The sequence below is a fragment of the Kosakonia sp. 1610 genome, assembly GCF_050435845.1.
GTDB lineage: Bacteria > Pseudomonadota > Gammaproteobacteria > Enterobacterales > Enterobacteriaceae > Kosakonia > Kosakonia cowanii.
The window spans coordinates 1,153,433-1,268,775 of the sequence record NZ_JBNDKZ010000001.1 but is presented as its reverse complement, the minus strand read 5'-3'; the positions used below and the strand labels follow the sequence as shown (position 1 = coordinate 1,268,775).

The 115,343-nt window shown below is 57.0% G+C and carries 102 protein-coding genes (2 of these 102 running past the window's edge); 43 read left to right on the top strand and 59 right to left on the bottom strand.

Translation table 11 applies throughout. From position 1 onward, the window contains the following. Positions 1-492: the 5' portion of an alpha/beta fold hydrolase gene (locus tag ABIC80_RS06080; protein WP_076769836.1), read on the bottom strand. The gene continues 330 nt to the left of window position 1, outside the view; only the first 492 of its 822 coding nucleotides appear in the window; its start codon is at positions 490-492; its stop codon lies beyond the left edge, outside the window. Positions 493-660: 168 nt separating this feature from the next. Between ABIC80_RS06080 and ABIC80_RS06075 the strand changes: the two genes are divergently transcribed. Further along, entirely contained in the window at positions 661-1,149 is a 489-nt protein-coding gene (locus ABIC80_RS06075; RefSeq protein WP_429176034.1) for a GNAT family N-acetyltransferase, read from the top strand. After that, positions 1,142-1,750, top strand: coding sequence for a class I SAM-dependent methyltransferase (locus ABIC80_RS06070; RefSeq protein ID WP_429176490.1), 609 nt, complete (start codon positions 1,142-1,144; stop codon positions 1,748-1,750). Before ABIC80_RS06075 ends, ABIC80_RS06070 begins: the two co-directional genes overlap by 8 nt. A 35-nt stretch (positions 1,751-1,785) precedes the next feature. On the opposite strand, the gene ABIC80_RS06065 is transcribed toward ABIC80_RS06070, so the two are convergent. From ABIC80_RS06065 to ABIC80_RS06055, 3 genes are read right to left on the bottom strand one after another with little or no spacing between them, the layout of a single operon-like run. Beyond that, positions 1,786-3,117, bottom strand: a complete 1,332-nt coding sequence (locus tag ABIC80_RS06065; RefSeq protein WP_312423829.1) for an MFS transporter — start codon at positions 3,115-3,117, stop codon at positions 1,786-1,788. 23 nt (positions 3,118-3,140) lie between these two features. Further along, positions 3,141-4,058 (bottom strand): hydroxymethylglutaryl-CoA lyase, encoded by a 918-nt coding sequence (locus ABIC80_RS06060; RefSeq protein ID WP_429176032.1) that lies wholly within the window; start codon positions 4,056-4,058, stop codon positions 3,141-3,143. Between the two features lie 10 nt (positions 4,059-4,068). After that, positions 4,069-5,265 carry a CaiB/BaiF CoA transferase family protein gene (locus tag ABIC80_RS06055; protein WP_429176031.1) on the bottom strand — a complete coding sequence of 399 codons (1,197 nt, stop codon included), beginning with the start codon at positions 5,263-5,265 and terminating at the stop codon, positions 4,069-4,071. A gap of 234 nt (positions 5,266-5,499) precedes the next feature. Here ABIC80_RS06055 and ABIC80_RS06050 point away from each other — a divergent pair, with 234 nt between their 5' ends. The 3 genes from ABIC80_RS06050 to ABIC80_RS06040 all read left to right on the top strand — a co-directional run bounded on the left by ABIC80_RS06050 (position 5,500) and on the right by ABIC80_RS06040 (position 9,326). After that, on the top strand, positions 5,500-7,410 hold the full coding sequence (locus tag ABIC80_RS06050) for a sigma 54-interacting transcriptional regulator (RefSeq protein WP_429176029.1): 1,911 nt from the start codon (positions 5,500-5,502) through the stop codon (positions 7,408-7,410). Between the two features lie 372 nt (positions 7,411-7,782). Further along, the gene (locus ABIC80_RS06045; protein ID WP_429176028.1) at positions 7,783-8,817 is read left to right on the top strand and encodes a hypothetical protein; all 1,035 of its coding nucleotides are present in this window, start codon (positions 7,783-7,785) and stop codon (positions 8,815-8,817) included. A 131-nt stretch (positions 8,818-8,948) separates the two neighbouring features. Next, positions 8,949-9,326, top strand: coding sequence for a DUF4440 domain-containing protein (locus tag ABIC80_RS06040; RefSeq protein WP_429176025.1), 378 nt, complete (start codon positions 8,949-8,951; stop codon positions 9,324-9,326). Positions 9,327-9,404: 78 nt separating this feature from the next. Here ABIC80_RS06040 and ABIC80_RS06035 read toward each other — a convergent pair whose 3' ends face one another. From ABIC80_RS06035 to ABIC80_RS05995, 9 genes are all read right to left on the bottom strand, one after another. Next, positions 9,405-9,701 (bottom strand): hypothetical protein, encoded by a 297-nt coding sequence (locus tag ABIC80_RS06035; RefSeq protein WP_429176023.1) that lies wholly within the window; start codon positions 9,699-9,701, stop codon positions 9,405-9,407. A 19-nt stretch (positions 9,702-9,720) separates the two neighbouring features. Next, positions 9,721-10,305: a hypothetical protein gene (locus ABIC80_RS06030; RefSeq protein WP_429176020.1), complete on the bottom strand. Its 585-nt coding sequence runs from the start codon at positions 10,303-10,305 to the stop codon at positions 9,721-9,723. A 565-nt stretch (positions 10,306-10,870) separates the two neighbouring features. Next, positions 10,871-12,118 (bottom strand): vWA domain-containing protein, encoded by a 1,248-nt coding sequence (locus ABIC80_RS06025; RefSeq protein WP_429176017.1) that lies wholly within the window; start codon positions 12,116-12,118, stop codon positions 10,871-10,873. A 213-nt stretch (positions 12,119-12,331) separates the two neighbouring features. Continuing rightward, entirely contained in the window at positions 12,332-12,907 is a 576-nt protein-coding gene (locus ABIC80_RS06020; protein WP_023478842.1) for a TerD family protein, read from the bottom strand. 55 nt (positions 12,908-12,962) lie between these two features. Next, complete coding sequence (gene terD / locus ABIC80_RS06015; protein WP_000116676.1) at positions 12,963-13,541, bottom strand: tellurium resistance membrane protein TerD; 579 nt, start codon at positions 13,539-13,541, stop codon at positions 12,963-12,965. A 48-nt stretch (positions 13,542-13,589) separates the two neighbouring features. Beyond that, on the bottom strand, positions 13,590-14,630 hold the full coding sequence (terC, locus tag ABIC80_RS06010) for a tellurium resistance membrane protein TerC (protein ID WP_023478822.1): 1,041 nt from the start codon (positions 14,628-14,630) through the stop codon (positions 13,590-13,592). A gap of 22 nt (positions 14,631-14,652) precedes the next feature. Beyond that, positions 14,653-15,108 carry a tellurite resistance TerB family protein gene (locus ABIC80_RS06005; protein ID WP_042715814.1) on the bottom strand — a complete coding sequence of 152 codons (456 nt, stop codon included), beginning with the start codon at positions 15,106-15,108 and terminating at the stop codon, positions 14,653-14,655. Positions 15,109-15,130: 22 nt separating this feature from the next. Then, on the bottom strand, positions 15,131-16,303 hold the full coding sequence (locus ABIC80_RS06000) for a TerD family protein (RefSeq protein WP_429176016.1): 1,173 nt from the start codon (positions 16,301-16,303) through the stop codon (positions 15,131-15,133). Next, positions 16,303-16,884: a TerD family protein gene (locus ABIC80_RS05995; RefSeq protein WP_429176014.1), complete on the bottom strand. Its 582-nt coding sequence runs from the start codon at positions 16,882-16,884 to the stop codon at positions 16,303-16,305. Before ABIC80_RS05995 ends, ABIC80_RS06000 begins: the two co-directional genes overlap by 1 nt. Positions 16,885-17,204: 320 nt before the next feature. Between ABIC80_RS05995 and ABIC80_RS05990 the strand changes: the two genes are divergently transcribed. The 13 genes from ABIC80_RS05990 to ABIC80_RS05930 all read left to right on the top strand — a co-directional run bounded on the left by ABIC80_RS05990 (position 17,205) and on the right by ABIC80_RS05930 (position 29,809). Continuing rightward, positions 17,205-18,263 carry an ATP-grasp domain-containing protein gene (locus ABIC80_RS05990; RefSeq protein ID WP_429176012.1) on the top strand — a complete coding sequence of 353 codons (1,059 nt, stop codon included), beginning with the start codon at positions 17,205-17,207 and terminating at the stop codon, positions 18,261-18,263. 9 nt (positions 18,264-18,272) lie between these two features. Continuing rightward, complete coding sequence (locus ABIC80_RS05985; RefSeq protein ID WP_429176011.1) at positions 18,273-19,415, top strand: phosphoribosyltransferase domain-containing protein; 1,143 nt, start codon at positions 18,273-18,275, stop codon at positions 19,413-19,415. Further along, positions 19,408-20,181 (top strand): hypothetical protein, encoded by a 774-nt coding sequence (locus ABIC80_RS05980; protein ID WP_054804158.1) that lies wholly within the window; start codon positions 19,408-19,410, stop codon positions 20,179-20,181. The genes ABIC80_RS05985 and ABIC80_RS05980 overlap by 8 nt, the downstream gene beginning before the upstream one ends. Before the next feature lies 1 nt (position 20,182). Beyond that, positions 20,183-21,262, top strand: a complete 1,080-nt coding sequence (locus tag ABIC80_RS05975; protein ID WP_042716793.1) for a cysteine protease StiP family protein — start codon at positions 20,183-20,185, stop codon at positions 21,260-21,262. Further along, positions 21,262-22,218 carry an HpcH/HpaI aldolase/citrate lyase family protein gene (locus tag ABIC80_RS05970; protein WP_429176009.1) on the top strand — a complete coding sequence of 319 codons (957 nt, stop codon included), beginning with the start codon at positions 21,262-21,264 and terminating at the stop codon, positions 22,216-22,218. The genes ABIC80_RS05975 and ABIC80_RS05970 overlap by 1 nt, the downstream gene beginning before the upstream one ends. A gap of 155 nt (positions 22,219-22,373) precedes the next feature. Then, positions 22,374-22,847 (top strand): tellurium resistance protein TerW, encoded by a 474-nt coding sequence (locus ABIC80_RS05965; protein WP_429176007.1) that lies wholly within the window; start codon positions 22,374-22,376, stop codon positions 22,845-22,847. Between the two features lie 293 nt (positions 22,848-23,140). Beyond that, the gene (locus ABIC80_RS05960) at positions 23,141-23,779 is read left to right on the top strand and encodes a vWA domain-containing protein (protein WP_200580158.1); all 639 of its coding nucleotides are present in this window, start codon (positions 23,141-23,143) and stop codon (positions 23,777-23,779) included. Between the two features lie 21 nt (positions 23,780-23,800). Beyond that, on the top strand, positions 23,801-24,442 hold the full coding sequence (locus ABIC80_RS05955) for a TerD family protein (RefSeq protein WP_023478766.1): 642 nt from the start codon (positions 23,801-23,803) through the stop codon (positions 24,440-24,442). Next, on the top strand, positions 24,442-25,080 hold the full coding sequence (locus ABIC80_RS05950; RefSeq protein WP_429176005.1) for a vWA domain-containing protein: 639 nt from the start codon (positions 24,442-24,444) through the stop codon (positions 25,078-25,080). Before ABIC80_RS05955 ends, ABIC80_RS05950 begins: the two co-directional genes overlap by 1 nt. Positions 25,081-25,155: 75 nt before the next feature. Then, positions 25,156-26,196: a TerY-C metal binding domain-containing protein gene (locus ABIC80_RS05945; protein WP_042716803.1), complete on the top strand. Its 1,041-nt coding sequence runs from the start codon at positions 25,156-25,158 to the stop codon at positions 26,194-26,196. After that, positions 26,196-27,752, top strand: coding sequence for a PP2C family serine/threonine-protein phosphatase (locus ABIC80_RS05940; protein WP_429176003.1), 1,557 nt, complete (start codon positions 26,196-26,198; stop codon positions 27,750-27,752). Before ABIC80_RS05945 ends, ABIC80_RS05940 begins: the two co-directional genes overlap by 1 nt. Positions 27,753-27,778: 26 nt before the next feature. After that, positions 27,779-29,278 (top strand): helix-hairpin-helix domain-containing protein, encoded by a 1,500-nt coding sequence (locus ABIC80_RS05935; RefSeq protein ID WP_429176001.1) that lies wholly within the window; start codon positions 27,779-27,781, stop codon positions 29,276-29,278. A 51-nt stretch (positions 29,279-29,329) separates the two neighbouring features. Continuing rightward, positions 29,330-29,809, top strand: coding sequence for an RES family NAD+ phosphorylase (locus ABIC80_RS05930; RefSeq protein ID WP_429175998.1), 480 nt, complete (start codon positions 29,330-29,332; stop codon positions 29,807-29,809). A gap of 279 nt (positions 29,810-30,088) precedes the next feature. On the opposite strand, the gene ABIC80_RS05925 is transcribed toward ABIC80_RS05930, so the two are convergent. From ABIC80_RS05925 to ABIC80_RS05890, 8 genes are all read right to left on the bottom strand, one after another. After that, complete coding sequence (locus ABIC80_RS05925; RefSeq protein ID WP_429175996.1) at positions 30,089-30,601, bottom strand: GNAT family N-acetyltransferase; 513 nt, start codon at positions 30,599-30,601, stop codon at positions 30,089-30,091. Next, positions 30,598-31,293 carry a transporter substrate-binding domain-containing protein gene (locus tag ABIC80_RS05920; RefSeq protein WP_429175994.1) on the bottom strand — a complete coding sequence of 232 codons (696 nt, stop codon included), beginning with the start codon at positions 31,291-31,293 and terminating at the stop codon, positions 30,598-30,600. The genes ABIC80_RS05925 and ABIC80_RS05920 overlap by 4 nt, the downstream gene beginning before the upstream one ends. Positions 31,294-31,343: 50 nt before the next feature. Next, entirely contained in the window at positions 31,344-33,977 is a 2,634-nt protein-coding gene (locus tag ABIC80_RS05915; protein WP_429175991.1) for a molybdopterin-dependent oxidoreductase, read from the bottom strand. Further along, entirely contained in the window at positions 33,974-38,131 is a 4,158-nt protein-coding gene (nirB, locus tag ABIC80_RS05910) for a nitrite reductase large subunit NirB (protein WP_429175988.1), read from the bottom strand. Before nirB ends, ABIC80_RS05915 begins: the two co-directional genes overlap by 4 nt. Positions 38,132-38,142: 11 nt before the next feature. Further along, positions 38,143-38,940, bottom strand: coding sequence for an ABC transporter ATP-binding protein (locus ABIC80_RS05905; RefSeq protein ID WP_200580165.1), 798 nt, complete (start codon positions 38,938-38,940; stop codon positions 38,143-38,145). Continuing rightward, positions 38,941-39,861 carry a nitrate ABC transporter permease gene (gene ntrB / locus ABIC80_RS05900; protein WP_312278624.1) on the bottom strand — a complete coding sequence of 307 codons (921 nt, stop codon included), beginning with the start codon at positions 39,859-39,861 and terminating at the stop codon, positions 38,941-38,943. Positions 39,862-39,873: 12 nt separating this feature from the next. Beyond that, complete coding sequence (locus tag ABIC80_RS05895; protein WP_429175986.1) at positions 39,874-41,136, bottom strand: ABC transporter substrate-binding protein; 1,263 nt, start codon at positions 41,134-41,136, stop codon at positions 39,874-39,876. 255 nt (positions 41,137-41,391) lie between these two features. After that, complete coding sequence (locus ABIC80_RS05890) at positions 41,392-42,609, bottom strand: nitrate- and nitrite sensing domain-containing protein (RefSeq protein WP_429175983.1); 1,218 nt, start codon at positions 42,607-42,609, stop codon at positions 41,392-41,394. A gap of 118 nt (positions 42,610-42,727) precedes the next feature. On the opposite strand from ABIC80_RS05890, the gene ABIC80_RS05885 reads away from it, so the two are divergent. Together ABIC80_RS05885 and ABIC80_RS05880 are read left to right on the top strand one after the other, a co-directional pair. Beyond that, the gene (locus ABIC80_RS05885; RefSeq protein WP_429175981.1) at positions 42,728-43,186 is read left to right on the top strand and encodes a DUF943 family protein; all 459 of its coding nucleotides are present in this window, start codon (positions 42,728-42,730) and stop codon (positions 43,184-43,186) included. Between the two features lie 87 nt (positions 43,187-43,273). Beyond that, positions 43,274-44,602 (top strand): glycoside hydrolase family 10 protein, encoded by a 1,329-nt coding sequence (locus ABIC80_RS05880; protein WP_429175979.1) that lies wholly within the window; start codon positions 43,274-43,276, stop codon positions 44,600-44,602. Here the strand turns inward: ABIC80_RS05880 and ABIC80_RS05875 are convergent, their stop codons facing one another. The 10 genes from ABIC80_RS05875 to bla all read right to left on the bottom strand — a co-directional run bounded on the left by ABIC80_RS05875 (position 44,603) and on the right by bla (position 58,195). Then, a complete protein-coding gene (locus tag ABIC80_RS05875; protein ID WP_429175977.1) occupies positions 44,603-44,908 on the bottom strand; it encodes a hypothetical protein in 306 nt (101 codons plus the stop codon). A 27-nt stretch (positions 44,909-44,935) separates the two neighbouring features. Beyond that, positions 44,936-45,487, bottom strand: a complete 552-nt coding sequence (locus ABIC80_RS05870; protein WP_429175975.1) for an RNA polymerase sigma factor — start codon at positions 45,485-45,487, stop codon at positions 44,936-44,938. Then, positions 45,477-45,908, bottom strand: coding sequence for a hypothetical protein (locus ABIC80_RS05865; RefSeq protein ID WP_023478826.1), 432 nt, complete (start codon positions 45,906-45,908; stop codon positions 45,477-45,479). Before ABIC80_RS05865 ends, ABIC80_RS05870 begins: the two co-directional genes overlap by 11 nt. Positions 45,909-46,049: 141 nt before the next feature. Beyond that, on the bottom strand, positions 46,050-48,125 hold the full coding sequence (gene glgX / locus ABIC80_RS05860; RefSeq protein WP_200133540.1) for a glycogen debranching protein GlgX: 2,076 nt from the start codon (positions 48,123-48,125) through the stop codon (positions 46,050-46,052). Between the two features lie 63 nt (positions 48,126-48,188). Further along, positions 48,189-50,654 carry a malto-oligosyltrehalose synthase gene (gene treY / locus ABIC80_RS05855; RefSeq protein ID WP_429176488.1) on the bottom strand — a complete coding sequence of 822 codons (2,466 nt, stop codon included), beginning with the start codon at positions 50,652-50,654 and terminating at the stop codon, positions 48,189-48,191. A gap of 41 nt (positions 50,655-50,695) precedes the next feature. Then, positions 50,696-52,483, bottom strand: a complete 1,788-nt coding sequence (treZ, locus tag ABIC80_RS05850) for a malto-oligosyltrehalose trehalohydrolase (protein WP_429175972.1) — start codon at positions 52,481-52,483, stop codon at positions 50,696-50,698. 117 nt (positions 52,484-52,600) lie between these two features. Beyond that, complete coding sequence (gene fdnI / locus ABIC80_RS05845) at positions 52,601-53,242, bottom strand: formate dehydrogenase-N subunit gamma (protein ID WP_429175969.1); 642 nt, start codon at positions 53,240-53,242, stop codon at positions 52,601-52,603. Further along, on the bottom strand, positions 53,235-54,113 hold the full coding sequence (gene fdxH, locus ABIC80_RS05840) for a formate dehydrogenase subunit beta (RefSeq protein ID WP_094419908.1): 879 nt from the start codon (positions 54,111-54,113) through the stop codon (positions 53,235-53,237). Before fdxH ends, fdnI begins: the two co-directional genes overlap by 8 nt. Positions 54,114-54,125: 12 nt before the next feature. After that, the gene (gene fdnG / locus ABIC80_RS05835; protein ID WP_429175967.1) at positions 54,126-57,176 is read right to left on the bottom strand and encodes a formate dehydrogenase-N subunit alpha; all 3,051 of its coding nucleotides are present in this window, start codon (positions 57,174-57,176) and stop codon (positions 54,126-54,128) included. Between the two features lie 152 nt (positions 57,177-57,328). Beyond that, positions 57,329-58,195, bottom strand: coding sequence for a class A beta-lactamase (gene bla, locus ABIC80_RS05830; RefSeq protein WP_429175965.1), 867 nt, complete (start codon positions 58,193-58,195; stop codon positions 57,329-57,331). A 105-nt stretch (positions 58,196-58,300) separates the two neighbouring features. Between bla and ABIC80_RS05825 the strand changes: the two genes are divergently transcribed. Next, entirely contained in the window at positions 58,301-59,047 is a 747-nt protein-coding gene (locus ABIC80_RS05825; protein ID WP_429175963.1) for a metallophosphoesterase, read from the top strand. A gap of 40 nt (positions 59,048-59,087) precedes the next feature. Here the strand turns inward: ABIC80_RS05825 and ABIC80_RS05820 are convergent, their stop codons facing one another. Then, positions 59,088-60,149 (bottom strand): YncE family protein, encoded by a 1,062-nt coding sequence (locus tag ABIC80_RS05820; RefSeq protein WP_305205764.1) that lies wholly within the window; start codon positions 60,147-60,149, stop codon positions 59,088-59,090. 265 nt (positions 60,150-60,414) lie between these two features. Here ABIC80_RS05820 and pqqU point away from each other — a divergent pair, with 265 nt between their 5' ends. After that, on the top strand, positions 60,415-62,529 hold the full coding sequence (gene pqqU / locus ABIC80_RS05815) for a TonB-dependent receptor PqqU (RefSeq protein WP_429175962.1): 2,115 nt from the start codon (positions 60,415-60,417) through the stop codon (positions 62,527-62,529). Positions 62,530-62,593: 64 nt separating this feature from the next. Here pqqU and ABIC80_RS05810 read toward each other — a convergent pair whose 3' ends face one another. The 4 genes from ABIC80_RS05810 to ABIC80_RS05795 all read right to left on the bottom strand — a co-directional run bounded on the left by ABIC80_RS05810 (position 62,594) and on the right by ABIC80_RS05795 (position 67,302). Continuing rightward, positions 62,594-64,519, bottom strand: a complete 1,926-nt coding sequence (locus ABIC80_RS05810; protein ID WP_429175960.1) for a methyl-accepting chemotaxis protein — start codon at positions 64,517-64,519, stop codon at positions 62,594-62,596. Positions 64,520-64,710: 191 nt separating this feature from the next. Further along, positions 64,711-65,367 carry a GntR family transcriptional regulator gene (locus ABIC80_RS05805; protein WP_042716634.1) on the bottom strand — a complete coding sequence of 219 codons (657 nt, stop codon included), beginning with the start codon at positions 65,365-65,367 and terminating at the stop codon, positions 64,711-64,713. Positions 65,368-65,621: 254 nt separating this feature from the next. After that, positions 65,622-66,659, bottom strand: coding sequence for an NADP-dependent oxidoreductase (locus ABIC80_RS05800; RefSeq protein ID WP_139568955.1), 1,038 nt, complete (start codon positions 66,657-66,659; stop codon positions 65,622-65,624). 67 nt (positions 66,660-66,726) lie between these two features. Continuing rightward, positions 66,727-67,302, bottom strand: coding sequence for a helix-turn-helix domain-containing protein (locus ABIC80_RS05795; RefSeq protein WP_042716632.1), 576 nt, complete (start codon positions 67,300-67,302; stop codon positions 66,727-66,729). A 37-nt stretch (positions 67,303-67,339) separates the two neighbouring features. Here ABIC80_RS05795 and ABIC80_RS05790 point away from each other — a divergent pair, with 37 nt between their 5' ends. Continuing rightward, positions 67,340-67,858 carry an N-acetyltransferase family protein gene (locus tag ABIC80_RS05790; RefSeq protein ID WP_429175958.1) on the top strand — a complete coding sequence of 173 codons (519 nt, stop codon included), beginning with the start codon at positions 67,340-67,342 and terminating at the stop codon, positions 67,856-67,858. Next, positions 67,855-68,304 carry a DMT family transporter gene (locus ABIC80_RS05785; RefSeq protein ID WP_429175955.1) on the top strand — a complete coding sequence of 150 codons (450 nt, stop codon included), beginning with the start codon at positions 67,855-67,857 and terminating at the stop codon, positions 68,302-68,304. Before ABIC80_RS05790 ends, ABIC80_RS05785 begins: the two co-directional genes overlap by 4 nt. A gap of 45 nt (positions 68,305-68,349) precedes the next feature. Here ABIC80_RS05785 and ABIC80_RS05780 read toward each other — a convergent pair whose 3' ends face one another. After that, on the bottom strand, positions 68,350-68,583 hold the full coding sequence (locus ABIC80_RS05780) for a YdcY family protein (RefSeq protein ID WP_312278606.1): 234 nt from the start codon (positions 68,581-68,583) through the stop codon (positions 68,350-68,352). 9 nt (positions 68,584-68,592) lie between these two features. Further along, on the bottom strand, positions 68,593-70,191 hold the full coding sequence (locus tag ABIC80_RS05775; protein ID WP_429175952.1) for an ABC transporter substrate-binding protein: 1,599 nt from the start codon (positions 70,189-70,191) through the stop codon (positions 68,593-68,595). Positions 70,192-70,471: 280 nt separating this feature from the next. On the opposite strand from ABIC80_RS05775, the gene ABIC80_RS05770 reads away from it, so the two are divergent. From ABIC80_RS05770 to ABIC80_RS05760, 3 genes are read left to right on the top strand one after another with little or no spacing between them, the layout of a single operon-like run. Next, a complete protein-coding gene (locus ABIC80_RS05770; protein ID WP_429175949.1) occupies positions 70,472-71,887 on the top strand; it encodes an SrfA family protein in 1,416 nt (471 codons plus the stop codon). Between the two features lie 3 nt (positions 71,888-71,890). Further along, positions 71,891-74,872 carry a virulence factor SrfB gene (locus ABIC80_RS05765; protein WP_429175948.1) on the top strand — a complete coding sequence of 994 codons (2,982 nt, stop codon included), beginning with the start codon at positions 71,891-71,893 and terminating at the stop codon, positions 74,870-74,872. Beyond that, positions 74,869-77,043, top strand: a complete 2,175-nt coding sequence (locus ABIC80_RS05760) for a virulence factor SrfC family protein (RefSeq protein WP_429175945.1) — start codon at positions 74,869-74,871, stop codon at positions 77,041-77,043. The genes ABIC80_RS05765 and ABIC80_RS05760 overlap by 4 nt, the downstream gene beginning before the upstream one ends. Before the next feature lie 30 nt (positions 77,044-77,073). Here the strand turns inward: ABIC80_RS05760 and ABIC80_RS05755 are convergent, their stop codons facing one another. The 4 genes from ABIC80_RS05755 to ABIC80_RS05740 all read right to left on the bottom strand — a co-directional run bounded on the left by ABIC80_RS05755 (position 77,074) and on the right by ABIC80_RS05740 (position 78,797). After that, a complete protein-coding gene (locus tag ABIC80_RS05755) occupies positions 77,074-77,835 on the bottom strand; it encodes an alpha/beta fold hydrolase (protein WP_429175943.1) in 762 nt (253 codons plus the stop codon). A 65-nt stretch (positions 77,836-77,900) separates the two neighbouring features. Then, positions 77,901-78,074: a GhoT/OrtT family toxin gene (locus ABIC80_RS05750; protein WP_076769866.1), complete on the bottom strand. Its 174-nt coding sequence runs from the start codon at positions 78,072-78,074 to the stop codon at positions 77,901-77,903. A 105-nt stretch (positions 78,075-78,179) separates the two neighbouring features. Further along, positions 78,180-78,353 (bottom strand): GhoT/OrtT family toxin, encoded by a 174-nt coding sequence (locus tag ABIC80_RS05745; RefSeq protein WP_071789450.1) that lies wholly within the window; start codon positions 78,351-78,353, stop codon positions 78,180-78,182. A gap of 198 nt (positions 78,354-78,551) precedes the next feature. Next, entirely contained in the window at positions 78,552-78,797 is a 246-nt protein-coding gene (locus ABIC80_RS05740) for a hypothetical protein (protein ID WP_263754731.1), read from the bottom strand. A 256-nt stretch (positions 78,798-79,053) separates the two neighbouring features. Here ABIC80_RS05740 and ABIC80_RS05735 point away from each other — a divergent pair, with 256 nt between their 5' ends. After that, complete coding sequence (locus ABIC80_RS05735) at positions 79,054-79,509, top strand: ECs1072 family phage-associated protein (RefSeq protein ID WP_232044980.1); 456 nt, start codon at positions 79,054-79,056, stop codon at positions 79,507-79,509. Between the two features lie 41 nt (positions 79,510-79,550). On the opposite strand, the gene ABIC80_RS05730 is transcribed toward ABIC80_RS05735, so the two are convergent. Continuing rightward, positions 79,551-79,748, bottom strand: coding sequence for a hypothetical protein (locus ABIC80_RS05730; protein WP_054803609.1), 198 nt, complete (start codon positions 79,746-79,748; stop codon positions 79,551-79,553). Positions 79,749-80,135: 387 nt separating this feature from the next. Between ABIC80_RS05730 and ABIC80_RS05725 the strand changes: the two genes are divergently transcribed. Both ABIC80_RS05725 and ABIC80_RS05720 read left to right on the top strand, forming a co-directional pair. Further along, complete coding sequence (locus ABIC80_RS05725; protein ID WP_429175940.1) at positions 80,136-81,074, top strand: peptidoglycan-binding protein; 939 nt, start codon at positions 80,136-80,138, stop codon at positions 81,072-81,074. Beyond that, positions 81,071-81,514, top strand: coding sequence for a lysozyme inhibitor LprI family protein (locus ABIC80_RS05720; protein WP_305205752.1), 444 nt, complete (start codon positions 81,071-81,073; stop codon positions 81,512-81,514). The genes ABIC80_RS05725 and ABIC80_RS05720 overlap by 4 nt, the downstream gene beginning before the upstream one ends. A 567-nt stretch (positions 81,515-82,081) precedes the next feature. On the opposite strand, the gene ABIC80_RS05715 is transcribed toward ABIC80_RS05720, so the two are convergent. The 3 genes from ABIC80_RS05715 to ABIC80_RS05705 form a co-directional block, all read right to left on the bottom strand. Next, positions 82,082-83,353, bottom strand: a complete 1,272-nt coding sequence (locus ABIC80_RS05715) for an acid phosphatase (protein ID WP_429175938.1) — start codon at positions 83,351-83,353, stop codon at positions 82,082-82,084. A 284-nt stretch (positions 83,354-83,637) separates the two neighbouring features. Then, a complete protein-coding gene (gene patD / locus ABIC80_RS05710; protein WP_396462259.1) occupies positions 83,638-85,062 on the bottom strand; it encodes an aminobutyraldehyde dehydrogenase in 1,425 nt (474 codons plus the stop codon). A 163-nt stretch (positions 85,063-85,225) separates the two neighbouring features. Then, a complete protein-coding gene (locus ABIC80_RS05705; RefSeq protein WP_042718131.1) occupies positions 85,226-86,632 on the bottom strand; it encodes a PLP-dependent aminotransferase family protein in 1,407 nt (468 codons plus the stop codon). 271 nt (positions 86,633-86,903) lie between these two features. Here ABIC80_RS05705 and ABIC80_RS05700 point away from each other — a divergent pair, with 271 nt between their 5' ends. The 3 genes from ABIC80_RS05700 to ABIC80_RS05690 are packed head-to-tail and all read left to right on the top strand — an operon-like array spanning position 86,904 to position 89,442. Then, the gene (locus ABIC80_RS05700; RefSeq protein WP_200133559.1) at positions 86,904-88,304 is read left to right on the top strand and encodes a cytochrome ubiquinol oxidase subunit I; all 1,401 of its coding nucleotides are present in this window, start codon (positions 86,904-86,906) and stop codon (positions 88,302-88,304) included. After that, positions 88,304-89,314: a cytochrome d ubiquinol oxidase subunit II gene (gene cydB, locus ABIC80_RS05695; RefSeq protein WP_042718231.1), complete on the top strand. Its 1,011-nt coding sequence runs from the start codon at positions 88,304-88,306 to the stop codon at positions 89,312-89,314. The genes ABIC80_RS05700 and cydB overlap by 1 nt, the downstream gene beginning before the upstream one ends. After that, entirely contained in the window at positions 89,314-89,442 is a 129-nt protein-coding gene (locus ABIC80_RS05690; protein WP_023478887.1) for a DUF2474 domain-containing protein, read from the top strand. The genes cydB and ABIC80_RS05690 overlap by 1 nt, the downstream gene beginning before the upstream one ends. Before the next feature lie 139 nt (positions 89,443-89,581). Here ABIC80_RS05690 and ABIC80_RS05685 read toward each other — a convergent pair whose 3' ends face one another. After that, entirely contained in the window at positions 89,582-90,262 is a 681-nt protein-coding gene (locus ABIC80_RS05685; protein WP_312423769.1) for a nitroreductase, read from the bottom strand. Between the two features lie 96 nt (positions 90,263-90,358). On the opposite strand from ABIC80_RS05685, the gene ABIC80_RS05680 reads away from it, so the two are divergent. Then, positions 90,359-91,300: a LysR family transcriptional regulator gene (locus tag ABIC80_RS05680; protein ID WP_429175927.1), complete on the top strand. Its 942-nt coding sequence runs from the start codon at positions 90,359-90,361 to the stop codon at positions 91,298-91,300. Positions 91,301-91,333: 33 nt separating this feature from the next. On the opposite strand, the gene ABIC80_RS05675 is transcribed toward ABIC80_RS05680, so the two are convergent. The 5 genes from ABIC80_RS05675 to ABIC80_RS05655 all read right to left on the bottom strand — a co-directional run bounded on the left by ABIC80_RS05675 (position 91,334) and on the right by ABIC80_RS05655 (position 98,497). Beyond that, positions 91,334-93,292: a peptidase U32 family protein gene (locus ABIC80_RS05675; RefSeq protein ID WP_200133561.1), complete on the bottom strand. Its 1,959-nt coding sequence runs from the start codon at positions 93,290-93,292 to the stop codon at positions 91,334-91,336. 192 nt (positions 93,293-93,484) lie between these two features. Beyond that, on the bottom strand, positions 93,485-94,057 hold the full coding sequence (locus ABIC80_RS05670; protein WP_200580190.1) for a helix-turn-helix domain-containing protein: 573 nt from the start codon (positions 94,055-94,057) through the stop codon (positions 93,485-93,487). 63 nt (positions 94,058-94,120) lie between these two features. Further along, the gene (araC, locus tag ABIC80_RS05665; RefSeq protein WP_429175925.1) at positions 94,121-95,017 is read right to left on the bottom strand and encodes an arabinose operon transcriptional regulator AraC; all 897 of its coding nucleotides are present in this window, start codon (positions 95,015-95,017) and stop codon (positions 94,121-94,123) included. A 64-nt stretch (positions 95,018-95,081) separates the two neighbouring features. Continuing rightward, positions 95,082-96,461 carry an MFS transporter gene (locus ABIC80_RS05660; protein WP_023478881.1) on the bottom strand — a complete coding sequence of 460 codons (1,380 nt, stop codon included), beginning with the start codon at positions 96,459-96,461 and terminating at the stop codon, positions 95,082-95,084. Then, on the bottom strand, positions 96,458-98,497 hold the full coding sequence (locus ABIC80_RS05655) for a beta-galactosidase (RefSeq protein WP_429175923.1): 2,040 nt from the start codon (positions 98,495-98,497) through the stop codon (positions 96,458-96,460). Before ABIC80_RS05655 ends, ABIC80_RS05660 begins: the two co-directional genes overlap by 4 nt. A gap of 216 nt (positions 98,498-98,713) precedes the next feature. Between ABIC80_RS05655 and ABIC80_RS05650 the strand changes: the two genes are divergently transcribed. Together ABIC80_RS05650 and ABIC80_RS05645 are read left to right on the top strand one after the other, a co-directional pair. Next, the gene (locus ABIC80_RS05650) at positions 98,714-99,898 is read left to right on the top strand and encodes a benzoate/H(+) symporter BenE family transporter (protein ID WP_429175920.1); all 1,185 of its coding nucleotides are present in this window, start codon (positions 98,714-98,716) and stop codon (positions 99,896-99,898) included. A 123-nt stretch (positions 99,899-100,021) separates the two neighbouring features. Further along, positions 100,022-101,431: a PhoPQ-activated pathogenicity-related family protein gene (locus tag ABIC80_RS05645; RefSeq protein WP_429175917.1), complete on the top strand. Its 1,410-nt coding sequence runs from the start codon at positions 100,022-100,024 to the stop codon at positions 101,429-101,431. On the opposite strand, the gene ABIC80_RS05640 is transcribed toward ABIC80_RS05645, so the two are convergent. Beyond that, positions 101,428-102,303: a helix-turn-helix domain-containing protein gene (locus ABIC80_RS05640; RefSeq protein ID WP_042718207.1), complete on the bottom strand. Its 876-nt coding sequence runs from the start codon at positions 102,301-102,303 to the stop codon at positions 101,428-101,430. The two genes, ABIC80_RS05645 and ABIC80_RS05640, sit on opposite strands and share 4 nt — an antisense overlap. A gap of 173 nt (positions 102,304-102,476) precedes the next feature. Between ABIC80_RS05640 and ABIC80_RS05635 the strand changes: the two genes are divergently transcribed. Further along, on the top strand, positions 102,477-103,379 hold the full coding sequence (locus ABIC80_RS05635) for a DMT family transporter (RefSeq protein ID WP_429175916.1): 903 nt from the start codon (positions 102,477-102,479) through the stop codon (positions 103,377-103,379). A 34-nt stretch (positions 103,380-103,413) separates the two neighbouring features. Here the strand turns inward: ABIC80_RS05635 and ABIC80_RS05630 are convergent, their stop codons facing one another. Continuing rightward, complete coding sequence (locus ABIC80_RS05630) at positions 103,414-105,009, bottom strand: ABC transporter substrate-binding protein (protein WP_429175913.1); 1,596 nt, start codon at positions 105,007-105,009, stop codon at positions 103,414-103,416. Positions 105,010-105,115: 106 nt separating this feature from the next. Between ABIC80_RS05630 and pepT the strand changes: the two genes are divergently transcribed. Further along, entirely contained in the window at positions 105,116-106,345 is a 1,230-nt protein-coding gene (pepT, locus tag ABIC80_RS05625; protein ID WP_429175911.1) for a peptidase T, read from the top strand. Between the two features lie 34 nt (positions 106,346-106,379). Here the strand turns inward: pepT and tehB are convergent, their stop codons facing one another. Beyond that, entirely contained in the window at positions 106,380-106,976 is a 597-nt protein-coding gene (tehB, locus tag ABIC80_RS05620; RefSeq protein WP_429175909.1) for a tellurite resistance methyltransferase TehB, read from the bottom strand. A 111-nt stretch (positions 106,977-107,087) separates the two neighbouring features. Here tehB and ydcK point away from each other — a divergent pair, with 111 nt between their 5' ends. From ydcK to ABIC80_RS05595, 5 genes are all read left to right on the top strand, one after another. After that, complete coding sequence (gene ydcK / locus ABIC80_RS05615; protein WP_429175907.1) at positions 107,088-108,068, top strand: YdcK family protein; 981 nt, start codon at positions 107,088-107,090, stop codon at positions 108,066-108,068. An 89-nt stretch (positions 108,069-108,157) separates the two neighbouring features. Beyond that, complete coding sequence (locus tag ABIC80_RS05610) at positions 108,158-109,201, top strand: catalase family peroxidase (protein ID WP_429176486.1); 1,044 nt, start codon at positions 108,158-108,160, stop codon at positions 109,199-109,201. Continuing rightward, complete coding sequence (locus ABIC80_RS05605; protein ID WP_200580197.1) at positions 109,201-109,740, top strand: cytochrome b; 540 nt, start codon at positions 109,201-109,203, stop codon at positions 109,738-109,740. Before ABIC80_RS05610 ends, ABIC80_RS05605 begins: the two co-directional genes overlap by 1 nt. After that, a complete protein-coding gene (locus tag ABIC80_RS05600; RefSeq protein WP_429175904.1) occupies positions 109,737-110,231 on the top strand; it encodes an RNA polymerase sigma factor in 495 nt (164 codons plus the stop codon). The genes ABIC80_RS05605 and ABIC80_RS05600 overlap by 4 nt, the downstream gene beginning before the upstream one ends. Then, positions 110,228-110,974, top strand: coding sequence for an anti-sigma factor family protein (locus tag ABIC80_RS05595; protein ID WP_200133574.1), 747 nt, complete (start codon positions 110,228-110,230; stop codon positions 110,972-110,974). Before ABIC80_RS05600 ends, ABIC80_RS05595 begins: the two co-directional genes overlap by 4 nt. 3 nt (positions 110,975-110,977) lie before the next feature. On the opposite strand, the gene rimL is transcribed toward ABIC80_RS05595, so the two are convergent. From rimL to hglS, 4 genes are all read right to left on the bottom strand, one after another. Continuing rightward, positions 110,978-111,544, bottom strand: a complete 567-nt coding sequence (rimL, locus tag ABIC80_RS05590) for a 50S ribosomal protein L7/L12-serine acetyltransferase (RefSeq protein ID WP_429175902.1) — start codon at positions 111,542-111,544, stop codon at positions 110,978-110,980. Between the two features lie 47 nt (positions 111,545-111,591). Continuing rightward, positions 111,592-113,247: a glucan biosynthesis protein D gene (locus ABIC80_RS05585; protein WP_054803623.1), complete on the bottom strand. Its 1,656-nt coding sequence runs from the start codon at positions 113,245-113,247 to the stop codon at positions 111,592-111,594. A 216-nt stretch (positions 113,248-113,463) separates the two neighbouring features. Then, a complete protein-coding gene (locus ABIC80_RS05580; protein WP_429175899.1) occupies positions 113,464-114,972 on the bottom strand; it encodes a carboxylesterase/lipase family protein in 1,509 nt (502 codons plus the stop codon). Between the two features lie 42 nt (positions 114,973-115,014). Beyond that, positions 115,015-115,343 carry the end of a 2-oxoadipate dioxygenase/decarboxylase HglS gene (gene hglS / locus ABIC80_RS05575; RefSeq protein ID WP_429175898.1) on the bottom strand. 1,015 nt of this gene lie beyond the right edge of the window, so the window shows 329 of its 1,344 coding nt (coding positions 1,016-1,344); its start codon lies off the right edge, out of view; it ends in the stop codon at positions 115,015-115,017.

Sequence of the window (115,343 nt, the reverse complement as noted above, 5' to 3'; positions counted from 1 at the left end):
ATAAAACGGTGTGGCAAAGTCGCTAATAAACTGCGCGCGATCTTTACGCAGACCCTCTTTGATCTCATCAAAAACGCTCTTATCGACGCCTTCTGGGTGGTCGTCCGTTTTGCCAAAAATAGGCGTAACGGCGCCCAGCAGCGCCAGGCCAGCCACGCGCGAGGTGCCATAACGGCCAATGTAGCGCGCCACGTCGCCGCCGCCCATGGAGAAGCCGACAAGCGTGACATCATGCAGATCCAGCGCGGTGATCAGATCGTTGATGTCGGAGGCAAAGGTATCGTAGTCATAACCGTTCCACGGCTGCTCAGAACGGCCAAAGCCGCGACGGTCAAAGGCGATAACCCGGTAACCACGCTCGGCGAGGAAGTTGAGCTGGCTGTCCCACATATCACCATCCAGCGGCCAGCCGTGGCTGAACAGCACCGGTTTACCTGAACCCCAATCTTTGTAGTAGATCTGCGTTCCATCTTGCGTTTTGATAGTACTCATTGCCTTACCTCATCGTTGAGTGGTGACACATTCTTGCTGGTTATTCATCAATGTTCGTATCGCGGCTGATTCGCCTCGCGTTTCGAATCACTACCGTAAAACTGTAGCAGCCCATCGCGCGCGTGCAGAGCATGCGGATGGAATCGGAGAATACGTAAGGAGATAAGGATGAAGATCAGGCTGGCACAACCCGATGAGGCACCGGCTATCTGGCGCATTCGCAATGCGGCGATTCGCCACGGCTGCAAAGGGATCTATAGCGATGAGGTTATTGCCGCCTGGACGCCGGAGACGATGCCGCAGGGGCAGGTCATGATGATTAACGAGAACCCCTTTTATATCGCGCTATCAGAAGAGGGGCAGCCGGTAGCGACCGGCTTTCTCGATATTGCCACTGGCAGCATCGAGGCCATTTTTACCCTGCCGGAGTGGGAAGGCCACGGGCTGGCAACGCACATTATGGATGCTCTGAAACAGGAGGCACTCAGGCGTGGCTTTAGCCATCTGACGCTTGCGGCAACGCCCAATGCCTGCAACTTCTATCAAAAGCGCGGGTTCACGGTGGTGCGGGAGAGTGTGTATCACTCGAAGCTGGCGGGAGCGGATCTGAAGTGCATTGATATGATCTGTCACCTGAAGGAGCGTGATGATGAGTAACAAAACCGCGGAGGGGATTCTTGCTCTCTATCAGCGCCATGCCGCAGCCTTTGCAGAGCAGCGCTCACGGGCGCTGTTTGAGAAAACGTGGCTGGAGAAGTTCGCGGCACGGTTACCGCCGCAGGGGCGAATAGTGGATATCGGCTGCGGGAACGGTCAGCCCATCGCGGGGTGGCTGATTGCGCAGGGTTTTCAACTGACGGGTGTCGATGGCGCGCCCGCGATGATTGATCGCGCCCGTGAGAATTTCCCCCAGCAACGCTGGCTGTTACAGGATATGCGCCAGCTGTCGCTGGGTGAAACCTTTGACGGGCTTATCGCCTGGGACAGCTTTTTTCATCTGACGCAAGACGATCAAAAGCAGATGTTCACCCGCTTTGAACAGCACAGCCATGCAGGCAGCGTCCTGATGTTTACCAGTGGGCCGGAAGATGGCGAGGCATTCGGCCAGATGGAGGGCGAAACGCTCTATCACGCCAGCCTTGCGCCGCAGATGTATCGCGCACTGATGGCAGAGATTAACTTTGAAGTGGTGGATGTGGTGCTAAACGATCCGCACTGCACCGGGCATTCGGTCTGGCTGGCGCAGCGTAAAGCGTAAGTGGAGAAAAGGGGCGTTTCCGCCCCTGAACGTGCTTATCTGATAATTTTTATGCTCTTCGACAGGGGTTCAATTACCGTCGAAACCATAATAAAGCAGAGCGCGCAGAAGCCGGTCATTGCCATAAACACCGCATCCCAGTTCCAGGTGTCCAGAATCACGCCAACCAGCAGCGGCATACACATTCCGCCGAGCTGCCCGCCCATGTTGATAACGCTGTAGGCCACCGGATAGATCTCTTTACTGGCGCGGCCCATGGCGTAAACGGAGTAGGCCGAGTAGCCCAGCGACAGCATCAGCCCCAGCATAAAGAGCATCAGCGAGAGGACTATTTTGCTCTCCGGTGCATAGACCAGCGAATACATGGTGAAGATAGTGGCGCCGGCGCTTAGCAGCATCAGCGGTTTGCGGCGTTTATTTAACACCCGGTCTGACAGCACGCCGCCGAGAAAATTGCCTAATACCGTACCAAGGAAGGGGGCCGCCGCCAGCACGGCGGAGCTGGTTAAGTCGAAACCGCGTTCGGTGATCAGATATTTGGGTAGCCAGGACATCAGCACGCTGACGATGCCGACCATCGAAAAGTAGCCCAGCGCCACGCCATAGATATCCCAGCAGCGAAACACCTGTTTCGAGGTAGTGAGTTCGTCCACCTGCCTGGTGCGGATCAGCTTATCCAGCCAGCCATATTTCAGCGTGTTCTGTTGCACACTCTGGGTCACTGCCGTCGACTCTTCGCGAATGTACGCTACCTCCTGCGCATTCACGAAGCGGCTCTCTTCCGGCTTGTTACGTACCATGAGATACCAGAACAGCGAGAGCAGGATGCCGGGAATGGCGAAGAAGACAAAGATATAGCGCCAGCCCCAGGTCATGATTATCCAGGCGCAGAGTGCGGGCACAATCAGTGGGCCAAACTTGGATCCCGCGAGAAACAACCCGGTTGCGGTGCCTTTCTCTTTCGCCGGAAACCACTGATTGATGGTGGCCGTTGAGCCAATCACCACCGGCGCTTCGCTGATACCCACCAGGCAGCGCAGCAACTTCAGCAACCAAACACTATTTACCACGCCCATAAAGCCAGTAAATATCGAGGTGAGCAGCATGCCGAGAGCGAAAATATTGCGCATGCCATAGCGTTTAATTAAGTAGCCGGCAGGGATTTGAAAGAAGGCATAACCGGCAAAGAACAGGCTAATAAGCACGCCTGCCATGGTGTTGGAGAGATTAAACTCCTCCTGAATAAACGGGATGGCAAAGCCAATATTGGCGCGATCCGCATTGGCGACGGTGTAGATGACAAAAATAAAGCTCATCACCCACCATCTGTAGTGCGTCATTTTTGGTCTGACTGTTTTGTTATCCATAATAGGTAATTCCGTAGGGTTTATTATTTTTTATCGCCGCAAAAATCAAATTCGCTGTAAGGACGCGCGCGTGAAAGGGCGCTTAAAAGCTGCGGCTCAATGGTTTCCCGTATACCAGAGGCGACGGTTAACAGTGCTTCAAGAGAAATTCCGGTGTTGACGCCCATGCGGTTAAACATATTTACCGCGTCTTCCGTGGCGCAATTTCCCGCAGCGCCTGGAGCGAAAGGACAACCGCCCAGCCCGCCTGCCGCCGTTTCGAAACGCCTGATTCCGTTCTGATAACCGACCAACATATTGGCGAGCGCCATGCCGTGGGTGTTGTGCATATGCAGAGCGAAATCGATGTCCGGAAAGCGCAGCTGCACGCTTTGCAGCACCCGCGCAGTCTGGCGTGGATTAGCAACGCCAATGGTGTCGCACAGGGTGACGCGGCGGATGCCCAGTTGATGGGCGGAGTCGATGATCTCCAGCAGGGTGTTGCTATCCGTTGCGCCAATAAAGGGGCAACCGAACGCTGTCGCCAGCGACAGCGCGATCGTTAATTCCGGCCAGCGGTGGCGAATCGCACGGAGATCCTCCAGTGACTCCTGATGGCTGCGATTGATATTTGCCCGGTTATGCGCCGGGCTGACCGATATCACATAGTTGATGTGCTTAATCTGATGCTGGTGCGCTAACTGCGCGCCTTTACTGTTAGGCACTAATACCCAGGGCGTTATCTGCGGATGTTTAGCCAGCACATGGGCGATAACATCACCGGCATCTGCCATTTGCGGGATCGCTTTCGGGCTGACCAGCGAGGTTATTTCGATCTGGGTTAAGCCTGCGTCAACGAGTTTATCGATGATCAGCGTTTTTAAATCCGTGTCGATAAACGATTTAATATTTTGAAAACCATCGCGCGGGCCTACTTCGGTAATCTGAATAGCTGTTGGCATCGTTATCTCCTTATAAAACGCCTGTCTGAATAAGCTCTGCGATCTTTTCATCGGAGTAGCCCAGCAGCTCTTTTAATACTTCGTGGTTGTGCTGGCCGAGAGTCGGGGCAGGGAAGCGAATCGAGGCTTTCTTATTGGTGAATTTGACCTGGTTTCCGGTCATGGTGATTTTTCCGGCGACCGGATGGTCAATATCGACGAACATCTCGCGCGCTTTGGCAATATGCGGATCTTGCGTGACGCGATCGATGGTATTAATCGGTGCGGCGGGAATACCGGCTTCCAGCAGGCGCTCGACGATGCGGTCAATAGGCAGCGTGCGCGTCCAGGTCTCAATAATAGGTTTCAGTTCTGCATGATGAGTGACGCGATCGATGTTGGTGCGGAATCGTTCATCTTCCAGCGCCGGAATATTGAGCGTCTGTTTCAGCAAGCCAAAGAGTTTGTCGTTGCCGCAGGCGATGATGACGTAGCCATCTTGCGCTTCGAAGGAGTCGTAGGGGTAGATGGCTTCGTAACGGTTGCCGATACGTGTCGGAATACGCCCGGTATTCAGGTAGATGATATTGATGATTTCAAGGGAAGAGACCATCGAATCAACCAGCGCAATATCGACTTTATCGCCAACGCCGGTTTTCAGGCGGTTCGCATAGGCCGCCAGCACGCCGATGGCGCAGCTCATGCCGCCGACGACATCCGCAATCGCCGTGCCGGTACGGGTTGGCGGCGTGTCTTGCCAGCCGGTAGTGCTCATCAGGCCGCTCATTGCCTGGCCGATAATGTCGTAACCCGCGCGCCTGGAGTAGGGACCGGTATGACCAAACCCAGAGACGGCGCCATAAATGATCGCCGGGTTAACTTTGCGCAAATCTTCGTAACCGAGACCGAGTTTTTCCATTACGCCGGGGCGATAATTCTCAAGAACAATATCGCTATTGCGCACCATATCGAGAAAAATAGCACGGCCTTCTTCTGATTTTAAATTAAGTGTGATGCCGCGCTTGTTTCTATTTAAGTTCATAAAGTAGGCGCTTTCGCCATTTATTTGCGGTGCATTAGCGCGTGAATCATCGCCTCTGCCCGGTAATTCGACTTTAATCACATCGGCACCGAAATCGGCCAGCATCATACCGCAATAGGGGCCTGCTAATACGCGCGTTAAATCGAGAACCCGCACGCCAGATAATACACCTGCCTGATGACTCATAATTGATTCCTTTAACGTTAAGAATGAATGCGTGGGTTTTTATTGCACCCATCAAAGAGTAATCAAGATGTATGCCAGAAATGATGTGCATTAATATGATCTTTAACTTGTTGATAATTAATTCTTTTTAAGAATAGTAATGATCTGAATGGCGTAATAGGCTCATAGCAATTGTGTTAGCGATTTCAAATGTGTTATTCAGTTAATAAGATAACAACAAAACAGACTAAAAACATGAAACATAAATCATTGCCAAATTTAGCGTTAATTACGCCTTATCCTTATTTAGCGGATGTCGTAATTGCACAGTGCGCCGGTTTATTTAATTGTCATGTTTATCATGGCAGCCTGGAAAAAGCGGCGACCATTGCGCGCACGCTCGATAAAGAGTATTACGATGTGATCCTGAGCCGGGGCGGAACCGCAGAGTATATTGCCCGCGCGACAGATATTCCTGTCGTCACTATTCAGATGTCGGTTTCTGATTTACTGAAAGCATTAATTCCAGTCCGGGATTGTCAGCGACCGATTGCCTTTTTTAATTACCAGCGCTATTTACCCGATGTTGTATTGCTGGCCTCCTCCCTGAATATCGTTATCGATGAGTTTGTCTTTATTTCTCATGAGGATATGACATTACAACTAGAGCAGTGTTATGCCAGGCACTACACCATCGTGGCGGGGGGATGCCCGGTGACCGAAACGGCACGGCACTATCAGATGCAGGGGATTTTGATTGAAAACGGGGTGGAGTCAGTAAACAGCGCGCTGCGAGAGGCGCTGGCCATCGTTGAGACAACCAGACGCAAAATGCTGGATATGACGCGGCTGGAGATCATTTTGTCCTCCATCACCGAGGGGATTATCGTCACCAATGAAAACAATGATATTCAGCTCTTCAATAAAGCGGCTGAAAACATCATTGGGATAACCGCTCCGCAGGCGCTGGGAAAACAGATTGATGCCATTATTAAAAACACGCGCATTAACCAGGTGCTGCTATCGAAGTCGCCGGAGATCCGCGAACTGCAGGAGCTGGAGAACACCTCAATCATTACCAGCCGCGTACCGATGTTTATGGGAAAAAACTGCATCGGCGTGGTCTGCTCATTTACCGATACGCCGCAGATCCAGAAAGTTGAGCGCATTATTCGCGGCAAATTACAGAAGAAGGGCTTTAATGCCCGCTATACCTTCGATCATATCCTGACTGCCGACAGCGCAATGCAGGCGGTGAAAAAGCTGGCGCAGGTCTATGCGCGAACCGATTCGCCGGTGATGATCTATGGCGAGTCCGGTACCGGTAAGGAGCTGTTTGCCCAAAGTATTCATAACCACAGTAACCGCAAAAGCGGCCCGTTTGTGGCCATCAACTGCGCCGCCATTCCGGAGAGTTTACTGGAGAGCGAACTGTTTGGTTATGAAGGCGGATCCTTCACCGGCGCAAAGCGGGAAGGGAAGGAGGGCCTGATTGAGCTGGCGCATCGGGGCACGCTTTTTCTCGACGAAATCGGCGAGCTGCCATTGCCGATCCAGAGCCGGCTACTGCGCGTTCTTCAGGAGTATGAAATCATGCATATCGGCGGGAAAGATATTATTCCCGTTGATGTGAGAATCATTGGCGCGACCAATCGCGCGCTCTCCAGCATGGCCGGGGAAGGAAGCTTTCGCCGCGATCTCTTTTATCGGCTCAATGTTTTGCCTTTGACCGTACCGCCGCTGCGCGAACGTGCAGGTGATTTCCGTTACCTGGCGAGTAAGTTTTTGTGTGACGCGGCGGCAGAACATCTGCTCGGACAGTTTATCGATTTTTTCGCGGCTTACTCCTGGCCGGGCAACGTGCGCGAGATGCGGTTTATCATTGAACGGCTGGCGCTGCTCTCCGTCGGCTTTCCGCATTACTCATTGCCGGAGATGCTGTCGCTTACCGGATCAACATTTTCCGCTGCGCCAGCGCCGCAACCCAACGCGCCGCTGCAGGTCAATCTGACCAAAGGCTCACTGAAAGAGATCACCAAAGATGTGGAGCGCCAGGTGATACGGTTTTATCTTGACCGGTATCAGCAGAATCAGGAGCAAGCCGCGTCTACGCTGGGCATCAGTAAAATGAGTTTATGGCGAAAGCTGAAGGGGCAAAGCCATTAATCTTGTGGTGGGAAGTTCGTGGAGGAGCGGCGGCTTAAGCGCACAAGCGCCGCAGCAAAGCGGCGCTGGCGTGAGCGATTAACGCTTACGTTTCTTCATCGCCATAATGATAAAAATGACAATCAGTGCACCGCAAATCATTCCTAAAATATGCATCTCTTCCTCATATCTCTCTATAACACCTGTTTTAGGCAAGCAGCGAATTATAGTCAGTAACGCCTTAAGATAATATCTGGCCTCCTATAATTAGGGGGCTGGCCGTATTTATCTTTTATTGCTGATAGTGACGCTGCGTAATTAAACCCCTCTGGTCAGGTTGCTACCAGAAATATTCCGCTTTATGTTTAGTCTTTTCTGACAGAAGGGAAGGTCATGTTCGTTTTATTGCATAAACTGTCGCGGCAGATACCCGCGCTAATTCTATTCTGGTGTATTAACTGGGTCATTACGCTCATTCTTCTCGCCATCGCCAATAAAACCCATCACCCGTCCCTTGTCGGCGCGGCGGTCTGGTTCAATATGCTATGGCTCTGTGCATATATCACCGAATACAGGGGGAGCGCACTGTTTCATGCACAGGAGAGCCAACGTTTGAAGCGTTTTCTGCCGCGCCAGCAATACAGCAAAGTGAAAGTGCTTGTGTCGATGGCGCGAGCAACAACGCTGTTGCTTTCGGCATGTTTTCTGCTGGCGATCGCCCATGCCAGCGCCACTATTGTCTGGTTTTTGGTCGCACTTTGCTGCGCACTGGGCTTCGCTTGTCTGGTGCGTTTCTATTTGCTCTGCACATCGGTATTGTCAAAGCAGGCCGCCTCGCTGCTCGGTAAACTCTGGCCGTTGGTGCTCGCGCTGGTACTTTTTTTCGCAAAAATGTCTGCCAGCGCTATTTTGCTTGAGTCCTGGGATGTTTCCGCCGCGCAAATGCCTTACACCACCTGGTGCCTGACGCTATTTATGGCAGCCTTTATCGCTTTCAATATTGCCTATTTTTTAATTACGGTGATTTCAGGGGTGATGGAAACCAGCGTGCGGCGACGTAAAAAGCGCGTCACACTGCCGATGAGCAGCCAGATATTTTTGGTTGTTGCGTTTGCCTGCGTCATGCCGGGATTAATGATGGCCAATGTCCGTACTCTTGGCGGTGCGCTGATGAATACATTTTATCAATTCGATACGCGCAGCACGTTTCGCTGTGGCGACCGCTATCAGACCATTGATGAACTTGGCGAAAAAGCGCGTTATTTAGCGGTGGGTATTAATCAGTACCGTGGCTTTTTCCTGAAGGACGGGGATTTACACGGCGTGGTCGTGAGATGCACCACTGGTGATAAATTTACCCGTTATCGGGTTTTGAGCCGCGAGGAGCTGGGAGAAGCCAAAGAGAAGGGCGATAAGACCGCGCACTAAGGCTAAAAGGCGCTGCGGGATCGCCTCCCGCAGCCGCCTGGCTACTGCTGATTTTCAGCTTCGCGGAATCAGTGACGAATTTAATAACTGGTTTTTAAACCATGCCGCATTTTATGAAACTGGAGCAAATTATGGACGACAACCAAACGCTGTGCACGAAGCTTCGCGAACGTGAGCGGCAGTTGCATTGCCTGGAAACCCGTAACCAACTCAGCGTGGTCGACGTATTGTTGCATGAACACTTTTTTGAGATTGGTCGCTCAGGTAGGCGTTACGACAGAGCGCAGGTTGTTGACGCGCTGATCAACGACGCGCCGGGAGATGAAATCCACGCGGAGGATTTCGCAGTCACGAAGTTGAGCGAAGGATGCGCGTTACTGACGTATCGTAGTTTTACTCTTAATGCTCAAGGCGAGATCGCCAGACCAACGCTGCGCGCATCGATATGGATAAAAACAGGTGAAGCGTGGCAAATGCAGTTTCATCAGGGTACGCCAGAGGCGTTTTGAAACAACACGGTGATGTTGAAAAAGCCGCAATGGAATACTCTCGTAGCGGCTTTTTAGCATAAGTCATTACACTAACATTTAATTAATGAGTTCAACTGTCGAGACGGTTCCGTAATAAGTTATGTAAAGGAAACTTCCATTTTTAAATTGACCTACAGATGTTGAAACTTTTACTCCATAGATAACGTTTCCTTGTGTTCCGGCTGAATTTACAAATGCATCATATGCTTCCTGATGTTCATTTCTCTTGCGCTCCATAAACCCACGAATTAAGCCTTTATCAGAAATTTCAACAGGATATGTCTTTTCAATAAAGCCATGAATATCAATGACTTTCATGTTTGATGGTAGTGTGTCGGTGCTTAATACTAACATGCTTATATCCTTGTATTTATCAGTGATTTCCTTCTTTCATCTGTTTTCTCAGAACCCGGTTGTGTAAGCACAGGGCTACTGAGCGATAAAAGAGAGAAGAGTTGAGCCATTTGCAGTTAATCAAAAGGAAAATCATACCTAGCAGAGCGGTAATTTGCGGCGTGTAGTTCGTAATATTATCGGCGAGTAATGAGTAAAACGATGAGAAGAAGAAGATAGTGGCTACGATGCCTGTTAACGCAATTAAAAAAAGGTAAATTTTAAAAGCGATAAGGGAGCCTCGCGCGGTGGCAAACATCGTTGTGACGATCAGTATGGCGTAGACTATCGCCGCGCAGAATACTCCGGCTAAGACTTTATACTCCGGTATCATTAACCATTTGAAAATGATAACCGAAACAGCAACTTGCTGCATGGCGTAACAAAAAAGGGCAAATATGGCGCTAATACCTAACGGAATGCCGGTCATATGCATACCGGTCGGCTTACCAAACCGGCTTTTCAAACGAACCCTTAGCTTTTCAAGCTGGTGAGGATCGTGGGTAGCCATTTTTTTGGCAACCACGGTGCTTAAGGCAAGGCTTTTTTTAATGTAGTTCATCATTGAACGCGAACTCAAATCCTCTGGTAATGATTGATTGTATTAAGCCCAAAACGTCTTTTCCAGACATGTATTTTGGTAGGTTTTTTAGGGTATAGCTTCGATACGCCAATGCCCAGTAGTAATGCTAACGAACCGTGTGAGGCTAACACCAAGTTATAACGCATATACATTCTGCCTACAGTTCACCCAATTTAGGCAGGGCTCGGCGGTAAAATGGCTTATGGATGCAGAATGGCATTAGTGTCATGGTGATTCATAGCATCCATCGTAGTGGCAAAAAGCCAGAATCTACCTCCCTCTGCTTTGGTGCGTATAATGTATATTATGTTAAATGATGTATTTGGTTATCCATCCAGACTCTCAGTTGTCTCAAGCTTATCGCCCCGGCCATGTTGTCCCCTGCTCCACTCATCCTTACGGTCGGCAATGAGCAAACCTCATATCAGCCGACTGGTTACGCGCTCCATACTCCATTGCGATCAAAGCTGCTTCTCTTTGCAGAAACCGCTTCACCGTTATCACCATAAAAAAGCCGGGAAAATCCCCGGCTCTTTTTTGCGTATCTTCAGAGAATGCCCATCTTCCTGGTCTCATCGATCCAGGGCCTGAACTCTTCCAACAAGTTGTCATAGAGTTTTTCGTCACTCATAGTGCCGAAATCATCCATCGCAAAGAAATCGGTGTTATCTACCCGGCGATCGGTAAAGTCATCCAGATTTTCGAGAATGCCGTAGTTCGAACCGCCAAGGCCGACGAACTTCCAGAAGATCGGATAGTTTGCGGAGCGACGAATCGCCTCTTTAATCTCGCGCGTCTTGCTGATGCCGCCATCGGTAATGAAGACCACGTAAACCGGCAGTTTGGACTCTTTGAAGTAGTCGACGATCTCTTCCATCACCGGCGGCTCATTATTCACACCGCCCAGCCCCGGCAGGATCTCAAACATCGTACGCTTGCCGTTCTTGCGTATTGTCTCGACGTAATCGTCAAGATTATCCAGCGTGACGTTCGGGTATTTTTTATGTTTCTTGCCGAACGCCCACAGATCCATCTCGCCGTCATCATCAAACTGAACGGCAAGCACTGCGATGCGATCGAGTACAGCCTGGACGTTACCTTTGTTAAATTGCCCGCTCATTGAGCCGGAAGCATCCAGAACAAACGCAACGCTTGCCTGCAGCGTATCCAGTTTATTCTTCGTCAGGCTGACCGTGGCTTTCTTCGCCAGGCTAACCAGCCGCGGCGATGTATCTTGCAGCTTTTTCTCGAGGCTAATGCGCGTCGGCGCTGGCGCTGAAGGTTGCGCGGCTGGCTGGGCAACATCAACACCATAGCTGACGGCTAATGGTTCAAGCCCGCCGTTAAAGCCCTGCCCCATTGCACGTAATTTCCAGGCGCTATTGTGGCGATAGACTTCAGCCAGAATGATCGCTTTTTCGCTGCGTCCTGCGGTTTCAACGTGAAAATCCGCAATGCCCTGAGCCTCAATGCTTAACTGGCTCAGGGCATCAATGCTTTCGCTGCCGTCAATGACGACCGTGATGCTAATCTTGCTGACGCTTGCGGGAACACGATCGAGCGCGATCGTGACGCTGGACTGCTGCTGCCCGAGCGCCAGTTTGACCGCGCCCTCCGCAGAGGTGAGATTATTGAAGAAGATAAAGTCGGCATCGCCGCTCACTTTTCCCCCGGCATTGAGCATAAACAGACAGGTATCGACTTCGCTCTTAAACCCTGCCCGTCCCGTGTAGTTGAGGTTCAGAGTGATGAGGTTCTCCGCCAGCGGCGTGTTTTGTCCCGGTTGTAATCTCATACGTGTTGTCCTTATCAATAACCCTGCTCCCTGCCCTCAGACATGCGGGTGTGCCTGAAGCGCTGAAGCGGATTCATCTCTTTTGCGTCGTTAAGGAAGTGATAGCGCGGATGCCACAATAGCCATAAAAATTGTAAACGCGGCAACGCTTTAAATATAAGAAGCAAATAAAAACCCCGGCTTACTCTCCGGGGTTTTATATTTTTATAGCGTTTAGATATTAACGCCATGTTGGGAAGCAAGCGCAGCCAGACCGCCCGCGAAGCCCTGCCCAACGGCTTTGAATTTCCACTCTGCGCCGTGGCGATAGAGTTCGCCAAAGATCATCGCAGTTTCAGTGGACGCATCTTCAGAGAGATCGAAGCGAGCAATTTCAGTGCCGTTGTCGTTGTTGTAAACGCGCATGAAGCTGTTGCTCACCATACCGAAGTTCTGTTTACGCGCTTCGGCTTCATAGATGGTTACCGCGAACACCAGTTTTTTGATGTCAGCAGAAACTTTGGTCAGATCGATTTTGACCTGCTCATCATCACCGTCGCCTTCGCCGGTACGGTTGTCACCCTGGTGCTCGATTGCGCCGTCAGGACTGGTTTTGTTGTTGAAGAAGATGAAATGGGCGTCTGACAGCACTTTACCGTCATCACCAACTGCGAATACGGAGGCGTCCAGGTCGAAACCCTGACCGTCAGTTACACGTGCATCCCAACCCAGACCGACCATGGCGATATTCATGGTAGGTGCTTCTTTAGTCAGAGATACGTTACCGCCTTTAACGAGAGAAACTGCCATTTTTAGCTCCTGCTAACAGTTGTGTTTGGGCTGAATAATCAGCCCATGTATGAGATCAAGATGCGTTGATGCCGTACTGAGCACAAACGGATGCCAGGCCACCAGCATAACCCTGGCCGACCGCGCGGAATTTCCACTCGCCATTGTGGCGATAGAGTTCACCAAACAGCATCGCGGTTTCGGTTGAGGCATCTTCGGTCAGATCGTAGCGAGCCACTTCAGTCTGGTTATCATCATTAACCAGGCGAATGAACGCGCCGGAAACCTGGCCGAAGCTCTGGCGACGCGCCTGCGCGTCATGAATTGTCACCACGAAGATGATTTTGTCGACGTCAGACGGCACCGCATCCAGTTTGATTTTCAGCGATTCATCATCACCGTCGCCCTCACCGGTGCGGTTATCACCGGTATGGGTTACGGAGCCGTCAGAAGAGGTTAAGTTGTTATAAAAAATGAAATCGGCGTCACCGCGCACTTTGCCGTTAGCGGCCAGCAGAAAAGCTGACGCATCCAGGTCAAAGTCCTGACCATCAGTCGAGCGCGCATCCCAGCCAAGGCCCACCAGGACATTTTTCATTGACGGCGCGGCTTTACTCAGGGATACGTTCCCACCTTTGGAAAGAGAAACACTCATAAAATAACCTCTCAAATTGTTGTGGATTTAGCGTAATACGTGAGGGGATTAACTCCCCTTTTCCTCTGAATCGGGTTTCGCCGGGAACATCACGCTGGCGATAATGCCCAGCGCCAACACACCCAGTACAACATACAGGCTGGTCGTCGCCGAAATGCTGTAGCCATGGTGCCAGATGTGGTCGGTGGCATTGAGGCCAAGCTTCGCTGCGATAAAGAACAGCAGAACGATAACCGCCTTCTCCAGATGAACCAGGTACTGCTTCAGCGCTTCGAGCACGAAGTAGAGCGTACGCAGGCCGAGGATAGCAAACATCATGGCGCTATAAACAATCAGCGGTTCACGGCTAACAGCAATAATGGCCGGGACAGAGTCGAATGCAAACATAACATCCGAAAGTTCAACGACGGCCACACACAGGAACAGCGGTGTTGCATACAGGGCGGCTTTCTTACCGCGGCCGATGGTCACATCACTGTTTTCTGGTTTTGCCAGTTCCGCATCCACTTCCTTCTGATTAAGCAGGAAGGCATGACCCTTCAGCTTTGGCCAGATCGGGAAGAAGCGTTTCACCATGCGGTACGCCAGATGCTGGGAGTAGTCCTCGATTTCATCATCGTCGTCGCCGCTTTTCAGCATCATCACCGCAGTCCAGGCCACAATAATGGCGAAAACCACTTCAACGTATGGACCAAGGCTCAGCAGGCTGGTACCAATTGCAACGAAAATACCCCTGAACACGATGGCACCAATTACGCCCCAGTAAAGCACGCGGTGACGGTAACGATCCGGCACGGCGAACCAGGAGAAGATGGCCATCATCACGAACAGGTTATCGACGGAGAGCACTTTCTCCAGCGCGTAACCGGTCACAAACAGGCTGGCGACTTCCGCGCCGTGATGAATATAGAGGAAACCGGCAAATGCCATCGCAACCGCAACCCAGAAGAGCGACCAGAGCGCGGCACTCTTCAGGGATATTGGCTTGTCGTCACGGTGCATAAACAAGTCAATAAAGATGGCACCGACTGAGAGCGCGATAAAAACAATAACTGTTTCAGTCGGAAAACCGATGTGTGTTGAAACCATAATTTACCCTTAGGGATGCAGATCAGAGGCCAAATTCAGCCGGGTCGAAGCCCAGCGCGAGAGCAATTTCGCGCACGGCAGTTTTCTCATCCTGGTCAAAGTTGCCGTCACTTTTCGCAACAGCAATACCAACACGCAGAGCCAGCTGCGCGGCTTCCGGTTGATCTTTTAACGCCAGGATGTATTTCATGGTTTCGCCTTTACCGATTTCGATATCGAAATCAAAGCTCGAGACCAGTTTGTTAAAGAACTCGATCACCTCATTGGTATCGAACACTTTCAGTTCTTCGGAAGAGCGCAGAAAGCCCATCATCTTCTGCTTCTCTTCAGAGCTTACGCCGTCGCTGGAGACGGCAATCCGCGCGCAGACCGCCACGGTGCCCTGCATAAATTTTTTGTTTTTGAAACGGCCAACCTGTCGGGTCAGTTCATCACGACTGGAGTTGATGGCGCCTTTTACTTTGTCAAAAAAACTCATAGTGGTGTCCTTTATTGCTGTGTTATTTAGAGCCGGCACTCCAGCGAAACCCCCAGCCAAATGCCCGGTCCATCTCATCCTGGCCTTTGAAGTACTGGTTAATTCGCTCGACTTTGATTGCCCCGTTTTCGTTTACCAGCCTGGCGATAGCGCACAGCGTGCGGCGGTTTTCACCTTCGGTAAGACGTGTCTCGATGGGCGGTTGATCCGGCATATGGATCGTGACAACACCATCCGTCTTATCCCAGCTCGGCACGCCCTGGTAGATAAAAGCGTAGATCAGGACTTCACGGATCTGCTTCCATTCACGGCCATTAATGTGTAACCACTCGCCATCCGACACTTCACCGGTACGATCGTCGCCCTGTAACTGAACGTACGGCTCGCCCTGATAGTTGCCGAAGGCGTTACCGAGCGCCTGGATAACCGACTTATAGCCATCCTGCAGCTCAACAAACGCGCCAAGATCGAGATCGATGCCCTTCGCGCCGAAAATGCCGGCCAGACCCGATTTTCCGTTGCCACGGTGCCAGTTGAGGTTAATGCGGATCTCGCCAAAGTTATCCCGTTTGGTCAGGCTGATCGCCGGTTTCTCTTTGGTGAGCGACACTTTGCTCAGGCTGATTTTGCTCTCTTTCGGCGGAGCCGGAGGCGCCACAGGCGGTGCGGGTGGCGGCGAAACTGGCGCTGGCGCAGGATCGTCGGCGATGTTGACACCGAAATGCTCCGCCAGCGGTTTCAGGCCGCCGTTAAAACCCTGCGCGACAAAGCGGAATTTCCACTCGTCGTTACGGCGATAGAATTCGCCCAGGATCAGCGCGGCTTCCTGACGACCATTGACATCGACAACGCCGCTCACCACGCTGGTTGCGCCCTGCTCTACATCAATAGTCAGCGTGCGCAGCCCGGCAACCGTCTGCCCGCCGTCACAGGTGACGGTAAAAGCGACCTTCTGAACATCAGGCTTCAGGCGGTTAAGTGCCACAGTAAAGGTGGAGTACTGGCCTTCGCTGGCGAGGCTGATTGAGCCATCGTCGTTACGCGGCTGGCCGTAGAAGACCATATCCGCATCGCCCTGCACTTTACCGCTGGCATAGAGGCGAAACGCTGAGGCATCAACCGCGCCGCCAGAGGTGACGCGAACCCGAAGCTCTTGTGCTGGAATGGGGGCATTGCCCCCCGGCGTCAGGTTCATTAGCGTACGACCGTTGCGACGATATCAGTATGCATATCGTCAATGGTGCGACCGCGGCAGGCGTGACCGTGGGCCGTAAAGTCCCAGTTGCCGCCGTTACGGCGCAGCGAGGAGATAACAATACCGGTGTGGGAGCCCTGCTCGGTCAGTTTGTAGCGGGCAAGCTCTTTGCCAGACTGATCGACCACGCGGCAGAACGCATTTTCAACGTCATTAAAGGTCTGGCCACGGAAGCTGTTTACCGTGAACGCGAGGTATTCAACGTTGGAAGGTAACCGGGTGAGATTAACGGTGATGACCTCATCATCGCCATCGCCTTCCCCGGTGAGGTTGTCACCGCTGTGGACGACGGAGCCGCAGCTGGAGGTCAGTTTGCGAAACCAGATGGTGTCGATGGTATTGCCGGAGCTGTCCATCAATACGCAGCCCGCATCGAGATCGATAGAGTCGCTGCCGCTAAACAGCCCGCCGAACAGGCTCTTTTTCTTAATCGGATCCCAACCGAGACCAAACTGAAGCTGACTGAGTGCCGAAGATTGTTTGCTGAGTGATACCGTCTGGTTCTTCGTTAATGAAACCATGCTTTGTTCCTTAAATTGGTAATGGTCATGACAATCAAAGGTAGGCTAATCGCGAACGAAAAAAATCATATCATGATGAAGTTCTCTGACAAGGTAAATATTGGTAGGTTTTGGCGAAAAGGCAACGTGACTGCGCTGGAATGCTCTTGTAAAAACAAGTCAAACAATTGAATTTGTTATTTATTTTTGCGTGATAAATTTTTAGTGAAATGCAATCTGATGCCAGTTTTACTCATCATATTATGATTGACATGCTCTGATGACATTCTTAGACTCACCCATCACCTCCTGCTGCATGCTTTTTCGGGTAATAAAAAAATATGAATAACAAAATTTGGCTCATGGAAGGTTTGTCATCCCAAAAAGATATTATTCAGGGAATTAAAACCTTCGCCGCAGCGCAACATCTTCAGTTGACCGTGTATGCCTCACACCGCCATGAGCGTAATGAGATCTTATCCGTTGCAGACCACGCGCTGATCGAGCCACAAGAGGCCTCTGAGCGCCTGGCGTTTATCACCGATATTGTGGCAACACATGGGATTCACCATATTCACGCTGGCCGCAACACCCTGTGGTTTGAAGAGAACCGCGCCGCCATTGAGGCCACCGGTGTTACGCTCACTACCGGTTCCACCAGCGCAGAGTGGCTCGCATTAGCCGAAGATAAAGTCGCTTTTGCCGGGCTGATGCAGCAGCACGCGCTGCCGGTCGTCCCCTCATGGCGGGTTGATTCGGTGAGCGATCTGCAAAACTACCTCGCGTCGCCGCCCTTCTCTGACAGCCCAGTCTGCGTAAAACCGGTAACCGGCATTTATGGCATGGGTTTTTGGCGTTTTGATGACACCGCAGCGGCAATGGATCTCTTTAACCATCCCGAAAACCGCACTGTTAACCCGCAGCACTATCTTGCCGCGCTCGCCAGCGCCGAATCATTTAAGCCGCTGGTATTGATGCCCTACCTGCCAGGCCCGGAGTACTCCGTCGATATTTTTGCCGACAACGGCGAAATCCTCGCGGCCGTTGGTCGCAGAAAAGAGGGGGCGATTCAGTATCTGGTTAACGAAGGAGCCGCCTTCGAGCTGGCCTGCCATTGCGCCCGCGTGATGAAAGCAGACGGGCTGGTTAACGTGCAGACACGCAACGATCGTCAGGGAACGCCGCTGCTGCTGGAGATTAACATGCGCCCTTCCGGCGGCATCGGTTATACCCAACATAGTGGCGTCAACTTACCGGGCCTGTTTGCGGCGTTTAAGCTTGGCCTGCTGACAAAAGATGAGGTCATCGGGCGTGCAGCATCCGCCTTTTCCCCCGTCGCCGTAAGAGCGGTGACAGACGTGCTGCTCTATCCGCAGACCCTCTCTAACCGACTGAACTAAGGCTGGATTATGTCTTTAGTGCCTGAAGATGCACGCTATCGCCGTACGCTCTCCTGCGGCGTCATCCAGGTGACGCGCAACCAGGGAGAGATCGCGCTGCAAAACCTGTTCGAAATCGCCGAGCGACGCAACCCTAAACGGGCGTTTCTCTTTGTCAGTAAAGTGCTCGGCCGCCATATTCCCGTTTCGCCTGCCATCATGCGCCAGGCTTACAGGCAGCTTGCCAGTCAGTTCCCGGCGGATCTGCCGGGCCCGGTGCTGTTTATCGGCATGGCGGAAACCGCCGTCGGTCTCGGCGCTGGCGTATTTGACGAACTGCGCCATACCTATAGAGAGTCGGTATATCTCACTTCGACCCGCCACCCTGTCGAGGGTGAACTGCTCTGCGAGTTTAAAGAAGAGCACAGCCATGCCACCGACCATCTGATCTACTGGCCGGATGATGAAGAGAAGCGCCGCCGGGTGAGCGACGCGCGCACGCTGGTGATGATTGATGACGAAGCGACAACCGGCAACACCTTCATCAACCTGCTGGCGGCGCTCCGTGAAACCGGCCACCTGCCGCAGCTGGAGCAGGTGGTTGCCATTACGCTGACCGACTGGAGCAATAATGCGTTACCGGCGCGCTGCCCGCTGCCGGTAACGGCGGTCTCCCTTGTCAGCGGCGAATGGAGCTGGACACCGTTTCCCGATGCGCCTGTACCGGTCATGCCCGCCGTGAATGTCACCTCCCGCGGCACGTGGGAGATCACCGGCAAACAGAGCTGGGGCCGTCTCGGGATGATCGCGCCAGCCGCCGATCTGGGGCGCGAGATCCGCGTTGCGCCGGGTGAGCGCGTGCTGGTTCTCGGCAGCGGTGAGTTTGTCTGGGAGCCGTTCCTGCTGGCCGAGCGTCTTGAAAACGCCGGCGCGCAGGCCTTTTACAGCTCGACGACCCGCTCCCCGATTGCGCTCGGCTTTGCCATCGAGTCGGTTATCTCCTTTACCGACAATTATGGTCTCGGCATTGCCAATTTTGTCTATAACGTCGGCCACCAGCGGTTTGACCGCGTGCTGCTCTGCACCGAGACGGTGGCTGAGAGTATCGATCCCCAGTTGCTGACGGCGCTGGCGGAGGTTGCCCCTGTCGTTGAGGTTGTTACTTATGAATAAGCCCGTCGTATTGAGCGATCTTGATGACACCCTGTTCCAGACCCGCCGAAAAATGGTCGACGAGCTGGCGCTGGAGCCTTTTCGCACCGGTGCCGTGGACCGCTCGCTGTCGCCACGCAGTTTTATGACCGAAGAGCAGGCGATGTTAGTGGACTGGCTGCTGGAGCAGGCCGAGCTTATTCCGGTTACCGCCAGGGGAACGGAAGAGATTAGCCGCGTGCAGATCCCCTTCCGCTCCTGGGCCATTACCACCCATGGCGCGGTGATCCTGACGCCAGAAGGCAAGCCCGATGAGGCGTGGAAAGCCCATATGCTCGATAAATTGTCTGCCTATGGGGAGAGGCTGGTCACCATGCAGCGCCTTATCACCGAAATGATGGAGGCAAAGGGCATCAACGCCTGGGCGAGACTCAATTATGAGTATGATGGCACGCCGATCTATATGGTGATGAAACACCGGGACAGCACGCGCCTTGACGAGCTGAATGCCATTGCCGATGAGATCGAGCAGCAGTTCCCGACCGACGGTTTCTACATTCACCGCAACAGTAACAATGTTGCCTGGCTTCCGCAGCCCGTCGAAAAAGGGCTGGCTGTGAGCTGGCTGCTGGAGAAGCTGCGCGCCGAGCGCGGTATTTTCCCGGTGCTGGGTCTCGGCGACAGCCTGAGCGATCACCGTTTTATGCAGCTCTGCAGCTGGTTTGGGATGCCGCGTCAGAGCCAGTTTGCCGATGCCATTGCGCAGCGCATTTTTAATGAGGGTTAACATGCAGCCACAAGCGAGCTTTTCCGGTTCCTACTTACCCGGCGACGTGGAGTTCCTGCTTCAGCCTGTTGAGATGGAGATGACCCCGGTCGATCAAAAAGAGGCGTTGATCCAGTCAGGCAAAAAGCACTACTCCGACATGCTCAGCCAGGAGCCAGCGCCGACACCGTGGCACCTTGATCTGTTCAAGCGGGCGCTCGACAGCGGTGCCGAACGGCTTGCCAGAGAGGTTACGCAGCTTGCCCGCGAACTGGCGGCACGTTTTGGCGACGAACCGGTTATTCTGGTCAGCCTTGTTCGCGCGGGCGTCCCGCTCGGCGTGATGCTGCACCAGGCCCTGCGCGATATGGGCAAAGCCTCTTTTCACTACGGCATCAGTATCATTCGTGACCGTGGTATCGACAGTGAAGCGCTGAAGATTATCGAGCGTCAGCACGGCACGCGCGGCATTGTGTTTGTCGATGGCTGGACAGGTAAAGGTGCCATCACCGGGGAGCTGATCCGCACCCTCAAAGGACGCGAGGGTTATCCGCCACAGCCGCGTCTGGTGGTGCTGGCCGATCCCTGCGGCTGTTCATGGCTGGCGGCGAGCGACGACGACTGGCTGATCCCCTTTGGTATTATGGGTGCGCCGGTATCGGGCCTCATCTCCCGCTCGGTGTGGACTGAAACGGGGCTGCACGGCTGTGTGGTCTGCGATCATCTGCGTGAGTATGAGTGCAGCCGCATGCTGGTCGATACCGTTGCGCAGTTTCGTAAAACGCTGCACCCCGCGAGCCTCCCTGCCCTGCACTGGGATCTGGATGCCGCGCAGGCGCTATGGCAAAAGAGCCGCGAGGTGATCGCCGATCTCGCTGAGCGGTTTAACGTCGACAGCGTCAACCGTATCAAACCCGGGATTGCGGAAGCGACCCGCGCGGTGCTGCGCCGCGTACCCGATCACGTCTTTGTTCGTGCAACAGACGATCCGGACGTTGCCCTGCTCGTCGGGCTGGCGCGCGAAAAAGGCATTGCCGTTACTGAGATGGGCGCGCAGCTCGGGCAGTACCGGGCCGTCACGATAATCAAGAAGGTACTCTGATGACTACACGCCTCTCCCCCTGGCATCTGGGCGCGACGCTCTACATGCCCGCCACACGTAACGATATTGCCGGGGCGATCCTCGACGGGAAGATCCCCGGCCTGCGCTCGCTGGTGATCTGTCTGGAAGACGCGGTCAGCGAAACGGATATGCCGGATGCCCTTGCCAACCTTGCGCAGCTGTTACACACCCTCAACGCTGCTAAACAGGCCGGTGGAAATAGTGACTGGCCGCTGGTGTTCATTCGCCCGCGCCACCCTGAGATGGGGAAATGGCTGACGGAGCACCTCGATCTCTCTGCCGTTGACGGGTTTGTGCTGCCGAAATTCACCCTCAGCGCACTGCCGCAGTGGTGGGAGATTATGGGCAATACGCACCTCTGCATGATGCCTACCCTCGAAACCGAAGAGGTGTTTGACGTTGTTCAGATGCGTGAGCTGGCTATCGCCCTGCTCGCCCACCCCTGTCACAGCCGGATTATTGCGCTGCGCATCGGTGGCAACGATCTGATGAACGTGGTCTCCCTGCGTCGTCCGCGCGATCTGACGCTCTACGACAGCCCGATGGGGTACGTGATCAAAATGCTGGTGTCGGTTTTTGCACCGCGAGATTTCGCGCTGACCGCGCCCGTTTGCGAACACATTGACGATCATGATGTGATGGCGCGTGAGCTGGCGCTGGATATGGCGCATGGTCTGGTCGGTAAAACGGCGATCCACCCGCGGCAGATTGCAGTCATTGAACGCGCGTTGATGGTCACTCAGGGCGAGCACTCCGACGCCCTGCGCATTCTCAACTCGACCCAGGCGGTGTTTAAATCCCAGGGGGCGATGTGCGAACCGGCGACGCACCGTCGCTGGGCCGTCGGTATTCTCGAACGCGCGCAGGTGTATGGTCTGGTGAATGAGCAAAGCGCAGATGGCATCAGGCTGCTTCCCGCGACTCAGCATCAATAAGGGCGCGCGTGATTTAGCTCATATTGAGGATCGGCCTGCTAGCATTGATGGCCATTTTGTTCAGGGAAGCGAACTGAGAGAAGAATAGCGCAACGTTAATGTCAGACGTTCGAACGCACTTGATCCACTACCTTTGAGGCAGGCTAAACCTAACGATGCAATTAAACACCAGACAGGAACGGATTTTTAAGCTCGCCAATTTACTGGGTTCCGGTAAACCCGTCGCCGCGGCCGATATTATCACCAGCCTCGAGTGCTCGGAGCCGACGCTTACCCGGGCGCTGAAGGAGCTGCGTGAGTCCTACTCCGCGGAGATCAAGTACAGCAAGGCGGCGCACTCTTACCACCTTGTTAATCCGGGGCATCTGGATAAGAAGACCTTGCGTCGTATGAATGAAGCGCTCGCGGCGCACGCCGAGCTGAAAACCAGCGAATCGGGCGGCAGAGTTTATCTTGATAAGGATAAAAAAACCGCCGTTTCGCTCTCGCTGCGTATGCGCATCCTGCGCAAAATCGATCGTCTGGCGAACCTCAGTGGTACGACGCGCAGTGAAGCTGTCGAAAAACTGGCTGAACGTGCCGTCGACGAACTGATTAAAGAGTTCAACGCCAAAAAGCTCGCGCGTTAATACCCGTGCCCCGGCAGCAGGCCGGGCGCCTCTTTTTGCCCCTCTCCTCATCTTTCCCTGTTGATGCCTATGAAAGTTGGCGTCTTGACATGCATTGCGCATGGTCGCCACGCTGAATGCGGACTAAACTTCGCAGAGGCCGCGCGGCATAACGCTATGTAGTTGTTGAAAAAGCGCTAATTTCATTTAAGGCTCTCTTTTTTTTCCTGCGCTTCGCTGCAATTCACAGTCTCTCCCGGCTTTCTCTGCTATTGCTGGATACAAACCTTTCATACCTCTAACAGGATTAGATAATGCGAAGACTACCCGTTTATCTGTTGCTTGATACCTCTGGTTCGATGCATGGCGAACCGATCGAAGCCGTCAAAAATGGCGTGCAGACACTCCTCACTACCCTCAAGCAAGATCCCTATGCCCTGGAAACCGCCTATGTTTCGGTGATCACCTTTGACTCATCGGCACGCCAGGCCGTCCCGCTGACCGATCTGCTGAGCTTCCAGTTACCGTCCCTTGCCGCCAGCGGCACAACCTCCCTTGGTGAAGCGCTCTCGCTTGCCGCCAGCGCCATCAGCAGTGAAGTGCAGAAAACCACCGCAGATACCAAAGGTGACTGGCGACCGCTGGTGTTTCTGATGACCGACGGTTCCCCGACCGACGACTGGCGCAAAGGGTTGCAGGATTTTAAATCGGCGCGCACCGGCGTCGTGGTGGCCTGCGCAGCGGGTCACGATGCGGACACCAGCGTGCTGAAAGAGATCACCGAAGTGGTGCTGCAGCTTGATACCGCCGATAGCTCATCCATTAAAGCGTTCTTCAAATGGGTCAGTGCCAGCATCTCGGTAGGCAGCCAGAAGGTGGAATCCAGCAAAAAAGAGGTGATTGGCCTCGACGATCTGCCGCCACCGCCGCCGGAAGTGAATGTCGTTTTATAACTCATCGATTAAGGGGACGTTATGTCTGTCAGTCTGAGCAAAGGCCAGGGCGTGAGCCTGAAGAAAAATGAGCACGATCTCTCCTCCGTCACCATTGGTCTGGGTTGGGATATCAACGAAGAGAAGAAAGGCTTACTGGGCGGGCTGTTTGGTAAGAAAGAGGAGGAGTATGACCTCGATGTGATCGCCTTCCTCTGTAACGCCGCAGGAAAGGTGACCGATCTCGGCAAAGTGGAGAATGGCAAACCGACGCTGGTCGATGGCGACATTATCTTTTTCAATAGTCTGCGCCATAAATCGGGCGATATCTGGCTGACGGGCGATAACCGCACCGGCGCGGGTGACGGCGACGATGAGCAGATCATTGTCAAGCTCAATGCGCTGGACGCCAGATATGAAAAAATCGTCTTTATCGTGCAGATCTATAACGGGGAAAAATTGCAGCAGCACTTCGGTAAAGTGCAGAACGCGTTTATCCGTGCCGTTGATGCCCGCAACGTTGAGATGGCGCGCTTTGATCTCTCCGGCGGGCCGAACTTTACTCACCAGCGCTCCATGGTGTTTGCCGAGCTGGTGCGTGAACCAACCGGCTGGAAGCTGAATGCCATCGGTGAACCGTCGCCTTCAGACTCCTTTGTCGCCCACCTGAGGAACTATATGTGATGCGCCGCTTACCTGTTTACCTGGTGATCGACACCTCCGGCTCGATGCGCGGCGAGTCGATTCACGCCGTTAACGTCGGTATCCAGGCGATGCTGAGCGCCCTTCGTCAGGATCCCTACGCCCTTGAAAGCGTTCATATCTCCATCATCACCTTCGATAATGCGGCGCGTGAGTTTATTCCGCTGACGCCGCTGGAGGATTTCCAGTTCGCCGACATCGTCGTGCCAAGCGCGGGAGCCACCTTTACCGGTGCGGCGCTGGAGTGCCTGATCGAGTGCGTCGACCGGGATGTGCGTCGCGCCGATGGTGACCAGAAAGGTGACTGGCGGCCGCTGGTCTTTCTGATGACTGATGGCACGCCTTCAGATGCCTTCGCTTATGGTGAAGCGGTGAAAGCGATTCGCAGCCACGCGTTTGGCTCAATTATTGCCTGTGCGGTTGGCCCGAAAGCGGGCCACGAGCACCTCAAACAGCTGACAGATAAAGTGGTGTCGCTCGAAACCCTCGACTCAACGGCCTTCGCGGGCTTCTTTAAATGGGTCTCGGCGAGTGTCTCATCGGGCAGCTCCAGCGCGGGCGTGAATAACGACTCGGATAACCTTCCGCCGCCACCGCCGGAGATCCAGCTGGTGCTGTAAGGTACAGGAGAGGCGGCTGCGCCTCTCTGCCACTCCCCTTTTGTTCGCGTTACACGGCCCTCACGAGGATAAGCAATGAGACGCCTTCCGGTATTTTTTGTCCTGGACTGCTCAGAGTCCATGATTGGTGAAAACCTGAAAAAAATGAACGATGGTCTGCAAATGATCGTCAGTGATTTAAGAAAGGATCCCCATGCGCTGGAGACCGCCTGGGTCTCGGTCATCGCCTTTGCAGGCATTGCGCGCACCATTGTTCCGCTCCATGAAATCGCCTCGTTTTATCCGCCGCGCCTGCCGATTGGCGGCGGCACGCACCTTGGTGCCGCGCTGCGCGAGCTAAGCGTGCAGATCGACAGCCAGGTGAGGGTCACCACCCATGAAGTTAAAGGGGACTGGAAACCGGTGGTCTACCTGCTGACCGACGGCCGCCCGACGGATGATCCCAGTGCGGAGATCAAACGCTGGAAAGAGCACTACGCCCGCAAAGTTAACCTTATCGCGGTCGGTCTTGGCCCCTCGGCGGATCTCAATATCCTCAGGCAACTGACGGAAAATGTGATGCTGTTTACCGAGTCCCGTGAGGGTGACTTTACCCGCTTTATTAAGTGGATCACCGCCTCCGTCACCGCCCACAGCCGCAGCGTGGGTGAAGAGAAACCGCCCGAACTCAACCAGACGGAGTATATCGTCCGGCTGGCGAAAGAGGACGTTGTCCGCGCCTATGATGAGAACTGCGTGACGCTCACCGGGCGCTGCAGTAAAACCCGCCGCCCCTATCTGATGAAATATGAGCGCCCGCCGGTGAACGTCTCCGGTCTCGATTTCCGGCTTAACCTGAACAACTTCAATATTGCCGGTTGCTACCCTATCGATGAAGAGTATTTCGACTGGTCTGACGCCTCGACCTACAACGTCCAGGTGAATACCCGCGATCTGCACGGCGTGCCGGGCTGCCCCCACTGCGGTAACGCCAGCGCGTTTGCCATGTGCGCCTGCGGCAAACTGCTCTGCATCGATGGGCCTGATGAGGTGGTCTGCCCCTGGTGCGAAAGAGTGCTCTCCTTCAGAGATAATGGCGGAGAGTCCGATTTTGACGTCAGCAGAGGACGAGGCTAATGAGCGTTAAAAAAGAGATTATCGGCTTTATTCTCCACTCGCACGGTCATCACGTCGGCGACGAAGAGTTAGACGCGTTATCCGGGGAGCCTGCGCTGCGGGACAAACTCGACGCGTTATTAACCGAACTGGAAAACCAGCTCGCGGCCGTCGAGGGTAAGACCACAACACCGCAGGCTGAGGAGAGCGCTGAAGCGATCGAATCAGCAGACGACGCGGTAACAGAGCCCGACGCTGAGCAACCTGCGCCGCGCCCGGAGTTGTGGAAGTTAATGCCCTACTACGAATTTGAGACCCCGGCAAAAGCGACCCTTGACCCAACCCCGCCAGTGTTGAAGCCAGGCCAGGTGCCGCCAGCGCGATCCGCTGAGGCAGAACGTCCACGACCTGCGCCCTGCGCACGTATCAGCGTGCCGAATGCCCGCGCAGGCGAAGCCTTTTGTGCCCCGCTGGTGATTACCCTTGATGATGGGCAGACGGCAACCATTCATGATGTGGTGATCCCTGACGCGTGCGGGCTTCATTTCGACAAGGCGCAGCAGGTACTGAGCGGCGTACCAACACAGAGCGGCGATATCGAGATGCTGGTGCGCTGGTCCTGCGCTTCGTACACCAATGGTGAAACACCGTTGCTGTTTGTGGTGAACCCCGATCCGCGCAGCCTGTGGAAAATCATTGAGCCACCAGCGGATGCCCCCTACCCGAAAGCGCATGTCGAACAGGAAGGGATTGTGCGTGATGGCGTGAGGATCGCCGGGGCGAGCCGCCGCGGGCGTTCTCATGAGCATGCGGGCAGTTTCCGCGATGATGACTTCTACCTCAATCACAGCGAAGAGACGGGCTGGAGCGTGATGCTGGTGGCCGATGGCGCAGGCAGCGCGGTAAACTCCCGAGAAGGGTCGCGCATTGCCGCCGAAGTGGCCGGGGAGTATCTCTTCAACCAGCTACGCGGGCCGCGAGGCGCGGAGTTAAAGCAGCAGATCGCGCGCTGGGGCACAGAGGAGCAGCAAAACACCATTAACGCGATGCTTCACCACTTTAAGCAAGCGGCAACCCTTGCGGTTAACAGCATCTCGAATGAGGCTATTCGCGCGGAGCAGCCGGTAAAAACCTACTCCACCACGCTGCTGGCAACCGTCTCACTGCGGCTTGGCGAGCAGCTGTTTGCCGCCTCGTTCTGGCTGGGCGACGGCGCAATTGCCGCTTACAGCCCCTCGGGCAAAGTACGCGTGTTGGGCAATCCTGACAGCGGCGAGTATGCCGGGCAGACGCGCTTTCTCGATGCGTCGATTATTGCCGATCCTGCCTTCTCCGGGCGCATCAGCGTCGGCAAGTGGCAGGATGTCTCGCATCTTATCCTGATGACCGATGGCGTCTCCGATCCCCGCTTTGAAACGGATAACGGCCTGCGCAGCGACGAGAAGTGGACGCAACTGGTCAACGAGCTTTCACCCCTGCTTGCGGATGCCGGGCAGGCACCGGAACGTCTCGCCGAGTGGCTCAACTTTTTCTCCCCTGGCAACCATGATGACCGCACTCTTGTGCTGGCATGGTGACTGACACGCGTTACGGGTGACTGAATATGGCAAATATCGTTACATGTACAACAAAAGATGGGCAGACGGTGCAGTACGTCGATGACGTCATCGGATCGGGTTCGATGAAAGATGTCTACTTCTCGCCGGACAAGTCCTATGTGGTGGCCTTCTACCACAAGCCGCAAAACGCCCAGGCGAGAGAGCGGATTGATATGATCACCGGGCGTTACCGGCAGAATATCTTTGAGCAGGCGGGCGGCGATTACTGGAAAGATCTCTTCTGCTGGCCGACGCATGTCGTGGAACACAACAACAAAATCGGCATTGTCGTTCCCGTCTATCAGCAGCACTTCTTCTTTAAGTATGGCTCGAAGAATGATGACTTCCTCGGCATCAAAGGACGCGAAAAAGAGGGGAAATGGTTCGCCAGCGCCAGTAACCAGAACAAATTCCTCGATCCGCGCGAGCGCGGCAACACCCTCACCTATCTGAAGGTCTGCCTGCTGCTGACCCGTGCGGTGAGAAGGATGCATGCCGCAGGCCTCTGCCACAGTGATTTGAGCTATAAAAACGTGCTCGTCGATCCCGAGCAGGGCCACGCCTGCATTATCGACGTCGATGGGCTGGTGGTGCCGGGAAAATACCCGCCTGATGTGGTCGGCACCCCCGATTTCATCGCGCCAGAAGTGGTGGAAACCAGCCACCTTGCGAAAGAGGATCCTAAGCGCGTGCTGCCGAGCATCGCGACGGATCGCCATGCGCTGGCGGTGTTGATCTATATGTATCTCTTTTTCCGCCACCCGCTCAGAGGTGGAAAAATCCACGATCTCGATGATGAAACACGGGACGAAACGCTGGCGATGGGCGAGCGGGCGCTGTTTATCGAACACCCGACGGACAGAAGCAATGCCGTCAAGCTTAACCAGATCTCCCCGTTTGCGCTGCCCTGGGCCGACCCGGAAAAAATCCCCTATACCATCATGGGACCTTACCTGACGCCGCTGTTCGATCGTGCGTTTATCGAGGGGTTACATAACCCCACCCGTCGCCCGACCGCTGATGAGTGGGAAAGCGCGCTGGTGAAAACCGTGGATCTGATCCAGCCCTGCCAGAACAGCAGCTGTGATCAGAAGTGGTATGTCTTCTCCGGGAAAACCAAACCGGTCTGCCCTTACTGCGCAACGCCCTACCGCGGGAAATTGCCGATTCTTAACCTCTACTCCTCCCGTAAGGCAGGCAGCTTCCGGCCTGACGATCACCGCTTAATGGTGTGGAGCGGTCAATCCCTTTACGCGTGGCATGTGAACCGGCTGATTGCGCCGAATGAGCGCACCACAGCGGAGCAGAAAAAGCGTGTTGGCTACTTTGTTTACCACAACGATCAGTGGTGGCTGGTGAACGAAGGGATTGAGGGGCTGATGTCGCTCCCGGATAAAAAGCCCATCCCGATTGGCGACAAAATCGAGCTGACGGACAACGCGCAGTTCGTTCTCTCCCAGGAAGAAGGCGGCAGGCTTGTAGTGGTTCAGCTCCTTTCCAACTGATCAACATCAACAGCAGGCAGCCTTTGCCTGCTTTTTTTCATGGAGTTCACCATGCTGCCAACGCTTACTACCATTGATGGCCTTTTTTACCGGGCAATCGATCCTGCGTACCGCGATCTGGCGCTGGCGGGGTCGCGAAACGCGGGTAGATATTCGCGGGCCGATCAACCGACGCTCTACCTCAGTTCTTCGCCCGAGGGCGTCGACGCGGCGATGCAGGCGCATAAAGCGAACCGCAGCGCGCAGCTGGAGATTATTCAACTGCGCGTTCACGCCGCCCGCATTTTCGATTTACGCAACGCTGCTGCGTTATCCGCCGCCGATATCGATCCCGCCGATGCCGTTGCGCCGTGGCAGGAGATTGTCGCTTCGGGCGGCACGCCCTCCTCCTGGCGCGTGCGTCAGCAGCTGGAAACAGTGGGTGCGGCGGGATTGATCGACCCTTCGCGTAAAGCGCCGGGTCTCTGGCATCTGGTGCTGTTTAGCTGGAATAGCGGCGCCGGGCAGCCCGAGGTGGAGATGGTGACGTGAAGCCTGTGAACATAACAGATTGTTTATCAATGTAAAAAAGTATGTGTTAACACGCTTTTTGAGCACAGATAAATCTCAGATCATTGCAAAACCATTAATTATGGTAGGCAATTATTGTTGATCGATACTATTTTTATGCGATATTTACTCTTGTCTTGACGGTGTCTCCTGCCTAATCAAGACCCGCTCGTGACTGAGCAAAACTGATGATGTACTAAAAGAAAAAATAGTATTTTGACTCTGCTGCCCTCCCGTGAGGGCATTTTTTTTGCCTGTGTTTTAGTAAGGACGCTGCATCGCCATCCGCCGCTTCGCATCCAGCCCGCTTGCGGCTTCTGCGGCAATCAGGCTTTTAAGCCGTGGCGAAAGCGCCTCCTCTTTGATCGGCTCAAACCCCAGTGAGGCGTAAAACCCAGCGTTGAATGGCGCATAGCGATCGGTGGTCAGCGACGCGCCCGCTAAACCGCGCCTCTCTCCTGCGCTCAGCAGCGCCCGCAGCAGCTGGCGACCAATCCCCTTGCGCTGCCATGCCGGGTGAACATCCATTTCGGCGATATGCAGCCAGTTATCCACGATCTGCGCCCCGGCAAAGCCGACCGGTTGTTGGTCGGCAGTCAAAGCCACCAACAGCAACCCTTCGTGGGATAACTGTTCGAGATCTTCAAGGCTGGAGGCCGCCGGTTCACCGCTTACCGCCCCGGCGGCCCGCAGCGTTTCAAAAGCGGCGAGTTCAATCTCTCTTAGCGCGGCGAGATGCCCGGTGCGGGCTGGCGCAATAGTGATGTCATTCATTGGGTTCCTGAATTATTCGAGGCAATCAGTTCACTGTCGATTATCTCTTTAACCACCCCTTCTGTCTGCCAGCGCGTCAGCTTCTCCACTACCGTGTGATAGAGCGCATCCTGCTGGCGCGGCAGACAGATCGCCTGGGCAATCTGCATAAAATCATCCTCCAGCACGCGGTATCCGGGGTGTTGAGCCGCCGTTTGCTCAAGGGGCTGGCGGATCCCGGCGACCATATCGCCCTCACCACTTAGAAAGGCCTCGATCGCCGCCTGGGATGAACTCAGGCGATTGAGCGTGGCGTGATCAAGCTCGCGGGTTAGGTAGAGATCGTACGCCGCGCCCCGGCCGACGTTTATCACCACGCCGGGTTTATCCATCTGCGCCACGCTCAGCCACGGGCTTTGCGCCTTTACCAGCGCCGTGCCCTGAATGGTGATATAGGGCTGGGTAAAGCGTAATGTCTCTTCGCGTTTCGGATCGACGGCAAGGAAAGCGATATCCCAGACGCCGTTCCCTGCATCCTCCACCACTTTTCCGGCGGTCGGATAGGTAATAAATTGCGCCTCTTTTGCCATATCGGCGGCAATCCGCCGGGCAAGTTCAACGGTGATCCCGGCAGGCTCACCCGCCGCGGTCTGGCGGGCAAGCACGGCGTTACCTAAATTGATGGCGAAACGAAGCGGTTGACTGGCTGACATAGTGCTTCTCCTGAAAGCAGTTTATGCCTTCAAAAGATAGCAGACGCGCGTCACTGCTGGCGGGCAATCAACCTTTTCAGCTCGGGAATACAGGAACCGCAGTTGGTGCCGCACTTAAGCTTTTCACCAAGGCGCAAGACGCTGTTGCACCCGGACTGAATCGCCTCGCCGATCGCCCGCTCACCGACAGCAAAACAGCTACAGATTGTCGCACCGGCAGGCGCTTTGCCGCTGGCGCTGCGCCCGGCCAGCAGCGCCAGGCGTTGTGCGGCGCTTTGTGGCGGCCGGGAAAAGGCGGCGATGACCGCTGCCCTGTCCGGCTGCGGGCGCTGGCGGTGCGCGTAAAAGGCCAGTTGCAGTTCGCCATCCGCCCAGGCGAGCAGATTAAAGCCGTCGCTGCCAAGGGCAGCAGGCTGGCACAGCCAGGCGTCAGCCAGAACATGTTCACGCAGCCACGCCATCCATGATGTTGGCCACGCACTGTCCGCGAGCGCAAAGTGCGTCACGCCGGGCTGAGTGATGCGGCTCCAGTAGGCAATTTTCGGCGCGGAAAGCGTATCTTCACGCAGAAAGAGTTCGCCCTGCCAGGCGGCCTGCCAGCGCTGAATATTGACCGGCATCTGCTTACTCTCCGGCTGGCCGGAAAGGGGATCGGTCTCGGCGGCAATCAGCGCATCGACTCTCGCCTGCTGGCTGAAGGCGCTGTTCCAGTGCATCGGCACAAACACCCGTCCGCGCGGTTGCAGCGCATCCGGCTGCGCGCGCAGCAGCAGCCAGCCGTGTGTTGATGAAACGCGCAGCAGATCGTCGGCGCTAATCTGCGGCGCATCGTCGGGGTGAAACTGGCAAAACGGTTCGCTGATATGCTGCATCAGCCGGGAAGACTTACCGCTGCGCGTCATGGTGTGCCACTGATCGCGGATGCGCCCGGTGTTCATCACCAGCGGCCAGCGCGGCGTCGTTGGGTTGGCGGGCAGACGCGGCGTTACGGCAATCAGGCGTGCCTTCTCGTCGGCAAAAAAGAAGCGATTATCGGTAAATAAGCGCGCCGTGCCGTGGGGATGCAGCCCATTCACTGGCCACTGAATGGGGTTAAGATCGTCCCACTGCTGACGTGTGAGCGTCGCCAGGCCGCTGATATCAAACGCCCGCGTGCCCTCATTTTCAAACCCCGACAGTGCGGCATGTTCGCAAAAGATCTCCGACGGGTGCTGCCAGCTAAAGGCGTCGGCAAACCCCATGCGCTGCGCCACCTGGCTTATGATCCACCAGTCGGCGCGCGCCTCGCCCGGTGGCGGCAGAAAGGCGCGCTGGCGGGAGATGCAGCGCTCAGAGTTGGTAACGGTGCCGTTTTTCTCGCCCCACGCCAGCGCTGGCAGGCGGATATGCGCTGCGCGGGTGGTATCGGTGTCGCGCATCACATCCGAAACAATCACCAGCTCGCAGCGCGCCAGCCCGGCGCGCACGCGATCGGCATCCGGCAGCGAGACCAGCGGGTTAGTGCCCATAATCCACACCGCTTTTATCTCGCCCTTTTCCACGGCGCGAAAGAGATCGACAGCATTCAGTCCGGGATTTTTTGTGACGTTGTCACTCTTCCAGAAGCGCCCGACGCGGTCGACCTCCTGCGGCGAGAAGCCCATATGTGAAGCCAGCTGATTCGCCAGGCCGCCCACTTCCCGGCCGCCCATCGCATTTGGCTGACCGGTTATCGAAAACGGCCCGCATCCTGCGCGGCCGATTCTCCCCGTCGCCAGATGGAGGTTGATAATGGCGTTGCACTTATCAACGCCGGAAGTGGATTGATTGATGCCCATTGAGTAGAGCGTCACCAGCGTATCGCTGGCGGCAATCATCTGGTAAAAGGCCCGCAGCGCCTCCTGCGGCAGCTGGCAATAGTCGGCGGTGCGCTCAGGCGTCCACTCCCCGACCGCCGCCAGCGTCTGCGCTGCGCCAGTGGTGTAATGGTTGAGAAACTCCCTGTCGAGTTTGCCCTGCTGCGCCATAAAATGGAGCGCGCCGCAAAACAGCGCCGCATCGCTGCCGGGGCGCAGCGGCAGGTGGAGGTCGGCGAGATCGCAGGTGGCGGTGATGCGCGGGTCGATAACGATAATGCGCATCTCCGGGCGCGCCTGTTTGGCTCTCATCAGCCGCTGATAGACCACCGGATGCGCCCAGGCGGTGTTTGAGCCGGTGAGGATCACGCACTCGGCAAGCTCCAGATCCTCATAGCTGCACGGCACCGCATCGGCACCAAACGCCCGTTTATAGCCGACCACCGCCGAGGCCATACAGAGGCGCGAGTTGGTGTCCATATTGCCGCTGCCGATAAACCCTTTCATCAGCTTATTGGCGACATAGTAATCCTCCGTCAGCAGCTGGCCGGAGCCGTAAAAGGCCACCGCCTGCGGGCCGAACTGCGCAATCACCCGCTGCAACCCTTCCGCCACCGCATCCAGCGCGCGCTCCCAGCTTACTGGCTGCTGGTCGATCTCCGGCTGCAACAGTCGCCCGGCGAGATCCAGCGTTTCGCCGAGCGCACTGCCTTTCACGCAGAGCTGCCCGTGGTTCGCCGGGTGCAACATATCGCCCTGGGCGCTAAAACCTTGTCCCTCAGGCTGCATATGCACCCCGCACCCGACGCCGCAGTAGGCGCAGGTGGTGGAAACCGCCGCGCCCGTCACAGGCTCACCGTGGCGATACGGTGTTCGCGCCCTGCCGCGACGCTTTGCGGCTGCGCCAGCACCCACACGCGCCCGCCCTCCACTTTTACCGGCCAGACGCTGAGCGCGGTCTGCTCATCATCGAGGCTGCGGCCATCGCGCAGGCGAAAGCGCTGCTTATAGAGCGGCGAAATCACCACCGGTTCACCGTTAACATCCCCCAGCAGGCCGCGCGCCAGCACGTTTGCCTCGCTATCCGGTTCATGGTTGCTGAGGGCAAACACCTGCTGCGGATGATCCGGCAGATGGAAGAGCGCGATTTGCTGATGGCCGAGCCGCGCCGCCATCCCCGCATGGTGCGGGATCTCCGATAATGGGCAGAGATCGACCCAGCCCTGCGGTAGCGGTTTGTGCGTAGCAGAAGGCAACGCGGCGCGCTCCTGCGCCGTTGCCGGGCGGATCTGCTGGCGCTCCGGCACCATCACCACCCCTTCATCGGGCTGGTCACTGTTAACAAACGGGCGGAACAGCGCCAGCCGATCCGGGTCCGAGAGCGTGGTCTGCCATTCGCACTGATAAGCGTCGATCACCGTCTGCATCTCGCTCTCCAGCTCGGCGGCGATGTTCAGGCTATCCTCCAGCACCACCTCGCGCAGGTAAGCCATGCCGCCGTCGAGATTATCCATCCAGGTGCTGGTGCGTTGCAGGCGGTCGGCGGTGCGGATGTAGAACATTAAAAAGCGATCGACGGTGCGGATTAATGCCTCGGTGCTCAAATCCTGCGCCAGCAGATCGGCGTGGCGTGGCTTCATGCCGCCATTGCCGCAGACATAGAGGTTCCAGCCCTTCTCGGTGGCGATCACGCCAACGTCCTTACTCTGCGCTTCGGCGCATTCGCGGGTGCAGCCGGAGACCGCCATCTTGATTTTGTGCGGCGAGCGCAGCCCTTTGTAACGGTGCTCCAGTTGCAGCGCCAGCGCGGTGGAGTCCTGCACGCCATAGCGGCACCAGTTGGAGCCGACGCAGGATTTCACCGTGCGCAGGGATTTGCCATAGGCATGCCCGGTCTCAAACCCGGCTTCAACCAGCTGCTGCCAAATCTCCGGCAGCTGTTCGAGGCGCGCGCCAAACAGATCGACGCGCTGGCCGCCGGTGATCTTGGTATAGAGGTTATAGCGCCGCGCAATCTGCCCGATGGCAATTAGCCCGTCCGGCGTGATTTCCCCTGCGGGAATGCGCGGCACCACGGAGTAGGTGCCATCTTTCTGGATATTGGCGAAAAAGCGGTCGTTGGTATCCTGCAACGGCAGGTGCTGCGGCTTCAGCAGGTACTCATTCCAGCAGGAGGCGAGCACCGAGCCAACCAGCGGTTTGCAGATTTCGCACCCGTGCCCGCGCCCGTGTTTCGCCAGCAACTCATCAAAGGTGCGGATATTGCCCACCCGCACCAGGTGGTAGATCTGCTGGCGCGAGTACGGAAAGTGTTCGCAGAGATCCTTTTTCACCTCGACGCCCATCTCTTCAAGCGCGAACTCCATCACCTGTTTGGTCAGCGCCGCGCAGCCGCCGCAGCCGGTCGCCGCTTTGGTGCAGGATTTTATCGCCGCCATATCACTACAGCCGCTATTCACCGCGCCGCAGATATCCGCCTTGCTGACGTTATGACAGGAGCAGATCTGCGCGCTGTCGGGCAGTGCAGCGACACCCAGTGTTGGCGCTGCCTCCCCGCTGCTGGCAGGCAGGATCAGCGTCTCGGGCCGCGCGGGCAGCGGCATCTCATTGAGCATCATCTGCAACAGCGTGCTGTAAGACTCGCTGTCGCCAATCAGCACCGCGCCGAGCAGCTTTTTGCCATCCTCTGAGACGACAATTTTTTTGTAGATCTCCGCCGGGCCATCAACCCAGCTGTAGCTCTCACTGCCCGGCGCGCGGCCGTGGGCATCGCCAATCGACGCCACTTCAACGCCAAGCAGCTTCAGCTTGGTGCTCATGTCCGCGCCGGTAAATGCCGCTTCACCGTCCGCCAGTGTCTCCGCCAGCGTGCGCGCCATCTGATACCCTGGCGCGACGAGGCCGAAAATCTGCCCGTTCCACAGCGCGCACTCGCCAATGGCGAAGACGTCAGGATCGGAGGTGCGGCACTGATCATCAATCACAATGCCGCCGCGCGGCCCAATCGCCAGACCGCAGTCACGCGCCAGGTTATCGCGCGGGCGAATGCCTGCCGAGAAGAGCACCAGATCGGTTTCCAGAAAAGTGCCATCGGCAAAGTTCATGCGATAGCGGCTGGTCTCTCCGGCGACGATTTCGCGCGTCTCTTTGCCGGTATGCACCTGCACGCCAAGGGCTTCGATTTTGCGCCGCAGCATCGCTGCTCCGCCTTCATCCAGCTGCACGCCCATCAACCGCGGCGCAAACTCCACCACATGGGTTTGCAGGCCGAGGTTTTGCAGCGCGTTCGCCGCTTCCAGCCCAAGCAGGCCGCCGCCGACCACCACGCCACACTTGCCCTCGTCGGCACAGGCTTTGATCGCCGCCAGATCGTCGAGAGTACGGTAGACCAGGCACCCCGGCGCATCATTACCGGGGATCGGCGGGACAAAAGGCGATGAACCGGTCGCCAGCACCAGCCGATCCCAGGCCGTCTGGCGACCCAGTTTATCGACGACAAAACGGTGCTGAAGGTCGATCTGCGTAATCCCCTGATTCAGGCGCAGCTCAATGCCGGTGGCCTCGAAAAAGCCCTCTTCCACCATCGACAGCGATGCGGCGCTGCGCCCGGAGAACCAGGCGGAGAGATGCACGCGGTCATAGGCCGGAACCGACTCCTCGGCAAAGACAATTACCTGGTAGCGCAGATGCAGTTCACGCTCCACCAGTTGTTGCAGAAAGTGGTGGCCGACCATGCCGTGTCCGGCGACAACTAAAACGGGTTTTGACATCACATCGCTCCTCGCTATCTCAGTGGATAACGGCTGGTTCAGAATGGGGGGAAGATCCTCTTCAGGGGTAAAGAGGCCCGGCTGGCCGGGGGTATTAAGCCGGGCGAAGTAACCCGGCCCGTCGCTGATATCGCCCCACAGCAGCACGCCGCGCAGCTGGTTATCGCTCATCACCAGGCGGCGATAATCGCCGGTAAACGGGTCGGTTGCGGTGTAAAGCGCATCGCCGTCGCGCGTGCCAGCGCAGTAGAGATCGAGGCCGCTCACTTTCAGGCGCAGCGGCACCTCTTCAAGCACGAAAGGCGCGTCCGCTTCACCAACAAGCCTTGCGACAAGGGTCTCCGCCTGCCGCCAGCAGGGCGCCACCAGCCCGAAGGTGATCTCACCGAACTGACAGCACTCGCCGATCGCTGAAATCGCCGCATCGTTGGTGCGCAAGTGACCATCCACCAGGATGCCGCGATCGCACGCCAGCCCGGCGGCCTGCGCGAGGGCGATATTGGGTCGCACACCGGCACAGACCACCACGCCCTGCGCCGGGATCCGCCGTCCATCCTGCAACTCCACCGCGCTGATTCGTCCCTTGGCATCGGCGCAGCAGGCGCGCGTCTCTGCCGCCAGCAGCGTGTCGATGCCGCGTGCGTTGAGGCTCGTTTGCAGCAGCGTTGCCGCGTGCGCATCCAGCTGTTGATCCATCAGGTGCGGGCCGCGATGCACAATCACGCTGTGAATACCGCGCTGCGCCAGCGCCGCCGCGGCTTCAATTCCCAGCACCCCGCCGCCCAGCACCACGGCTGTTTCTCCGGCGCTGAGGTGGCTCAGCATCGCCTCAACATCCGCCTGCTGGCGAAAGGCGTAGACGCCGGGTAGATCGATGCCGGGCAGCGGCGGCATAAAGGGGCGTGAACCGGTGGCGATCACCAACTGGTCGTAAGCGAGTGATTCCCCGCCAACGCAAACGGTGCGGGAGGCGCGATCGATCGCCGTCACCGGCTGACCCGCAAGCCACGTCACGCCGTGGCGGGCATACCAGGCCTCGTCATGCATCACAATTTCATCGAAGGTTTTCTCGCCCGCCAGCACCGGCGTCAGCAGAATGCGGTTATAGGCCGCTCTCGCCTCCTCATCGATCAGCAGAATGTTAAAGCGGTCTGGCGCGCGTTCGCAGAGCTGTGCCACAAGCCGTGCGCCCGCCATGCCGTTGCCAATCACTATCAGACGCGGTTTCTCCATCGGCGTACTCCTCAGGCCACGGCTTTATGTTTTTCATGCAGGAAGTGCAGCACCTGCTGGCGGTAGTGATGAAACTGCGCATCGTTAGCCAGCGCCAGCCGCGAGCGCGGACGCGGCAGCGTCACCTCCAGCACCTCGCCAACTTTCGCCGCCGGGCCGTTGGTCATCATCATGACCCGGTCAGAAAGCAGCACCGCTTCGTCGACGTCATGGGTGATCAGCACAATGGTGGTGTTGAGCTGGGTCTGGATCTCCATCACCGCATCCTGCAAATGGGCACGCGTCAGGGCATCGAGTGCGCCGAAAGGCTCATCCATCAGCAACACTTTCGGCTTCATCGCCAGCGCCCGGGCAATGCCGACGCGCTGCTTCATGCCGCCGGAGATCTCGCCGGGGCGCTTATGCATCGCATGCCCCATATGCACCAGTTCGAGGTTGTGGGCGATCCACGCCTGCATCTCGCTTTTGCTCATCTCGCCCTTAAACACCTGGTGTACTGCCAGCGCGACATTCTCCGCCGCCGTCAGCCACGGCAGCAGGGAGTGGTTTTGAAACACCACCCCGCGCTCGGGGCCGGGGCCGACGATCTCCTGGTTATCGCATAGCAAAACCCCCTGCGTCGGGCGGCTCAGCCCGGCAATCAGGTTTAAGAGCGTTGATTTCCCGCAGCCGGAGTGGCCAATCAGGCTCACCGTCTCCCCCTGGGCGATGGTAAAGCTGACATCATCAAGGGCGACAAACGGCCCACTGGCGGTGGCAAAGGTTTGGGTCACGTTTTCGACCCGGATAATGGCGTGCGTCTTTTTCATTTATGACTCCCGGCGAGTGTCGTAGCTAAAACGGCGGGCAATGGCCATCAGCCCCTGCTCCAGCGCCATCCCCACCACGCCAATCAGCAGAATGGCGATGATAATGTTTTGCACATTGAGGTTGTTCCACTCATTCCAGATCCAGAAACCGATGCCGACGCCGCCGGTCAGCATCTCGGCGGCGACAATCACCAGCCAGGCGATACCGATCGATAAGCGCACGCCGGTGAGGATGTGCGGCAGCACGGCGGGAAAGAGGATTTTGCGCATCACGGTGAACTCACTGAGCTTCAAAACGCGCGCGACGTTGAGATAATCCTGCGGAATACGCATCACCCCTTCGGCGGTGTTGAGGATCATCGGCCAGATGGAGCAGATAAAAATCGTCCACGTCGAGGCCGGTTCGGCGCGCTGAAACAGCAGCAGACCAATCGGCAGCCAGGCCAGCGGGCTGACCGGGCGCAGCAGCGCGATCAACGGGCCAAACATGCGGGCGATAAAGCGGAAACGGCCAATCAGAAAGCCAACGGGAATGCCGACCAGCGCCGCCAGACCAAAGCCGAGCGCCACGCGCTCAAGGGAGGCGAGCACGTTCCAGCCGATGCCCATATCATTCGGCCCGTCGATATAGAACGGCTCGGCGAAGAGGGTTTTTGCCGCTTCCCAGGTTTGCAGCGGTGTCGGAAAGCCTTTGCTGTTGAGCGCCGCCACCTGCCAGAGGGCGATCAGCACAACTGCGCCGAGCAGGCCGGGAATTGCGGCGGTAATAACGCGTTGCAGCATACTGCGCAGGCGGTTTACCGGCGCGCGTTTTGCCACTAAAGGCGCAGCCTGTGGCGCGGCGCTCTTCAGCGGCACAATCGCCGCGCTCTGCGGCGTGGGCTCCAGCGGGATCACTTTCGGTTGGGTGTTCGCAGACATTCTTGGCCTCACTTAGCGGTGGATGGCAAAACTGTTGGCGTAGGCCGCAGGATCGCTGCCGTCCCACACTTTTCCGTCAATCAGGGTGCTGCTGCGCATCGAGCTTGTGGGCACGCTGATACCGCCCACCGCCGTTGCAGCATGTTTGTAGAGTTCGCTGCGGTTGATCTGGCGCGCGACGGCGAGGTAGTCGGGATCGCTTTTCAGCAGGCCCCAGCGTTTTTGCTGGGTCAGAAACCAGATGCCGTCGGAGAGCCACGGGTAGCTCACCGCGCCATCGTTGAAGAAGCGCATCGCATGAGCGTCCTGCCACGTCTTCCCTAATCCATCTTCATAGTGACCGAGCATCCGCCCTTCGATGGTCTCAACGGCGGTGTTGATATAGGCGCGGGCGGCGATGGTTTTTGCCGTTTCGCGGCGGTTTTCATCGGAGGCGTCGATCCAGCGCGAGGCCTCCAGCACCGCGGCGGTCAGGGCGCGCGCTGCATTGCCGTTTGCCGAGACCCACGCCGAGGTGGTGCCGAGCACCTTTTCCGGATGATCGGGCCAAATCTGCTGGCTGGTGGCGGCGGTAAAGCCGATGCCGTCAAGAATGGCGCGCTGGTTCCACGGCTCGCCAACGCAGAAGCCGCTCATGTTGCCAATCTTCATGTTCACCACCATCTGCGGTGGCGGCACCACCACATTGCGCACGTCGGCAAAGGGATCGATCCCGGCATTCGCCAGCCAGTAGTAGAGCCACATGGCGTGGGTGCCGCTCGGGAAGGTCTGCGCAAAGGTGTAGGTGCCCTGCGGGCTGGCGGCGATCACCTTTTTCAGCGATGCGCCATCGGTAACGCCCGCTGCTTTCAGTTGGTTCGATAAGGTGATCGCCTGGCCGTTGTTGTTGAGGGTCATCAGCACCGCCATCTCGCGCTGCGGGCCAGAGACGCCGAGTTGCAAGCCGTAGACCATGCCGTAAAGCACATGGGCGGCATCCAGTTCGCCGGAGAGCAGCTTGTCGCGCACCGAGGCCCAGCTCGACTCTTTACTCGGGATAATGGTGATGCCGTACTTCTCATCAAACTTCTTCACCGCCGCCATCACCACCGGGGCGCAGTCGGTGAGCGGGATAAAGCCGACGCGCAGGGTCTTCTTCTCCGGTGCGTCTGAACCTGCCGCCCATACGCTGTTCATCAGGCCCGGGATCAGCAGGCTGCCGCCCAGCGCCGCGCTGCCCGCCAGAAAGCGGCGGCGCGAAAGTTTACTCACGGTGTTGTCATCGTCTTGCGTCATTGCGGCATCCTGTCAGTTGAAAAAGGGCAAAAAAAAAGCGTCCGGTTAGCGCTCAGTCTCCTGAACGCTAACGGACGCCTTTATCCGGGAAGTGATGCTGGCCGCCATTAGCCAGCACCTTCGTAGATAAGATAAGCAGAATGTGTGCCAGGTTTCTGATGCCTGTAAAAACAGGCGATTAGCGAGTTGGCTCACACAATTTGCACCGCAACGGGCGGTGAAATGCACACCTGCGGTGCAGCTACTCCTTTGGGGTTAGAGGGGCTTTTTGCCCATGACGGCGGCGACGGAGAGCATCGCATCGGCGATCTCCGCCAGTTTCTTATTCTGCTGCATCGCCATCTCGCGCAGGGTTTTGTGCGCCTGCGGCTCGCTCATCGCGTGGTGCTGCATTAGCAGGCTTTTCGCCCGCTCCACCAGCTTGCGCTCGGCAAGGGTGGCGCGCAGCCCGGCGAGTTCGGCATCCAGCGCCTGCAACTGGCGGGACTGCTGCTCAACCAGCTCCAGCACCACGCGGCTCAGTTGCGGCGGGATCAGCGCCGTAAAGTGATCCTCAGCCTGCGGCAGCTGGGCGATCTCCTGACGCTGCTGCTCGGCGTCGCGCTGCGCCGCCGCAATACGCTGGCGACAGCACTGCATCACCGCCTTCTCAAGTGCATCTTCAATACGTTTCATGGCATCGATACGCATTGTAGTGACCTCAAACCAGCGCAGCGCCGCCTCCGTTGGCTCACCCGGCGGCAGCGTGCGGCTACAGGCGAGGCGGCGAAAGCGCTCCAGCTCGCGGCTCTCCTCCTGCTGCTGTTGCTGCCACAGCCCGAGGCTTGCAGCATCGGCAAACTCGCTGAAGGTGTGAAAGCAGCGCTCCTGGGCATCAATCAGCTCCACCAGTTGCTGGCTCGCTGACTCATCAACCGAACCAATGGTAAAGCCTGCCGCCACCAGCGCCCGCTCCTGCCCGGCCAGCTCTTTGCCCTGCATAAAGCTGAACAGTGCCAGCAATGCGCGTGAGACGCTGGGATCGCCGGAGGTGTCTGCCGTTTCCACGATCAGCGCCAGATGGCAGCGGATCACCTCGTTGTAGCGCTGCATCGCTTCCGGCTGGGCAATGGCGAGCTGCTGCACCTGCTCGCGCAGCGGCGGCAGCGTGCTCAGGCTGTGCAGCACGCTGGCGATGCGGCTAAAAAGCCGCGCGGCGTTGCCCCGCGCCAACCCCTCCTGATCGAGCGTTGCCAGCTGCTGATGCACCGCCTGCGCGGCGCGCTCCACCTGCTCTGCCCGCTCGCGCAGCCGCCCGCCCCAGGTTTTCCCCTGCGAGCAGAGAAAAATATTGGCCGTGCCGCGCTCGCGTTGCAGCAGATGAATAAGCTGGCTCACCGCACCGACCAGCTTGCCCATCTGCAACAGCTGCTGCAGGCCGGTGATTTCGCTGCGCCGCGAGGCGAGCACAAAATCGAGAGCTGAAAGCGTCATCGCACACCCTTCTCCAGAAAACCGTAGCCTCACTAAAGCAAGAAGTGTGCCGCCGCGATTGACATCAGGCGCGGGCGGGTGAGAATGCCACTTCACATCACAGGGAGAGGTTCGGGATATGGTGAAAAAAACGGCGGCACTGCTGTTACTTATCGGCGTGGTCTGGCTGGCGTGGCTCTTTCTGCGCACGCCGCAGGTCATCAGAGCCGATGACAGCGCGCTCTACGTGAAAAACCTGCCGTTAAGCGAGAAAGGCAAAGTGAACTGGTGGCGCGAGAACCGCGCGGCGCGGCAAAAGCAGTTTCCCCTGCTGGTGCGCCCTGGTAAAGCCGTAGTGATCATCATGAACTTCGATCGCTACGATCGCCTGCCGACAGGCACCCGCGACGGCAGTATTGATGACTACAACTGCTTTACCGATATCAGCGCGCCGGAAAACTGCATCTATAAAGAGATGGTGATGCTGATTTTCATCCATCCTGGCAAGAAAACCGTTTATAGCTTTGGTGAAACCAGTTACGAGGAGAGGCCGGACGGCAGCCTGAAACGTGTTCACGAGAACTTTACCGTTAGGTAGATATATTCACTCACTGAATTGTTTGACTTAGCCGGTAATCCGACCAGAATGTATTTGCCCCGTATCTCGCTGAAAAAACAGAAACCTATGACCACACACTCGCGTTGTGTTACCCGCACAGGCCGCCTGAAAAAGATGGCCGTGCTGATGGCTGCGTTGCTGCTGGCCAGCTGCGCGTCGAAAGCGCCGAAATCCCTTGTGACGCCGAACCCGCCGGTGAGCAAACAGCCGCTGCCCGATGGCGGGCTGAACCAGCCGCAAACTATGCGCGGCATCTGGCTGGCGACGGTTTCCCGTCTCGACTGGCCGCCGATCAACTCGGTGACCCTCAGCCCGGCGCAGCGCGTCGAGCAGCAGAAGGCGGCGCTGATCGCCAAGCTCGATAAGCTGCAACGCCTCGGCATTAACACCGTCTTCTTCCAGGTGAAGCCGGACGCTACCGCGCTGTGGCCGTCAAAAATTTTGCCGTGGTCGGATACGCTTACCGGGGTGATTGGTCAGGATCCGGGTTACGATCCGCTGCAATTTATTCTGGATGAGGCGCACCAGCGCGGCATGAAGGTGCACGCCTGGTTTAACCCTTACCGCGTCTCGACCAATACCAAACCCTCCACGGTCGCGGAGCTTAACCGCACCCTCTCCCTGCGCCCGGCGTCGATTTTTGTTCTGCACCGGGAGTGGATCCGCACGGCGGGCGACCGTTATGTGCTCGACCCCGGTATTCCGGAAGTGCGCGACTGGATCACCAGCATTATCGCCGAGGTGGTAGCGCGCTACCCGGTGGATGGCGTGCAGTTTGATGACTACTTCTACAGCGAAACGGCCAGTTCAGCGCTGAACGACAGCCAGACGTTTCGCCAGTATGGGCAAGGTTTTGTCGCCAAAGCTGACTGGCGGCGCCACAACACCCAGCTGTTGATCGAGCAGGTGTCGCGCACCATCAAGCAACTTAACCCTAACGTGCAGTTTGGCGTCAGCCCGGCGGGCGTCTGGCGTAACCGCTCGTTCGATCCGGCAGGTTCAGAGACGCGTGGCGCGGCAGCTTATGATGAATCCTTTGCCGATACCCGCCGCTGGGTGCAGCAGGGGCTGCTCGACTATATTGCGCCGCAGATCTACTGGCCCTTTACCCGCGATGCCGCGCGCTACGATGTGCTGGCGAAGTGGTGGGCGCAGGTGGTGAAACCGACAAACACTAAGCTCTATATTGGCGTGGCGCTCTATAAAGTGGGTGAGCCGTCCAGAACGGAGCCGGAGTGGACGCGCGATGGCGGCGTGCCGGAGCTGAGAAAGCAGATTGAGATGAATGAAACCCTGCCGGGTATTGCGGGGACGATCCTGTTCCGCGAAGGTTACCTGGCGCAGCCGCAGACCCGCCAGGCGGTGGACTATCTACAGGGGCGCTGGGGGCGGTAATTACCAGTGCCAGAACCACCAGTAATCGGTGATGACGCTGAAAAAGCGCCCTATTCGATGAAGCACTCTCTCCAGCCAGTCCGCAAAGCGCGAGCGTAGCCGTGGCTCTTTCAGCGCCACGCCACGCTCCCTTAACGCCTCCCATGCCGCGTGGCGCACGGCGAAGACAAAATCCTCTTTCGCCAGCGTGACCAGCGCTTGTGTGCTGCGCGCACTCTGCTCCTGTTGCAGGCGGGCAATCAGATCCAGCCGCTTGCGGTAGTCGCTTTTGTCATGCACGAGGCGAGTTAGCTCCTCATCCGTCACGCCCTTCTCCTTCCTGGTGGCCTTCAGTTACTCCCCGGTCAGCGCGTCATAGAGCGTTTGCATCCGCGCGCGCAGATAGAGCACCGCTTTATGCTTGCGCGACAGCAGGGTCTGCACGCTGACGCCCAGCTCCTGCGCCAGGGCTTTGCAAGTGTAACCCTGTAACTCGGTTTTTTCGAACACCTCACGCTGGGCTTCGGGCAGCTCTGCCAGCGCCTGACCCAGCTCCTCCCATAAAAGCCCCTTCAGATACTCCTCTTCCGGCGTCTGGGCGATGCCAAACAGCGTTTCGGCTACCTCATCTTCAACGAAGTCTGACTCCTCATCACCGTCAGCAAACAGGCCCGATAATGGCACTTCGCGCTTTTTACGCGCCCGGTCGGTCATCTCGTTGCGCGCGGCGCGAAACAGCCAGGCGGCGACATTCTCCACCGGCTGCTCAACCTTCATTAACTGCCAGCTGATCTCCTGGAGGATATCTTCGCTCTCCTCTTTCACCAGCGAGCGGCTGCGGATAAAGGCTTTCAGCTTTGAGCGGCAGGCGTTCAGCGCCGTGACAAGTGCGGACTCAGTCGTCATGACGCGGGTCATCGCGCTCACCCGCGTTCGGACGCTGCTGCTCCGGCTCACCGCGACGTTCGTGCCAGCCGCAGTGGCCGTGGCGGCGAAAACCTTCCCGGCGTTTTTCGACAAACTCTTCACGCTGCTCCGGCGTCATCGCCATCCAGCGCTCATGCATGCGCCGGTGCGCGCGGCCCATGCCGAACATGCCGGGGCGAAAACCGAGGCCGCCAAAGAGAATGCGCGACAGCACCAGGATCCCGAGCGCCTGCCAGAAGCCGATGCTCTTTACCCCAAGGATCTCTGGCAACAGCGCGTTCCACAGCGACATCACCACCAGGCCGAGCACCACAAACAGCGCGGCGCCAATGATCAGCGGCTTCGCGCCACGATGGCGGCCAAAACCGTGCTGCCGTTCATTCATATGAAAATCTCTCATTGTTTTTCTTCCTCATCAGATTAGCGAATAAATGCCTGTGATGAAGTAGACGAACGAGCGCGGGAAATATTGCTAAAAAAGTGAAATAAAAAAACAGGCGCAACGAGTGCGCCTGAAAAAGTGCGGAGTAACAGGAAACTATTACGGGCGGCGGAACAGCGCGATGCTGCGGCCTTCCAGCTCGAAATCCTTCTCTTTGGTGATAACGATCCCGCGTTTCACCGTATCGGAGGTGGTCAGCTCCAGCACCCAGCCGCCTTCGCCAAACTGCGGAATGCGGAACGGTACGTTGCCTTCAAACGGGTTGAACAGCATCAGCACGTCGTGCCAGATGCCCTCTTCCTCTTGCAGATCGGCGCGGCCAATATAGACGCCGAGCGTGGTTCCCTCTTCCCACTGTTCCGGCAGCTGCTCGCCGCCGCCGGCGTTGTACCACTTGATCTCCATCCCGTCGCGCCAGTTTTCGCGGCGCAGCAGCGGCTGCGCGGCGCGCAGTTCAATCACCTGGCGGGTAAACTCGCGCAGCGCTTCGTTCGCGCCGTTTAAGGTGTCCCAATGAATCCAGGAGATCTCGCTATCCTGGCAGTAACCGTTGTTATTCCCGGACTGGCTGCGGCCAAACTCGTCGCCCGCCAGCAGCATCGGCGTGCCGTGGGAGAAGAGCAGCGTGGCGAGGAAGTTGCGTTTCTGGCGCTCGCGCACGGCGTTGATGCCTTCATCGTCGGTCGGGCCTTCCGCGCCGTAGTTATAGGAGCGGTTGTCATTGTGACCGTCGTTGTTATCTTCGCCGTTCGCCTCGTTATGTTTTTCGTTATACGACACCAGGTCGTTAAGCGTAAAACCGTCGTGGGCGGTGATGAAGTTGACGCTCGCCCACGGACGACGCCCGCGCAGATCGTAGAGATCGCCGGAGCCGAGCAGACGGGCAGCGAAATCGGTCGAGACGTTATCGCCCTTCCAGTATTCACGCAGCGTATCGCGGTATTTGTCGTTCCACTCCGCCCAGCCCGGCGGGAAGCCGCCAACCTGGTAACCGCCAGGGCCGATATCCCACGGCTCACCAATCAGTTTCAGCTTTGAGAGCACCGGATCCTGGGTGATGGCGTCGAAGAAGCCGCCGCGCTGGTCAAACCCTTCCGGCTCGCGGCCAAGAATGGTGCCGAGGTCGAAGCGGAAACCGTCGATATGCATCGATTCCGACCAGTAGCGCAGGGAGTCCGTCACCATTTGCAGCACGCGCGGATGGGAGGTGTTCACCGTGTTGCCGGTACCGGTATCGTTGATGTAGTAACGATGCTGATCCGGCAGCGTACGGTAGTAAGAGAAGTTGTCAATGCCCTTAAAGGAGAGCGTCGGGCCGAGTTCATTACCTTCGGCGGTGTGGTTATAGACCACGTCGAGGATCACCTCGATACCGGCATCGTGGAAGGCGCGCACCATGTCGCGGAACCCCTGGATGCCGCGCGGGCCGTAGTAACGCGAGGCGGGCGCAAAGAAACCGAGGGTGTTGTAGCCCCAGAAGTTGTGCAGCCCTTTATCGAGCAGGTGCTGATCGTCCGGGAACCAGTGCACCGGCAGCAGCTCTACCGAGGTGATGCCGAGGCTCTTGATATAGTCGACCGTCGCCTTGTGCCCCATCCCTTCAAAGGTGCCGCGCAGATCCTGCGGGATGCCCTGATTAAGCTGGGTGAAGCCCTTAACGTGGGTTTCGTAAATGATGGCGCTCGGCCAGGCGATATTCGGCCGGTTTTGATCCTGCCACTCAAACTCGTTGGGATCGATAACCCGGCACTTCGGCGTAAACGGCGCGCTGTCGCGCTCGTCAAAGGTTAAATCTTTATCTTCGTGCAGCAGATCGTAGGCGAAGTGCGCTTCGTTCCACTCAATATCGCCAACCAGCTCCCGCGCATACGGGTCAACCAGCAGTTTGTTGGGGTTGAAGCGATGACCGTTTTCCGGGTCGTACGGGCCATGCACACGGTAGCCGTAAAGGGCGCCGGGTTTCAGGCCGGGCACGTAGCCGTGCCAGATTTCATGGGTATATTCCGGCAGTTCCAGGCGGGCAATCTCCTGTTTGCCGCTCGGATCGTATAAGCAGAGTTCCACGCGATGAGCGTGAGCTGAAAAGAGCGCAAAGTTCACGCCCTCACCGTCGTAATTCGCACCGAGTTGCTGGCCGTGCCCCGCCGTGATGTGATATGGCTTACCGTTAGACATGATCCCTCTTTCTCTTATTTAGAGCGTCACCTGACTTAACCCAACCAGTCGCATAAAGTCGTTTTATGCGCTGACCAGTACTGCAAACGTAAAACCGCCAATCGATCGCAAATTGACGCGATCGTTGAGCAACACATCCTCTCCGCTAAGCATATCCCGGTAATGGCGATGCGCCAGCCGCTCCGGTAACGGGATCACCGCTCCGTTCAGGCTGCCATCCAGCGCGCCAAACAGCAGGCGCGGTGCCAGCACAATCAGCGCGTCATCCTCATCAACACGCGCGAAGGCGATGACATTATCCGCCTGCTCGCCGTCGGCGTTCAGCGGCAAATACTCACCGTGGCGGAACAGCGCCGGTTTCTCCTGACGCAGGTGCAGCAGGCGCGCGATAAAGGATTGCTTCAGCTGACCGCTCGACCACCCCTCCTGCAAACGCGGGTCGGCGTGCTCCTGGGCATCGAGCAGGCGCTCCAGTTCCGGGTAGTCCGGCTCCAGGCGGTTGTCCGGGTCAACGAGGCTGAAATTGAGCGCTTCGCTGCCCTGGTAGATATCCGGTACGCCCGGCGCGGCCAGTTTGATCAGCGTCTGGGTCAGGCTATTCACCAGCCCGGCGCGGATAAATGGCAGTAAAGATGTGGTGAAATCCTGTAAAAATGGCTGATTATCCGGCGAAAGCAGGTGGCGAACGTAGTCCAGCACCGCGCTTTCATAGGCATCGTTGCTGTCGACCCAGTCGGTACGCTGTTTCGCTTCGCGCAGCGCCTTCTCGACAAACTCAACAAAACGCCCCTCCAGCGCTTTCAGCCCTTCGGCATCGTCCGGCTGCAACGTCACCGGCCAGACGCCTGCCAGCGCCTGGTAGATCATCCACGCTACCGCCGGACGTGGCGCAGCGCCATCCTCCAGCATGCTCACTTTCTCTTTGTTCATTTCACGCCAGCGGGTCACGCACTCCGCCCAGCGCGCGGGCGCTTCCGTCAGGGTGTAGAGCCTGGCGCGGGCATCTTCGCCGCGCTTGGTGTCGTGGGTTGAGGTGCCGGAGAGCGCATCGGGCTGTTTCTCAAGCCGTGTCTGCATCTCCTGATGGAAACGGACAAGGGAAAAGTTACGGCGTAACGGCTCGGCACCCACTTCGTTGAGGGCGAGATCCATGTTCTGACGGAAGAAGAGCGTATCTTCCACCGATTTGGCCATCAGCGGCCCGGTCAGTTGCTGGAAGCGGGTGCGGAAACGGGCAGCCTCTTCACGCGCGCTGTCAGGCAGATCGCCGGTCAGAATACGGGTAATAAAGTCGAGCGCGGTTGGCTCCGGGGCAAAGCTGCTGGCCTTCACTTTCGAAACCACTTTTTGCAGCAGTGCCAGGTCGGCAGGCGGCAGACCCTGCGCTGTGCCGTAGGTGCGATAGACCGGGAAGGCGATCAGCAGCTCGCGCAATGCCTGGCGTAGTGCATCTTCAGCGGGTGCAGAAGCTTCATGCCCGGCGATGCCACCGGCAAGGCGCAGCAGCACGCTGAACTCACCGGCGAAGTTACGATCGACCATCAACAGCTTCGCCGAGCGCAGCTCTGCTTTCATGTCGACCGGTTTACCGACCACCTGATCGTAAGCCTCGCGCAGGCCGTCGAGATTCTCATCATCAACCAGCACATCGGAGAGCGCAGCGATAAACTCATACCCGGTGGTGCCGGAAACCGGCCAGTCGTCGGGCAGATGCTCACCTTTACCGAGGATCTTCTCAACGGTGATATGGCACTCATCGCCCGCTTTCTGCCGCAGGCGCATCAGGTAACCGCGCGGGTCGGCAAGGCCGTCGACGTGATCGACGCGCAGGCCATCGACTGCGCCGCTGTGCACCAGTTCGAGGATCAGTTTGTGGGTGTCATCAAACACCTGATCATCTTCCACGCGCATGCCGACGAGGCCGGTGATCTCAAAGAAGCGGCGATAGGAGAGATCGCTGGCTGCATCGCGCCAGCTCATCAGCCGCCAGGGCTGCTGTTCGTGCAATTCGGCGATTTTCGCCGCATCGGTCAGGCCAATAATCTCCTGCTCGCGCCCCTGCCAGCTCTCTTCCACCAGCGGGTAGACGCTCTCGTAATAGACAAACGCTGGTTTACCGGTTTGCGGGTCGGCTTCCACTTTCAGTTCGCCCTTCTCCACCACAGCGTCGAAATCTTCGCCGAGGAACGGCAGCGTCAGGCGGCGCGACCAGTCGATATCAAAATGGCGCGCCCATGGGCTCTTTTCACCCTTAGCGATCACATCGCGCCACCAGGCGTTCTCCAGCGAGGCGGCCATATGGTTCGGCACGATATCGATGATCAGCCCCAGCCCGGCGGCTTTCAGCGCCTGCGCCAGCTTGTCGAAGCCTTCCCGACCGCCAAGAGTCGGGTCGATCTCGTTAGCGTCGGTGACGTCATACCCGTGCGTGGAGCCGGAGGTAGCGGTAAAAATCGGTGATGCATAAAGGTGGCTGATGCCCAGCTTTTTGATATAGGGCACCAGCGCCACGGCGCGCTCAAAGGTCATGCCGTTACGAAACTGCAGGCGGTAGGTTGCGGTTGGCGTGCTCACTCGGCTTCTCCCTGCGATAAACGAACAATAATGGCATTCTGCGCCAGTTCGGCACCCGCCTCAGGCCAGGCAAAAAGCGTTTCGCCTGACAGTTCCGGTAGCGGCTGGCTGGCCGTACCGATATTCAGCGCCATAGAGAGCGTGCCCTGCGGCAGCGCCCAGCGCACGGCGATAAAACCGGGCGCGGTGGCAATAATCTCGCCCTGCTGGCGGGTTGCGCCGCGCAATAGCGGCACAATGTGCTGCTGGCGCAGGGCGAGCAGTTCACGGCTGAACGCCAGCCAGCGCTGCCCTTCCACGCTGTGCGGACGCGTCCAGTCGAGCTGCGAGCGGGTGAAGGTTTCCGGATCGTTCGGATCGGGCACATCTTCCCCTTCATGCCCGGCGTGGCCTTCAAATTCGCGCGTGCGCCCTTCGCGCACCGCTTTTGCCAGATCGCCGTGGAAATCGGTAAAGAAGAGGAACGGGTTGGTTTCGCCATACTCTTCGCCCATAAACAGCAGCGGAATATGCGGCGACAGCAGCAGCGTTGCGAGCATCACGCGGGTGCGATCGGCTCCGGCTAATGAGATGAGGCGATCGCCCTGCGCGCGGTTGCCTACCTGGTCATGGTTCTGGATAAAGTCGACAAACGCCACCGGCGGTTGTTGGGTGCTGTCGACGCCGCGCGGTTCGCCCGCGTGCTGCGACACTTCGCCCTGGTAGGCAAAGCCTTCAGCCAGCACGCGCGCCACCCATTTTTCCGGGCTGTCGGCAAAATCTTCGTAATAAGCATGGGTCTCGCCGGTGGCGAAGACGTGTACCGCATTGTGGAAATCATCGTTCCACTCGCCGGTAAAGAGCGTGGCGGTGCCGGACTCATCACGCGGATGGAGCGAGACGATATTGCGGCTGTCTTCGGTGGTGAGATGGATCGGGCGGTCGGTGATCTCCTGGCGAATGCGTTTGGCGATCTCAACCAGGATATGCGGCTCGTTGGTGTCCTCAATCTGGTCGATGGCATCGAAACGCAGGCCGTCGAGGTTGTACTCATGCAGCCAGTAGAGCGGCGCTTCGCTAATATAGGCGCGCGCGGCGTCGACATCATACGCGATGCCTGCGCCCCACGGCGTCTGGCGCTCTTTGTGGAAGAAATCGGGCGACAGCAGCGGCAGGTAGTTGCCCTCCGGCCCAAAGTGGTTAAGCACGATATCGAGCACCACCGACAGGCCGTAGCCGTGGGCAGCGTCAACAAAAGCTTTGAAATCGTTCGGCGTGCCGTAGGCGGAGTGCGGCGCATAGAGCAGCACGCCGTCATAGCCCCAGCCGCGGGTGCCGCCAAATTGCGAGACCGGCATCACCTCAACCATGGTGACGCCAAGCTCGGCGAGATAGGGTAATTTTTCGATCGCCGCCTGAAAGGTGCCCTGCGGCGTAAAGGTGCCAATGTGTAATTCGTAAACCACCGCCTCTTCCCACGGGCGGCCCTGCCAGTCAGCGTGTTGCCACTGATAGCTTTCCGGATCGACAACCAGCGACGGGCCGTTAACCTCAGCCAGCTGGCCGCGCGAAGCGGGATCGGGGATCGCCATACCGTCGGCGAGGACAAATTGATACTGCGCGCCTGCATTCACGCGGGAGACGGTGGTTTCAAACCACCCCTCTTCGCTACGCGTCATCGGCTTCTCTTGCCCGTCAAGACGTAGCGTTACGCTCTGCTGACCGGTGGCCCATAAACGGAAGCGAACCGCGCCGTCGGCCAGTCGCTCTGCACCCCATGTTTTTGAAAACGTTTTGGTCGCCATGCAATTACCTCTCCACGATGCCACGATGAACAATCATAGACGATAATTGGCAACCCGATGGGCGCAGGTCGGAGGTGTACGTCGCCCGGTACAGCGCTGTATACCGGGCGATGGCGGTTATTGTCTCTGCTTGTCCTCCTGCGCTTCGACCTCGCGGTACCAGCGCGGATGGTGCTTTTTAGCCCAGCGGCGGCTCACTCTTCCCTCAATCATCCCGGTGATCGAGCCTTTCACCCAGAAGGCCATGTAGATATGCACGAGGATGGCGAGCAGCAGGATAATCGCTGAGGTAGCGTGAAGTAGCAGGCACCAGCGCACCAGCGCAACGGGGAAAAAGTGCGCGAACCACGGTCGCCAGATGATGATGCCCGTCGCCAGCAGAACCGAAATCATGCTCATGATGGTCCAGAACATCATCTTCTGCCCGGCGTTGTATTTGCCCACGTCGGCGACCTTGTGCTCATTGCCCTTTAACACCTCGACAATGCCCTTCAGCCACGGCAGATCTTTTTTATCCGGGATGTTGTGATGGACAAAGCGGACAAACATCACCATCAGCAGCAGGAACACGCCGACACCGAAAAAGGGGTGCAAAATGCGCCCCATCTGCGGGGTGCCGAAGGTTTGCGTCAGCCATTGCAGCGACGGGAAAAAGAGCGCAATGCCCGACAGCGCCACGAGGAAAAAGGTGATCACCATCGTCCAGTGGCAGGCGCGATCGAAAAATTTGGTGCGCAGGATAGTCGTGCTCTTACTCATGACCATTCTCCTCGTCATCGTCCGTTTCCCTGTTCGGCCCAACGCCGATGTAGTGGAACAGCAGCCCGGCAAAGGTGGCGATAAACCCGGCGGCGGAGAGCGGTTTAAGGATCCCTTTCCACAGGTTTACCGGCGTCGCCACCTGCGGATCGGCGGGCAGATTGTGGTACAGCTCAGGCTTGTCGGCGTGATGCAGAACGTACATCACATGAGTGCCGCCGACGCCCGCCGGGTTATAGAGCCCCGCCTGCAAATAGCCGCGTTTTTTCAGCTGCGCGACGCGCGCCTCGCCATGCTCAAGCATCTCCGCTTTAGTGCCAAACTGGATCGCCCCGGTCGGGCAGGTTTTGACGCAGGCTGGCTCCTGGCCAACGCTGACGCGATCGACGCAGAGCGTGCATTTGTAGACCCGGTTGTCGTCCGGGTTGAGGCGAGGAATGTTGAATGGACAGCCGGCAATGCAGTAGCCGCAGCCGATACAGTGCTCAGACTGGAAATCGACAATGCCGTTGGCGTACTGCACGATAGCCCCCGCCGAGGGGCAGGCTTTCAGGCAGCCCGGCTCCGTGCAGTGCATGCAGCCATCTTTGCGGATCAGCCACTCCAGCCGCGCGTTTTGCGTCGTTTCGCTAAAGCGCATCACCGTCCAGGATTTGGCACTCAGATCGAGCGGGTTGTCATACACCCCGGCGCAGTGGCCCACGTCATCGCGAATATCGTTCCACTCGGAACAGGCTACCTGGCAGCCTTTGCAGCCAATACAGGTGGTGACGTCGATAAGCTTCGCTACTTCGGCACGAAAATCCCGCGCCTGCGGCGGCGGGGTCAGATCGCTGGTCGCCGAGCGTTTGATAATGTCTTGTGATTGCATCGTCGCGCCTCCTTACGCCTTCTCGATGTTGACTAAAAACGCTTTGTACTCCGGCGTTTGCGAGTTGGCATCGCCCACCGACGGCGTCAGCGTATTGGCGAGAAAGCCCTTGCGCGTCGCCCCTTCAAAACCCCAGTGGCACGGGATGCCGACGGTATCGACTTTGCGGCCATCGATGGTCAGGGTTTGCAGTCGTTTGGTGACCACCGCTTTGGCTTTGATATAGCCGCGTTTCGACGACACTTTGACGGTATCACCCGCTAAAATCCCCTTCTGCTGCGCCAGCCCTTCGCCGATCTCAATAAACTGTTCCGGCTGGGCGATGGCGTTCAGGCGCGCATGCTTGGTCCAGTGGCGGAACAGCTCGGTAATGGAGTAAGTGGTGGCGACATAGGGAAATGTTTCCGCATTGCCCATGTTGTTTCGGTCACTGGCAAAGATCCTTGCCACCGGGCTGGACACCACGTTCGGGTGCAGCGGGTTGGTGCCAATCGGCGATTCGATGGGTTCGTAGTGTTCCGGGAACGGGCCGTCGTTCATCTTGTCGAGGGAGAAGAGCCGTGCCACCCCTTCCGGGTTCATGATAAATGGCCCGACCCCGCTTTGCGGCGCGGCCTGGCTGTAATCTGCCACGTCCATACCTGCCCAGCGCTGGCCATCCCAGTGCAGCAGTGCTCTTTTCGCGTCCCAGGCTTTTCCAGCCGGATCTGCCGAGGCGCGGTTATAGAGAATGCGGCGATTCGCTGGCCATGACCACGCCCAGCCCGGCGTGCAGCCGAGGCCATGCGGGTCGCTGTTATCACGGTTTGCCATCTGGTTGCCGCGCTCGGTCCAGCTACCGCAGTAGACCCAGCAGAAGCTGCTGGTGGAGCCGTCGTCGCGCAACTGGGCGAAGCTGCTCAGCTGCTGCCCTTTTTTGGCAATCAGCTGGCCTTTGTCATCATAGAGATCCTGTAACGCTTTGCCGTTGGCTTCGCGGGCAATCTCCTCCGGCTGCGGATCGTACGGGTCGTTGTACTCCCACGACATATTGAGCAGTGGCGTCGGGTTGGCACCGCCCTCTTGCTGATAAAGCTCGCGCAGGCGCATAAACAGCCGAGCGAGGATTTTGCCATCGTGCAGCGCTTCGCCCGGCGGCTCGGCCGCCGCCCAGTGCCACTGCAACCAGCGGCCGGAGTTGGCAATTGAGCCATTCTCTTCGGCAAAGCAGGAGGATGGCAGGCGGAACACTTCGGTCTGGATCGCCGCCGGGTCGACGTCGTTCATCTCGCCGTGGTTCTGCCAGAAGGTGGAGGACTCGGTCGCCAGCGGATCGATAACCACCATATATTTCAGCTTCGCCAGCGCTTTTGCCGACTTGTTCTTGTCCGGGAAGGCCGCCAGCGGGTTAAAGCCCTGCACAATGTAGCCATTGATTTTGCCTGCCAGCATTAGCTCGGCCTGGGTCATCACGTCATAGAGGCGGTCCCACTTCGGCAGCCAGTCGTAGCCCCAGTTGTTCTCCGCAGTGGCGCGATCGCCCCAGAAGCTCTTCATCATGCTGACAAAGAATTTCGGCGTGTTTTGCCAGTAGTTCACTTCGTTCACACCCAGTTCAGGCGGCGTGATCTGCGAAATATAGGTCTGGTAGTCCGGCTGTTTCTCCGACGGCAGCGCCATATAGCCGGGCAGATTGGTCGAGAGCAGCCCTAAATCGGTATAGCCCTGAATATTGGAGTGGCCGCGCAGCGCATTCACACCGCCGCCCGCCATGCCGATATTGCCGAGCAGCAGCTGGAGCATGCCCGCCGCGCGGATGATCTGCGCCCCGGCGGAGTGATGGGTCCAGCCCAGCGCATAGAGAATGGTGGCGGTGCGATCCGGCACGCTGGTGGTGGCGAGCACGCGGCAAATATGCAGGAAGTCGTTAACGCGGGTGCCGCACAAGCGGCTCACCATCTCTGGCGTATAGCGCGCGACGTGGGCTTTCAGCAGGCTCCAGACGCAGCGCGGGTGGCTCAGCGTTTCGTCGCGCTCGGCGTGGCCCTGTGCGTCCAGTTGGTAGAACCAGCTGGATTTGTCGTATTGATGTTTTTCGCTGTCGTAGCCGCTAAAGATGCCGTCGTTAAAGGCGTAGTCGTCGCGGATAATCATTCCGGCGTTGGTGTAGTGGCGCACATACTCATGCTGGATCTGATCCTGCTCAATCAGGTAACGGATGATGCCGAGCAGAAAGGCGGTATCGGAACCGGCGCGGATCGGCGCATAGAAGTCAGCCACTGCGGCGCTGCGGTTAAAGCGCGGATCGACGACTAACACCGTGGCATCATTTTTGGTTTGCGCTTCCACCACCCACTTAAAGCCGACCGGGTGCGCTTCGGCGGCGTTGCCGCCCATGATCAACACCACGTTGGCGTTTTTGATATCGACCCAGTTGTTGGTCATCGCCCCACGGCCGAAAGTTGGCGCAAGTGCCGAGACGGTCGGCCCGTGGCAGAGCCGCGCCTGGCAGTCGATCGCCACCATGCCGAGCGCGCGGGTGAATTTGCCGTCGAGAATGCCGGTTTCGTTACTCGCCGCCGACGAGCAGAGCATGCCGGTGGTGGTCCAGCGGTTGACCGTTACGCCCTGAGCATTTTTCTCAATAAAGTTTTCATCACGATCTTTTTTCATTAAGCGCGCAATGCGCTCAATGGCGTCATCCCAGGAAATACGTTGCCATTGATTCGAGCCGGGCGCGCGATATTGCGGATAGCGCAGACGATTCTCGCTGTGAATATAATCCAGCACGCCTGCCCCTTTCGGACAGAGCGATCCCCGGCTCACCGGATGATCGGCGTCGCCTTCAATATGGTAAATCGCTTCATTAACGTTTTTGGCATTATCGCCGAGGCTGTACATCAACATGCCGCAGCCCACTGAACAGTAGGTGCAGTTATTGCGCGTCTCTTTGGCTTTTAACAGTTTATATTGACGGGTTTCCGCATGAACGGAAAAAGAGGATAGAAATCCGAGAGATGCGACAGTTGTCCCTGCCATACCGCCCGCGCAGATCCGAAAGAACTGCCTCCGGTTGAGCTCCATTACTTCTCCAGCTTAAACTTAAGACATGAAAAGGGATGGAGATTATAAGGATATTCCGACCAATAACCATTATCCATTTATGGTTATTGTGAGGGGTATTACGTGGCAGAGATAAGATTTAACTTAAGCCGGTTTTATCTCTGCCCGTTTATTTAGCGCGTTGCCTCAAATATGCTTTTGCCGATGCGTGCAATGGCATCGTTACTTTGCGCCAGCGTCGCTTCTGTTTGCGTAATATAGACAGAGACAATTATTGGCTGCCCTTTTTTCGGCCACACCACGCTGATAATTGAGCGCGAACCGTAGGCGCCGGCGCCGGTCTTATCACCGATTTTCCAGCCGGATGGCAGCGACGTGCGCAGCAGCGCATCGGCAACTTTGTCATCCTTCATCCACTGCACCAGCTGCGCACGGCTTTCGGGTTTAAGCGCGTTGCCGAGCGTCAGTTTCTCCAGCGTGTGGCTGACGGCGAGCGGCGTGGTGGTGTCCTGCAGATCGCCGGGCACGGCGCTGTTAAGCTCCGGCTCTTTACGATCCAGCCGCGTGACGTTGTCACCTAAACCGGCAAGCAAGGCGGTGACTTTTTGCGGGCCGCCCAGTTTCTGCGCCACCAGATTAGCGGCGGTATTATCGCTGTAGCTAATCGCCGCGCTGCACACCTGCTGCCAGCTCATGCTTTTTGGCGCGACAAATTTGCTGGTCACCGGTGAATAGTCCACCAGTGTCTCTTTGCTGAACTGCGTGTTGTTACTAAGGGCAAACTCGCCCCGATCCACCTTACTGAGCAGCGCGCCGCAGAGCAGCGCTTTATGGGTACTGTTGAGCGGAAAACGTTCATCACCGCGGTAGCTGACGCTCTTACCCGAGGCGGTGTCGATCACCGCGATACCGATGCGCGCGTGCAGCTTCTCCTCCTGCAAACGGGCAATGGCGGTGAGGGTTGCCTCATCGATGGTGGCGGCGTTGGCGGCTGACGCGCCGAGCAGCAGCGCGAGAAATGATTTAGCAGGCAGATGCATAGCGATAATCCTTGTCGTGGAATGAATATTATATCTGCCGGATTATGCCTGATGGCGTAGCGCTGCCATACTGCTGATTGATAACTCACCTCATCCGGGGACACGATGCGCATTGCTCAACTTAGCGATATTCACGCCGCAGCCGATAACGACAACCTCGCCCGGCTGCGTGCCGCCATTGCGTGGCTGATCGCCTTCCCGCCCGATATCGTGGTGGTAAGCGGCGATCTGGCAGATGATGGCTGGGCTGAGGGGTATCGCGACATCGCCGCACAGCTCAGCAGTCTGCCCTGCCGCACCCTGCTGCTGGCGGGTAACGCCGATGATAAAACGGTGATGTGCGCGACGATGCCGCAGCTGGCGGCATACTCCGCTGAAGAACCGCTGCATTTCAATGAAACGGTTGAAGGGATTTCGCTGATTGGCGTGGATGTGACGGTTGCCGGGAAGAGCGGCGGCGATATTACCCCCCATCTGCCGTGGCTGGAGCAGGCTTTGCGCGAGGTGGCGCACCCGGCAATGCTCTTTTTGCATCAGCACCTCTTCCCGAGCGGCATTGCGCCGCTGGATACGGCAATGTGCGAAGGTGGTGAGGCGCTGATGGCGCTGATTAACCGCCTGCCGCACCCGCCGCTGGCAATCTGCTGCGGGCATGTGCACCGCACGATGGCATCGACCTTCGCCGGTGTGGCCGCCTACTGCTGCGGCTCAATCTGCCCGGCAAATCCGCTGCTGCTGGATGAGAACAACGTGCCGCCGATTACCGATCCCGTCTCCCTGATGCTTCACGACATCGGCCCCCAGGGGCGGGTCAGCCATTTTATCGGCGTCGAAACGGTTGAGGATCGGTGATAAAAAAAGCTCCCCGCAGGGAGCTTGTTGCTGCTGGCTGTTACAGCGCAATACGGATGATATCGTCCGGCTGGGTGGCCTCTTTTTCGCGGCTCGACGCCTGTTTTACGCTGACGTAGAGCGTTTTGCCATCCGGCGACAGCGCCAGGCTGTTCGGGTGCGTCGGCGTATCAAAGGTCTTCACCACCTTGTAGCTCTTCGCGTCGATAACGCTCACTTTTCCCGCCTCGCGGTGGGTGACATAGACTTCGTTGCGCGCCGGGTTAAACAGCACCGCCAGCGATTCTGGAGCGGCGACGCGTTGCATCACCTTGCCGGAGCGGGTATCGACAACCAGTACTTCCGCCGCTTTTGAGTCGGTGATAAAGGCGCGGTGACCGGCGGTATCAAGGCTCAGGTTAAGGTAGAAGTGCTCTTTTCCGTCATCCTGCAACTTCTTGCGGTCGATAATCTTGTTAGTCGCGGTATCAATGGTCAGCAGTTCGCCATCACCGTTGGTGCTGTAAAGACGTTTCGCGGCGGCATCAAGCGCGAGCCCGGTGCTGTATGTGCCGGTGTTCGCAATTGTGCTTTTCAGCGTCATCGCTGCGCCGTCGACCACCCAGATGGCGCTCTCTTTACCCACGCCGGTCACGTAAAGCGTATTGGTGGTGTCATCTACCACCAGTTCTCGTGGGCTAAGCGGACGCACGGTGTCGGAACGTTTACGCCCATCAAGCACTACGCGGCCTTTGATATCACCGGTTTTTGCATCGACGGCAGTGACAGAGCCATTCACGGTATTGCCGAACCAGAGCGTCTGCGTCTGCTGGTTGATCGCCGCGCCAAAGGGTTTCACATCGCTGTGAATGGCCTGGGTGATATCCAGATTGGCGGGATCGAGGCGGTAGATCACACCGCCTTTATCGGTTTTGCGGCTCTGCGAGGTGGCAACCCATAAGGCGTTCTCCTGCTGGCTGACGGCCATCTCATACGCGCCCTTACCGACCGCTTTGCGCAGCATCTCTTCGGCTGCGTGAGCGCTGAATGAGCCTGCCAGCAGCAACGAACCGAGGAACAGCGCGCGGTGCAGGCGCGACGGAGAAAAATGAGCTAAAGACATAACGACTCCCTTTGTTGAAATTATGATTACCTATTCACAAGCATCCAGTGCACGAAACTGCGGTTTCGCTTATTGTTGTAGGTGAGAATAGTAATCATTTATGTTCGTAAAGTGGAGTCTTAATCGTTGATCAGGGCAAATTTCCTGCCGCCATATAGACTCATTCTTAACCTAACGTGCGTTCAACATTTTCAAATAATTTACATATCCATTAACATGTTGCCGCATTTTTCTTTTTTTGCTCCTCTTTCAACTCGGTTCCGTCATGAAAATCATTTCAGTTACAAAGGTCACGCTGCCCGTTTTGCTGCTGCCTGTTGCACTCTCTACCTCCGCCTGGGCGGCCTCTGGTGAACAAACCATGATCGTCAGCGCTGCGCCGCAGACGGTCTCGGAGCTTGATAGCCCCGCAGCGGTCAGCGTGGTTCAGGGCGATGATATTCGCCAGGCCGCGCCGCGCGTGAATCTCTCTGAATCAATGGGCAGCGTGCCGGGGTTGCAGGTGCAGAACCGACAGAACTACGCCCAGGATCTTCAACTCTCCATTCGCGGGTTTGGCTCGCGTTCAACCTATGGCGTGCGCGGCATTCGCCTCTATGTCGATGGTATTCCCGCCACCATGCCGGATGGCCAGGGGCAGACTTCGAATATCGATCTCAACAGCGTGGAGCATATTGATGTGCTGCGCGGCCCCTTCTCTGCCCTCTACGGTAATGCCTCCGGCGGCGTGATGAACGTGACGACGCAGACCGGGCGCGAACCCGCCACCGTGGAAGCGAGCAGCTATTACGGCAGCTTTGGCAGCTGGCGCTATGGTATGAAAGCCACCGGTGCCATGGGTGACGGCACCCACGCGGGCGATGTGGATTACACCGCCTCGACCACCCGCTTTGTTACCCACGGCTATCGCGACCGCAGCGGCGCGCGCAAAAATCTGGCTAACGCCAAACTGGGCGTGCGCATCGATGACGCCAGCAAGCTGAACCTCATCTTTAACAGCGTTGATATTAAAGCGGACGATGCGGGCGGGCTGAGCCGCGAAGAGTGGCGGGCCAATCCGCGCCAGTCGCCGCGCGCTGATGCGTTTCACACGCGCAAAACCATCAAGCAGACCCAGGCGGGCCTGCGCTATGAGCGTCAACTGAGCGAGCGCGACGATCTGAGCGTGATGATGTATGCCGGTGAGCGTGAAACCACACAGTATCAGTCGATTCCCCGCGCACCGCAGCTCAAACCGACCCACGCTGGCGGAGTGATCAACCTGAGCCGCCACTATCAGGGCATTGATACGCGCTGGACGCACAAAGGCGAGCTGGGCGTGCCGATGACCTTCACCGCCGGTCTGAACTACGAAAACATGAGTGAAGAGCGCAAAGGCTATGAAAACTTCATCATGAATGGCACCACGCCGAAGTATGGGCAGAAAGGCAACCTGCGCCGTAACGAGCGCAACCTGATGTGGAACGTCGACCCCTATCTGCAAACCGCCTGGCAGCTTACCGAGAAACTGTCGCTGGATGCGGGCGTGCGCTACAGCTCGGTCTGGTTTGACTCCAACGACCACTATGTGACCGCGCAGAATGGCGATGACAGCGGTGATGCGAGCTACCACAAGTGGCTCCCGGCGGCCTCGCTGAAATATGCTGTCACCCCGGCGTGGAATATCTACACCGCCGCCGGACGCGGTTTCGAAACGCCGACCATCAATGAACTCTCTTACCGCTCCGGCGATCAGAGCGGGCTGAACTTCGCGCTGAAACCGGCTACTAACGACACGCTGGAGATCGGCAGCAAAACCCGCATCGGTAACGGTCTGCTGACGGCGGCGCTGTTCCGCACCGATACCGATAATGAAATTGTTGCCGACAGCAGCAGCGGCGGGCGCACCAGCTATAAAAACGCCGGGAAAACGCGTCGCCAGGGTGTCGAACTCTCTGTCGATCAGCAGTTCGCCGGGAACTGGCGCGCGAAAGCGGCATGGACCTGGCTGGACGCAACCTACCGCAGCGAAGTGTGTGGTGATGCCACCTGCGAAGGCAACCGCATTCCGGGCATCGCGCGCAATATGGGCTTTGCTTCACTGGGCTGGATGCCGGAGGAAGGCTGGTATGCTGGCGCGGATGTGCGTTATATGAGCAACATCATGGCCAATGATGAGAACAGCGCCAAAGCGCCCTCCTACACCGTCGCCGGGCTGAATACCGGGTATAAGTTCAACTACGGCAACTGGATGATGGATCTCTTTGGCCGCGTCGATAACCTCTTCGACCGTAACTATGTCGGGTCGGTGATCGTCAACGAATCCAATAACCGTTACTACGAACCGGCTCCGGGGCGTAACTACGGCGTTGGCTTATCGGTGGCCTACCAGTTTAACTAAGCCACACCGCAGGCAATAAAAAGCCCGGCCATCATGCGCCGGGCTTTTTTATCGCTTCAGGCCATTAAAAGGTGGTCCAGCCCTCTTCAGCGAGCACCGCTGTACGCGGTTTCGGCGGCACAAGCGTGCTTTTACCGCCCTTAATCTTCGCCGGTTTTGCCTCATCACTGGCGAGGCGGAAGGCGGCAACCAACTCTTCCAGCAGGCGCGCCTGTTCCTCCAGCGAACCCGCGGCGGAAGAGGACTCGCTCACCAGTGAGGCGTTCTGCTGGGTGGTGCTGTCAAGTTCGCCAACCGCGCGGGCAATCTGCTCAATGCCGCGGCTCTGCTCTTCGGAAGCGGAGGAGATCTCGCCCATAATATCGTTGACGCGCGTGACGGACTGCACCACCTGATCCATCGTCTCGCCCGCTTTGACCACCAGTTTGCTGCCAATATTGATGCGCGAAACCGATTCGTTGATCAGCTGTTCAATATCTTTCGCCGCCTGCGAACTGCGCTGGGACAAGCTACGGACTTCACCGGCGACTACCGCAAAACCGCGCCCCTGCTCGCCTGCTCTTGCCGCTTCCACCGCCGCGTTCAGCGCCAGAATATTGGTCTGAAAGGCAATGCTGTTAATCACCGCGGTGATGTCGGCAATCTTATTTGAGCTGGTGTTGATATCGCCCATGGTATCGACGACCTGGCGCATTACCGTGCCGCCTTCGCTGGCCGTTTTCGACGCCTGCGCGGCCAGGCTGCTGGCGTTGCGCGCATTATCGGCATTGTTTTTCACCGTGGCCGTTAACTGCTCCATGCTGGCGGCGGTTTGCACCACGGCGGCGGCCTGCTGTTCGGTGCGGGAGGAGAGATCGGAGTTGCCATCGGCAATCTCGGTTGCCGCGCGGGAGAGCTGCGTAACGCTGTTACGCACTTCATGGATCATATCGCGCAGCCGGTCATTCATTCGCCCCATCGCGCCGGTTAACTGCCCCAGCTCGTCGCGGCTTTGCGCGCGGATTTGTGAGCTCAGATCGCCGCTGGCAATGCGTTCCGCCAGCGCCAGGTTGCGGTGCACTGGCCGGGTGATCTGACGAATCACCCACCATGAGACCAGCATGCCGAGCAGAATGGCAATCGCGCCGGTAACGGCGGTAATTGAACTGGAGGTGTAGGCCAGCTCTTCGTTGTGCGCTTTCACCAGCGCGATAATGTCACGCAGTGAGGCGCTGCTGGCGTCGCCGCCCACTTTGACTTTATCTTCCGCCGCTTTCAGCGCCTGCCAGGCGGTAAAGTAGTTCAGCGCCTGGCTGCGATAGCTAACGGTGTTGTCCCAGATGGCCTGTAACGGGGCTTGAAGTTCGCCCGGCAACTGGCTGTTCAGCGCCTGCACGTGGCTTGCGGTAGCGGCGAACTGCTGCTCAAGGCGATCGCGCGTGGCTGCATCAGGGCTATAACGTACGACCAGCGCTGCATCGCGCACGCCACTGATGGCAAAGAGCTGCTCATAGATTTGTGCCATCACCGCCGGGTCGGCCACTGGGGTACGTACCAGCGTGGTATAGCGAGCGGAGAGATCTTCCGTGCTCAGTTTATCGAGGCTTTCACGCAGGGTGCGCAGATCGCCGGTCGCTTTTTGCATCTCGCCAATGCTGGCCTGAAAAGTTGCTAAATTGCGGGCGACATCATCAATGATTTTACGTTCGTTGCTTGACCAGCTGAGCGCGTCGGCGCTGGCGGTCAGTTCGGAGGCGTGACGAACATAGTTCGCCATCACCTGGCCTGATTTATCATCGCCATAAAAATATTTAAGGCGGTTAATTTTTGCCTGGAATACTTCAATATTGATGTTGTACATCAAATTTGTTTTTACATAGACGTCGCGAATTTCTTTAAAACGCAGCACGCTGAGAATGGTGGCAAAAGCGACCAGAAAAAGAACCACACCGAATCCGACCGACAGCTTTCGACTAATTTTTATATTGCTTACCCGTTGGCTAATTGACATTTTTTCCCCTTGTCTAACGTCCATAGTGAGTGCCCGACTGCGCACGCGACAAGTTATCGGCAGGAAAATAAGCAGATTCAGGTTGCGGGGAAGTTATAGATTAAAAGTGTGATATTGATGCGCCCCATTCGCAAATTATTACCGGGGTGCATCAATATTTTTCATGAATTATCGAGTCAGTGAATTATCACTTAGCGTTCAAACTGTCTGTGCACGATAGTTGAGCCTTCGTCAATTGCTCGCCAGACGGCGCGCTCACTGGCAAAAGCATCACCCTCTTCTAATGCACAGAGCAGGTCGTGATAATGCTGCACGCGCATCAGGTGTTCAGATGATGGATATAAGTAGTTATAGCAAGGGCCAATTCGCACCCATAGCTGCTCAATTAAAGCGCTGAGCGTCGGCATGCCAGCGTGGGCATAGACGCTAAAACGAAACACGCGGTTGGCCTGTAACGCCTGCTCGGTGTTGCCGCTTTTCATCGCTTCATCAACATTAATTGCCAGCGTGCGCAGCTCACGCAGCTTATCGCTGGTCATGTTCTGGCTGGCGGCTCGCGCGGCCATGCCTTCGAGGTTTTTACGAATCTGATTAATTTCGTTATAGCGTTCCGCACTGACCTCCGGCACGAGAAAAGCCTGCGCCGGTGTGGCGTGCAGCGCGCCTGCGGAAACCAATCGCAGTAACGCTTCACGAACCGGTGTAATGCTCGTACCCAGCTGATCGGCGATTTCCTTCGTGATAAGCCGGGCGCCGGGTCTCAGGGCTCCGACAATAAGCGCACTCTTTAAACTTGCCTCGACCTGCATGGTGAGACTCGTTCGCTGCGCTTTCTCCAAATCAAGCATGTTTGCATCCTGTATAAATTCTTTATTTTCTCAGCCTGGTAGCGTGTCCATATGGTTATGCCTAAAGATATATTTTATAAGTGCATGCCTGGTATTGGATGATTGCGTAAAGTTAGAACAAAAAGTTATTTATTATGCACGACCACCAGGAACTGCCTCCACAAGGTCAACAATTCCTTATGCATGTATAATTAAAGCTGTTTTTCACAGAAATGCCCAATTTAAAATGGCGGTTTTTACCGCCATTTTTTTATTTAGTTTTCTGAGGCTACTTTTACCACAACTTTACCGAAGTTTTTCCCTTCCAGTAAGCCGATAAACGCCTCTGGCGCCTGCTCAAGACCCTCCGTTACCTGCTCGCGGTAATGAATGCGATCCTGTTTCAGCCAGCTTGCCATCTCCTGCTGGAATTCATGCAGCCGGTGACCATAATCCTGCATGATAATAAACCCCTGCAACCGAATACGCTTCTTCAGAATCGTCGCCATTAATAATGGAACGCGATCCGGGCCTTCCGGAAGGTCGGTAGCGTTATAACCGCTCACCAGACCACAGAGCGGAATGCGCGCCGAGGTATTTAATAACGGCAGCACGGCATCGAATACTTTGCCGCCGACGTTTTCATAGTAAATATCGATGCCCTGCGGGCAGGCCTTCGCCAGACGGTCGCTAAAATCGTCGGCATGGTGATCGATACACTCATCAAAACCGAGCACCTCCACGGCATGACGACACTTCTCGCTACCGCCCGCAACACCTACCACGCGACAGCCTTTGATTTTGCCAATCTGACCAACCGTTGCGCCAACCGGCCCGGTTGCTGCGGCGACGACCAGCGTTTCGCCCTCTTTCGGCTGGCCGATATCCAGCAAGCCCATATAGGCGGTAAAGCCCGGCATGCCAAGAATACCCAGCGCCCAGGAGGGGTGCGGAATGGTGCTGTCGAGTTTCACCAGATCATCGCCGCTGGCGATGTCGTAATCCTGCCAGCCGCTGCCGGCGAGAACCCAGTCGCCCTCGGCGAAGTCCGGATGCTGCGATTTGACGACGCGGCTGACGGTGCCGCCGCACATCACTTCACCGATTTTTACCGGTGGCGAGTAGGATGGCGCGTCGCTCATGCGTCCGCGCATATAGGGATCGAGAGAGAGATAGACCGTGCGCAGCAGCACCTGGCCTTCGCCCGGTGAGGCGACCTCATCCTCCTCCAGCCGGAAATTCTCTGTGGTTGGCGCGCCATGTGGACGCGAAGCCAGTACCCAGCGGCGGTTGCGGTGTGAATGTTGGTTCATTTTGCTCTCCTGTGCAGTATGGACTGACTAATGATAGTAGACGGTTAACGCCGCCCGCGCGTTGGCATTACGTGGCGGCATGATTGAGGCGCACCACCAGATAGCGGCACGGCTCAAGGGTTTCGTTGATAAATCGGCAGTCGTTCGGCGGGCCCAATTCCAGACAATCCCCAGGCTGCATCTCATGGCGCGTCTCGCCTTCTAGAAACACCAGGCTGCCCTCCTGTAACCAGATAAGCTGCCGCGCCAGCGCATAAGAGGAGGCAGGCATCGGGATATCGCTGCCGGGCGGCAGCTCAATCTGCACCAGATCGATCGGCAGGTCGCTGCGCGGTGAGACATGGCGGCGCAGATAGTGGGTTTGTGGATCGCGCCACACCGGCTGGCTGGCGAAGCGCAGCAGTTTGCCCTCCTGCATCTCTGCGCGGGCAATCAATGTCGACATGCTGATAGCAAACGCGCCGCAGATGCGCGCCAGCAGCGTTGCCGTTGGGCTGCTCTCTGCGCGCTCGATTTTGTGGATCATCGCCCGCGACACGCCCGCGCGTTCGGCGAGCTCCGTCAGCGACCAGCCGCGCGACTCGCGCTCGAGGCGAATTCGTGCACTGATCCGTTGATTTATATTGTCTGAGATAGTATTCATAACGTCATACTATAGTGTACAGATCAGGGGTTCAACCATGTCGATTCGTTATGCCGTGAAAGAGGATTGCGCGGCGATTGCCGCTATTTATAACCACGCCGTGATTAACACGGCGGCGATCTGGAATGATCAAACGGTGGATGCCGATAACCGCATTGCGTGGTTTGAGGCGCGCGCCCTGCTCGGCTATCCGGTGATTGTGAGCGAAGAGAATGGCGTTGTCACGGGCTACGCCTCCTTCGGCGACTGGCGCGCGTTCGACGGCTTTCGCCACACGGTTGAACACTCGGTCTATGTCCACCCAGATCACCAGGGCAAAGGCCTTGGCCTGGCGCTGATGGAGCGGCTGATTGAGGAAGCGAAGCGCATCGGTAAACATGTGATGGTTGCCGGTATCGAAGCACAAAATCAGGGCTCGATTCATCTCCACCAGAAGCTTGGCTTTACCATTACCGGGCAGATGCCGCAGGTCGGCACCAAGTTTGGCCGCTGGCTGGATCTCACCTTTATGCAACTTCAGCTCGATAACCGCACCGATCCGGACGCCCCGGCATGAATCAGTCCCTGTCCCTCGCTTTTCTGGTTGCCGCCGGTATTGGGCTGGTTATCCAGAACACGCTGATGGTGCGCATTACTCAGTCCTCCTCCACCATTCTGATCGCCATGCTGCTCAACTCGCTGGTCGGCATTGTGCTGTTTGTCTCTATTCTGCTGATCAAACAGGGCGTCGGCGGTTTTCAGGAGCTGGTCGGCAGCGTCAAATGGTGGACGCTGATCCCCGGCCTGCTCGGCTCCTTCTTTGTTTTCGCCAGCATCAGCGGCTATCAAAACGTCGGCGCGGCAACCACTATCGCCGTGCTGATCGCCAGCCAGCTTATCGGCGGCCTGGTGATGGATGTGGTGAAGAGCGAAGGCGTGGCGCTGCGGGCATTGATTGGCCCGGTGTGCGGGGCGGTGTTACTGGTGATCGGCGCCTGGCTGGTCGCCCGGCGGCAGTTTTGAGGGATAAAAAAAACGGGCCATTTGGCCCGTTTTGTCAGTGCACTGTCAGAGAATCTCGCCACCTTTGGTGAGCTGCTCGCGCCGCGCTTCCGCATCCTCTTTATGCTGGCGTCCATGATGGGCGATGGCGTTACGCAGGCGCTGCTGCTGCTCGTAACGCGCTTCGCGGCTCAGTTCGCCATCATCGCTCAGGATAACCAGCAGCTCGTTCATGCCGATAATTGCCCCGTCGGCAATGGCGGCGTCGACGCGGGCGGTAACCTCATCAAAATGTGACATACCCTCTCCTTAATTCAGCTTCGCTTTGGAAAAATCACTGCCCATCAGGCTGACGCTGTAGCCGGTGACGTTGCTGCGCGTCGCGTAGAAGGTTTTGCCGTTTGCCAGCGGGATCCACGGTGCCTGCTTATAGAAAATATCCTGCGCCTGGCCGTAGAGTTTCGCGCGCTCGGCCGGATCGCTCACCAGCTTCGCTTTTTTCACCAGATCGTCGTAAGGCTTGTCACACCAGCGCGCGGCGTTGGAGCCGGTCTTCACGCTGTCGCAGCCGAGCAGCGTATCGGCGAAGTTATCGGGATCGCCGTTATCGGACATCCAGCCAAACAGCGCGGTGTCGTGCTCGCCTTTGCGCATGCCGGAAAGGTACTCGCCCCACTCGTAGGAGACAATCTTCGCTTTGACGCCCACTTTCGCCCAGTCGCTCTGGATCATCTCGGCGATACGGCGCGAGTTCGGGTTATAGGGGCGCTGCACCGGCATCGACCAGAGCGTCGCTTCAAAGCCCTTCTCCAGCCCCGCCTGTTTCAGCAACGCTTTCGCTTTCTCAGGATCGTAGCTGTACTCCGGCAGGTCTTTGTTGTAGCCGAGCATATTTGGCGGCAGCGGCGATTTCGCCACGCTGGCGGAGCCCAGGAACACCGCATTCACAATCGCTTTTTTATCGGTGGCGTAGTTCAGGGCCTGGCGCACCAGCACGTTATCAAACGGTTTTTTCTCGGTATTAAACGCCAGATAGCCGACGTTCAGCGCTTCAACCGTATGCAGAGTCAAATCCTTATTCTTTTTGATCTGCTCAAACTGCACCGGTGCCGGGGCGGGAATAATCTGGCACTCGTTGGTTTGCAGTTTTGCCAGGCGCGTCTGCACATCCGGGGTGATAGAGAAGATCAGGTGCTTAGTCGGCACCGGGCCATCCCAGTAGTTCGGGTTAGCAATGTAACGAATCAGCGCGTCGGTTTTGTACTGCTGCAACGCGTAGGGGCCGGTTCCGATCGGCCAGTTATCGACATTTTCCGGCGTGCCTTTTTTCAGCATCGCGTCGGCATACTCGGCCGAAAGAATCGAGGCAAAATCCATGCCCCAGTCGGCAAGGAAGGCGGCGTTCGGTTCATTGAGCACGAACTGAACGTGGTAATCATCGACCTTCTTCACCTCTTTAATCAGCTTATCCAGTCCGACATCGGTGAAGTATTCGTAGTTGCCTTTTGAGACGTTGTGGTACGGATGTTTAGCATCCATCTGGCGCATGACGGAGAAAATCACGTCATCGGCGTTAAAGTCGCGCGTCGGTTTGAAATATTTATTGCTGTTGAATTTAACGCCCTGGCGCAGCGTAAAGGTCCAGGTTTTGCCATCGTCGGAGACTTTCCACTCCGTCGCCAGCGACGGCACCGGGGTATTTTTCACCGGATCGAAGGTGACAAGGCGGTTATAGAGCACCTGCGAGCTGGCGACAAACGACGGGCCGGAGCTGGCAATCTGCGGGTTGAAAGACTCCGGGGAGGCTTCGGAGCAGTAGATCAGTGTGTCGTTGGAAGCCGCAAACGCGGCGCTTGCCGGTAAGAGTGTGCTCAACGCCAGCGCGAGCAGTGTTTTCCCTTTGGTCATGTGCAGGAGCCTTCTTTTTTTATATGGAGTGGTAATCTCAGCACAGGCCGGCCGAACTGGCAAATAACCAATCTCTATCAAGTTATGCTAAAGCGGTTGTTTTTGCTGAAATATCCACCATGCTTAATAAGAAAATTTACTGTAGGGCGTATTTTGACCGTCATAAGGTCTCGATGCGCTCAATGCGTCGAGAATTCAATGGTTTTGCGCTTTCCTCTGCCTTTTACTGGCGACGGGAACGCGTATAGTAGACGCGTGAAGAAGTCTATGGGATGAAAACGTGGCAAAAACACTCTTGCGCAGCGGCGATCTGGATGATTTCCAGGCCGTTGGCGGCGGCGGTCAGGCCGTATTCGATTCGGCACTACAAATTCGGGAAGCGCTGCGTCTGCGTAAACAGCAGGCGTTAGTGGATTGCCTGGCAATACCACAGGTTAATGATGAAGGCGATCGTGTCGACTGGTACTCGCCCATCGACGGTCAATCCCGCTCGTGGAAAGCGGCTGAGCCGGAGGCGCGCGCCCGCGCCCTGCGCTTCCTCGAAAGCACGCTTGATAGCGCGGCCGCCCTGAGCCGTAAATGTATGCAGTCGCCCAAAACCGCCCAGCAACTCTTCGGTTCGCTGCTGGAAAAAGCGCTGCAATTCCCCGGCGAAAACCATGTTTTCCTCGTTGATGGCAAACCGGTCATCACCTTCTGGGGCTTCGTCAATCTTAATGAAAGCGCGCGCGAAAACGTGCTCGAGTGTCTCTACGAGCCTGAGCCGGAAGTGCCGGAGATTGTGATCGAACCGGAACCCGAGCCAGAGCCGCAACCTGAGCCAGAGCCGGAAAAAGAAGCGCAGGGTGAACCCGTAGCGGAAGCGAGCTTCAGCCAGGCCGATGCTCCGCTCTTAACTACCCCGCCGCCGGTTAAACCGCAGCCAGTGAATGTCGCGCCGATCTATCAGGCGGTGCAGGATGCCGATCAGGAGCCTGCTCCGGCAAAAGAACCTGCCGCCGCGCCCGCACCGAAAACGAAAAAACGTCGCCGCACCGCGCTGTGGTTGCTGCCGATAGCGGCCGCTGTCGCCGCCGCCGTTGCCGTGCCGGTTGTGCTCAAACAACAGCAGCAGAAGGCAGAAACCGCTTCCGCGCCGGTTGCCGAGCAGGCAAAACCGGTCGCCATTGCACCGAAGCCGATTGAGGCAGAACCGATTCCGGCACTTTCCGCCAACCTGCCGCTGCACCAGGCCGCGGTTTCACCGGCTGAAGAGAAAGCCCCGGAAGAAAAACCGGTGGAAAACGAGCCGGTGGTAATTATGCCAATCCCGAAAGGGGCAATGGTGATGGACGCCCAGCAGGTCAAAATGGGCTCGACCAAATTCCTCAACGGCAGCTGGCGACTGGCGATGGATATTAAAGATCCGGTCACCGGCAAAGCGCCGAACGTGCGTTATCAGATTCAGAATAATAAGGGCAGCGCCCGCATTGTGATGGGCAAGAACGTCACCTGTCGCGCCGATCTCTTCTCCGGCCTGCATCAGACGGGCGAGTTGCTGATCAAGAGCCGCGGTAATGCGCGTTGCAGCGACGGGACGCGCTACCCGATGCCGGATATTTCCTGTAAAGCAGGCACCAACGACGTGGCGGAGTGCAGCGCGCGTTTTGACGCAAAAACCACCGTTCCGGTGACGTTCAGAAACACAGGTGATTGATTTATGTTGGTTAATCTTTGCGACTACAAACAGAGCGTCACGCTGATCGCCAATAGCGGCGTGCAGTTTCTCGATTTCGGCCTGACGCCGCAGGACTCGGCGAACAGCGGCCGTTTTGTGCGTAAAACCGCGAACGGGCCGCTGCTGCGCCTCGATTTCGACGTGGTGAATGAGCGTTATACCCTGCCCAACCGCGACGGCGGTCAGCCGGAAGTGGTCAAACCCGAGAGCACTCACCCGCTGCAATACTCCCTGTCGATCCTCGACGGCGTCTGGTTGCCGATCCCGTTTCTGCGCTTCAACCCGCCGCGCACCTTCGTTGAAGGCCCGGATAACTGGGCGCGCGTGCAGATCCGCAAACTTCCCGAGCCGGACAGCGCCGGAAACACGCACCGCGTGGCGCTGGCTCTCGACAGCCAGATCAACGGCAACTCGCCCGCCGCCCTTGCGCCGCAGGAGAATGACATTCTCAACGGCACCCGCTTTTCGCTCGCCTGGCGCGATGATGAAGTGGCCGATTTTCTCGATCAGACGTGGGTTGATGGCTGGCTGCGCGAAGCGTTTTTGCACTTTATTACCCAGCATGAAAGCCGCAGCGAGCGCGAAATCCACCAGGCCCTGCGCGGTTTTGAGTACCAGGCGCACTGGCTGAACGTGATGTCGCTGCTCGGCATGCAGATTCAGGTGCCGGAAGTGAAAATCGTCACCCATACGCTCAGCACCCCGGCTATTCCGGTCGATCTCATCCTTGATGTGGGCAATACGCACACCTGCGGCGTGATTATTGAGGATCATGGCGACGCCAATGATGGCCTGCGCCAGACCGCTGAACTGCAAGTCCGCTCGCTCAGCGAGCCACAATTTCTTAACGAGCCGCTGTTTACCAGCCGGCTTGAGTTTTCCGAAGCGCGCTTCGGCAAGCAGCACTTTTCGGTCGAAAGCGGGCGTGAAGATGCCTTTATCTGGCCGTCGATCGTCCGCGTCGGCGATGAAGCACGCAAGCTGGCGATGCAGCGTATCGGTACCGAAGGCAACAGCGGCATCTCCAGCCCGCGTCGCTATCTGTGGGATGAAACCCCGGTGTTGCAGGACTGGCGCTTCAGCCAGATGAACAGCAAAACGCAGCGTGAACCGCTGGCGACCGCCTTCCCGCTGATGAACCTGATGAATGACGAAGGCCAGCCGCTCTACAGCCTGCCGTTGGATGAGCGTCTGCCGGTCTTCTCGCCGCAGTACAGCCGCAGCACGCTGATGACCCATATGCTGTGCGAACTGCTTTCGCAGGCGCTCGGGCAGATCAACAGCGTCGCAACCCGGCTACGCCTTGGCTTCCCGGCCTCGCCGCGCCAGCTGCGCACCATTATTCTCACCCTGCCGTCGGCGATGCCGAAGCAGGAGCGCGAGATCTTCCGCCGCCGCATGTTTGAAGCCATTGCCCTGGTGTGGAAAGCGATGGGCTGGCATCCGCAGGATGAGGATTTTGCCCAGCGTAAGCAGCAGGAAAAGAGCGTGGTGCCGGTGCCCTATATCCAGATGGAGTGGGACGAAGCCAGCTGTGGCCAACTGGTATGGCTCTATAACGAAGCGATCTCCCGCTTTGCCGGGCAGACCGAAACCTTTTTTGCCTCTCTCGCCCGCCCGGATCGCACCGAAGCGCCGGGCACGGTGCCGGGACGCTCGCTGCGCGTGGCCTCCGTCGATATCGGCGGCGGCACCACCGATATGGCGATCACCCACTATCAGCTGGACGACGGCACCGGCAGCAATGTCAAAATCACCCCGCAACTGCTCTTCCGTGAAGGGTTTAAAGTGGCGGGCGATGACATTCTGTTAGATGTGATCCAGCGCTGCGTGCTGCCTGCGCTGCAAACACATATGCAGAAAGCGGGCATTACCGACGCGGCGGCGATCATGGCGACGCTGTTTGGCGACTCCGGGCGTATCGACACCCAGGCGGTGCTGCGCCAGCAAACCACCCTGCAACTCTTTATGCCGGTTGGCCATGCGATTCTGGCGGCCTGGGAAGAGAGCGATATTAACGATCCGCTGGCTGGCCTTTATGCGACCTTTGGCGAATTGCTGAAGCAGACGCCGACGCGCAACGTGATGAACTACCTGAAGCAGGCGATTGATCATGCCCTGCCTGCCGGTTCGGCGGAGTTTGATGTGCTGTCAGTACCGCTGCAAATCACCTTCCGCGATTTGCAAGAGGCGATGCTGGCCGGGCAGTTTACCCTCACCGCTCCGCTGCACGCGGTGTGCGAAGCGATCAGCCACTACAGCTGCGACGTGCTGCTGATCACCGGTCGTCCGGGCTGCTTGCCGGGCGTGCAGGCGCTGATTCGCCATCTGCAACCGGTGCCGGTTAACCGCATGGTGTGGCTGGATAAGTACCGCGTGCATGAGTGGTACCCCTTCAGCCAGCAGGGCAAAATCGGTAACCCGAAATCGACCGCCGCCGTTGGCGCGATGCTGTGCAGCCTGGCGCTCGATCTGCGCCTGCCGCGCTTTAACTTTAAAGCGGCGGATATTGGTGCCTACTCGACGGTGCGCTACCTCGGCGTGCTCGATAACGTGGTTAATACCCTGCGCGATGAGAACATCTGGTATCACGATATTGATCTGGATAAACCCGGCGCGAAGCTGGATGCGCGGCTGCACTTCCCGCTGCGCGGCAATGTGACGCTCGGTTTCCGTCAGCTGGCGAACGCCCGCTGGCCCGCCACGCCGCTCTATACGCTGAGTATTAACTCGCAGGAGCTGGCGAAAACCATCGCCGGTGACGGGGTGTTGAATGTGCGGCTACAGTTTAGCGGCGGCAATAAACACCACGGCCCGGAGGCGTTTACCCTGAGTGAAGCCTGGTTGCAGGATGGCACCCCGGTTCCTGCCGATGCGTTAACGTTTAAATTGAATACGCTGGCCGACCGCCGACACAGCGGAAGCCATTACTGGATCGACAGCGGGAGTGTGTACCTGAAATGAGTGCGAGCGTAAAAACCACCCAAGCCTTAACTGCATGGATCACTAACAACCGTCAGCACTCACCGCTGCTCGATGATGACGCCGATGCCCTGCTGGCGCGCGTTACCGCCGCCGCGGCTGATGAACAGGCGCTGGCGGAGGTGGCTGACGCTCCCTGCACCGTCGGGCTGTATGGTCGCTCGCAGGCGGCAAAAGCGCATCTGCTCGCCGCCCTGTGCGGCAGCGGTAATGGCCGCATGCATGTGCGCCCCGGCGAAAAGACGCTGGATTACTTCAGTCACATTAACCCCGGTCACGCCCTCACCAGCATGGCGCTGCGTTTTAGCCAGCGCCTGCCGTTTATGGATGAGGGTTTCCCGCTCTGCCTGCGCATTCTCAGCGAAGCGGAGCTGGTCCAGCTGTTTATCGCTCATGCGCATCAGCAGCCGGACCTGCGTGCGGTTGATAAAGCGGTAATTGAAGATCGGGTCGCGAAATGGCGCGCGCTGCGCCAGCCTAACGCTGTGCCAGGGATCACCGCCGAAGAGATCGGCGCTATCGCCCGCTTCTGGCGCTCGGTGGTACCCGCCGCGCAGCAGCAGATGGATGATGCGCTCTGGTATCAGTTCGCCACCCTGCTGCCCTCCCTTGATCTGAGCGCGCGCGCCAGCGCCTGGTCGCTACTGTGGGGCGAACAGCAAGAGTTGACCCAGCAGTGGTTTGCCCTTGCGCATACCCTGCACCAGACCGGTAACGCCACCGAGATCGCCGCACCGCTGAGCATTCTGGTAGATACCTTTGCGCTGCCGACCGACGGTTTTCTAACCCCGGCGGTTGAGCAGGAAGAGGCGATCCAGGATGAAGTAGTGGTGCATCCGTGGGCCAATGAGCAGTTGCAAAACGCCGTCAGCATTCCGCTGGCCACGCTGGCGTTGATCACCCGCGAACTGGTGTTGCCGGTGGAAAACAGCCTGTTACCTGGCGTCGATATTCTGGATATTCCCGCCCCCGGCCCGCGTGAAGGCCAGCCGCTGTGGCGCAGTAAATGCCGCTGGCTGTTGGAGAACTACCGCCAGCGCCTGCAACCGGATGTGTTGATGATCTGCAACGCCACGCTCGATCGCGCGGAGACCGCGACAATCGCACGCGCGCTGCTGAACTGGGTGAAAGAGACGCAGTCGGGCCAGGAGTCGGCGCTGCCGGGTCTGGTCTGGGCGATTACGCCGCAGGATGCGCGCTTTACGCTGGCGCAAAATCTGGATGAGACCGTCCAGCAGCTGATTGGCAAACCGGGCCAGCACTGGGGCACATTGCAGGCGCTGGATGCCAGCAGTTTGCAGCGCCTGCTCGAGTGGCTGGCGCAAGCCACCGCGCCCGCCCTGCGCCAGCAGCGGCTGAAAGCGCTGAGCGACCGCCAGCAGCGCGCCCTGCGCGATCTGTTGCAGGCATGGGTCGTCAGCCCGGAACAGGATGCGGATGAGCAGCGTAAACGGGCGGAGTCCGTGGTGCGCGAACTGCAGGTTCAGGCTTCACGCCACGGTGAACTGCTGGAAGGATTGATGCCGGATATGCAGCAGTTCGATACGCTCTGGAAGGTACAGCAGCCGCGTGAAGAGAAAGTGAGCGGCCTGTTTAACGAGTCGATCGATCTGTTTGCTGAATCGGCTGAGAGTGCCGAGCCGCAGGCAATGGCGAAAGATGTCGGTCAGCAGGCGCACGCGCTGTGGGTCAACCACGTGCGCCAGTGGAGCCGCAACGATGACAATGCCGTGCGCCTGGGCGTCAGCCCGGCGACGCTGCGCCAGATGGCGGAGATTGTGATTATCAGCAGCTACCGCCTGCGCCTGCCGGAAACCCTGCAACAAATCATGCAGCGCGACACCGCCTGCGCGGCGCAGCTGCATGCCGCCATCGGCAACTTTGTTGCCTGGCTCGGCTATGCCGATCTCCCGCCGGAGAGCCGCCCGGCCAGCCGCGTGCAGAAAGGCAGCACCATTTTTGCTACCGCGCCGATTGAAGTGGGCGGCGAGCGGTTAACGCGTCTCGGCGATCAGCCGGTACACGCCGCAACCCGCTACGTCTACGACTGGCTGGTCGCGCTCTACAACCGGGCGATTGAGAATATCGGCTACCGCCACCCGCTCGATGTCACCCCCGAGGCGCGCGCGGCGCTAAAAGCGCTGCTGCCTTAACCCACAACCCGGCGAACTCCGCCGGGTTTTTTATTCGTGCTGGGCGATAAACGACCCGAGCGCCTGCGCCAGTGCCGATGGCTGCTCCCATGACATGGAATGCCCGGCGTCGGCGATAATCCGCAGATCGATCCCCTGCTGGCGGACTTCATCGGCGTCTTTATCCGGCAGCGAGTGTGCGCCGAAAATCAGCGTCTTCGGGCGCGGCAGGTCGACAAACAGGCTCATCCAGCCGGGCGTGATGCCCTCAACCAGGCTTTTCGCTTCCCGCCACATCGCCCAGGGCGCCGTGCTCTGCAAACTGCCCGCCCACGGCGAGGTCTCCCGCGCCAGCATCGCCGCATAGCCGCAGGTGACAAAATCCCCTTCGTCCATGCTCGCCACCTCGCGGCTGAACTGCCCGCCGCCGGGGTAAAAATTAGGCTCGGAAACCGCAAGACCATTAAGACGTGCGTTAACTTGCGAGGCGACCTCAATGGCAATGCTGCCGCCCATGCTGTGACCGTAGAGCCAGAAGGCATCCAGGCCAAGATGATCGAGCACTTCCACTACCACGTTTGCCTGATCGGTGGTGCGATAGGCGTAGCTGGCGGGTCGTTCACTGTAGCCGCTGCCGGGCAGATCGATAAGTATGGCGCGTCGTCCGGCGAGTGCCGGGTCGGTAATAATGCGTGGATATTCAAAGGATGATGCGCAGCCCAGGCCGTGAATAAAGACCACCGGGTCGCCTTCGCCCGGTAAGGCGTGCCAGCGAACGCGGCACTGCGCGTGGTGTGAATTGAGTTCGTCCATCTGCTCCCCCTCTTGCGTGATACTGGTATTTTATACAGCATTTCAGCGCAAGATTGCGAGCGAATTCAAAAGAGTGAAATAAGGAGCGCCACCGGGAAGCTGATCGGCCATGTTGCACCGACTAATAGCGCGCTCAATAAGCGCATGGTGCGCCTCTCTTTGGTGAGAAACCAGGTGACAAGCGCGCAAATCGTCGCCATTACCCCGTAAAAAATCAGCAGTTTTGTGTAGAGGTCCATCCGCTTTCTCCTGTCCATAGGCCAACGTGCAGTGCCTATGCTGCTCTCTTTCTTGCCCGCATGCTGTCGGGGCGGTCACGCTTTGCTTTAGCAGCCAGGCAGAGATCAGAAAATGGAGAACAGCAGTGCTACCGGAAAGCTCATCGGCCAGGTGGAACCGACCAGAAAAGCACTCAGCAGGCGGATGCGTTTACGATCGTGCGACAGAAACCAGGTGATAAAGGCGCAGATCAACGCCATGACACAATAGAACACCAACATTTTTTGGTATAACGACATAACAAGCATTAACCCAGAAGTAACAAAACGTGCGCAATATGCTCTTTTAATTGACCTTTATCAAGTTTAAATAGTTTCTCAAAACAGGCCATATGCCGCATTTTTGATCTAACGGGCTGAATCTATTCATAAACGTCCGCCGGGAGTAATCCTTGATGGGGAGGATAAATGCAGCGCCAGCGGACGTCTCTTTTCTGATTATTGTTGGCGCTCGCGCCACGCTTTAATCATCTCCTTTGTCACTTCATTAGCGTAACAAATAGGCGCATAACCCCCTGCTTTGCTCCAGGCACTGCGCCGCCCGCACGAACTGCCGTTCCGCGCGCGGTTAAACGGACAGGCGCAAGTGCCCGGATACTCGGCGATAGACTCTTCAATAATTGCCTGTTTGACCTGCGCGTCACTCAGCGTCGGACCTTTTGCCACCCCTTGCGGTGCCATCATCACGCTGGCAGCCACAATAACGCCTGCTAACCACGTCGCTATTTTCATTTTTTTATCCCGTGAAGGTATGAATCACAAAACTATTCTTATTATTCCTGCTCAATATTGATTAAAAACAACTCAACTTATTCAGATGCATTTCTGCATGAGATTTAACTTAAGTCTGATTATTAATATCGAAAGGCAGTAATTAAGTGCTGCTATATTTGGCGAGCCAGAATCTTCTCTGTTATTGTTTTTAACAGGCAAAGAAAAGGTGAAACAAGGTAAGTTTATGCAGAAATATGACGATCTGTGGCAAGCCATTGAAGTTCGGGTACGTGAAAATAATGACATCACGCTTAACGATTGGACCACGGATAGCGTGCGGGGCCATGCCGCGAGGCAGCGCATTGCGCAAATATTTATCCTCGAAGTCCTGCTGGCGCGCCATCGTGACAAGTATGCCAGTAACTTTGTTCCCCTTGCCGGTGAGGAGGCGCTCTACCATCTCATCTTCAAACGTACCGGCTGGAAGCCGTTTGAAGTAAAACAGCTCTCCTTTATCGATACGCTGTTTGTGCTGGCCGAACTGTTCCGCGACGAAAACTTACCGACAGAAGTCCGCGCCGTACTGCGCTCGCAGGGCATTAAAGATGAGGCGCTGCCCACCTACGATTTTTCAGAGAAAGATTGGGCACCGCGCGAAAACGAGGTGTTTCTGCGCCGTTAAGCAGCGCGATAAAAAAGGGGCTCAACTGAGCCCCTTTTTTATTACTGTGCCGCCACGCTACACTCCATTGTTAGCGCGAGCGGCGCACGGGCAAAATAAAACTCCTCTCCTTCACACCAGTAACTTTCAATCGGCATTGCGCCATATGAGAGTGTTGAAGAGATAGTTGTGTCGCCGTCATCCACGGTCAAAAACTCGGCAGCCCGCCCGGGAATCAGTACGACTACGATTTTACTCATTATGATTTAATTCCCCTGCCTGATTATTCAAAAAGCCAGCTATTATTACCGCTTTTTGTGACGGGGTAATGACATTATTTGTAAGTAATTTACAACCGTCCCTGCTTTGTTTTTGTTTCACATAGTCGCAGATGAGGGAGCATGCCTGCTTCACGCTTCATCCTCTGAGAGATAAGTGAAAAGCGCAGGTGCATTTCTGCATCTGTAAAAAAGTACTTTGCTCGTTGTATGTGCATAAACGTTTCCGTTTAGTGCGGAGATTGTCATAAATCCAGGAATCTCAAAAACCTAACACAAGCTAACTGTATGCAAGCCGGATACAATGCGTAGGCAATACAAAAAACGTTAGATGTATACCAGAAGTATGTCATGAAAAAGGAGATTTCAATGAGCCAAATTCAACAGACTCCGCCAAGGGTATTCAGGCTGATTTCATCAGTTGGTGATTGCGGTGCAAACGATCCTAAGGAAGTGCAAAAAATACAGCTGAAGCTAATTGACGCCGGATATGTTGTAGCTACCGGCAGAAGTATCAACCCTAATGGGCGCTGTGATGTTGATACCCTGGAGGCAATACGCTGGTCTCAGCGGTTGTTACATTTATCTCCAACGGGTCTTATTAATCCCACAGATATCTGGTTTATGCAGGCGCTGGAAGAAGTTACAACACCTAACTGGCGCCCCAAAAATGTCAGTGGATCACTTCATGTAAGCATCGGTCAGATAACTTTTGACGCTGAAGGTACCGATTACATTACTGCCGTTGCACCCTTCCGGCAGCGCAAGTACCCTTTTTTTTCCAGAATTCCTCATTGGCCACCCGTTGGCGGTTCAGGTGTTACTCTGGGTAGAGGTTACGATATGGGCAATCGCAGCGCCGGCGAAATCCTTTCAACGCTCATGCTGGCAGGAATTGAAGAATATAAAGCTCAGATATGCGCAAAAGCGGCGGGGCTCAAAAATCGAGAGGCAGAGCAATTCGTAAAAGTATATGGCCCGTTCGTAGGTGAAATTACACACCAGCAGCAAATACGGCTCTTCGAGATCGCATACCGTGAAAAAATTGAATATGGTAAAGGCGTTTACAGCCGGCATGTTGAGAAATTAAAAATAGTCAATGCTGTGCAGTGGAATAGCTTAGATAAAGTCATCAGAGATGCGTTTATTGACACGCTATATCAAGGCAATATTACGGCAAAACAGATGGTTAAAATAATGGCCCAGGGCGGAAGCAGGCAACAAATCATCGATTATCTGCGAAACGACAGCAATCTTGGTAATGACAAGAGAAGAACAATCATAAGAGTGAGGAATCTGCAGCAATGAATAAGATCTTGATTTTAGTCTCTCTCCTGCTGGCATCTGATGCCTTACTGGCTGCGACTGCTACAGATATTACGTCGAATAAAGATGTTGATGCCTGCATTCAGAAAAATGGTGAGAACAACAGCGAGTGTCTGGAAGACATCAACGACAAATCAAACAAGGCTCTTATCACCGCTTACACTGAAAAACTTAAACAAATTGAAAACTTCGATTATACCCAGTGGTGGATGGGTGATGAGAATCGAAGGAAAGGCATGATCGAAGCTTTCAGGAAAAGCCAGAGTGAATGGTTAACATACCGTAATAGTTACTGTAATGCGGCTGCGACTGGTTCTCAAGGCAGCCATCTGCTCGGGGCTGCCACAACTGGGTGTAATATAAATATGAACAATCGACGCATTACTGAAATACTGATGATTCAAATACAAAATCAAAATTAAGCATCTTAATTGCTAATGTATGCTGAGCAAAACGGCGATCGTTTTGCCATCCTTAACAATAATTTTGACTCACTGCCCCACCTGTACCCGTAAGAAAGCGGCCACAGCACAATCACTCTGTATTGCGGCCGCTTACCTCTCTGTCAGTATTTGATCATCATGTACGGGACATTTTTCATGATGTGAGATGAAGTAAGCTCAAAGCAGGTCGAAAGCAATGTATTAGCGCAAGACGAATCGACACTTTCAAAGGTTTCGAGTTGTCTTACGCTAATTTATTGCCCCATCCTTCACATCACCGGAATAGCATGGACGACACATCCAGCATCAACATGTGGACACTGGCTTATCCATTGGATCTTGGGTGAGCCATTCCTGATAAAACCCCACTTATCGCAAGTCAATACGCTCGAGGTAGTCTGAAAAAATGCATGTCTTATTTCAGATACGCTGAAACCAGATGACGCGACGGTAGCTGAAATACAAGGATGCCAGCTTGTCCGAACCGGGTGCTTTTGGCTTCAGACAACAATACTGTGCCGGCCGTGCCCGAATCGTTGTGAAAACTTACTTCGCTTTATGCGCCATCGCATAGGCTTCTGGCAGGTTCAGACGTTGCCAGAAGTTCTGATCGGCGGTTTCGCCAGAGAGCGGATAACCACCCGGCAGAGCCGTTTTCACCATCAGGTCACGACGTGCGGACGCCGACAGATTCGGTAGCGCCGCCTCCAGCAGCACTTCCGCCCCTTCCGGTACTTTCACCGGCTGCAGGTTGCCTTTTTGCTGCGGAAGATCATAGGTCATGGTGAAGCGGTAAAACTCTTTCATCGCCGGGTCACGATACGGATCGTCTTTGCCAGCCGTCCTCGCGCACTCTGCCAGGGAGGTGCCGCACTCTTTTTCCAGAGCCGTACGCAGTTGATCGCGCGCTTCGTTAAACAACTTACGATAAGCCGGGTCATTGAGGTAATGCGCCACGTTACGCTGGGCCACCATTCTTGAACCCATCACATCCAGCGGATAATGCACGCCCAGCACGATGCGTGAATAGCCATAGCGCGCACCGCGCTCTACAAGCGAGTCAAAGCGTTCCGGGATCATCTCCGCCATCAGCAGAGAATCGGTGTAACCGGTATTGGTATGGCCGCTCGGGAAGGAGCCGCCGTCGGCCGAGTATGGTTTGTTATCTTTCACTACCACATCATCCGGGACCTGGTGAATGGTATTGCCCTGAATCAGAAACGGACGTTTGTAGTCAAAGTGCTTCTTCGCCGCGCCGGTGCTGACTTCGCTGGTTTTGATCAGCGCGGCGGCTTTGCTTAATTCACCTTTATCATAGGCGGCGATAAACGCTTTACCCAGACGAGGACCGAGCGCGTCAGAGAGAAAATAGAGGTAGCTGATACCTTCAGCATCCGCCAGCGCCTGATGGCGCAGCCCTTGGGTGGCATCGAGGTTAATCGTCTCAACGGTTTTCAGGTTCTGATCCAGCACCGGTGCAGGAAGCTTGCTGAACGCGGAGAGCAGTTCAATGCCCGCCTTTTGGTTGTCTTTCACTTTGAAATCATAGCCGCTGGCTTTCAGCCAGGCGGTATCGGCCTGTTTTGCGCTTTGCGCCGCTTTCTCCAGTTGTTCGCGCTCCACTTTTGCACCGTCGCCTTTCAGCGCGTCACGCAGCGCGGACAGAGACTGGCTTTCCAGGCTATCAAATGCCTGGCTTACCGACGCCGGCGTAGTGGTATTTGCAATGTCGCGTGCAACAGTCAAAGGGACATCTTTCGCCATCGCCTGATGAGCAAGCAGCAGGGAAGCGGTTAACAGCGTCATACGGGCTTTCATTTTTTATCCTTTTATTCAAACAATAACCTTGCCTGCGCATGACGCTAGTCCTGTAAATTGACGCTTTTGTGACACGGAGACACTTTGAAACGTTTTATGGCAGCCTGAAACAAGCGCACCGGCCAGGCATTTTCATGCCCGATTTTTTGTCTAACCCAGCCGCTGCGTCCCTGGGCACACTTCTCCCTATCCCAACAGTAACTTTGACTTCACTGCCCCACCCGTGCTCCAAAAGAAAGTGGCTGCAACACAATAGTCTTGCGTTACAGCCACTTAAACCTTTCTCAGTGCTTTATCATCACATGCCGAACCACCGTGTAATCCTCCAGGCCGTAAATCGACATATCTTTGCCATAGCCGGAGTGTTTTTGTCCGCCGTGCGGCATTTCACTGACCAGCATAAAGTGGGTGTTAACCCAGGTGCAGCCATACTGTAGCCGCGCGCTGATGCGGTGCGCGCGTCCGACATCTTTGGTCCATACCGATGAGGCGAGGCCGTAGTTCGAATCGTTGGCCCAGCCGAGCACCTGTGCTTCGTCATCAAACTCTGTAACGCTGACCACCGGACCAAACACTTCGCGCTGTACGATCGCGTCCTCCTGCTTTGCGCCTGCCAGCAAGGTTGGCTGATAGTAATAACCTGCGCCCGGCTGTTTATTGCCGCCGGTCACCACCTTGATATGCCCGAGCGCCTTCGCCTCATCGACGGCGCGCGTTACGCGATCAAGGTGCGCCTGGGAGCTGAGCGGCCCGAGCTCGGTAGACTCATCGTTTGGCTCGCCCATCTTCAGGCTGGCGACGGCGGCGCCGAGCTTCTCAACCAATGCATCATAGATGCCCTTTTGCGCATAGATGCGGCATGCAGCGGTGCAATCCTGCCCGGCATTATAGAAGCCAAAGGTGCGTACCCCTTCGACCACCGCGTCGAGATCGGCATCATCAAACACAATCACCGGCGCTTTGCCGCCGAGCTCCATATGGGTGCGCTTAATAGAGGAAGCGGTATGAGAAATGATGTGCTCACCGGTAGCAATCGAGCCGGTCAGCGAGACCATGCGCACCTTGTGATGGCCGGTTAAGCGATCGCCGACGCTCTGTCCGCGGCCAAACAGCACATTCAATACGCCTGCCGGGAAGATGCCTTGCGCTAGCTCCGCCAGCTTCAGCAGGGTCAGCGGTGTAATTTCGGAGGGTTTGATTACCACGCAGTTTCCCGCCGCCAGCGCCGGGGCAAGTTTCCACGCCGCCATCATCAGCGGGTAGTTCCACGGTGCAATAGAGGCCACTACGCCTAATGGATCGCGGCGAATCATTGAGGTGTGCCCCTCAAGATATTCGCCCGCCGCCAGCCCGTTCAGGCAACGCGCGGCACCGGCGAAGAAGCGGAAAACATCCACCACCGCCGGAAGTTCATCATTTAATACGCAGTGCAGCGGCTTGCCGCAGTTGAGCGACTCGAGGCGCGCGAACATCTCGGCGTTATCCTCAATCACCTGCGCCAGTTGCAGCAGCGCATCGGCGCGCGCTTTTGGCGTGGTCTGCCCCCACTCGACAAAGGCCCGGTCTGCTGCCTCGACGGCTGCGTCGACCTGCGCGTGTGACGCTTCGGCGATCGACAGCAGCACCTCGCCGGTGGCGGGATTATAGACCGCCTGCTCTTCACCTTCGCCGTTAACCAGTTCGCCATTAATAAACAGTTGATGTTGCATCGCGTTCCCTCTGCCCGGTCAATAAGTCTGTTTACGGATTAGCCGCAAGGCCCCCACGCTATTAAAAATAGACGGCGCGCAGAGAGAACGGGTGGGCAGCCAGTGCTGAACTGTGTTGCTATTCACATTTCCTATGAATAGCGCTCAGCGCAGCGGCAAAAGGTTATTGCATCATCTGGCGGATCAGCTCGCCGAGGCGCATCGCCGCCCGCTCCTCTTTCTCGCCCCACGCCCAGGCACAGTTAAAGCGAAAGAAGGATATCCAGTTATCGGAGGTGGAAAACATCTTGCCCGGCGCAATGCTGATGTGGTGCGCCAGCGCCTGCTGGCTGAGCACGCCCGCATCCAGGCCGTTCGGCAACTCAAGCCATAAAAAATAGCCGCTCTCGTTGCGGTAGATTTTCACCTCCGGTGGCAGATGGCGCAGTAACGCCTGCCAGGCGAGATGCTTGCGCTCCGCCAGTTGGCGGCGCAAGCGGCGCAGATGTGCGTCGTAGTGATGGGTAGAGAGATAATCAACCAGCGCCAGCTGTAGCGGCGAACTGGTGGATAAGGTGCTCATTAATTGCAGCTGCTGGATGCGCCGCGCGTGACGCCCGGCCGCTACCCAGCCGACGCGAAAGCCGGCGACAAGGCATTTTGAAAAGGAGGAACAGTGCAGGGTCATATCCTGTTTATCCCAGGCTTTGGCGGGCAGCGGCTGTTCGCGGCCATAATAGAGCTCGCTGTAGACATCATCTTCAATCAGCGTGACATTGTGCGCGGTCAGCAACTCAACCAGCCGCGCCTTTTTCTCCGGGCTGAGGGTGAAGCCGAGCGGGTTCTGGCTGTTGGTCATCAGCCAGCAGGCTTTCACCGGGTATTCGGTCAGCGCCTGCTCAAGCGCGTCGAGATCGATGCCGGCTTTCACATCCGTCGGTACCGAGAGCGCTTTCAGTTTCAGCCGCTCCAGCGCCTGTAGCGCGCCATAAAAACAGGGGCTTTCAATGATCACCCAGTCACCCGGCTCGGTGACGGCCTGCAGGCTGAGGTTTAGCGCCTCGAGGGCACCAGCGGTAATCACAATCTCATCCGGTGAGATATTCATTCCCTGGCGGGCGTAACGCCGGGCGATAGCATGGCGTAACTGGCTGTTGCCCGGCGGCAGGTTCTCAATCACGCTCATCGCCCCTGCGCTTTTGCTTACCTTCGCCAGCGAGCGGTTAAGCTGCGGCATCGGAAAGAGTTTCGGATCGGGAAACGCGGAGCCAAACGGCAGCACCGAGGCATCACAGCTCGCCTGCAAGACATCAAATATATAGGTGTTGATATCCACCGCTTCGTCGCGCATTACCTGCGGCGCAGGCGCGCGTGTCATGCCTGGCGTCGGCGCGACAAAATAGCCCGACTGCGGGCGCGCAATCACCCGCCCCTGGCTCTCGAGCAGCTGATACGCATGCCCGACGGTCATAAAACTCAGCCCGCTGCTCGCCACCTGTTCACGCAGCGACGGCAGCTTTTCACCCGGACGCCAGACGCCAAGTTCAATTTGTTCAACGATTTGCTGCGCCAGGCGCTGATATTTTTTCATGGTTGTTCACGTGACCGAAGAGTACGTCATGATGGCACGCTAATGGCGATCTCGCTATATCAGTTTAGAAAAAGTGCGCAATGCGTCGAACTGTTATAGACAGTTACAACCATGACTTTCTGGTGAATATTTCCCGTTTCGCCTGGACTATCCTGCAACCTGCCGTACCCTTGTAAAGGACTGTTATATGTAAATTGCTGTCAACTGTCTCTGCAAGTCGGCGGGCGTAGTCATTAACATTGACGCCACACCATTGATTCTGAGGATGTGCATGTTTGGTTTAGATGCGTTTTACCTGGCGAGGATACAGTTCGCCTTCACCGTTTCGTTCCATATTATCTTTCCGGCGATAACCATTGGCCTTGCCAGTTATCTCGCGGTGCTGGAAGGTCTGTGGCTGAAAACCCGGAACCCGGACTGGAAAACCCTTTACCACTTCTGGTCGAAGATCTTTGCCGTTAACTTCGGCATGGGGGTAGTTTCTGGTCTGGTGATGGCCTATCAGTTCGGCACCAACTGGAGCGGATTTTCGCAATTTGCGGGCAGCATTACCGGCCCGCTGCTCACCTATGAGGTGTTAACCGCCTTCTTCCTTGAAGCAGGCTTCCTTGGCGTAATGCTGTTTGGCTGGAATAAAGTTGGCCCAGGGCTGCACTTTTTCTCCACCTGTATGGTGGCGCTCGGCACGCTGATGTCGACCTTCTGGATCCTCGCGTCCAACAGCTGGATGCATACCCCGCAGGGCTTTGCCATTGAGAATGGACAGGTGATCCCGGTGGACTGGTTTAAGGTGGTCTTTAACCCCTCCTTCCCTTATCGCCTGTTCCATATGTCGATTGCCGCCTTCCTCAGCAGCGCGCTGTTTGTCGGTGCTTCTGCGGCCTGGCACCTGCTGCGCGGCAACAATACGCCAGCGATCCGCAAAATGTTCTCCATGGCAATGTGGATGGCGCTGGTTGTGGCACCGATTCAGGCGATGGTCGGCGATATGCACGGCCTGAATACGCTTGAGCATCAGCCAGCGAAGATTGCCGCTATTGAAGGCCACTGGGAGAACCCGCCGGGTGAAGCGACGCCGCTGCTGCTGTTTGGCCTGCCGGATATGGAGCAGGAGCGCACCCGCTACGCGGTGGAGATCCCGGCGCTCGGCAGCCTGATCCTGACGCACAGCCTCGATAAGCAGGTCCCGGCGCTGAAGGAGTTCCCCAAAGATGAGCGTCCCTACTCGCCGATCGTCTTCTGGTCCTTCCGCATTATGGTGGCGCTGGGCATGCTGATGATTGGTCTTGGCGTGATGGCGCTGTGGCTGCGTTATCGCAAGCGGCTGTATGCGTCGCGGCCGTTCCTGCACTTTGCCCTCTGGATGGGGCCTGCAGGGCTGATCGCCATTCTTGCCGGGTGGGTGACCACCGAAGTGGGTCGCCAGCCGTGGGTGGTTTATGGCCTGCTGCGCACCGCCGATGCGGTTTCCGGTCACGGTGACTTGCAGATGAGCCTCAGCCTGCTGGCCTTCTTTATCGTCTACTGCTCGGTGTTTGGCGTCGGCTATCTCTATATGGTGCGTTTGATCACCAAAGGGCCGCAGCCGCACGATGAAAACGCCACGCAGGGCACTCCGGCACGTCCGCTTTCAGCGGCAGGTGAACATCTTCCGGCTGATGAGGATAAATAATGGGTATCGATCTTCCGTTAATTTGGTTTGTCATTATCGTCTTTGCGACCCTGATGTATATCGTGATGGATGGTTTTGACCTGGGTATCGGCATCCTCTTCCCGGTGACGCGCGACGGCCACGATCGCGATGTGATGGTCAACAGCGTCGCGCCGGTGTGGGATGGGAACGAAACCTGGTTAGTGCTGGGCGGCGCGGGGCTGTTTGGCGCTTTTCCGCTGGCCTATGCGGTAATTACCGACGCGCTGACCATTCCGCTGACGCTGATGCTGATTGGCCTGATCTTCCGCGGCGTCGCCTTTGAGTTCCGCTTTAAAGCGACTGAAGCGCACCGTCCCTTCTGGGATAAAGCCTTCTTGTCCGGCTCGCTGCTGGCGACCTTCTCGCAGGGCGTGGTGGTTGGCGCGTTTATCAATGGCTTTAAAGTGACCGGCCGCACTTTCAGCGGCGGCGCGCTTGACTGGCTGACGCCGTTTAACCTCTTCTGCGGCCTTGGCCTGGTGATCGCGTATGCGTTGCTGGGGGCAAGCTGGCTGGTGATGAAGAGCGGCGAACCGCTACAGGGCAAGATGCGCGCGGCGGCGAAAAAACTGCTGCTGGCATTACTGGTGGTGATGGGCGTTATTAGCCTGTGGACGCCGCTCTCTCACGGTGCGATTGCCGATCGCTGGTTCAGCATGCCGAACCTGCTCTTCTTCTCGCCGGTGCCGCTGCTGGTGATTGCGCTCAGCATCTGGCTCTGGCGCTGCCTCGGCAATGAAGAGGTACACAGACGCCCGTTCCTGCTGACGCTCGGGTTAATTTTCCTCGGCTTTAGCGGCCTTGGGATCAGTATCTGGCCCAACATTATCCCGCCGGATATCAGCTTCTGGCAGGCGGCGGCACCGCCGCAGAGCCAGGGCTTTATGCTGGTTGGCGCGCTGTTGATCATCCCCATCATTCTGGTTTACACCTTCTGGAGCTACTACGTGTTCCGCGGCAAAATCCAGCATGGCGAGGGGTATCATTGATGAAACAACCGCTATGGAAACGGCTGATGTGGCTGGTCGTCATCTGGGGCGGAAGCGTACTGGCGCTGGCTGCCGTCAGCATGGTGTTCCGGCTGTTGATGTCAGCCGCCGGGTTTAAGTCCCATTAAGATCAAAGGCCGGAAACAGGTTAATGTTTCCGGCCTTTTTATGTTTTTTTGCCGGATGACGGCTCCGCCTTATCCGGCCTACGCGGTCCGAGCGGTATTGTAGGCCGGATAAGCGCAAGCGCCATCCGGCAAATAACCGCTACTTGTGCATCACCACACTGCTTTCCACCGGTATGCGCGGCATGCGCAGCGTCGCGGCGATATTGCTGGTGTCGGCGTAACCAAACGAGATACCAAACAACAGACGGTACTCATCCGATACCCCCAGCGCTTCACGCACCAGATCGGCATGAAAACCGAGCAGCGTCTGCGGAATACCGGCGAAGCCGCGGGCGGCTAAGGAGAGCAAAAAGGTCTGCCCGTACATGCCCATATCCGACGCCACGCGAACGTTATCGCCAAAGCTCGGCATAAACAGAAAGGCCGCGTGCGGCGCATCGAAAAAGCGGTAGTTGCGCAGGTAGTATTCACGGCGCTTCTCTTTATCATCCCGCGCAATGTCCAGCGCTTCGTAATAGAGCTTCGCCTGCTGCTGGCTGCGGTCAAAATAGTCGCCGTGGAAATCCTCATAGGCGAAGGTGAAGTCCGGCGTCTGTTTACCGGCAATATCATTCTCAATCATTAGCTGCGCAAGGCGATCTTTGGTTTCACCGGAAACCACGTGCACATGCCAGGGCTGGGTGTTGCAGTTGGAGGGCGCGTATTGCGCATCCTGCAGAACGGCGTGGATCTGCTCATCTGTCAACGGCGTGGGCAAAAAGGCGCGTACCGAGGTGCGCTGGCGAACGGTTTCATCGAAAGCTAAAACAGGCGTACTCATAAATAGTCTCCGTGCTGAGTGTCGGCGTATCTTAACGATGAACTTCGTGCGTAAAAACACTACAATGCGCCATGGACCTTTGCGGATTACGCACAGATGAAAAACCTCAGCCAGATTAGCGCCCGATCGATGCACCTCTTTCTTGCCATCGTACGCGAAGGCAATCTCTCGGAAGTGGCCCGCAACGAGGGGCTTGCCGCCTCGTCCTTATCGCGCGTGGTGCAGCAACTTGAGCAGGCGCTGGAAACCCAACTGCTCTATCGCAACACTCGCGCGGTAATCGCCACCGATGCCGGGCATATTTATGCCCAGACCTTCCGCACGATGTTACAGCAACTGAGCGATGCGCAGACGCAGGTCGGCGAGCGGCGCGGCGAACCGGGCGGGCGTATCCGCATCAATGCCCCCATCTCCTTTGGTCTGAACCATATCGGGCCACGCATCAGCGAACTGAGCGAGCGCTACGCCGCCCTGCAAATTGAACTCAATCTTAACGATGACTATATCGACCCCTTTGCCGACGGCACCGATCTGCTGGTGCGTATCGCCTCGCTGAAAAACTCGGAGCTGCACGGGCGGCTGATTGCAAAGCAGACCTGCCACCTGGTGGCGACGCCCAACTATGTCCTCCGCTACGGCGCGCCCGCCTCGCCCGAAGATCTGCTGACCCACCGCCTGCTGGCCTATCGCGGGAGAACCGGATTGCAGCGCTGGCGCTTTCAGCGCGGCGAGCAGGATTACGCCTTCTCGCCGCAGGCGAAAATTCTCTCGGATAATGCGGAGCTGCTGTTGCAGGCGGCACGCAACGACGCGGGAATGCTGCTCTTTCCTGACTGGCAGGTAGGCGAGTTGCTTAATCGCGGCGAGCTGGTTGCCCTGCTGCCGGAGTACACTGCCTCCTATTCGCCGGGTGAGCAGTCGCTGTGGATGCTCTATCCGGGCGGGAAATACCCGTCGCTGAATACACGCACGGTGATCGACTTTCTGCTGGCGAGTTTCGGCTCGCCGCCCTACTGGCGCTACACCGCAACGCCATAAACAAAACAGGGTGGCATTACGCCACCCTGCGGGTTATCTGTTTTTCGGTAAGGTTTTCAGCAGATCATCGGGGCTGATTGAGGCCACTACGCTGCCCGGCAGCGGCATCTTGAGGATGTGGTTTTTCATCTTGCCGATCACGTGCATTTCACACGGGCGGCAATCGAAGCGCAGGGTTAACACCTCATCGCCGTGCACCAGCTGCATCGGCGTCGCGCGCCAGCTTTTGATATTGCCCTTCGCCTGTTTCGGACAGAGGTTAAAGGCAAAGCGCAGGCAGTGTTTGGTGATCATCACCGGTACTTCGCCCTTCTCTTCGTGAGCTTCATACGCCGCGTCAATCAGCTGCACGCCATAGCGGTGATAGAATTCACGCGCTTTATGGTTGTAAACGTTGGCGAGGAACGAGAGATGGGTTTCCGGGTAGACCGGCGCAGGCGTCGCCACCGCTTTACGGCTGCCGCGCTGATAGCTCGCCAGACGTGCCTCTTCCAGCATCTCCACGGTTTCACGGCGCAGCTGGTTGAGCAGGCTGTTGGGCACAAACAGCGCCCCCGGCAGGTTGATGTCGATCTTCTGCGCGTAGTAACGGGTTTGCCCCAGCTTTGCCAGGCCATCTTTCAGGTTATCGAGCGCTTTTTCCGCGTTATTAGCTTCATCGAACTGGCCATCCAGCGTATGAGTCACGCTGACGCCATCTTCGCTGGTCAGCGTCAGCACCAGCTGCTCCTGCCAGCCGCCCAGCTCAATATCAACGCCGATGCGCCGCTCGCTGGAGGTTTTCAGCAGCGCCTGCTGCCAGTTGTGATCGAGGTTGCGGTTGAGCGCATGATGCGGACGCAGGGTTTTCAGCGCATCCGGCATCTCGTTCGGGAAGACGCGGTAACGGTTTTCGGCGGTTTTTTCTGCCACGTTAACGCGGAAACCAACCACTTCACGCTTCACCAGCACGTTCAGCCCGTCGCCATTGGCCAGCGGTTCGGTCACTTCCACGTCGAGATGATCCTTGCCCACTTTGAGCACTTCACCCACCGGCAGGCCGACGAATTTCGGTGAGTCAAACGCGCCGATATCGATTTTGCGCGCGTTAACAAAGTAGTCGGTGCTGCCGCGATGGAAGGTTTTATCCGTCGAAGGAATAAAGAAGTGCTCGGTGCGTCCGGCGGAGGCGCGCGCCAGCTCCGGGCGATCGTCGATAATCGCATCGAGCATCTGGCGATAGTGAGCGGTGATGTTTTTCACGTAGCTCATATCTTTGTATCGCCCCTCAATTTTAAAGGAGCGCACGCCCGCGTCGATCAGCGCCGCCAGGTTAGCGGTCTGATCGTTATCTTTCATCGACAGCAGATGCTTTTCATAGGCCACGACGCGGCCCTGATCGTCTTTCAGGGTATAAGGCAGACGGCAGGCCTGCGAACAGTCGCCACGGTTGGCGCTGCGCCCGGTTTGTGCATGGGAGATGTTGCACTGCCCGGAGTAGGCCACGCAGAGCGCGCCGTGAATAAAGAACTCAATGGTCGCGTCCGTCGCCTGGTGAATGGCGCGGATCTGCTCCAGATTCAGCTCGCGCGCCAGCACAATCTGGCTGAAGCCAACGTCAGAGAGGAATTTGGCTTTTTCAACGCTGCGGATATCGCACTGGGTGCTGGCATGCAGCTCAATCGGCGGGATATCCATCTCCAGTACGCCCATATCCTGCACAATCAGCGCATCAACACCGGCCTGGTAGAGATCGCCGATCAGTTTCTGCGCCGGTTCCAGTTCATCATCATGAAGAATGGTGTTGAGGGTGATAAACACCTTCGCGCCATAGCGATGGGCGAACGGCACCAGTTCGGCAATATCGCGCAGGCTGTTGCCGGCGTTATGGCGGGCGCCGAAGCCGGGGCCGCCAATATAGACCGCGTCCGCGCCGTGAAGGATCGCTTCACGGGCGATGGCGGTGTCGCGAGCCGGGCTGAGCAGTTCAAGATGATGAGGGTGCAGGCGCATACAATCGTCGTTATCCATTATGTGCAAAATGGCGGCTATTGTAGTCAGAACCGGGGCGTTACACCACCTGTCGTGCCGGGAATTTGCGCCAGGCGACAATGCTATGCCGAAATCGCTATTTCCCCCGGCGGCGCTGGCGCGATAGTGTGGTGACAGGAACAGAAATCGTCACGTTGTGGATGTTATGGGGTATTAATCGTCGTCGTTTTTTGCCGCGGGTTCGCTCGCGGCTTTTTCTTTTGGATAGTGGATTAACGAGTGGAAATGTACGGTTTGCGCGCTGCTGTTACGATAAGCATGCGCCTGGTCAGCCGCGAAACGCACCCCGCTCCCCGCCTCCAGCGTCTGCCACTCGCCGTTAAGCTGCATATCCAGCACCCCATTGATGACCACCACATGTTCAATCACCCCTTTTTCATGAGGCGTGGATTCACTCAGCGCGCCAGGTGCAAGCGTAATGGAGAAGAGGTCAAAATGGAGCTGTTCATCCCACGGGAAAAGCGGCGTGATCACCATCGCCTGCCGATCGGGATCGTAAGCGTGCGGCGTGTCGCTCTGTGGCGGCGCAATAAAGGTTGAGAACGGCACATTTAAGCCGGTGGCGATTTTCCACAGCGTCGCCACCGTCGGGCTCGACTCGTTGCGTTCGATCTGCCCGAGCATCGCTTTTGAGACGCCGGTCTCTTCTGCGAGTTTTGAAAGGCTCCAGCCCCGCGCCTGACGCAGCATTTTCAGGGTTTTTGCCAGATAATCCGCGATATTCATACCGTCTCCGGGAAATTAAAACGCAGCGAGTATAGCGCAGCGTTTCTATTTTAGAGAGCGAAACTAAAGCGAATGTAACTGCTCATACCGCTTGCGGTATTCCCGCGGCCCGACATGGTATTGCTGATGAAAAAGACGCGAAAAATAGAGCGCGTCGTCATAGCCCACGACCTGGGCGATTTGCGAAATAGTCAGCTGCGTATGCTGTAATAACATCGCTGCCCGGCTCATGCGCTGCTTTTCCCGCCAGCCCCAAATTGTCATGCCAATTTCCTGACGAAAAAGATGCGCCAGCCGCGAGGATGAAAGATAGGCTTTTGCCGCCAGTTCGCTAATCGTCAGTTTAGCCGCCAGATTCTCATCAAGATATTGGCAAATAGCGTTGATGCGCGGGTCGACCGAGGCGCGATTACTCGCCGGCTGCTGTTTGAAACAGTAAAGCAGCGCTTTCTCCAGGCTATTCATGGCGAGGATCTTATCCACGCGGTCTGGCGAGGAATTAAGCCGAATCACCTCTTTCACCGCTGTTTTTAGCTGCTCGACAAAAATCGAATCGGCGCTTTGCGTCAGGCCAATCTGATGCCAGTTACGATCCCATTTCAGCCAGTCAATCCAGTAAGGTCGTGGAATAAAATAGATCCACAAATGATCCCAGTAAGTAGTTTGCGCTTCACGGCCATAGTGATGCGGGCAACCGGGAGGGAAAAGCAAAATATCGTTCTCCCGGCAGATAAACGTCTCGTTATTACGGTGAATTACCCCTGCACCACGCAGGGTAATATTTAAAATATAGCCTTTCATCCCCTGCTGGCGGTTAATAAAAAAGTCCAGCTTATTGCCTTTGACGATAGGCGTATAACCCGCCACCAGATAGGCGTTAAAGGTAAAGCTACGCATTAAAGGCGAGTAGATCAGCAATTCATCATCGACGTCATTCATGGGAAGTGTTTGCGGCCACATTATTGAGCGTCCTTACGCTAGCACAGGCAAAGAGGAAAAGCCGCAGCCGCCTGCGGCGAGTCATTTATTTGGCGAATACACCACGCGAGAGATCGGCCGCCACGCGGTCATAAAAACCATCCAGTTTATAAAACCAGATCAGCACCATATTCAGCATGGCGAGGATAAACGGGAAGAAAATAAATAAGAACTCAATCATATCAAGCACATGTTTTGACTGCTGGGCATTGCCGCCGCTGACGAAACCGGCCGCGCCAAGGATCCAGCCCACGCTCGCGCTGCCCAGCCCCATGCCGAGCGTCTGGCCTAATGTTCCGGCGCTGAATAAGATCCCCTCGATGCGCAGCCCGGTTTTCCACTCGCCGTAATCAATGGTGTCAGCAAGGAAGGCGAACATCGTGGCACCGATGCCGCAAAAACCGATGCTGCGCACCACGGTGGCAAGAATCACAAACAGCGAGCTGGTTTTATCAATTAACGGCAGTAAATAGGCAATGCTGCAAATGGTCAGCCCGAGCAGCGCTAAATTGCGTTTACCCAGCCGCTTGATGAGATAAGGAATAACTAATAGCGTGATCAGCCCCGGCAGGTATTGCGCCACGCTAATCCACGACATCATTGAGACATCCTGCAAAATATAGCGCGAGTAGTAGACGCTGGTAGTTGAGAGCGCCGTTAAGCTGGTAAAGGTGATCAGCAGATAAAAGAAGATCATCAGCCAGTAGCGGTTTTTCAGCATCGAGGCGGCAACGACCCCCGCACGGATATTGTTGCGATTCTCCTTATTGACCGGTTTGATGCGCTCCCGCGTCCAGGCGGCGGTTAATAACAGGCACAACGCAGTAAAGAAACCAAAAATGGCGAACACAATTACCCATGAGGTGTGGCTATTTCCAAAGGCGGCGACCAGCGGCAGCGTAAATGCGCCTACCGTCAGCGAACCGCAGGTTGATAAGCCTTTACGGAAGACGCTCAAAATACCGCGCTGATAGGTATCGCGGGTTATCAACGCCAGCAGTGAGCCATAGGCAATATTGTTGGCGGTGAAAAAGATGTTCGCCAGCAAATAGGTGACGCAAACATAGATAATCTTGCCGCTATCGCTGATGCCGGGCACCGTTGCCATTAAAAATGCTGACAACCCAAATGGTACGGCGGTCCATAACACCCACGGGCGCGCTTTACCCAGCCGGGTATCGGTTTTATCGATGCGGATCCCGACAAAGACACAAATAACGCCATCGATAACGCGGGCGAAAAACATCAGCGACCCGACTAGCACCGCTGAAATACCGACCACGTCGGTATAAAAATAGGCGAGGAACGTCACCATCAGGGTATAGGTTAAATTCGTACCATAATCGCCAAGGCCAAAGGCGAAACGCTCGCGAAAACCGGGCGTGCTGGTTTCGCTTTGCTGCTCTTCAATCGTTAATGCACTCATTTTGTACTCTCCACGAGAATAATTTGCACATCCCAATCCTTGAGCGTTATTACCTCATTCTGCCTGAGGGTTTTACCGCTAAACAGCAGTTGCCCGCCGGGCTCAGTAAACGTGACGGTTTGCGGCTCACTACTGTAGTTGAAATAGTAGAGGAGGATATTTTCATCTTTATCAACGCCGCGCTTAATAATCACCGGGAAGGTTTCTGTCGGCATAGCGTCGTGTTGATAAAGGGTATTGCGCAGGACATGGCGATACACTTTTTCCAGTGCTGCGGAGGTGATATGGCAACCAATATAGCTGGCGGTTCCCTGCCCGTAGCGGTTGTGCGTGATTGCCGCATACTGTTGCCAGTAAGGATGGTCGTAACGCGCCAACACCTCGGTGTTTTCATCAGGAGTGATTAACTCCATCCAGTCGCTGATTTGCACCTCGTCGGCAGAAAGGTCGAGGCGTTCTGAATGTAATAAGGTGCGGTCCGGATCAACAAAGAGTTGATAGTGGGCACCGATCGCTTCGCTGATAATTCCCGGCTGTGCGCAGGTGCGCACTTTCATATGCTCGTCGGCAAAAGCGGATTTAAAGGAGAAAATGGCATGGCCGCCCTGCGCAATATAACGATTAATCTCCTGTAAGCGCTCGTCGCTGACGCTATATAGCAGCGGGAAGATCAGCATTTCATAACGGAACAGGCGCGGATCGTCGACGGCGATAATATCCACTTCGATATTCATCTTATAGAGCGTGTCGTAATAGTCGCGGAACAGGTCGTTATATTGGTGCAGCGCATCGCGGCTAAACTGATGGCCGTGGTATGGGTGCCAGTCGATAGCGGTTAAACATTCATTACTGATCACCAGCGCCACCCGGCTGCGGCGTGAGAAGCGCGTTACGGTTGCCGCGTGTTGGTTAAACTCGGCGCCGATCGTGCAGGCCTCGTGATAGACCGGATTGGGTTGCAGATCGTGGCTGAGCAACCCTTTCCAGTACGTTTCGTATGAGTTGTGAATCGAGTGCCAGTGCCAGTAACCCAGCAGCCTTGCACCGCTGGCAACATGACTCCAGGCCTGCTGGCGCAGCTGCCCCGGGAAAGGCGTCCACTCTTTAAAGGCCTGCGCCTGGGTTTCCAGCACAAAATAGGGCTGATCTTTTGTCACCCTCGCAAGATCGCCGGTAAAAGAAATTTCCGCGCCGGTGAGTTGAAACTGGCTCGGGTGATAGACATCCACGCCGGTAATATCCAGCACGCTGGCGGTTTTAAAATGGTCGACCTCGGCGCGAATACCATACGACCAGTTGCGCCAGTCAAAATCAAAGTTATGGGTAATAAACTGCGTATCGTTTTTATAGCCTTTCACAATCTCTGCCTGCCAGCCGAGAAAACGCGTCACCAGCGAACGCTGAAATTGTTTAAAGGCGCAGCCGAGGCTGGCATTAATCGTCCCTTCAATTGGCGGAAAATCTTCCCAGGCATCAATGCGATTACTCCAGTAATCCAGCCCAAAAGCGTGATTCAACTCCTGCGTACTGTTGTTGAACTCTTTTTTAAGGTATTTCACGAACTCGATTTGCGCCCCGGCTGAGCAGGTATCGTAATATTTCGTTTCGTTATCGATTTGAAAACCAATGACTGCCGGATGGTTCGCCGTTGCCGTTAATAAGGCGCGAATAATGCGCTCGGCATACCATAAAAAAGCGGGGTGGGTAATATCCATCTTTTGCCGGTGACCGTAGACATTTTTCCCGCTACTGGTGGTGGCCATCACATCCGGATATTTTTTTGCCAGCCATGCCGGTAAGGCATAGGTCGGCGTGCCGATAATCACGGCAATACCGTTTTTATGCATTTCATCCAGTACCGTAAGCACCGAACTGAAATCAAACTCCCCTTCCTGCGGCTCAAACGTGCTCCAGGTGCTCTCGGCGATGCGCACATAATTAATTCCCGCCTCTTTCATCAATTTAATATCTTCGTGCAGGCGTTCCATCGGCAAATATTCGCGGTAATAGGCGGCACCAAACAGTAATTTATCCATCAGCTTCTCCTCATTGTTACCGGAAACATAACGCAGAAAATTCCGGGGCGGATGAAATTAGCTGCTAGCAACATTGAGAAATCTGCTATCGCCATCAGGAGCGGAGATGGCTCACATTTTTACCTCTGGCGCATAGACAAAATCCTGCCCGCCATCTTGTGCGCTATAGCGCACGGTGCTACCTTGTGCGGATGTTATAACGCACAAGGCACCCACATGCGCCCGGCCACACTTTCACTCTCCTCCTCTCTTCCCTTTAACACGGTACTGGCGGGATTTGTCGCCGTGCTGGTCGGTTATGCCAGCTCGGCAGCCATTATCTGGCAGGCGGCCTCCGCTGCCGGGGCAACGCCTGAGCAGATCGCTGGCTGGATGACCGCCCTCGGCGTGGCAATGGGCGTCAGCACGCTGGTGCTGAGCGTCTGGTATCGCATGCCGGTGTTAACCGCATGGTCGACGCCGGGCGCAGCGCTGCTGGCAACCAGTTTGCAGGGCGTTTCACTTAATGAGGCGGTTGGCATCTTTATCTTCGCCAATGGGCTGATTGTGCTGTGCGGCGTGACTGGCCTGTTCGCCCGCCTGATGAAAGTTATTCCGCCGACGCTTGCCGCTGCGATGCTGGCGGGCATCCTGCTGCGTTTTGGTTTGCAGGCGTTTTCCCACCTTCAGGGAGATATTGTGCTTGGCGGATCGATGCTGCTGGCGTGGCTTATCGCCAAAGCCATTGCGCCGCGCTACGCGATTGTCGCCACGCTGCTGATTGGCGCATTGGTTGCATGGCTAAGCGGGGACGTGACGCCGCAGGCCATCAGCCTTGCTCCCGTTGCGCCACAGTTTACCGCGCCGGTGTTTCACTGGGCGTCGCTGGTGAGCATTGGCCTGCCCCTCTTTCTGGTCACCATGGCGTCGCAAAATGCGCCCGGTTTCGCCACCATGCAGGCCGCAGGCTTCAGGCCCTCGGTGTCACCGTTGATGATCTTTATCGGCGTGCTGGCGCTGCTGCTCTCGCCGTTTGGCGTCTTTTCGGTGTCGATCGCCGCCATTACCGCGGCGATCTGCCAAAGCCCGGATGCGCATCCCGATGCCAGCAAGCGCTGGTTAGCCGCCGCGGCGGCCGGGGTGTTCTATCTGCTTGCCGGAGTATTTGGCGGCTCGATTACCGGGCTGCTGGCGGCGTTGCCCGCAAGCTGGTTGCAGATGCTGGCAGGCCTTGCGCTGCTCGGCACCATCAGCGGCAGCCTGCACCAGGCGCTGAACGCTCCGCGCGAACGCGATGCGGCAATTGTCACCTTCTTAATCACTGCCAGCGGCATCACCTTGCTCGGTCTGGGATCGGCCTTCTGGGGGCTGGTTATCGGCGGTCTCTGCTACTTCATCTTCAGTCGTGTGAATAAAACCTGAGCAACGAAACAGGTGACTTTTTAATCACTCCTGATCATAATTCGTACAGAGGCATTCCGTTTAGTTATGGGATGGCCTCACCCTACAGCGGATCTGTAATGAATTAATGAAAGGAGTCTTTCGGTGAAAACTGCCACTTACCTGTTTTTTATGATCGCGCTTACGGCGCCACTTCCCTCGTCGCTCGCTGACACCCTTGCTGAGTATCGTCAGTCACTTGCGTCGCACCCGGTCAATTATGTGCGGCTGGACACCCGTGAACTGCCCGGCGTAAAGGTGCAGCGCTATGTGCTCCATTCGCAAAACTGGTCACCGCAAGATGCGGTACGCCCGATACGCTGGGAGCACCAGGTGGATATCTATCTTCCTGATGCCGCCAAACCGACCGTTGCGCTGATGGTGGTGAATAACGATGCCGGCAGAGCGACCAGTTTCAATGAAGCATCGCTGGCGCGCATTGCGCTTGCCACCCACACCGTGGTGGTCTCGATCAGCAATGTGCCGAACCAGCCGCTGCACTATCAGGGCAATTCAACGCCGTTGACGGAAGATGACAGCGTCGCCTACAGCTGGAAACGGTTTCTGGAGAGTGGCGATGCGCCATTGCAGATCCCGATGGCTGCATCGGTATCGCAGGCGTTCCGGCTGGTGAAACGGGAGCTTTCACAACAGAAAATCGCAAAGTTTATCGTCACTGGCGCGTCAAAGCGCGGTTGGGCTGCGTGGCTTGCGGCGATATCCGACCCGGACGTGGTCGCCGTGGTGCCGTTTGCGGTGGATCTGCTTAATACCCGCGCCGCGCTGGATCATATGTATCGCTCCTATGGCAACAACTGGCCTGTCGCCTTTTACCCCTACTATCGCCAGCAGATCGACCAGCAGATCGCCACCGATAATTTTGCCCGGCTGATGCGCGTGCTGGATCCGATGTCCTATTTGCGCAGCAAAGCGGGCGAGCGGCTGAAAATAAAGAAGTATGTGATTAATGCCAGCGGAGATGATTTTTACACGCCTGACAACAGCCGGTTCTACTACCCGCGCTTACCGGGCGAGAAGTCGCTGCGGGTCGTGGCGAACGCATCCCATGAGGCGGTGCTTTCCGTCGCTGAGCCATCGCTGATTGCCTTCGTTAACCGTTTCCAGGCCCGTAAAGCTCTGCCTGCCATTTCCGAGCGCCGCCAGGGTTCAGATAACCTGGTGCTCCATTTCTCCGGGCAGCCGGAAAAAGTGGTGGTCTGGCGCGCGAACAACCCGCTGGCACGGGATTTCCGTTATGCCTGTGGCGTGAGATATGAAGCCTCGCCGCCGCCTGCGATGTCCGGCAACACGCTCAGCCTGGCATTGAGGCCGCCGGAAACGGGCTGGCAGGCGACATTTGTGGAAGCGACCTTCAGCGATGGATTTGTGGCGACAAGCCAGGTCTATATCACGCCGGATGAGATCTACCCGGATGCGGCACCGTCGGCGCAAGGTGGCGCCTGCCGCACGCTGCCGGGGCGCGGGTTAACGCCTGCGGCGCAGGCGGCGAATTAACGTTTTTGCGTCGCGCGAAGCTGCGAGGGGGTGATGCCCTTCGCCGCTTTAAAGCGGTTGCTGAAGTGGCTGGCGGAGTTGAATCCGCAGGCCAGCGCGATATCGGTCAGCGACCGGTTACTGTTCAGCAGCAGCGCTTTCGCACGCGCCATGCGGCGCTGCATCACAAACTGGTGCGGCGCCACACCCATCGACTGGCGAAACATCCGCGCGAAGTGGTACTCGCTGAGTGAAACCTGCGCGGCGAGATCGCAGAGCAGCAGCGGCTCGCCAAGGTGCGCCTCGATGTACTCCAGCACATTGCGCAGCGCGACGGGTGCCAGTCCGCCGGTAATTGTCGGCAGTTGCCACTGCACATTGCTGTAGTGCTGAACGAGGTGCGTCAGCAACAGCGTCGAGGCGGTGCTGAGCGTCAGCTGGTTGGCGTTTTGCTGCCAGTCGCAGCCAAGCAGAAACTGGCGGTAGAGCGCGGTGATGCTTGCATCCTGGGAGAAGGTCTTTTCATCGAGGGTGAAATTTGCCGGGCTGCGATCCCACACTTTCTCCCCCACCTCACGCAGATGCTCATCGGTGCAGTAGAGGTGCACAAAGGCGAGATTGTCGCGAATATCCCACACCGACTCGCTCTCTTTTGGCATCAAACAGAAGCGATCCGGCCCGCCGCCGTTTTTCCAGCCGGAGGCGGTTTTGTGATAGCTCTCATAGCCGTCGGCAATATAAAGACTGAGGGTGTGGTGGTTGCAATACTGGGTGATGGTATCGCGTTTGTTGGACCACGCCGCCAGCTGAATCCCGTCGTGCAGCGCCACCGAGTTATGCAACACGGCGTTGTGTTTGCGCAGGTTTTCAAAGGCGTCATAGCTATCAGACATTCGCGGTACTTATCCTTTCTCAATCAGATCCCCAGTCTATGAAGAGCGAATCGCAGAAGCCAGCGTTGTGTAAAGAAAAGCGCAAGAATATGCAAGTTGCCCGCAAGCCGGTGCAAGCCAGCCTTGCCGCGCCAGATGACAATGGGCGTTCATGAAAGGGAACGGGAAGCGATATGAACGCATTACTTTATAGTCTGGTGGTGGTGATTTGGGGCACAACGTGGATTGCCATTTTTCTGCAGCAAGGGCCGGTGGCGGCACCGGTGTCGATCTTCTGGCGCTTCGCGCTGGCGACCACGGTGATGATGCTAGTGCTGCTGGCGCGGCGCAAACTACGTGCGCTGTCACGGCGCGATCACCTCTTCTGCCTGTTGCAGGGCGCGTGCGTTTTTGGCTTCAACTTCTGGTGCTTTTATACCGCCGCGGCGTGGATTAACACCGGGCTGGAGTCGGTGATCTTTTCGATGGCGGTACTGTTTAACGCCGTCAACAGCTTCCTCTTCTTCGGGCAGAGACCGCCTGCACGCTTTTTTGCCGCCGCGCTGATGGGGCTGGCCGGGATCGTCACCCTCTTCTGGCAGGATCTGGTGGCCAGCGGCTGGAGCAGCAGCGTATTACTGGGCATTGCGCTGTCGGCGCTCGGCACGCTCGGCTTCTCGTTTGGCAATATGATCAGCCTGCGCCATCAGCGTAACGGGCTTGAGATCGCCACCACTAATAGCTGGGCGATGCTCTACGGCACGCTGATTATGGGCGCGGTTGCGCTGCTGCGCGGCGAGGATTTCACGCCGCTGTGGAGCGTCAGCTATCTTGGCGCGCTGGTCTATCTTGCCCTGTTTGGCTCGGTGATTGGCTTCGGTGCCTACTTTACGCTGGTCGGCCGCATCGGCCCCGGCAAAGCGGCATACAGCACCCTGCTCTTTCCCCTTGTGGCGCTGACCGTTTCAACCTTTTATGAGGGGTACCAGTGGCATGCGCAGGGGGTACTGGGGCTGGGGCTGATCCTGACGGGCAACCTGGTGATGTTTACCCGCCCGGAGACGTGGTTCGTGCGGCGCAAACCGTCACTCTGTTAAGAGAATGCCGCCTGCATAACAGGCGGCAAAACGTTTACTTTTTCAGATCCACCTGCCAGAAGAGGTGCTTGCCAAACGGGTCGACCTCATAGCCCTGCACCTCTTTGCGCACCGGCTCGAAAATCGTTGAGTGAGCAATCATCACCGCCGGCATCTGGTCGTGCATCATCTGCTGCGCCTGTTTGTAGAGCGCGACGCGTTTGTCGTGATCGGTGGTCGCCTTCGCCTCGGCAATCAGCTGATCGAACGGTTTGTAGCACCATTTCGCCGAGTTAGAGCCGCCGTTAGCCGCGGTGCAGGTAAAGAGCGGGCCGAAGAAGTTATCCGGGTCGCCGGTGGCGGTGGTCCAGCCCATTAACGCCGCCTGGTGTTCGCCGCTCTTCACCCGCTTCAGGTATTCGCCCCACTCGTAGGTCACCACTTTCGCCTGCACGCCCACTTTTGCCCAGTCCGCCTGGATCATCTCCGCCATGCGCTTAGCGTTGGGGTTATAGGGGCGCTGAACCGGCATCGCCCACAGATCGATGGTGGTGCCCGGTGGCAGCCCCGCCTCTTTCAGCAGCGCCTTCGCTTTTTCCGGATCATAGTCGTAATCTTTCAGCTCGCTGTCCGCACTCCAGACGCCTGGCGGCAGCAGGTTTTTCGCCGCCGTGCCGGTGCCCTGGAAGACCGCTTTGATGATCGCCGGTTTGTTAATCGCCATCGCCAGCGCCTGGCGCACTTTCACATTATCGAGCGGCGCTTTTTGCGTGTTGAAGGCGAGGAAACCGGTGTTGAGCCCCGCTTTGCTCATCAGCGTAATATCTTTGTTCTCTTTCAGGCGCGGCAGATCGGCCGGGTTCGGGAACGGCATCACCTGGCACTCATTTTTCTCCAGTTTTGCCACGCGCACCGAGGCATCCGGCGTGATGCTGAACACCAGGCGGTCGATTTTCGAACGCCCCTGCCAGTAATCATCGAAGGCAGTAAAGAGAATGCGGGAATCTTTCTGGTACTGCGCCAGGCGGAACGGCCCGGTACCGACCGGGTCGCTGTCGACGCGCTGGGGCGTACCGGCTTTTAACATCGCATCGGCATATTCGGCGGAGAGAATCGAGGCGAAATACCACGCCAGATCGGCGACAAATGGCGCTTCAGGGTGCGCCAGCGTAAAGCGCACCGTGTGATCGTCCACTTTATCGATGGCAGTAATCAGTGAGCCAAATTCGAGGCTTTCAAAGTTGGAGTAGGTACCGTTAGAGACGTTGTGGTAGGGGTTTTTCGGATCTTTTTGCCGCATAAACGAGAAAATCACATCATCAGCATTAAAGTCCCGCGTCGGCTTGAAGTATTTATTGCTCTGAAACTTCACATTTTTGCGCAGATGAAAGGTGTAGACCTTGCCATCTTCGCTGACCTCCCAGCGCTCGGCGAGGCTCGGCTGTAACTCGGTGGTACCGGCTTTGAAATCGACCAGCCGGTTATAAACCGGAACCGCGCTGGCATCCACGCTGGTGCCGGAGGTGTAAAGCTGCGGGTTAAAGTTTTCCGGTGAGCCTTCAGAGCAATAAACCAGTGTTTTCGCCGCCACAGAAGAAGTGACTATCAACGTGGTCAACGCCAGAGCAAGTGTTGTCGGTTTGCTAATCATAGTGTTTCCTGTTGTTTTATTTTTAATGCTTGTTGTTTGCCTGCTCATAAATAACATTAAAGTGAAATTGCAAACACCTGATAATACGAATAAAGAAGGAATCACTATGCCCTCGCCGCTAGCCAGTCAATTAACGCAGCGCTTCTTTCGCTACCTGAGTATCACCAGTCAAAGCGACGCAAATGCCACCACCCTTCCCACCACGCCCGGCCAGTTTGATATGGCCCGCGAGCTGGCCAACGAGTTGAAATCCCTCGGTCTTGAGGAGATTGTTATCGACGATCGCGCCACGGTTACGGCGGTGAAAAAAGGCAACGTTGACGGCGCGCCGCGCATCGGTTTTATCACCCATATCGATACCGTTGATGTTGGTTTGTCGCCGCATATTCATCCGCAAATCCTGCGTTTTGAGGGTGAAGATCTCTGCCTGAATGCCAAAGAAGATATCTGGCTGCGCGTGCAGGAGCACCCGGAGATCCTCGCCTATCCCGGCGAAGAGATTATTTTTAGTGACGGCACCAGCGTGCTCGGCGCGGATAACAAAGCCGCAGTAACGGTGGTGATGACGCTGCTGGAGAACCTGACGGCCGAACATCGCCACGGCGATATTGTGGTGGCCTTTGTTCCCGATGAAGAGGTTGGATTGCGCGGCGCGAAAGCGCTGGATCTGGCGCGTTTTGACGTCGATTTCGCGTGGACTATCGACTGCTGCGAGCTGGGTGAGATTGTTTACGAGAACTTCAATGGTGCCAGCGCGCAGATCGACTTTACTGGCGTCACTGCGCACCCGATGTCGGCCAAAGGCGTGCTGGTTAACCCACTGCTGATGGCGATGGATTATATCAGCCATTTCGACCGCCAACAGACGCCGGAAAATACCGAAGGCCGTGAAGGCTATATCTGGTTTAACGGCATGGAAGCCGTTCAGGGACATGCCAGCCTGAGCGCCAGCATTCGTGATTTCGATAAAGAGAGTTTCGCCCGCCGCAAAGCGCAGATTGGCGAAGTCGCTGAGATGATTGCCGCGCAATACCCGACGGCAAAAGTGGAGTACCGCGTCAGCGATATCTACAGCAATATCAGTAATGCGATTGGTGAAGACCGCCGCGCCATCGATCTGATGTTCGAGGCGATGGAGACGCTCGGCATTACGCCAAAACCGACGCCGATGCGCGGCGGTACGGACGGTGCGGCGCTTTCGGCTAAGGGTTTGTTAACGCCAAACTTCTTTACCGGCGCGCACAACTTCCACTCGCGCTTTGAGTTTTTACCCCTGCGCGCGTTTGAAGCCTCCTACAACGTGGCGTTGCAGCTCTGCCTGCTGGCGGCCCGTTAAGATAAAGCAGCCCGGCAACGGGCTGCATTTTTTATCACGCCGGTTTATGCGCCAGCAGCGTGGCGAAGCGCAGTTTGATGCGGTTGCCCTGCTCATCGGTGCGGTGCAGTTCCCCCACCTCTTCGTTATATTTCAGCAGTTCCCAGCCCGCGTAGTAGTTACGCAGCTCACCCTCTTTGAAAGCAAACGGAAAGCCGACGTTGCACGGATAATCGGCGGTATCCATCGCCGCGACAATCAGGTTATGCCCGCCCGGTTTGGTGCAGCGCTGCATGTTCGCAATCAGCCCCGGAATGGTTTTCGCTTCGAGGAACATCATCACCACGGTGGAGAGAATAAAGTCATATTCGCCGTCGAAAGTGAGGCTATTTAAATCGACGCTGTCGATATGCAGGTTATGCAGCCCTTCCGCGTCACGAATGCGTTGCAGATTGCTCAGGCTGTTGGGGTTTTTATCCCATGCCGTGACGTCAAAGTCTTTATTCGCCAGGTAGAGGCTGTTGCGTCCGTTACCGCAGCCGAGATCGAGCACCTTGCCTAGCGTGATGTAGTTCATCGCGTTCAGCACTTCCGAGTGTGTCGGGGTCATACCATATTTTTCAGTAAAGTAGTTCTCATCACGCATAGTCATTATTCACAGCCTTTAATGGGTATTTTGCATGCATTTTATGAATTTCACCCGTTGATAGCCAGCGCGCAAATATTTGCTACGGTTAAGTAAGAACATCCGGAGAAGATAAGCATGAGCAAATACCGCCTCAGTGATGAGACGCGCCTCTTCAGTTACCCGCTCGGCGGCGAGAAAAAGAGCGTTGCGCTGCGCCAGATTATCGCCCTGCGCGATTTTAATGATGTCACCGCCGGCAGCGCGGGCGGCTGGGTTGATGATGAACAGGTGCTCGAACAGGCGGGGAACTGCTGGATCTACGACGAAAACAGCATGGTGTTCGATGGTTGCCGCATCCGCGACAACGCGCGCATTACGGGATCGTGCGTCATCTGCCTGAATGTAGAAATCAGTGATAACGCCTGGGTAGATGGCTGCGAGTTAAGCCACGGCGCGATTTTATGTGACAACGTCACGGTGCAATCCTCCACCGTGCGCGGCGTCTGCCAGCTACGCGGTGAGGCACGCATTCTTAGCGGTTGCGATATCATCGCCGCGCGCGGATTAACCCAGGAGCGCGAACAGGTGCTGCAAATTTACGATCGCGCGACGGTCAGCCATTCGCGCGTGGTTCACCAGGCGCAAATCTATGGCGATGCGACCGTCAATTACGCATTTATTGAGCATCGCGCCGAGGTGTTTGATTTTGCCCTCCTCGACGGCAATGAAATTAATGATGTCTGGGTGTGCGACTGCGCCAAAGTCTACGGTCACGCCCGGGTGATTGCCGGACGCCAGGAGGATGAGATCCCCACCCTTCGTTACAGCGCCCAGGTGGCGGAAAATGCCCGCGTCGAAGGCAATTGTGTGCTGAAACATCACGTATTAGTTGGCGGCCATGCGCAGCTGCGCGGCGGGCCGTTGCAGCTCGATGAAAAGGTGGTAATTCAGGGCAATGCGCGTATTGAAGGGAATGTGCTTATCGCCCACGAGGTGGAGATTGCCGACAATGCGGTGATCATTGCCGCCGAGAGTGACAGCCTGCTGCTGCGCGGCCCGAAAGTGGTTAACGGCGAGCAGCACATCACCCGCACGCCGCTGGTCGGCTCGCTCTGACGGGCACCCACAAATTTATTTTCATCTGCCGGGAATAAAGCGCCGCGCCCTTCGTCTTATCTGCTCACTATGAGCAGGATGAGCGAATGATGAACAACACTCCTTTAACCTCCACGCAGCTAACGGTGCGCCTCGCGCTGGTTGGCCTGCTGCCGCTTCTGGTTATGCTGCTGTTTCTTTGGGGCGGCGGCTGGCTGACGCCCGAGCGGCTCACCTCGGACAAACTCGTTAACGTGTTACAGCAGTCCGGCGGTGAGCATCCCGGTTTTCGCCGCAACCACGCCAAAGGGATCTGCGTCAGCGGCGAGTTTATCTCCAGCGGCAAGGCCAGCACGCTTTCGCGCGCCGCGCTGTTTGCGCCGGGAAGCACGCCGGTAATTGGTCGTTTTGCCATTGCGGGCGGCAACCCCGCCGCGCCGGATTACGCCGTACCGGTGCGTAGCCTGGCGCTGGCCTTTGAACTCCCGGACGGCGAGCAGTGGCGCACCGGCATGAACGCGATGCCCTTTTTCCCGGTGCGCGGCGTCGACGGTTTTTATGATATGCAGCTGGCAACGCGTCCCGATCCAGCCACCGGCAAACCGGACCCGACAAAGGTAAAAGCGTTTCTTGAGAAGCACCCGGAAGCCGCGCCTTTTCTCGCATGGGCAAAAGCGAACGTGCCCTCCAGCAGTTGGGCCAGCGACCGCTTTAATAGCCTCAATGCCTTTCGCATGATCGACAAAACCGGTAACGAGCAGCTGGTTCGCTGGAGCATGGTGCCGCAGACGCCTTATCAACCCATTAGTGCAGAGCAGAAGCAGGATAAAAACTTTTTACAGCGCGATCTGCGCCAGCGCCTCGATCAGGCCCCGCTGAAGTGGGATTTGGTCATTACCGTCGCCAGCGCGCAGGATGACGGCAGCGATGCCTCGCGAGCCTGGCCTGCCGGGCGGCAAACGATCAATGCCGGTACGCTGGTGCTGAACCGCGCCGTTGAGCAGGCGCAGGGTGACTGCAATGACATCAATTACGACCCGCTGATCCTGCCGGACGGCATTGCCGCCTCGAACGACCCGCTGCTTAATGCCCGTTCATCCGCTTACGCCAAATCCTACAATCTTCGCACCCGCGAACAAGCCGGAGCCCACTGATGAAACAGGTCGCTTATTTCCACCCGCTACTGCGCGCGGTTCACTGGCTGATGGCTATCGCCATTATTGCGATGCTGTTTATCGGCGTCGTGATGGTCTCTACGGTCTCCTCCCTGCACAGCCTGCTGGTGACGATCCATAAACCGCTGGGGTTGATGATCCTTCTGCTGGCGCTGGTGCGTTTGTGGTTACGTTTCTATACCGCCACGCCACCCTTGCCTGCCTCGCTGCCGGTCTGGCAACGCGCAATGGCGCATCTTTCGCACTGGGCGCTCTATGCGATGATGCTGGCACAACCGCTAATTGGCTGGGCGATGCTCTCGGCGGCCGGTTATCCGGTGACGCTCGGCGGCGGATTTGTGCTGCCACCGATAGTGCCGGTGAATAATGACTGGTATGCGCTGCTGCGTCCGTTGCATTCTGTGGTAGCGCTGGCGCTGTTTGTCACCGTAATGGCGCACCTCGCCGCCGCGCTGCTGCATGCACTGGTGCTGCGCGATGGGGTGTTTGAGAGCATGTCGGGAAGCCGCAGACGATGAACGATGATGAAATCCGCGAGGTGATGCCGCATCTCTACCGCTTTGCCCTGTGGCTGGCGCGTAACCCGCACACCGCAGAGGATCTGGTGCAAAGCTGCCTGGCGAAAGCCCTGACGCGACAGCGTGATAATGAACAGAGCCTGCGCGCCTGGCTCTTCACCATTCTCTATCGTCAGTTTGTCGATGGTGAGCGGCGGCGCAAACGCTATCTGAAAGTGCTCGCCTTTTTCACCGGCGAAGAGCCTGGCGGTTTTACCACCGAGTCACTGGCTATCGCCGATGATACGCTTGCCCTCTTTGCCACGCTGCCAACGGAGTATCGCGCCGTGCTGCTGCTGGTGAGCGTTGAAGGGCTGAGTTATAAAGAGGTGGCGCAAACCCTCGACATTCCGCCCGGCACGGTGATGTCACGCCTGTCACGGGCGCGCAAAATGCTGCATGAAAAACTGGAAGGCCAGCCAACGCCGTTAGCGTTAAGGAGATTGAAATGACGTTGCCACCGGATGAACACGATCTGCACGCCTGGCTTGATGGCGAGACCGATGAGGCGACCTCAGCGCGCATTGAACACTATCTGGCGCAGAATCCGCAGGCCGCCCGCGAGGTTGCAGGCTGGCGGCAGGATGCGCAGCGCCTGCGCCAGGCAATGGATCGCCATAGCGCTACGCTTGAGATGCCGGAACCCCGCGCGCTGCGCCGCCAGCAGCGCCAGTTGCGGCAGTGGAAGCTGGCAACCGCCTTCGCGCTGGTGATGGCGCTCGGCGTCGGCGGTTTTACCGGCTGGCAGCTGAAAGAGTCACAGATGGTGCTGGCGCATGCGCCAATGGAGGACGCAGTGCAGGCCTACAAGCTGTTTGATAACACCGCCATCACCCCGATGGATGTGGCGACGACGCAGCAAACAGAGCTGACCCACTGGGTCGGGCGCTACTTTATCAACGGCAATCAGCCACCAAATCTGGAGCAGTATGGCTTTACGCTGGTCGGCGCACGGCTTGTGGCGACGGCGCAGGGCCCGGCGGCGCTGATTATGTATCAGGATCCGCGCGGCACGCGGGTTGGCTGGTATATCCGCCCCTTAAGTCCGGGGAAATTACCCCACGGTGAGCGTAAGGCCGAGGATGTGATGACGCAGTACTGGAGCGACGACCACTACAACTATGCGCTGGTTACGCCGCTGAACTCTCCGGCGGTAAACGGGCTTAGAAAAGCGGTTTCGCAGGCGAACAGCTAAGGCTTATTCATCATTGAGCGTGACGATTTTGCCCCAGATATTCTGATCGTCAAAGCGGCCATTGAGGAACTCCGCCTCTCTCTGGCAGCCTTCGAGGGTGAAGCCGTTAAGCTCTGCGACGCGGTTACTGGCCTCGTTGTCGACCCGGCATTTGATAACAAAGCGGCGGATATCGCCGCGCTGGACGTAGAAGCGCATCATCGCCTGCATCGCACGTGACAAGATACCCTGCCCCTGCGCCGCTTCATCCAGCCAGTAGCCGATGTAGGCCGCTTTGTTGGTCGGCTCAATAGCGTTGAGAGAGAGCACGCCGACCAGCACGTCATCGCGCAGGATCAGGAACATCTTCGCGTAGCCGCGCTGATGTAACAGCCGGTTGCTCTGGGCGGTTTTACGGGTGGTCTCAATGGATGTGACATACTGCGGCCAGTCGAGATAGCGCTGTAAGCTGTCGCGGTTTTTGACAATCAACTGGTGAAGATCGTGGACAAAGCACTCATCAATCATTTCGAGAGTGAGCTGCTCGTCAACTCTAATCACCGCATCCGGGCAAGTCGGTTCCTGTAACATCGTTCCTCCTGAAAAACATCGCCCCCATTCGGGGGCGATTAAAAAGCTTAGCGCATGATGCGGTCGTCTACGTAGTTCCGCTTCTCCGGCGCGGGCGGGAAGTATTGATAGAGCCAGGTTTCGCTGATTGCCTCACCCTGGCAGCGCAGGAACATGCGCATCTCTACCGGGTCGGTCGACGCATTGGTTGGATACCAGTCGAACTGGATTCGATAACCGTCAAACGGCTCGACGTAGAGGATCTCCACCTGTTTCGCTTCCCCGTTTGAGAGCGTAATCACTGGCTCAATCCCTTTCGGCGCGGCGGCTTTCAGATCGCCGCCGACAAAATCGATGGCGAAACGGCGCGCCCACTTCTCAGGATAGTGCTCGCCCGGTGCCCAGCCTTCCGGGAAACCGCCCATGCCGGTCCGCGTCGCATAGACGTTTGCCAGCGGTGAGCGCACCGGCGGCTGCGCGCTCCAGTAGAGGCGATACTCAAAGGCCAGCTCGTCTCCGGCTTTGATCGGTTTTTCCGGCTGCCAGAAGCAGACCACGTTATCCAGCGTTTCGCCGGTGGTCGGGATCTCCATCAGGCTGACCGCGCCTTTGCCCCACTTATTGCGCGGCTCGACCCACAGGCTCGGGCGTTTGTTGTACCAGCCCATCACATCCTGATAGTGGCTGAAATCGCGGTCGAGCTGCAGCAGGCCGAAGCCTTTCGGGTTCTCATCCTGGAAAGCATTGAATTGCAGCTTCTGCGGGTTATTCAGCGGGCGGCAGATCCACTCGCCGTTGCCACGCCACATCGCCAGGCGATCGGAGTCGTGGATCTGCGGGTGGATGGTGTCGCAGACGCGGCGCTCGTTATTGCCGCAGCTGAACATACTGGTCATCGGCGCGATGCCGAGCTGCTTGATCGCCTTACGGGCGTAGAGGCGGTTGTCCACCTCCATAATCACCTGGCTCTTCTCGCAGTGGATGACGAACTTATACGCGCCGGTCAGGCTGGCGCTGTCGAGCAGCGCGTAGACGGTAAAGGTTGTATCGCCCGGCTTTGCCGTTTCGAACCAGAAGGAGGTGAAGTCCGGGAACTCTTCCGGCGTATCGGTAAAGGTATCAATCGCCACGCCGCGCGCGGAGAGGCCGTACTGGAAGGTGTCATCTACCGCGCGGAAATAGCTCGCGCCAAGGAACGAGACAACGTCGCGGCGTGCCAGCTCAGGGGCTTTGAAGGCGCGGAAGCCGGCAAAGCCGAGATCGCTCTGCCCTTCAAGCTGTTTGGTGTCAACGCCTGCGTCGTGGTAGTTGAACAACTCCGGGCGGAAGTGAATTTCACGCGCCTGGTGAGTCCCCTGATCCAGCGAGAACATGCGTACGCGGCGGCGAAAACCCATGCCGACATGGAAGAACTGCACATCCAGCTGGCGGCCTTCAACGTTATTCCATAACGAGTGCTGCGCATCATACTGAATGCTGTTATAGGCTTGCGGCGTCAGGTTAGCCAGCGTCGGCGGCAGCGCTTTCGGCGCGCCTCCCCATGGCTGTTCGGCCAGATCGTGCGCCATGGATTGCAGCACGGAGAAGTCGAAACGGCGGCTTTGACCATCGGCAATATCGGTCTGCGCTGCAGATGCCGCTCGCGAAAAGAGCGAGGCAACGCCAGTGGTGCCGTAAGTTGCCGCGAGGGCCATGGATGCTTGAATAAATCGTCTGCGGTTCATGCCTGGTAACACGTCCTTCTGGTCGTAAAATGGCATTTCGCGATATCGCGAAACAGCGGCAAAAGCGTATGACTGATGAAGGCACCACTCTAGACAAAATTCATTGAGAATCCAATTGTTGGCCGTTGATTATATGAGCAAATCGCGAAATTTTCCCAGGCTTTAGGAGCAGCCTGAAAAATGCGTAAAGTTGTGTATGAACATGTTGCACGGCGATCAATCGAGATTGACATGGTGGCGCATCACCCGACGAAAGAAGCTTAACCGCGCGCGCATAAAGCGCTTCTCCAGCCGAAAACCAGCCTGCTTATTGATGCCGATGCGCAGCAGGCGATCGCGCCCGCCGGTGCAGGCTTCCCACGTTACCGGGCCGGGCAAAGTTGTGGTTGCCGAACCGGCATGAGTAGCAAAATGGACCCAGTAATCGGCAACCTGCGCGGCAAAGGCGAGATCGCGTTCATTGACATAATCACATGACGGCTCCGACAGGCGCAGGTTGTCAAACACATAGGGCACGTCATTCCCGTGCCAGGCGCCGTTGATATAGGTGTCGTGCATCGCTTCGGCGACGTAATCGAACCAGTAACGCCAGCAGGGCTGGTTCACCTGCTGCTGCGCCTGCATCACCACCAGGCCGAGGGTGGTAAACGCCATATCACGGCACACCTGGCGGCCAAGCTCTGTATCGCCGCGCACGCCCGGATAGAGCAGCCGGATAAGCCCGAGGCCGAAACGCTGCTTGCGGCGCAGCTCACCGATTTTCCCTGCCAGATCGACGCCAAACTCCGCCATCACACTCGCTTCATCGCTGTTCGAACCAACGATCACCGGCATCGGGTGCTGACGCCCGGCAAAGAAGGTATCAAGGGATGGTTCCGGCAGCACGATATCGCCCGCGATAGGAACAGGATCGACTTTAAACGGGGTATCGAGCGGCCAGAATGCCTCCGCCGGGATCGCTCGCAGCTGTTCCGTGCTGGCATTTTCCAGGCCAAAGTGCGCCGCAATCGCTTCGCCTTTTGCCAGCGCAGCCTTACGCGGCGTATCCGGTAAGGTGTAATTGCTCTGTACGATCGCTTTATGGAATAGCCCTTTTGCCTGCGGCGAAGCCATGAGTGACATGACGCTGCGCGCCCCGGCCGATTCGCCAAACAGCGTCACATTGTCGGCATCCCCGCCGAACGCGGCGATATTTTCCTGAACCCACTGCAAGGCGGCGATTTGGTCAAGCAAGGCAAAGTTGTAGATGCGCTCCCCGGCCTCTGCCTCCAGCGCCGGATGGGCAAAGAAGCCGAGATGACCGAGACGATAGTTGACGGTAACCAGCACCACGCCTCGCGCTGCCAGCGCTTTACCATCATAAGGCGGCAACCCGCCCGCGCCGATGGCAAAGCCGCCGCCGTGCAGCCAGACCATCACCGGTTTTTTTTGCGCAGATGAACGGGGTGACCAGACGTTGAGATAGAGGCAATCCTCCGAGAAAGTACCGGGATCGCCACCGCCGAGCAGGCGGCAGAACTCCTTGTTTTGCCAGCTTGAGGCGGAAAAACGCGTCGCATCGCGCACGCCCTGCCAGCACTCAACCGGCTGCGGCGCGCGCCAGCGCAGATCGCCCGTGGGCGGCGCAGCAAAGGGAATGCCGCGCCAGACGTCAATTCCCTCTTCGCGACACCCCATTACGCTGCCCTGTCGGGTACTCACAATTGGGGTTGATGCATTTTCCATAATCATATCCAGAACGTATTGAATTCTGGCAGATTACCGTTTTTACAGCAGACCGCAACGGCGTTTGCTGCGCTCTTCAGCCTGTTGATAGAGGGCAAACTCATCGAGCACCGGGCAGCCGAGTGCGGCTTCAAACTGCTGCTGGCTGGCGTTGCCGTGGCTGCGCGCCTGGGTCGCATTCCCGAGATTAGACTGGAAAATCCCGGCGGCGCTGACGGGCAGGAAATCTTCATAGATGATGGGCTGCGCTACGACCCAACCGCGCTCAATCAGCGGCTGCGGATCGTCACCGGGGCGAATCGCCTGGCGGTGCGCCTCCCCGGTCGGCGTCAGGCGATAGCGGAACCACGCCAGCCCCTGCTTGCGCAGCA

Bases quoted from the DNA above. Each gene is read 5' to 3' on its own strand.
- ABIC80_RS06075 (WP_429176034.1), top strand. From the start codon at position 661: ATGAAGATCAGGCTGGCACAACCCGATGAGGCACCGGCTATCTGGCGC.
- ABIC80_RS06070 (WP_429176490.1), top strand. From the start codon at position 1,142: ATGAGTAACAAAACCGCGGAGGGGATTCTTGCTCTCTATCAGCGCCAT.
- ABIC80_RS06065 (WP_312423829.1), bottom strand. From the start codon at position 3,117: ATGGATAACAAAACAGTCAGACCAAAAATGACGCACTACAGATGGTGG.
- ABIC80_RS06060 (WP_429176032.1), bottom strand. From the start codon at position 4,058: ATGCCAACAGCTATTCAGATTACCGAAGTAGGCCCGCGCGATGGTTTT.
- ABIC80_RS06055 (WP_429176031.1), bottom strand. From the start codon at position 5,265: ATGAGTCATCAGGCAGGTGTATTATCTGGCGTGCGGGTTCTCGATTTA.
- ABIC80_RS06050 (WP_429176029.1), top strand. From the start codon at position 5,500: ATGAAACATAAATCATTGCCAAATTTAGCGTTAATTACGCCTTATCCT.
- ABIC80_RS06045 (WP_429176028.1), top strand. From the start codon at position 7,783: ATGTTCGTTTTATTGCATAAACTGTCGCGGCAGATACCCGCGCTAATT.
- ABIC80_RS06040 (WP_429176025.1), top strand. From the start codon at position 8,949: ATGGACGACAACCAAACGCTGTGCACGAAGCTTCGCGAACGTGAGCGG.
- ABIC80_RS06035 (WP_429176023.1), bottom strand. From the start codon at position 9,701: ATGTTAGTATTAAGCACCGACACACTACCATCAAACATGAAAGTCATT.
- ABIC80_RS06030 (WP_429176020.1), bottom strand. From the start codon at position 10,305: ATGATGAACTACATTAAAAAAAGCCTTGCCTTAAGCACCGTGGTTGCC.
- ABIC80_RS06025 (WP_429176017.1), bottom strand. From the start codon at position 12,118: ATGAGATTACAACCGGGACAAAACACGCCGCTGGCGGAGAACCTCATC.
- ABIC80_RS06020 (WP_023478842.1), bottom strand. From the start codon at position 12,907: ATGGCAGTTTCTCTCGTTAAAGGCGGTAACGTATCTCTGACTAAAGAA.
- terD (WP_000116676.1), bottom strand. From the start codon at position 13,541: ATGAGTGTTTCTCTTTCCAAAGGTGGGAACGTATCCCTGAGTAAAGCC.
- terC (WP_023478822.1), bottom strand. From the start codon at position 14,630: ATGGTTTCAACACACATCGGTTTTCCGACTGAAACAGTTATTGTTTTT.
- ABIC80_RS06005 (WP_042715814.1), bottom strand. From the start codon at position 15,108: ATGAGTTTTTTTGACAAAGTAAAAGGCGCCATCAACTCCAGTCGTGAT.
- ABIC80_RS06000 (WP_429176016.1), bottom strand. From the start codon at position 16,303: ATGAACCTGACGCCGGGGGGCAATGCCCCCATTCCAGCACAAGAGCTT.
- ABIC80_RS05995 (WP_429176014.1), bottom strand. From the start codon at position 16,884: ATGGTTTCATTAACGAAGAACCAGACGGTATCACTCAGCAAACAATCT.
- ABIC80_RS05990 (WP_429176012.1), top strand. From the start codon at position 17,205: ATGAATAACAAAATTTGGCTCATGGAAGGTTTGTCATCCCAAAAAGAT.
- ABIC80_RS05985 (WP_429176011.1), top strand. From the start codon at position 18,273: ATGTCTTTAGTGCCTGAAGATGCACGCTATCGCCGTACGCTCTCCTGC.
- ABIC80_RS05980 (WP_054804158.1), top strand. From the start codon at position 19,408: ATGAATAAGCCCGTCGTATTGAGCGATCTTGATGACACCCTGTTCCAG.
- ABIC80_RS05975 (WP_042716793.1), top strand. From the start codon at position 20,183: ATGCAGCCACAAGCGAGCTTTTCCGGTTCCTACTTACCCGGCGACGTG.
- ABIC80_RS05970 (WP_429176009.1), top strand. From the start codon at position 21,262: ATGACTACACGCCTCTCCCCCTGGCATCTGGGCGCGACGCTCTACATG.
- ABIC80_RS05965 (WP_429176007.1), top strand. From the start codon at position 22,374: ATGCAATTAAACACCAGACAGGAACGGATTTTTAAGCTCGCCAATTTA.
- ABIC80_RS05960 (WP_200580158.1), top strand. From the start codon at position 23,141: ATGCGAAGACTACCCGTTTATCTGTTGCTTGATACCTCTGGTTCGATG.
- ABIC80_RS05955 (WP_023478766.1), top strand. From the start codon at position 23,801: ATGTCTGTCAGTCTGAGCAAAGGCCAGGGCGTGAGCCTGAAGAAAAAT.
- ABIC80_RS05950 (WP_429176005.1), top strand. From the start codon at position 24,442: ATGCGCCGCTTACCTGTTTACCTGGTGATCGACACCTCCGGCTCGATG.
- ABIC80_RS05945 (WP_042716803.1), top strand. From the start codon at position 25,156: ATGAGACGCCTTCCGGTATTTTTTGTCCTGGACTGCTCAGAGTCCATG.
- ABIC80_RS05940 (WP_429176003.1), top strand. From the start codon at position 26,196: ATGAGCGTTAAAAAAGAGATTATCGGCTTTATTCTCCACTCGCACGGT.
- ABIC80_RS05935 (WP_429176001.1), top strand. From the start codon at position 27,779: ATGGCAAATATCGTTACATGTACAACAAAAGATGGGCAGACGGTGCAG.
- ABIC80_RS05930 (WP_429175998.1), top strand. From the start codon at position 29,330: ATGCTGCCAACGCTTACTACCATTGATGGCCTTTTTTACCGGGCAATC.
- ABIC80_RS05925 (WP_429175996.1), bottom strand. From the start codon at position 30,601: ATGAATGACATCACTATTGCGCCAGCCCGCACCGGGCATCTCGCCGCG.
- ABIC80_RS05920 (WP_429175994.1), bottom strand. From the start codon at position 31,293: ATGTCAGCCAGTCAACCGCTTCGTTTCGCCATCAATTTAGGTAACGCC.
- nirB (WP_429175988.1), bottom strand. From the start codon at position 38,131: ATGGAGAAACCGCGTCTGATAGTGATTGGCAACGGCATGGCGGGCGCA.
- ABIC80_RS05905 (WP_200580165.1), bottom strand. From the start codon at position 38,940: ATGAAAAAGACGCACGCCATTATCCGGGTCGAAAACGTGACCCAAACC.
- ntrB (WP_312278624.1), bottom strand. From the start codon at position 39,861: ATGTCTGCGAACACCCAACCGAAAGTGATCCCGCTGGAGCCCACGCCG.
- ABIC80_RS05895 (WP_429175986.1), bottom strand. From the start codon at position 41,136: ATGACGCAAGACGATGACAACACCGTGAGTAAACTTTCGCGCCGCCGC.
- ABIC80_RS05890 (WP_429175983.1), bottom strand. From the start codon at position 42,609: ATGACGCTTTCAGCTCTCGATTTTGTGCTCGCCTCGCGGCGCAGCGAA.
- ABIC80_RS05885 (WP_429175981.1), top strand. From the start codon at position 42,728: ATGGTGAAAAAAACGGCGGCACTGCTGTTACTTATCGGCGTGGTCTGG.
- ABIC80_RS05880 (WP_429175979.1), top strand. From the start codon at position 43,274: ATGACCACACACTCGCGTTGTGTTACCCGCACAGGCCGCCTGAAAAAG.
- ABIC80_RS05870 (WP_429175975.1), bottom strand. From the start codon at position 45,487: ATGACGACTGAGTCCGCACTTGTCACGGCGCTGAACGCCTGCCGCTCA.
- ABIC80_RS05865 (WP_023478826.1), bottom strand. From the start codon at position 45,908: ATGAGAGATTTTCATATGAATGAACGGCAGCACGGTTTTGGCCGCCAT.
- glgX (WP_200133540.1), bottom strand. From the start codon at position 48,125: ATGTCTAACGGTAAGCCATATCACATCACGGCGGGGCACGGCCAGCAA.
- treY (WP_429176488.1), bottom strand. From the start codon at position 50,654: ATGACCTTTGAGCGCGCCGTGGCGCTGGTGCCCTATATCAAAAAGCTG.
- treZ (WP_429175972.1), bottom strand. From the start codon at position 52,483: ATGGCGACCAAAACGTTTTCAAAAACATGGGGTGCAGAGCGACTGGCC.
- fdnI (WP_429175969.1), bottom strand. From the start codon at position 53,242: ATGAGTAAGAGCACGACTATCCTGCGCACCAAATTTTTCGATCGCGCC.
- fdxH (WP_094419908.1), bottom strand. From the start codon at position 54,113: ATGCAATCACAAGACATTATCAAACGCTCGGCGACCAGCGATCTGACC.
- fdnG (WP_429175967.1), bottom strand. From the start codon at position 57,176: ATGGAGCTCAACCGGAGGCAGTTCTTTCGGATCTGCGCGGGCGGTATG.
- bla (WP_429175965.1), bottom strand. From the start codon at position 58,195: ATGCATCTGCCTGCTAAATCATTTCTCGCGCTGCTGCTCGGCGCGTCA.
- ABIC80_RS05825 (WP_429175963.1), top strand. From the start codon at position 58,301: ATGCGCATTGCTCAACTTAGCGATATTCACGCCGCAGCCGATAACGAC.
- ABIC80_RS05820 (WP_305205764.1), bottom strand. From the start codon at position 60,149: ATGTCTTTAGCTCATTTTTCTCCGTCGCGCCTGCACCGCGCGCTGTTC.
- pqqU (WP_429175962.1), top strand. From the start codon at position 60,415: ATGAAAATCATTTCAGTTACAAAGGTCACGCTGCCCGTTTTGCTGCTG.
- ABIC80_RS05810 (WP_429175960.1), bottom strand. From the start codon at position 64,519: ATGTCAATTAGCCAACGGGTAAGCAATATAAAAATTAGTCGAAAGCTG.
- ABIC80_RS05805 (WP_042716634.1), bottom strand. From the start codon at position 65,367: ATGCTTGATTTGGAGAAAGCGCAGCGAACGAGTCTCACCATGCAGGTC.
- ABIC80_RS05800 (WP_139568955.1), bottom strand. From the start codon at position 66,659: ATGAACCAACATTCACACCGCAACCGCCGCTGGGTACTGGCTTCGCGT.
- ABIC80_RS05795 (WP_042716632.1), bottom strand. From the start codon at position 67,302: ATGAATACTATCTCAGACAATATAAATCAACGGATCAGTGCACGAATT.
- ABIC80_RS05790 (WP_429175958.1), top strand. From the start codon at position 67,340: ATGTCGATTCGTTATGCCGTGAAAGAGGATTGCGCGGCGATTGCCGCT.
- ABIC80_RS05785 (WP_429175955.1), top strand. From the start codon at position 67,855: ATGAATCAGTCCCTGTCCCTCGCTTTTCTGGTTGCCGCCGGTATTGGG.
- ABIC80_RS05780 (WP_312278606.1), bottom strand. From the start codon at position 68,583: ATGTCACATTTTGATGAGGTTACCGCCCGCGTCGACGCCGCCATTGCC.
- ABIC80_RS05775 (WP_429175952.1), bottom strand. From the start codon at position 70,191: ATGACCAAAGGGAAAACACTGCTCGCGCTGGCGTTGAGCACACTCTTA.
- ABIC80_RS05765 (WP_429175948.1), top strand. From the start codon at position 71,891: ATGTTGGTTAATCTTTGCGACTACAAACAGAGCGTCACGCTGATCGCC.
- ABIC80_RS05760 (WP_429175945.1), top strand. From the start codon at position 74,869: ATGAGTGCGAGCGTAAAAACCACCCAAGCCTTAACTGCATGGATCACT.
- ABIC80_RS05755 (WP_429175943.1), bottom strand. From the start codon at position 77,835: ATGGACGAACTCAATTCACACCACGCGCAGTGCCGCGTTCGCTGGCAC.
- ABIC80_RS05750 (WP_076769866.1), bottom strand. From the start codon at position 78,074: ATGGACCTCTACACAAAACTGCTGATTTTTTACGGGGTAATGGCGACG.
- ABIC80_RS05745 (WP_071789450.1), bottom strand. From the start codon at position 78,353: ATGTCGTTATACCAAAAAATGTTGGTGTTCTATTGTGTCATGGCGTTG.
- ABIC80_RS05740 (WP_263754731.1), bottom strand. From the start codon at position 78,797: ATGATGGCACCGCAAGGGGTGGCAAAAGGTCCGACGCTGAGTGACGCG.
- ABIC80_RS05730 (WP_054803609.1), bottom strand. From the start codon at position 79,748: ATGAGTAAAATCGTAGTCGTACTGATTCCCGGGCGGGCTGCCGAGTTT.
- ABIC80_RS05725 (WP_429175940.1), top strand. From the start codon at position 80,136: ATGAGCCAAATTCAACAGACTCCGCCAAGGGTATTCAGGCTGATTTCA.
- ABIC80_RS05720 (WP_305205752.1), top strand. From the start codon at position 81,071: ATGAATAAGATCTTGATTTTAGTCTCTCTCCTGCTGGCATCTGATGCC.
- ABIC80_RS05715 (WP_429175938.1), bottom strand. From the start codon at position 83,353: ATGAAAGCCCGTATGACGCTGTTAACCGCTTCCCTGCTGCTTGCTCAT.
- patD (WP_396462259.1), bottom strand. From the start codon at position 85,062: ATGCAACATCAACTGTTTATTAATGGCGAACTGGTTAACGGCGAAGGT.
- ABIC80_RS05705 (WP_042718131.1), bottom strand. From the start codon at position 86,632: ATGAAAAAATATCAGCGCCTGGCGCAGCAAATCGTTGAACAAATTGAA.
- ABIC80_RS05700 (WP_200133559.1), top strand. From the start codon at position 86,904: ATGTTTGGTTTAGATGCGTTTTACCTGGCGAGGATACAGTTCGCCTTC.
- cydB (WP_042718231.1), top strand. From the start codon at position 88,304: ATGGGTATCGATCTTCCGTTAATTTGGTTTGTCATTATCGTCTTTGCG.
- ABIC80_RS05690 (WP_023478887.1), top strand. From the start codon at position 89,314: ATGAAACAACCGCTATGGAAACGGCTGATGTGGCTGGTCGTCATCTGG.
- ABIC80_RS05685 (WP_312423769.1), bottom strand. From the start codon at position 90,262: ATGAGTACGCCTGTTTTAGCTTTCGATGAAACCGTTCGCCAGCGCACC.
- ABIC80_RS05680 (WP_429175927.1), top strand. From the start codon at position 90,359: ATGAAAAACCTCAGCCAGATTAGCGCCCGATCGATGCACCTCTTTCTT.
- ABIC80_RS05675 (WP_200133561.1), bottom strand. From the start codon at position 93,292: ATGCGCCTGCACCCTCATCATCTTGAACTGCTCAGCCCGGCTCGCGAC.
- ABIC80_RS05670 (WP_200580190.1), bottom strand. From the start codon at position 94,057: ATGAATATCGCGGATTATCTGGCAAAAACCCTGAAAATGCTGCGTCAG.
- araC (WP_429175925.1), bottom strand. From the start codon at position 95,017: ATGTGGCCGCAAACACTTCCCATGAATGACGTCGATGATGAATTGCTG.
- ABIC80_RS05660 (WP_023478881.1), bottom strand. From the start codon at position 96,461: ATGAGTGCATTAACGATTGAAGAGCAGCAAAGCGAAACCAGCACGCCC.
- ABIC80_RS05655 (WP_429175923.1), bottom strand. From the start codon at position 98,497: ATGGATAAATTACTGTTTGGTGCCGCCTATTACCGCGAATATTTGCCG.
- ABIC80_RS05650 (WP_429175920.1), top strand. From the start codon at position 98,714: ATGCGCCCGGCCACACTTTCACTCTCCTCCTCTCTTCCCTTTAACACG.
- ABIC80_RS05640 (WP_042718207.1), bottom strand. From the start codon at position 102,303: ATGTCTGATAGCTATGACGCCTTTGAAAACCTGCGCAAACACAACGCC.
- ABIC80_RS05635 (WP_429175916.1), top strand. From the start codon at position 102,477: ATGAACGCATTACTTTATAGTCTGGTGGTGGTGATTTGGGGCACAACG.
- ABIC80_RS05630 (WP_429175913.1), bottom strand. From the start codon at position 105,009: ATGATTAGCAAACCGACAACACTTGCTCTGGCGTTGACCACGTTGATA.
- pepT (WP_429175911.1), top strand. From the start codon at position 105,116: ATGCCCTCGCCGCTAGCCAGTCAATTAACGCAGCGCTTCTTTCGCTAC.
- tehB (WP_429175909.1), bottom strand. From the start codon at position 106,976: ATGACTATGCGTGATGAGAACTACTTTACTGAAAAATATGGTATGACC.
- ydcK (WP_429175907.1), top strand. From the start codon at position 107,088: ATGAGCAAATACCGCCTCAGTGATGAGACGCGCCTCTTCAGTTACCCG.
- ABIC80_RS05610 (WP_429176486.1), top strand. From the start codon at position 108,158: ATGAACAACACTCCTTTAACCTCCACGCAGCTAACGGTGCGCCTCGCG.
- ABIC80_RS05605 (WP_200580197.1), top strand. From the start codon at position 109,201: ATGAAACAGGTCGCTTATTTCCACCCGCTACTGCGCGCGGTTCACTGG.
- ABIC80_RS05600 (WP_429175904.1), top strand. From the start codon at position 109,737: ATGAACGATGATGAAATCCGCGAGGTGATGCCGCATCTCTACCGCTTT.
- ABIC80_RS05595 (WP_200133574.1), top strand. From the start codon at position 110,228: ATGACGTTGCCACCGGATGAACACGATCTGCACGCCTGGCTTGATGGC.
- rimL (WP_429175902.1), bottom strand. From the start codon at position 111,544: ATGTTACAGGAACCGACTTGCCCGGATGCGGTGATTAGAGTTGACGAG.
- ABIC80_RS05585 (WP_054803623.1), bottom strand. From the start codon at position 113,247: ATGAACCGCAGACGATTTATTCAAGCATCCATGGCCCTCGCGGCAACT.
- ABIC80_RS05580 (WP_429175899.1), bottom strand. From the start codon at position 114,972: ATGGAAAATGCATCAACCCCAATTGTGAGTACCCGACAGGGCAGCGTA.